Below are 113,659 nucleotides of genomic sequence, written 5' to 3' on the forward strand. Positions count from 1 at the left end.
ATGCGGATACCCTGTTATGGGTACCGCCAACTCTGGGACCCGATCACATGTGCCGGCCAGGCGAACGAGCAAACAATTGCCTCACAATGGCCCAAGTGATTCCTCGGATGCAAAATGACAGCACTTCACTTTGTGTTCTCCAATACGTACGTTTTACCATGCGCACCAATAGTGATTTCGTTCAATAATTTGAATTTTTAAGAAAGAAATATATGGCTTCGCTGAAAAAAGTTGCAATGAAAAATATTCAAATGCCCTGTCTTCCAACCAAATTTGGAGAAATCCCGGCATACACTTTTGCGATTAAAGCAAAGTATCTTCTTGCAATTCACTATGTAGCCGTTCGGGGACAGGATCAGGAGGAAGGGGCCGTTCAGCGCCCACTCAGCACTCGTAGAATCAACGATATCAAGAATTATATTCTTGAAGGAAATACTTTTTTCAATTCGTTCATATTAAATTGGACAGATAAGAACTTTAAGCCGACTATTACCCAACAAAATATCACCATCCCACTTGCACCAGCTGCCGCGCAAGTTCTCGATGGGCAGCATCGACTCACAGGCCTGCAGGCCGCAATTGATGTCGATGCAAATATTGGTGAATCTGAACTTCTGGTTACGCTTTGTCTAGGATTAACAACAAAGGAAGCAGCCAAAATTTTCCTAAATATAAATACCGAACAAAGGCCTGTTCCAAAAAGCTTGGTGTTCGACCTATTCGGCGAAGTGGAGAGTGATGAGGATCATGCAATTAATCGAGCGACTGACTTAGCTAGATCGTTGAATGATGAAGCTGATTCCCCTCTTTATCGCCTTATTAAATTTCCCGGCTCCATGCGAGGACAAGGAAGTATTGAGTTGTCTACGTTTGTCTCAGCATTCAAGGACCACCTAAAGCCAAAGACGGGAACCTTTCACACCTATAAGCTTCGCGATTACGACAAGCAGCGAGCAGCCATTGCCAACTTCTTCTCGGCGATTCGTGATTTCTATTCAGACGCAGGGATTTGGGAAAGTACTGCGAAAAACCCGTTTACTCGTGCAGCGGGCTTCAATGGCGCCGTGGACTTTTTCTTTGAGTCGCTGATCAAAAGATGTGCAGAGAAGGGTTCATTTTCTATCCCAAGTATGAAGAGTCTTATTGGGCTTGATAAGGAAGGCCTTATTGGCTGGGATGAACTCAGGGGCAAAGATGGAAAAACACAAAGAAAATTGATCAAAGATCTACTAGAAAGCAACCTATTGAATTCCCTCCCCGATCATTCCGCCTATGAGTTCTGATAGATTCCAAGTACAGGTCGAAATAGAAAAAATAATCGGCTGCCCCGACCCTTCTCAGTTAGCACTCAAGAGGGCGTATTTTAAAGGGGAGATCGGTAAGATATCGATTTCTGACAGTCAGCTCTCAACCTTGATAACGGCGGCTAAGGCGGACGCGTCTGGCACATTATTTAAAGCGCTCCTCAGCATTGTGGAAGGGCTGGAGGGACTAACCCGAGGCGGGCATTCTTGGGCGGTTGTAAAACTTTATTATTCTGTGTTCTACCTGCTACGAAGTAGGATGATGGCAATGGGTCACATTTTTTTTAAATGTACAGGGACTATTTATTCAGTAGAGTTAAAAAAGAGTGCTGTACCCATTGAGAGAAGCAAGGGTAAGTTTTCCGGAAGCGATGTCAGGGGTGACCATAAAACAATCTTAGCTACCTACATAGCTCATCTTGGCACTCACGACATCCTATTGACCAACAAAATTGGGGCCGAAAGCGTATTTGAGTGGATGATGAACGCCCGCGAAGATGTCCACTATCGAAAGCCAGCATTTTCGGAGCCAGAATTAGGATTATTTTACGAAGATTTAATTACAGCAGATGGACTGGCACTTTGGATAAAAAGATACCTAAGTGATCCTCAACAAATCCACTGCTTTCTGGCGGAGCATTGCTGCTTAGCAACACCTTTAGTATTGGCACGCGCTACGCTCAACGACCATCTCACTCAGTTTACAGATCCACCTCTAACAGTTGATCAAGGGCAACATTTAAACGCCAAACTTGCCGGAATTTTCCAGAATGAAACCGAACTTCATACACTAATCAAATCCGCAACAATGACTGCTGCTGCATAAGCCTTGACAGAAGACTAACAACGAAGCCGCTATTTTTGGCAAAACACCAAAATAATCAATGTTAATTATTATTAAAAATAAAAATACTCTATCGACAAATGTCGCACCCAATCAGTGGCAACTTTGGCAGCATCCTTTATTCTTGAGTAATTCAGCCGCACAAAATAAGCGTTAAATTTCGAGCATCAACCCCGGCGACGCCCATGCCGCAGATCGGCAGATAATGACCAGCTCTCACTCATTCGACCGCCGTTAAGGGTTTCGTAAATACCATTCGCCGGTGGTTTTTAAAGCACATCTACCGTTAGACCCTACAAACCGCAAGCCGCCCAATACGCTCAGTCGCCACCGCCACATGGCGCACCAACTCGGCCTTGCACACACTGAACCCCGCGCTGAATCCGTCCTCATCCTCCACCCGGAGAACAAACACCTGAGCAATCTCAAGCGCCTCTTTCCAAGCCGCCGCGCTGACCTGCTCCCCCACCGTCAGTTCCAGCGTCCGATCCGGCAAGCCCCCCCCCGCTGTGGGAGCAAACGCCATGGGCGTCATGTCATACGCAGGCGCCAGCTCATAAGGCCTGCGCCCCTCAGACAAGCACGACAGGTTGCCGCTGTGCATGTCGGTGTTGCCGATCAGGGTGCCAAACGCCCACAGCAGGCAGGCCGTGTCAAAGGCCTGGGGGGTGATGACCCCGGACTTCAGCAACGCCCTGGCGATCACCGGCCAGCTACCGCCGCTGCCGACAAACTCGGCGTCCAGCGCGGCAAAGGAATGCAGCGCCCTGCGCCCACGCGCGCCCAGCCGGTCAAACCGCTGTACCTCCAGAAAGCGTTGGGTGCCGTGCGTCCAGGTCATCGACTGCGCGGCAGGCACGCCATGCTCGCTCAGCACTTGCAGGGCGATGTGTTCGGCCAGCAGCAGGTCGCGCCAGCGGGCGCTGACGGGGGTGTCGAGTTCGGCGGTGAACTTGACCATCACATGTGCGGCGGTGCCGTCGGCCTGCTCTGCATAGGCGGTGAACTTGGGCTGCTCGCCAGCGGCTGACGAGCCCGCCACTTCGCCGCGCGCGGCCTTTTCAGCCAGTTGGGCGTAGGCGGGCAGCTTTTGCGCCGCTGCAATGGGCACCGGGTCGGGCGCGTTGACGAACTGGTCGCGCGCGGTGGGGCCGATGAGCAGGTTGCCGGGCATGTCGTCGCCCTGGTCCAGGATGGCGCGCAGCGCGTGGGTGTCGCTCCAGTCGCCCAGCCGCTCGGGCAGGCCCAGGCGCTGGCCGTGCCGCTGGCAGTACGCCCGCCCCAGGTAGCCCTGCGGGCGCATGTCAAAAATCCACCACGGCAGGCCGTCGCTGTGTTGCCGGGCCCCGCCCGCTTCGACCATCACAAAGCCCTGCGGGCACACCGGGACGAGGGTGCCCAGGGTTTCCAGCGCGCCCTGGGGGGTGACGCGGTACACGGCGGCCTCCAGATCGGTGCGCTGGGGATCGCGGAGCGTGTATTGAATAGATCTTGCGGCGCCAAAAGGCACCACCTCGTCCCCCAGCGCGCTAAGCGCCCGCGAGATGGTGGGCTGGCTGACCTGCAGCGCCTGAGCCAGCGCCTGCGCCTTGGCGGGGCCGGGGCGCAGCAGGGGACGGATGGCGTTGGCGCAGGTCTGGGCGGCGGAGGGCATGGCCTAAGGATACGCCGATTGAATGGAAAAATGAATAGATAAAAGAATAGATAAAACGGGCTGAATGAATGCCTCAGCGTCGCCCGCTTACGCCGGCAACCGCACCGCAGCCTCCCGCAACGCCTCGGCAAACGCCATCGCCGCCGGTTTTTGCTGCGTGCCCCGGCGGTAGGCCAGGTACAGGTCCAGGTGCACCACGGGCTCGCGCAGCATGGCGACGCCCAGGCCCTGGCGCAGGCATTCTTCCAGCGCAAACGAGGGCACGATGGCGCTGCCACGGCCTGCGCGCACCATGCCGATGAGGGTGCCGATGAGGTTCATGCGGGGGCGCTCCTGATGGGCCAGACCCAGGCGGGAGAGCTGTTTTTCGATGACCACCTGGATAGGGTTGTCCGAAGGCAGGCTGACCAGGGGCACGTCTTTGAGGCGGCTCCAGGGCTGGCTGTCTGACAGCTGGCCGCTGGTGTGCGCCGCATCGGGCGGGCTGATGCGCATGAGGCGGAACTTGCACAAGGGCTGGCGCGACAACCCCACGGCAGGTTTGACGAAGAAGCCAAAGCCGATGTCGGCCTCGCCGTCGAGCACGCGCTGGCGCACGGTGCCCACCTCCACATCGCTGAGCTGCACCTGCACGCCGGGGTGGCTGCGTGCAAAGCCGCGAATCACCTCGGGCAGCAGGCTGGCCGAGATCATGGGCGTGGCCGCCACCAGCAGGCGTGAGCGCACAGCGGCCTCGTTGCCGTCCAGCACGGCGCCCAGGGCGCGCAGCTCGCCCACCACACGCTCGGCCACCGGCTGCAGGCGGCGCCCGGCGTCGGTCAGCGTGATCGACCGCGTAGTGCGGTCAAACAGGCGGGCGCCCACCTGGTCCTCCAGCTCCTTGACGAGCATGCTCATGCCCGAGGGGGACAGGTGCACCTGCTCGGCCGCCTTGGCAAAGCTCTGCAGGCGCGTCACCTCCAGAAAAGCGTGGAGCTGGCGGGTGCTGACATTCATCAGCTTTGATGAAGAATTCATCAGAATTTTCCGTTTGATCAATGTCAATAGTGTCGTTGTAATTGACCCGTAACGCCCTTCCAACGACTAGAGAGACAAGCCCCATGCCCCAGCTGCCCACCCTGCGTGCCAACGCGCACCCGCCCTCCCCCCAACGCCGCAGCCTGGTGCTGGGCGCGCTGGCAGCCACGGCTGCAGTCGCCACGCCCAGGGCCTGGGCGCAGACGGGGGCCGATGCACCGGTGCGGCTGGTGGTGCCGTTCACGCCCGGCACGGGCATTGACCTGATTGCGCGGCAAATTGCGCAGCCGCTGTCTGACCGGCTCAAGCGCCCGTTTTTTGTGGAGAACAAGGCGGGGGCGTCCGGCATCATCGGCACGCAAGAGGTGGTGCGCGCTGCGCCCGACGGCACCACGCTGCTGGTCAGCGTGAACACACTGGTGATGAACATGGCGCTGTACCCCAAGCAGGGCTTTAACCCGCTGACGGACCTGGTGCCTGTGAGCCAGACGAGCTGGGGGCAGCTGCTGCTGGTGGCGTCGGCCGGGTCCAGGATCGAATCGCTCAAGGACCTGATGGACCGCGCCCGGGCCAAGCCTGGCTCGCTCAACTACGGCTCGCCGGGTGCGGGCACGCCGCACCACCTGGCAATGGAGCTGCTGAAGAACCGGGCCAAGATTTCGCTCACCCACATCAGCTACCGGGGCACCGCCCCGGCCGTGACGGACCTGCTGGGCGGGCAGATCGACGCGATGTTCTTGCCCATCCACGTGGCCTTGCAGCATGTGAAGGCGGGCAAGCTGAAGGCGCTGGCCATCAGCTCGGACACGCCCCACCCGCTGCTGCCTGAGGTGCCGTCGCTCGGCACGCTGAAGCTGGGCGACCTGAACGTGGACATGTGGTACGGCGTGTTTGCCCCCGCAGGCACACCCCGCGCCATGGTGGACCGGCTGAACACCGAGCTGCGCGACGTGCTGGCATCACCCGCCGTGGCCAAGTCGTTCGAGACCCAAGGCATGACGCCCGCCCACAGCTCGCCCGACGCCTTCCAGAAGCTGGTGGCGGCTGACGCCAAGCGCTGGGCCGACCTGATCAAGGCCCAGGGCATCACCGCCGAGTAACCACGACCACCCGCACCCAGCGGTGACCAGTAGCGCGCCGCACTGCACAACACCGCATCGCGGCTAGTACTGACCCGGACCGACCCGTACCGAACAACACCAACAACATGAACCAGCAAGCAACCGTGGCGCCGCAGCAAGACGCCGAAGTGATCATCGTGGGCGGCGGCCCCGTCGGCATGGGCCTGGCCATAGAGCTGGGCCAGCGCGGCATCAGCGTGATCGTGGTGGAGCGCTATGTGCAGCCCCAGCCCATCCCCAAGGGGCAGAACCTCACGCAGCGCACCATGGAGCACTTTCACTTCTGGGGTGCCGAAAAGCAGCTGCGCGCGGCGCGCACTATTCCGGTGGAATACGGCATTGGCGGCCTGACCGCACACGGCACGCTGTTGGGGCCCTACAGCTACGACTGGCTGCAGCGCGACCTGGTCAAGCCTTATTACTTCACGGCCAACGAGCGTCTCCCGCAGTACGCCACCGAGGCCGTGCTGCGCCAGCGTGTGGCGCAGCTGCCATCGGTGCAGACCCTCTACGGCTGGGAGACCAGTACCGTGGCGCAGGATGACGCGGGTGTGTCCGTCACCATCCAGCAACGTGGCGACGGCAAGGCCCAGCGCGTGCTGCGCGGCGCCTATGTGGTGGGGTCGGACGGCGCGCGGTCGGTGGTGCGCGAGCAGGCGGGCATCACCCACACCCGCACCGACCACGACCGCATGATGGTGCTGCTGGTGTTCAAGTCACAAGGCCTGCACCAGCTGCTGGAGCGCTACCCCGGCAAGTCTTACTACAACGTGCTGCAGCCCGAACTGAAGGGCTACTGGAAGTTTCTGGGCCGGGTGGACCTGGGCAGCACCTGGTTCTTTCATGCACCAGTGCCGCCAGGCACCACCAAAGACAACTTTGACTTTGCGGCCTACCTGCACGAGGCGGTGGGCGCGGAGTTTGAGGTGGAGTTTGAGCACATCGGCTTTTGGGACCTGCGCTTCATGCTGGCCGACAGCTACCGCAAGGGCCGAGTCTTCATCGCGGGCGATGCCGCGCACAGCCACCCACCCTACGGCGGCTACGGCGTGAACTCGGGCCTGGAAGACGCGCGCAACCTGGGCTGGAAGCTGGCGGCAATGCTGCAGGGCTGGGGCGGCGAGCGGCTGCTGGACTCGTACGACGCCGAGCGGCGCCCGGTGTTTGCGTCCACCATCAACGACTTCATTGCGCGGTCCATAGAGACCGACAAGGAATTCTTGGACGCCTATGACCCAGCGCGCGACCGTGCCGCGTTTGAAGCCGCGTGGCAAGCGCGCGCCCAAGGCGCCGTGGGCGAGGTGCATGCGTTTGAGCCGCACTACGAGGGCTCGGCCATCGTGTGGGGCAGCGAGGGCCGCACTACCAGCGCCAAGGGCTCGCACCAGTTCACGGCGCGGCCGGGCCACCACCTGGCACCCGCCACGCTGTCCAGCGGGCGCAACGTGTTTGAGGAGCTGGGCGCAGGCTTTTCGCTGCTGGTGGTGGGTGGCGATGGCGCGCATGCATCATCAGTGCAGGCCTTTCGCGAGGCGGCTGCGGGCCTGGGCCTGCCGCTGCGGCTGGTGGACTGCGGCGACGGAGGCGCAGGCACCGAGCCCGCACGCTATGGCGCACCGCTGGTGCTGGTGCGGCCTGACCAGTTTGTGGCCTGGACGGCGCAGGCAGGCGGCCCGGCAGTGACTGCGGAGCAGGCTCGCGAAGTGCTGGCGCGGGTGGCGGGGTAGGCCGTGGCGCACGGCGGAAGCGAATCGTGCGGAGGCGCGGAGCAACGCCGCGCAAGGGCGCGCGGAGGGGCGCAAAAGTGGCGCAGGTCATGCGGCTACCGACGCGCTTGCCTGAATGAACAGAGGTAGGCCAGAAGGTAACAACCCGTTGTAGCGGGGTTGCCAAGGTGCGCGGAGTGGCAACAATGGCGGGGCATCACCCCTCGCCTTTTGCGCCCATCCCACCAAGGACTACCCCGTGGCTGCTGCCAAAAAATCCCCCGCCGCTGCCATGGGCCGTTCGCCCAACACCGCCGCCCCCGACGCGGCCACCACCGGGCCCGCCGCATCGGCACTGATCGACCAGCGCATTGCCGACCTGGGCGACTGGCGTGGGCAGGTGCTGACGCAGGTGCGCCAGCTGATCCACGAGGCCGCGCCCGGTGTGGTGGAGGAGTGGAAGTGGCGCGGCACGCCGGTGTGGTCGCTGGGCGGGATCTTGTGCACAGGCGAGAGCTACAAAGCAGCGGTAAAGCTCACCTTTCTGAAAGGCGCCGCCCTGCCCGACCCGGCGCGCCTGTTCAATGCCAGCCTGGAGGGCAATGCACGCCGTGCCATTGATATCCACGAGGGCGACACGCTGCCTGCCGATGCGTTCCGCGCGCTAATCCGCGCGGCGGTAGAGCTCAATGCGCTGGGCGGCAGCAAGGCCCGCAAGGGCCGGGCACCGGGGCACACAGGGTCGGCCGCATAGGCCCCAGCATTCAGACCACCAGAAGGATCACCCCATCATGCTGTCGCACGTGTTTGTGGGCATTTCAGACTTTGAGCGCGCGCTGGCGTTTTACCGGCCTGTGCTGAGCACGCTGGGTGTGAAGGAGCGGTTTTGCGAGCCCAGCCGGCCCTGGGCAGGTTGGGAATCCAACCCCGGCCCCCGCCCGCTGTTTGTGATTGCCCGCCCCTTCAATGGCGAGGTGCCGCAACCCGGCAACGGCACCATGGTGGCCTTTGCGGCCGCCACGCGCGACCAGGTGGATGCTGCGCACGCCCTGGCGCTGAGCCTGGGCGCCGTGTGCGAGGGCCGCCCGGGCCTGCGGCCCGAGTACCACGCCCATTACTACGGCGCGTATTTTCGGGACCCTGATGGCAACAAGCTGTGCGTGGCGTGCCACGCGGCGCTGCTGTAAGAACCTGTTCTAAGGCCCCCCTCAATCAGTCAGCGGCTGGTAGCGCCACTGCACATTCATCACCATCACCTCGCCCTGCGCCAGCGTGCGCAGGCCGGGCTGGCCCGGCTGGTGAAAGGCGTCGATGGGCTGGGTGATGGGCTCAAAGCAGAACGCCGGGCCCTGCGGCGGGCGGTACACCAGGCAGTAGTGCTGGGCCGTGCCGCCGTCCTTTTCAAAATCGGGCATGTGGGCCGTCAGGCGCAGGCCGCGCTCGGGCCAGTCAATCTGCGCCGTGCCGCCCCAGCCGGTGTAGGCGTTGTCGATCAGGCCGCCGTTAGCGGGCGCGCCGCTGTTCAGTTCCCAGCCAGATGGAAACTGCTGCGTGTGCTCCGTGGGCAAGGGGTCGTCGCCACACAGCCACACGCCTTGCACCGGAGCCGTGATGCGCGTGTCTGGCGTGCGCGGAAACCAGGGGTGCAGGCCCAGGCCGTAGGGCAGCGGCTGCGCGCCCAGGTGCCGCACCTGCACCGACTGGTCCAGGCCACCATCCACCAGGCGGAAGGTCTGCACGCATTCGTACTCGTAGGGGTTGCCGTCAAAGCGCTCGGAGCGCAGCTGCATCTGCAGCGTGTCGGGCGCGGGCTGGCTCAGCTGCCAGGGCTGCAGCCACCCATCGCCGTGGATGGGGTACGGCTCGCCCACACGGTTGGGGCGCATGGGGTGGAACTGCCCCGCATGTTCAAACCCGCCGCCGCTGATGCGGTTGGACCAAGGCACCATGGCAAACGACGCAAGCTGGTACAGGTCGGGCGTGACGCCATCCCACGGGCGCCACAGGTCGATGCGCGCGCCCGCCGCTAGCGGGTCGTCAATCTGCCAGGCCGCCACACTGCCGCCGAGCGTGGGCACCAGGCCCAGGTGCTGCCCCGCGTGGTGCAGCCAGACGATGGGGTGGGATGAAGAGGCCTCGGTCATGGGCGGTGTGCTTTCTGCGGGATGGAGAAAAGAAAGGTGGAGCGACGGGCTCCGCCGCTGCGCGTGGGGCCAGCGTCAGCCGCCAAACAAGTGTGCGGGCACGCCAGGAGTAGTGACGTCCACTGCAAACAGCGCGCCCGCCAGCGGTTCAACCGCGAGCTGTTCGGGCGTGAGGCCCGTGCGTGCCGAGGTGATGTACAGCGTGCGCAGGTCCGCACCGCCAAAGGCGCAGTTGGTGACCTGACTCACGGGCAGCGGGATGCGGGCCAACTCGTCGGCCGTGTCGGCGTCATGGCAGGTGATGCAGCCGCCGCCCCAGTGCGCAATCCACAGGCGGCCCTGCGCATCGGTGGTCATGCCGTCGGGCACGCCGTCGGCAGCGGGCCAGCGCTTCCACAGGGTTTTGTCGCTCACGGTGCCGGTGGCCGGGTCGCAGCGGTAGCGGTAGGTGGTGCCCTGCACCGTGTCGTTGAAAAACATGGCCGGGCCCTGCGCGGTGGTAGCCCAGGTGGGGCCGTTGGTGACGGCAAAACCATCGTCGTGCCGCACGCAGTCGCCGCTGGCGGTGTAGGTGTAGAGCGCGCCCGTGGGAGCCTCGCACGCAAAGTCCATGCTGCCACCCCAAAAGCGGCCCTGGGCGTCACACTTGCCGTCGTTGAATCGGTTGCCTGTGCGCTCTGGCTCGGGCTGGTGCAGGTAGCGCGGGGCGATGTCAGCAGCGGGGTCGAACAGTGCAAAGCACCGGCGCAGGGTGACGATGAAGCCGGGGGCGTCGGCGCGCTCGGCAATGGCAGAGATCTCTTCGTCAAACGTCCAGCGCTGGTGGGCGCTGGTGGCCGGGTCCCAGCGGTGCAGCTCGCGCTGCAGGATGTCCACCCAGTACACAGCCTGCTCGCGCACCGACCACATCACGCCCTCGCCCAGTGCGTTGCCCAGTGCGACCACGCAGCGCACGGCGCCGGCGGTTGTTGGCGCAGAGGCGGACGCGCCGCTGGACGGTGGGATGGGGGTATCCGGCGAAGGGCGCACGTTGGTTGTCTCCGGTCGTTTTTTTGCATCGGCCTGCCGCCAGGCACTTGACGAGCGGCATCTTATCAACGCCAATTGATGCTTGAAATGAATTTTTTTGCCATTTATTGATTGCAATATTGATATGACACAGCTTTTTACCCCCTCCTCTTCCTCGACCGACGCCACCGGCGCCCCCCAGGGCCTGGCGAAATTCCCCAGCCTGCAAGGCCGCGCCGTGTTTGTGACCGGCGGCGGCAGCGGCATTGGCGCAGCCATCGTGGCGGCGTTTGCCGAGCAAGGCGCCCGCGTGGCGTTTGTGGACGTGGCGCGCAACGCGAGCGAAGCCCTGGCCCAGCACATTGCCGACGCAGGCCTGCCCCGCCCCTGGTGGCGTGTGTGCGATGTGCGAGATGTGAACGCCCTGCAAGCCTGTGTGGCCGAAGCGGCATCCGAGCTGGGCAGCGACTTTGCAGTGCTGGTGAACAACGTGGCCAGCGATGACCGGCACACGCTGGAGTCCGTGACGCCGGAGTACTACGACGAGCGCATGGCCATCAACGAGCGCCCCGCCTTCTTCGCCATCCAGGCCGTGGTGCCCGGCATGCGCAGGCTGGGCGCGGGCTCGGTCATCAACCTGGGCTCCACGGGCTGGCAGGGCAAGGGCACGGGCTACCCCTGCTATGCCATTGCCAAGTCGTCAGTGAACGGCCTCACGCGCGGGCTGGCGAAGACGCTGGGGCAAGACCGGATTCGCATCAACACGGTGTCGCCGGGCTGGGTGATGACGGAGCGGCAGATCAAGCTGTGGCTGGACGCCGAGGGGGAGAAGGAGCTGGCGCGCAACCAGTGTTTGCCGGACAAGCTGCGGCCGCATGACATTGCACGGATGGTGTTGTTTTTGGCGTCGGATGATGCGGCGATGTGTACGGCGCAGGAGTTCAAGGTGGATGCGGGGTGGGTTTGAGGTTTTGAGGTCTTTTTGGGCTATAGCGCTCATGCATCAAGCGCTGGCAGCTATTGTTTTTGTAGTTTCTGGTGATCTACGGGCGTTCGAGCTGAGCCTGACTGAGCCGGCGCGCGCTGGTTTGAGAGGCATGCTTGGTTTGAGGGCGGAGGCCGGGAGTCGCCCGGCGTGCGAGTAACTTTCTTTCGCGTCGCCGAAAGAAAGTCACCAAAGAAAGGGCGACCCTACTGTCGGCGACCCCTTCGCTGCGCTACGGGGCAACCTGGGGTGCTCGGTCACGGGGTGCACCGCAGAACTCGCTGCGCGCCTGCGGCGCTCCGCTCAAACAGCTGCGGTGAGTCAGTTCACGAAGCGCGTGTGTCCTTCGGCACACGCGCCACCCCGCGCCCTGCGCGCCCCAGGCGCATCCAGAAGGGAACCCGAGGGACATCCACACGGGCCATTGCTTCGCTGCGCTGCGCTCGGCACCGTCTCGCGGGCGCAAGCGCCACGCGCTGCGCAAACTGGGCCGAGCGCAGCGATGGCCCGAATGGATGTTGGCTGTTTGGATGTTCGGCTGTCCCACCCCTGCTGGCTGCGCCTGCGGCGGGGCGGTTGTGGGGTGAGCATGGGCGTCGCAGCGCCCATGCCTCGTGAACTGACTCGCCGTGGATGCCCGAGCGGCGCGCGCAGCGCAAAGCGAGTTCCACGGCGCACCCCGCAACCGACACGCCGCAGGTTTGCCCCTTCGCACAGCGAAGGGGTCGCAGACTGGGGGTCGCCTTTCTTTTGGGTACTTTTCTTTGGCGAAGCAAAGAAAAGTACCTCGCCCGCCGGGGCGACTCCCGGCCTCCGCCCTCAGCAAAGGCATGCGGCACATTCAGCACACGAAAACAAACACTACAAAATCAATAGCAACCAGCACATATCCCACTAGCGCATCCAGCCAATAACACCCAAAACCATCAATCCCCCACCTCCAACCGCCGCCCATACTGCACCAGACTCGTCTGCTTCAACGCCTTCATCATCACCTTCGCCGCCGGCGACAACAGCCGGTCCGACCGCGTGATGATTCCGAACGCGTCCATATGGCACGGCATCGCCAGCGGCAACACCGTCACGATCCCATGCGCCGCGTAATAGCGCGCCACATCCTCCGCCACCACCGCAATCATGTCGCTCTGCTGCAGCATGCGCGTGATGAACAACAGGGCCGATGTCTCCACCGTGTGCAGCGGCGGCGCCAGCCCGTCCTGCTGGAACATCAGGTCAAACCGGTGCCGCAACACGCTGCCCGCCGGCGGCACGATCCAGCTGGCCGAGACCACATCGCGCAGCGTCAACCCGCTCATGCTCGACAGCGGGTGGCCCGGGCGCGTCATGGCGCAGACCAGCTCCTCCGTCAGCGACTCATAGCGCAGGTTCTCCTTGTCGTGCTCCTCATACAGGCGGCCCACCACGATGTCGAGCTTGCCCTGCTCCAGCCGCTCCAACAGCACCGGGCTGGTTTCAATGTCGAGCGAGATGCGCAGGCTGGGATGCTCCTGTTTGACCAGCGCCACGGCGGCGGGCAGGAGGCTCAGGCCGGGTGAGGTGATGGCGCCGATGCCCACTTGGCCATAGTGCCCGCGCTTGAGCGCACCGATCTCGTCGTGCGCCTGGTTCAGGTTGGCCAGGGCCATGCGCGCGTGGCGGATCATCGTTTCGCCGTACCAGGTGGGGCGCATGCCACGCGGCAGGCGGTCAAACAGCGACACCTCCAGCACGTCCTCCAGGTCCTTGAGCAGCTTGGAGGCAGCGGGCTGGGTCATGCTGAGCACCTGGGCGGCGCGGTGGATGTTGCCCTCTTCGGCCAGGGCCACCAGCAGCAGCAGTTGGCGCGTCTTGAGGCGGGCGCGGATGAACCAGTGGTTGTAGGTGCTCATGGATGTGCGACAGCTGCAGGGAGAAGGAGGGGTTTTCCAGAATGCAAAGAACGATATGTATTTTGTCTAAAAAACGATTGGATTGATATCAAAACCTTCCATAGACTTCGCCGCAACTGCAACAATGGCCCCTCTCCATGAAGCTCGGCGACCTCCAGCTCAGCCCCCGGCACCTGATCAATGGCCGGTGGGAAATCGGCACCACCACCGGCATCAGCATCAACCCGTCGGACACTCGCGAGGTGGTTGCCGAATACGCCCGCGCTGACCGCAACCAGACCGAGCTGGCCGTGCGCGCTGCGGCCGACGCCCTGCCCACCTGGAGCCAGAGCACGCCCCAACGCCGCGCCGACGTGCTGGACATGATCGGCAGCGAGCTGCTGGCGCGCAAGGACGAGCTGGGCGCGCTGCTGGCCCGTGAAGAAGGCAAGACCCTGCCCGAGGGCGTGGCCGAGGTGGCGCGCAGCGGGCAGATCTTCAAGTTTTTTGCGGGCGAGGCGCTACGCATTCAGGGCGAGCTGCTGGCCTCCGTGCGCCAGGGCGTGCAGGTGGACGTGACCCGCGAGCCCGTGGGCGTGGTGGGCATCATCGCGCCGTGGAACTTCCCGTTTGCCATCCCGGCCTGGAAGATCGCTCCGGCACTGGCCTACGGCAACACCGTGGTGTTCAAGCCCGCCGAACTGGTGCCCGCCTGTGGCTGGGCGCTGGCCGAGATCATCAGCCGCAGCGGCCTGCCCGCCGGTGCGTTCAACCTCATCATGGGCAGCGGCCGCGAGGTGGGCCAGACGCTGGTGGACCACCCGCTGGTCAATGCGCTGAGCTTTACCGGATCGGTGGCCACCGGCGATCGCATCTTGCGCGCGGCCTCAGCACGGCGCGCCAAGGTGCAGTTGGAGATGGGCGGCAAGAACCCGCTCATCGTGCTGGCCGACGCCGACCTGGACCAGGCGGTGGACTGCGCGCTGCAGGGCTCGTATTTCTCCACCGGCCAGCGCTGCACCGCATCGAGCCGCCTCATCGTCGAGGCCGAGGTGCACGACGCCTTTGTGGCGCGCCTGCGCAACCGGCTGGCCAGCCTGAAGGTGGGCCACGCGCTGGAGCGCGGCACCGAGATGGGCCCGGTGGTGGATGACAACCAGCTGGCACAGAACCTGGGCTACATCGACATCGCGCGCAATGAGGGAGCGGAGCATGTCTGGGGTGGCGAGCGCCTGGAGCGCCCCACCCCAGGCCATTACATGAGCCCCACCCTCTTCCTGGCCCGCCCTGAGCACCGCGTGGCGCGCGAGGAAATCTTTGGCCCCGTGGCCTGTGTGCTGCGCGCTGATGACTATGAGCACGCGCTGGCCTTGGCCAACGACACGCCTTTTGGCCTGTGCGCGGGCATCTGCACCACGTCGCTCAAGCGCGCCATGCACTTCAAGCGCCACGCCGCCGTGGGCATGACCATGGTGAACCTGCCCACGGCGGGTGTGGACTTCCATGTGCCGTTTGGTGGCCGCAAGGAGTCGAGCTACGGCGCCCGCGAACAGGGGCGCTACGCGGCCGAGTTCTACACCACGGTCAAGACGGGCTACATGCTGGCCTAAGAAGGTGGGAAGGAACCCAACATGCCCGCTCATGTCGCCAGAACACTCCCGCTCGTCGTTGCAAATGCTCGCCATAGCCCGAGCTATGACTGCGCTTTGCGCCTAGAGCGGAAGCGTTTTGGCAACCTGCTCTGGCACGTTGGATTCCTTCCCACCTTCTGAACCATCCTTTATCGCATCGCTGCTTTTCCATCCCGCAACCGTCGTCAACCAACCATTACAGACAGGAGACAAGATGATGAAAATGAACCGCCGCACCGTTGCTGCCGCCTTGGCCAGCGTGCCCGTGGCCGCCCTGCTGCCCGGCGCCGCCTGGGCGCAAAAGCCCCTGGTGCTGGGCTTCAGCCAGGTGGGGGCCGAGAGTGAATGGCGCACCGCCAATACCGAGTCCATCAAGTCCGCCGCCAAAGAGGCTGGCATCGAGTTGAAGTTCTCGGACGCACAGCAAAAGCAGGAAAACCAGATCAAGGCCATCCGCTCGTTCATCGCGCAGAAGGTGGACGTGATTGCGTTCTCGCCCGTGGTCGAGTCGGGCTGGGAGCCCGTGCTGCGCGAGGCCAAGGCCGCCAAGATCCCCGTGGTGCTGACCGACCGCGCAGTGAACACCAAGGACACCTCGCTGTACGTAACCTTCATGGGCTCAGACTTTGTGGAAGAAGGCCGCAAGGCAGGCCGCTGGCTGGTGGAGAAGATGAAGGACCAGAAGGGCGACTTCAACATCGTCGAGCTGCAAGGCACCGTGGGCTCGGCCCCTGCCATCGACCGCAAGAAAGGCTTTGAAGAAGTCATCAAGGCCGACCCCAAGTTCAAGATCATCCGCAGCCAGACCGGCGACTTCACCCGTGCCAAGGGCAAGGAAGTGATGGAAGCCTTTCTGAAGGCCGAGGGCAAGAAGATCAACGTGCTTTACGCACACAACGATGACATGGCGATTGGCGCCATCCAGGCCATCGAAGAGGCCGGCATGAAGCCCGCCAAGGACATCGTGATCATCTCCATCGATGCGGTGAAGGGCGCCTTCGAAGCCATGATCGCCGGCAAGCTCAATGTGAGTGTGGAGTGCAGCCCCCTGCTGGGCCCGCAACTCATGGCCGCAGTCAAAGACATCAAGGCTGGCAAAGCGGTGCCCAAGCGCATCGTGACCGAGGAAGGCATCTTCCCGATGGAAGTGGCGGCCAAGGAAATGCCGAACCGGAAGTATTAACCCCCTGAGGCGCTGCGCGCCTTCCCCCTTTCTCTCGCATCGCTGCGCGATGCGGGAAGGGGGACGCCACCGGCGCGGCGGGGTGGCCCTTGCGCGGTGGCACTCGTATTGGCCAGCGACAGTTTCGTAGAGCGTTGGCGAAACCAAGCGTCTATCAAAAAAACAAATTCACACCAGGAGACAGACTCAAATGAAGCGTGCAATTTTCAAGGCCGTGCTGGCCACCGTGGCGCTCGCAGCCATCGGCGCCACGTCCGTGGCATCGGCCCAGGACAAGGGCACCATCGGCATCTCGATGCCCACCAAGTCCTCGGCGCGCTGGATTGCCGATGGCGACAACATGGTCAAGGTGCTCAAGGACCGGGGCTACAAGACCGACCTGCAGTACGCCGAAGACGACATCCCTAACCAGCTCGCGCAGATCGAGAACATGATCACCAAGGGCGCCAAGGTGCTGGTGATTGCGTCGATCGACGGCACCACGCTGTCCAAGGCGCTGCAAAACGCGGCCGACAAGGGCGTGAAGGTCATTGCGTACGACCGCCTCATCAAGGGATCGAAGAACGTGGACTACTACGCCACGTTCGATAACTTCCAGGTGGGCGTGCTGCAGGCCACCTCCATCGTGGACAAGCTGGGCTTGAAGCAAGGCAAGGGCCCGTTCAACATCGAACTGTTTGGTGGCTCGCCGGACGACAACAACGCCTTCTTCTTCTATGACGGCGCCATGAGCGTGCTGCAACCGTACATCGACAGCGGCAAGCTGGTGGTGCGCAGCAAGCAGACCGGCATGAACAAGGTGGGCACGCTGCGCTGGGACGGCTCGGTGGCCCAGGCGCGCATGGACAACCTGCTGTCGGCCTACTACGGCAAGGACAAGGTGCATGCCGTGCTCTCGCCATATGACGGTATCTCCATCGGCATTCTGTCCTCCCTGAAGGGCGTGGGCTACTGCACTGCCCAGCAGCCCTGCCCCGTGGTCAGCGGCCAGGACGCTGAGGTGCCCTCCATCAAGTCCATCCTCAAGGGCGAGCAATCTTCCACCGTGTTCAAGGACACCCGCGAGCTGGCCAAGGTAGCCGCCAACATGGTGGACGCCGTGCTGACAGGCAAGCAGCCTGAAATCAACGACACCAAGACCTACAACAACGGCGTGAAGGTGGTGCCCTCGTACCTGCTCAAGCCGGTGGCGGTGGACTCCTCCAACTGGAACGCGGTGCTGGTAGGCAGTGGGTACTACAAGGAATCGCAAATCAAGTAAGCACGAGCGGCTTCTGCATCTAAAGCCGCCGCCTGCGATTGCCATTGGGGCAGCGCAGGCGGCCTGCAACCGGGATGGGGCCAGCGGCCCCGCCAACAGACTGAGAGACCATGCTTCTTGAAATGCGGAACATCCGCAAAACCTTCCCCGGCGTGGTGGCGCTGAACCAGGTCAACCTGCAGGTGCAGGCCGGGGAGATCCATGCCATCGTCGGCGAAAACGGGGCGGGCAAATCGACGCTGATGAAGGTGCTGTCGGGTGTGTATCCCCATGGCAGCTACAGCGGCCAGATCCTGTTCGACGGGCAAGAGCGCGAGTTTGCAGGCATCCGCGACAGCGAGCACCTGGGCATCATCATCATTCACCAGGAGCTGGCGCTGGTGCCGCTGCTGTCGATTGCAGAAAACATCTTTCTCGGCAACGAAACCGCACGGCACGGCGTCATTGACTGGATGGCCGCCCACAGCCGCGCCCAGGCGCTGCTGCACAAGGTGGGCCTGCGCGAATCGCCCGACACACCCGTGGGCCAGTTGGGTGTGGGCAAGCAGCAACTGGTGGAGATTGCCAAGGCGCTGTCGCGCAAGGTGCGCCTGCTGATCCTGGACGAGCCCACCGCCAGCCTCAACGAGAACGACAGCCAGGCCCTGCTGGACCTGCTGCTGGAACTGAAAGCCCAGGGCATCACCTGCATCCTGATCTCGCACAAACTCAACGAAATCTCGCGCGTGGCCGACGCCATCACCGTGCTGCGCGACGGCAGCACCGTGCAGATGCTGGACTGCCGCGAAGGCCCGGTGAGCGAAGACCGCGTGATCCAGGCCATGGTGGGCCGCGAGATGAGCGACCGCTACCCCCAGCGCCAGCCGCAAGTGGGCGACATTGTTTTTGAGGTGCGCAACTGGCGCGCCCACCACCCGCAGCGCAGCGACCGCGAGCACCTCAAAGGCATCGACCTGAACGTGCGGCGCGGCGAGATCGTGGGCATTGCGGGCCTGATGGGCGCAGGCCGCACCGAGCTGGCCATGAGCATCTTTGGTTGCTCGTGGGGCCAGCGCATCAGCGGCGAGGTGCGGCTGCGCGGCCAGCCCATCGACGTGAGCACGGTCGAGAAAGCTGTGCGCCACGGCCTGGCCTATGTGACCGAAGACCGCAAAGGCAATGGCCTGGTGCTGAACGAAGACATCCAGTTCAACACCTCGCTGGCCAACCTGCCGGGCGTGTCGTTCGCCAGCGTGATCGACAGCGGCCAGGAACACCGCGTGGCGCAGGACTACCGCGAGAAGCTGCGCATCCGCTGCTCGGGCGTGGACCAGAAGACGCTGAACCTGTCGGGCGGCAACCAGCAAAAAGTGGTGCTGAGCAAATGGCTGTTCACCAGCCCCGAGGTGCTCATCCTCGACGAGCCCACGCGCGGCATCGACGTGGGCGCCAAGTACGAGATCTACACCCTCATCGCCCAGCTGGCGGCCGAGGGCAAGTGCGTGATCGTGATCTCCTCCGAAATGCCCGAGCTGCTGGGCATCACGGACCGCATCTATGTGATGAACGAAGGCCGCTTTGTGGCCGAGATGCCAACTTCAGATGCCTCGCAAGAAAAGATCATGCGAGCGATTGTGAAAGCCAGTTGATATGATCCAGACCACCCATCCCCCCGCCAGCACGCTGGCCGACGGCAGCACGACAGCAGCGGCGCGGCACGACAAATCGCTGTTGCAGCACCTGCAGCACAACCTGCGCGAATACGGCATGTTGATCACGCTGGTGGCCATCATGGGCTTCTTCCAGTACATGACCGAGGGCACGCTGATGCAGCCCTTGAACCTGACCAACCTGGTGCTGCAGAACAGCTACATCGTCATCATGGCGCTGGGCATGCTGCTGGTCATCGTGGCCGGGCACATCGACCTGTCGGTGGGCTCGGTGTGTGGCTTCATCGGGGCGCTGGCTGCGGTCCTGATGGTCGAATACAACTGGCACTTTGTGCCCGCCACGCTGGTGTGCCTGCTCTGTGGCGGCCTCATCGGCGCCATTCAAGGCGGGTTTGTGGCCTTCTCGCGCATCCCCTCGTTCATCGTCACGTTGGCGGGCATGCTGGTGTTCAAGGGCCTGGCGCTAGCGCTGCTGGCGGGGCAGTCGGTGGGGCCGTTCCCCTCGGCGTTCCAGATGCTCAGCTCGGGTTTTATCCCTGACCTGTTCAGCGTGGAAGGCCTGCGCCTGACCTCGCTGCTGCTGGGCGCGGCCGTGGCAGCGGCCCTGGCCGTGGGCGGCCTGCGCCAGCGCGCCAACCGGCTGCGCCACGGCGTGCAGACAGAGCCTGCAGGTCTGTTCATCGCCCGCACCATCGTTTTTGGCGGGCTGCTGGTGTACTTCAGCTACCTGCTCGCTTCGTACAAGGGCCTGCCCAACGTACTCATCGTGATGGCGCTGCTGATCGTGCTGTTCGACTTTGTCACCAGCCGCACCACCATCGGCCGCCGCATCTACGCCATGGGCGGCAACGAGAAGGCGGCCAAGCTCTCGGGCATCAAGACCGAGCGGCTCACGCTTTATGCCTTCATCAACATGGGCGTGCTGGCCGCCCTGGCCGGGCTGGTTTTTGCGGCACGGCTCAACACCGCCACGCCCAAGGCAGGCCTGGGTTTTGAGCTGGACGTGATTGCAGCCTGCTTCATCGGCGGCGCCTCGGCATCGGGCGGCGTGGGCAAAGTGATGGGCGCAGTCATCGGCGCCTTTGTGATGGGCGTGATGAACAACGGCATGTCCATCCTGGGCATCGGCATCGACTACCAGCAGGTCATCAAGGGCGTCGTGCTGCTGGCCGCCGTGCTCGTGGACGTTTACAACAAGAACAAAGCGTGATGACCCCCATGGACCCGTCCACCGCTCACGCCCCAGCCGCAGCTCCGGTGCTGCAGCTTTCGGGCATCCACAAGCAGTTTGCGGGCATCCCCGTGCTGCGCGACGTGCAGCTCAACCTCTACCCCGGCGAGATCCATGCGCTGATGGGGCAAAACGGTGCGGGCAAGTCCACACTGATCAAGGTGCTGACAGGCGTGCTGGAGGCCAGCGACGGGCAGATGCGGCTGGGCGGGAACGCCGCAGCGCCGGGCCGCCCCAAGCAAGGCGACGCCCCCTCGGGGGGCAGCGACCCGCGCAGCGGCGGAGCGTGGGGGCAGGTCAGTGTGTGGCCCGACTCGCCCCTGGCCGCGCAGCGCCTGGGCATCAGCACGGTGTACCAGGAGGTCAACCTCTGCCCCAACCTCTCGGTGGCCGAGAACATCTTTGCGGGCCGCTACCCGCGCTGCGGCATCGCGCAGGGCTTCCGCATCGACTGGGCCACGCTGCACCAGCGCGCCCGCGATCTGGTGGCGCGCATCGGTCTGCAGATCGACGTGACGCGCCTGCTGTCGGACTACCCGGTGGCCGTACAGCAGCTGGTGGCGATTGCGCGTGCACTCAGCATCGAATCGCGCGTGCTGATTCTGGACGAACCCACCTCCAGCCTGGACGACGACGAGGTGCAAAAGCTCTTTGATGTGCTGCGCCGCTTGCGCAGCGAGGGGCTGTCCATCGTCTTTGTGACGCACTTTTTAAACCAGGTGTATGCCGTGTCGGACCGCATCACCGTGCTGCGCAATGGCAGCTGGGTGGGTGAGTGGCTGGCCAAGGACCTGAGCCCGCAGGCGTTGATTGCTGCCATGCTGGGCCGGGACCTGGCCGCTGCGTCGGAGCAACCTGCACCAGCACCCGCCGTGGACGACCGCCAGGCCACGCTGCTGCAAGCCGAGGGCCTGGGGCAGGACACGCAATTGCAGCCGCTGGACCTGCAGATCCGCGCGGGCGAGGTAGTGGGTCTGGCCGGGCTGCTGGGCTCGGGCCGCACCGAGCTGGCGCGTCTGCTGTTTGGTCTGGAGCAGCCCGACCGGGGCGCGCTGCGCATTGACGGGCAGGTGGTGAAATTCGCCAACCCCATGGACGCGATCCGCCATGGCCTGGCCCTGTGCCCCGAGGAGCGGAAGACCGATGGCATCGTGGCGGAACTGTCGGTGCGCGAGAACATTGCGCTGGCGCTGCAGGCGCGCATGGGTGTGGGCAAGTTCCTCTCGCGCGCCGAGCAGACGGCCCTGGCCGAGCGCTACGTGAAGCTGCTGGGCATCAAGACCGAGACGGTGGACAAGCCCATCGGCCTGCTCTCGGGTGGCAACCAGCAAAAGGCGATCCTCGCGCGCTGGATGGCCATCGAGCCGCGCCTGCTCATCCTGGACGAACCCACGCGCGGCATCGACGTGGCCGCAAAGCAGGAAATCATGGACCAGATCCTGCGCCTGGCCCAGGCGGGCATGGCCGTGTTGTTCATCTCTTCCGAAATGAGCGAGGTGGTGCGAGTGGCGCACCGCATCGTGGTGCTCCGCGACCGCCGCAAGGTGGGTGAGCTGCCTGCGGGCAGCAGCGAAGACGCCGTCTACGAACTCATCGCCGCAGAACATGCTTGAACGTTCCCCCTCTCCTTCCCTTTTGGCCGCGCTGCTGCGCCACCGCTTGGCGTGGCCCATCATCACGCTGCTGCTCCTGCTGGCCATCAATACGGCCTTCAACGCCAGTTTTCTGCGCATCGAATGGCGCGACGGGCACCTGTACGGCAGCCTCATCGACATACTGAACCGCGCCGCACCGCTGGTGCTGGTGTCGCTGGGCATGACGCTGGTGATCGCCACACGTGGCATCGATATCTCGGTGGGTGCGACGGTGGCCATTGCAGCGGCCGTGGCCGCGTGGCTGATCGGCGGCTCGGTGTCGGGCACCGAGAGCCGGTTTCCACTGCCTGTCGCCATTCTGGGCGCCATTGGCGTGGCGCTGCTGTGCGGGCTGTGGAATGGCGTGCTGGTTGCCAAGGTGGGCATGCAGCCCATCATTGCCACGCTGATCCTCATGGTGGCGGGCCGGGGCATTGCCCAGCTGATCACTGACGGGCAGATCATCACCATCTACTACACGCCCTACTTCTTCATGGGCGGTGGGTACCTGGCAGGGCTGCCGTTCTCTGTGTTCGTAGTGGCCGCAGTCTTCGTGGTGCTGTACCTCGCCATCACGCGTACGGCGCTGGGCCTGTTCATCCAGGCGGTGGGCATCAACCCCACGGCGGCGCGGGTGGCGGGCGTGCAGGCGGGGCGGCTTATCGTGGCGGTCTATGTGTTCTGCGGCGTGTGCGCGGGCATTGCGGGGCTGCTGATCAGCTCCAACGTGAAGAGTGCAGACGGCAACAACGCCGGGCAGCTGCTGGAGCTGGACGCCATCCTGGCCGTCACGCTGGGCGGCACCGCCCTCACCGGTGGGCGCTTCAGCCTGGTGGGCAGCGTGATTGGCGCACTCATCATCCAGACGCTGACCTACGCCATCTACTCGCTGGGCGTGCCGCCCGAGATCAACCTGGTGGTGAAGGCCGTGGTGGTGTTCATCGTGATGCTGCTGCAGTCGCCCGAGTTCCGGGCGCAAGTGGGCGCCCTGGCACGCCGCCCCGGCGCGGGAGCTTTGCAATGAGCGCCGTACCCAAGACCGCAGGCTTCGGCACCGTGAACCACCCTGTCCCACAGGCCACCGCCGCGCGCGCGCGGTTCAACCCCAAGTACCTGCCGCTGGCAGCCACCATCTCGCTGTTCGTGGCCATGGCCACGCTGGGTTCGGTGCTGTACACCGGCTTCTTCTCGGCCCAGGTTTTCCTCAACCTGCTGATCGACAACGCCTTCCTCATCATCGTGGCGGTGGGCATGACGTTCGTGATCCTGTCGGGCGGCATCGACCTTTCGGTGGGCTCGGTGGTGGCACTGACCACCATGGTGCTGGCCGCGCTGGTCGAGCACCGGGGCTGGAACCTGATGGTCGCCATCCCGCTGGTGCTGCTGATGGGCACGGCATTTGGCGCGTTCATGGGTTTCCTCATCGAGCGCTTTCGGCTGCAGCCCTTCATCGTCACGCTGGCGGGCATGTTCCTGGCGCGGGGGCTGTGCTACCTCATCAGCATCGACTCCATCAGCATCACACACGAAGGCTATTCAGAGCTGGCCCAGTGGCGACTGCCGCTGTGGGAAGGCGCATCGCTCTCGCTGGGCGCGCTCATCGCCATTGCCGTGCTGCTGGTGGCCCTTTTTGTGGCGCACTGCACGCCGTTTGGCCGCAGCGTGTATGCGGTGGGCGGCAGCGAGCACTCGGCCGTGCTCATGGGCCTGCCGGTGCGCCGCACGCTCATTGGCGTCTACACGCTGTCGGGCTTTTGCTCAGCGCTGGCGGGCGTGGTGTTCACGTTCTACATGCTGTCGGGCTATGGCCTGCATGCCGTGGGCATGGAGCTGGACGCAATTGCCGCCGTGGTGATTGGCGGAACGCTGCTCACGGGTGGCGTGGGCTATGTGGCGGGCACGCTGTTTGGCGTGCTCATGCTCGGAATCATCCAGACCCTGATTTCCTTCGACGGCACGCTCAGCTCCTGGTGGACACGCATCGTCGTCGGAGTGCTGCTGTTCGCTTTCTGTCTGCTGCAGCGGCTGCTTTCGCGCCGCTCGGGCAAGGCCCGTTGATTCTTCATTTCTCCTCTTTCTCTCGCACCCCACCATGACCACCCCCAAGCGCAAACTCCGCTCCGCCGAATGGTTCGGCACGGCCGACAAAAACGGCTTCATGTACCGCAGCTGGATGAAGAACCAGGGCATCCCCGACCATGCTTTTGACGGCCGCCCCGTGATCGGCATCTGCAACACCTGGTCCGAGCTGACCCCGTGCAATGCTCACTTTCGCAAGATTGCCGAGCATGTGAAACGCGGCATTTACGAGGCGGGTGGCTTCCCGGTCGAGTTCCCGGTGTTCTCCAACGGCGAATCCAACCTGCGCCCCACCGCCATGCTCACGCGCAACCTGGCCAGCATGGACGTGGAAGAGGCCATTCGCGGCAACCCCATCGACGCGGTGGTGCTGCTGGTGGGCTGCGACAAGACCACGCCCGCGCTGCTGATGGGCGCGGCGAGCTGCGATGTGCCCGCCATCGTGGTCACGGGCGGGCCCATGCTCAACGGCAAGCTCGACGGCAAAGACATCGGCTCTGGCACCGCCGTGTGGCGCTTGCACGAGTCACTGAAGGCGGGCGAGATCAACGAACACCAGTTCTTCGCGGCCGAGGCCGGCATGTCCCGCTCTGCCGGCACCTGCAACACCATGGGCACGGCCAGCACCATGGCCTGCATGGCTGAATCGCTGGGCACTTCGCTGCCGCACAACGCTGCCATCCCGGCCGTGGACTCGCGCCGCTACGTTCTGGCCCACATGTCGGGCAAGCGCATCGTGGAGATGGCACACGAAGGGCTCACGCTCTCCAAAATCCTCACGCGCGAAGCCTTCGAGAACGCCATCCGCACCAACGCCGCCATCGGCGGCTCCACCAACGCGGTCATCCACCTCAAGGCCATCGCAGGCCGCATCGGTGTGCAGCTGGACCTGGAGGACTGGACGCGCATTGGCCGTGGCACGCCCACGCTGGTGGACCTGCAGCCCTCGGGCCGCTTCCTGATGGAAGAGTTCTACTACGCGGGCGGCCTGCCCGCCGTGCTGCGCCGCCTGGGCGAGAACGGCCTGCTGCCCCACCCCAACGCACTCACCGTCAACGGCAAGAGCCTGTGGGACAACGTGCGCGAGGCCCCGCAATACAACGACGAGGTGATCCGCCCGATCAACAACCCGCTGATTGCCGACGGCGGCATCTGCATCCTGCGCGGCAACCTGGCGCCGCGTGGCGCGGTGCTCAAACCCTCGGCCGCCTCGCCCGAACTGCTCAAGCACCGGGGCCGCGCCGTGGTGTTTGAGAACCTGGAGCACTACAAGGAGCGCATCGTCGATGAAAACCTGGACATCGACGCCAGCTGCGTGATGGTGCTCAAGAACTGCGGCCCCAAGGGCTACCCCGGCATGGCCGAGGTGGGCAACATGGGCCTGCCGCCCAAGCTGCTGCGCCAGGGTGTGAAAGACATGGTGCGCATCTCCGACGCCCGCATGAGCGGTACGGCCTATGGCACCGTGGTGCTGCACGTAGCGCCCGAGGCGGCAGCCGGTGGCCCGCTGGCTGCTGTGCGCGATGGCGACTTCATTGAGCTGGACTGCGAGAACGGCCGCCTGCACCTGGACATCAGCGACGAGGAACTGGCAGCCCGTCTGGCCGCATTGGCTGGCACGGACAACGGCGGACGCGGAGGCTACCAGCGGCTGTATGTGGACCACGTACTGCAGGCGGACGATGGTTGCGACTTTGACTTCTTGGTCGGCTGCCGGGGGGCTGCTGTGCCCCGCCACTCGCATTGATGTGCCCCACTGAGGCGCTCGCCGCAGTCAAACGCTACAAATTCCATAGCTACCAGCGCTTATTCAAACAGCGCTAGAGGCATATTCAACTCAAATTCTTGCCCATACCCGCCATGCCTGCCCCCCATTCCCTCCAGAACCCTCGCTACCGCGGCATCTTCCCCGTGGTGCCCACCACGTTCCATGAAGACGGCCGCCTCGACCTCGACAGCCAGAAGCGCTGCCTGGACTTCATGATCGACGCCGGTGTGGATGGCGTCTGCATCCTGGCCAACTTCTCGGAGCAGTTCTCGCTGTCTGATGCCGAGCGCGAAGTCCTCACCCGCACATCGCTGGAGCATGTGGCAGGCCGTGTGCCAGTCATCGTCACCACCACCCACTACGGCACGCGCGTGTGTGCCGAGCGCAGCCGCGCCGCGCAGGACATGGGCGCGGCCATGGTGATGGTCATGCCGCCTTACCACGGTGCCACCTTCCGCGTGCCCGAAGCGCAGATTTACGAGTTCTATGCCCGTGTGTCGGATGCGATCCGCATCCCGATCATGGTCCAGGACGCGCCCGCCAGCGGCACCGTGCTGTCGGCTCCTTTCCTGGCGCGCATGGCGCAAGAGATTGAAAACCTGGCCTACTTCAAGATCGAAGTGCCCGGCGCCGCCAGCAAGCTGCGCGAGCTGATCCGCCTGGGTGGAGACGCCATCGAAGGCCCGTGGGACGGCGAAGAAGCCATCACCCTGCTGGCTGACCTCGATGCGGGCGCCACGGGCGCGATGACGGGTGGTGCCTTCCCCGACGGCATTCGCCCCATCATCGAGGCGCACCGCCAGGGCGACATGGAGCAGGCGTTTGCGCTCTATCAGCGCTGGTTGCCCCTCATCAACCACGAAAACCGCCAGGGCGGCATCCTCACGGCCAAGGCGCTGATGAAGGAAGGTGGCGTGATCGCCTGCGAGGCAGGCCGCCACCCCTTCCCGGCCATGCACCCCGAGGTGCGGCGCGGCCTGATCGACATCGCACGGCGGCTGGACCCGCTGGTGCTGCGCTGGGCCCGTTAAGCGGGACACCCATGGCGCCTGCACGTTTTCTGGTGCCCGCCGAGGCGGGCCTGATCGCCCTGGACTGGGGCACCAGCGCATTGCGCGCCTTCCGCATGGGCGCGCATGGCGAGGTGCTGGAGACGCGGCACCGCCCCTGGGGCATCATGAACCTGCCCCCGGTCGCGAGCGATGTAGCCGATACGGAACCCAGCGCCGCATTTGAACGCGCACTGCAAGACACCTGCGGCGACTGGCTGGCCGCCACACCCGGCCTGCCCCTGCTGGCCTGCGGCATGGTGGGCAGCGCCCAGGGATGGCGCGAGGCCAAGTACTTGCCCACACCCACCTCGCTCGATGCACTGGCGCGGGGCCTGACGCTGGTGGAGCGGCGCGACGGCCCACCGCTGCACATCGTGCCGGGCCTGTTGCAGCAGGGCGCGCTGCCCAACGTGATGCGCGGCGAAGAAACCCAGGTGCTGGGCGTGCTGGCGGGCCTTGCGCTGCCTGCGGATGCGCCCGTGCTCATCGGCCTGCCCGGCACGCACAGCAAATGGGTGCGGGCACGGCAAGGCTGCATCGAACAGTTTCACACCTTCATGACCGGCGAGGTGTTTGCTGCACTGCGCGGCCACACGATTCTGGGCAAGACGATGCAGGCCGCAGCGGCCCCTGACGACGATGCCTTTGCGCGCGGGCTGGAGGTGGCGCGGGGCAGGAATGCCGCGCTGGGACTGCTGTCGCACATCTTCAGCACCCGCACGCTGGGGCTGACCGGCGCACTGGCGCCTACCGCGCAAGCGGACTACCTCTCGGGCCTGCTGATCGGGCACGAGGTGGCGAGCCTGGCACGGGCACAGGATCAAGCCCCGACAACACCACCAACGCTGGTGCTCTGCGGTGAGCCCGACCTGTGCCGCCGCTACGCCATCGCGCTGCAGACCTACGGCTTTGCCGCCCCCACCATCGCCACGCAAGCCACGGCCACCGGGCTGTGGCAGATCGCGCTGGCGGCAGGGCTGGTCGTTGCGCCAGCGCCCTCCTCCTCACACCCCTTCACCGCCGGGAGTCTGGCTGCATGAACCCCATCGACAAAGCCCTGTTCCACATCCTGCAGCGCTGCGGGCTCATCGCCATCCTGCGCGGCGTGCAGCCGCACGAGGTGGTGGCCATCGGCCACGCGCTGTACGACGCGGGGTTTCGCATCATCGAAGTGCCGCTCAACTCCCCCGAGCCGCTGGCCAGCATCCGCGCGCTGCGCGATGCACTGCCCGCCGACTGCCTGGTGGGCGCAGGCACCGTGCTCTCCATCGAGGCCGTGGCCGATGTGGCCGCAGCGGGCGGGCAGATCATCGTCATGCCCCACAGCGACCCCGACGTGATCCGCGCCGCACGGGCCGCCGGCATGGCCTGCGCGCCCGGCGTGGCCACGCTGACCGAGGCCTATGCCGCGCTGGCAGCGGGCGCCAACATGCTCAAGCTGTTCCCCGCCGAGGCGCTGCCGCCCCATGTGCTCAAGGCCTGGCGCGCCGTCATCACGCCGCCCATGGCGCTGGTGCCCGTGGGCGGCATCGTGCCCGAGAGCATTGCGCCCTATGCCGCCGCTGGCGCCAGCGGCTTTGGCCTGGGCTCGGCCCTGTACCGGCCCGGTGACCAGGCCCCCGAAGTCGCGCACAAGGCTGCAGCGTTTGCGCGGGCGTGGCAGGCGTCCTTTGGCACCGCGCCCGCCACGGCCTGAACCGCCCCCCCCTTACTCGTTCCAGACAACCCAGCATTTCTGAACCGACTGCCCAGCCCCCATGAAGATCACCCGACTCACCACGTTCATCGTCCCGCCACGCTGGTGCTTCCTCAAAATCGAAACGGACGAAGGCATCACCGGCTGGGGCGAGCCCGTGCTGGAGGGCCGCGCCCACACCGTGGCGGCTGCGGTCGATGAACTGGCCGACTACCTCGTTGGCAAAGACCCACGCAACATCGAAGACCACTGGACCGTGCTGTACCGAGGCGGCTTCTACCGGGGCGGCGGCGTGCACATGAGTGCACTGGCTGGCATCGACCAGGCGCTGTGGGACATCAAGGGCAAGGCGCTGGGCGTGCCCGTGTCCGAGCTGCTGGGGGGCAATGTGCGCAGCCACATCAAGGTCTACAGCTGGATCGGCGGAGACCGCCCCAGCGAGACGGCCGCCGCTGCCCAGGCCGCCGTGGCGCGCGGTTTCACGGCCGTGAAGATGAACGGCACCGAAGAGGTGCAGTACGTGGACAGCTACGACAAGGTGGAGCGCTGCATACAAAACGTGGCCGCCGTGCGCGAGGCCGTGGGGCCGAATGTGGGGATTGGCGTGGACTTTCACGGCCGCGTGCACCGGCCCATGGCCAAGGTGCTGGTCAAGGAGCTGGAGCCCTACAAGCTCATGTTCATCGAAGAGCCCGTACTGAGCGAACACGAAGAGGCGCTGAAGGAGATCGCCCGCATCTCGTCCACCCCCATCGCCCTGGGCGAGCGCCTGTACTCGCGCTGGGACTTCAAGCGCGTGCTGCAAGGCGGCTATGCCGACATCATCCAGCCCGACCCGTCGCACGCAGGCGGCATCACCGAAACCCGCAAGATCGCCAGCATGGCCGAGGCCTACGACGTAGCCCTGGCCCTGCACTGCCCGCTGGGCCCGATTGCACTGGCGGCCAACCTGCAGCTGGACGCCGTTTGCTACAACGCCTTCATCCAGGAGCAGAGCTTGGGTATCCACTACAACCAGGCCAACGACCTGATGGACTATGTGTCCAACCCCGGGGTGTTTGCGTACCAGGACGGCATGGTGGCGATCCCCACCGGGCCGGGGTTGGGGATTGAGGTGAATGAGGACTATGTGCGCGAGCGGGCGCAGCAGGGGCACCGGTGGAGGAACCCGGTGTGGCGGCACCGGGATGGGAGTTTTGCGGAGTGGTGAGGGGTTGGGCACCTTGTTATTGATGCGGCGCGGTTTACTCCAGAGTATCGATGGCGCTGTACCTCAGCTTGCCCAGGGCTTCGGCAGCCTCGGCTCGAACGGGGCTCATGAATGGATTGCGCCAGATTAATAGGCCAGGAGCAGTCGCGCGGTTTCATCTTTCGAACGCTTGCTGGTACGGGGATGACTCTGTCAGCTCAGAGAAAGTCAGAGCGGTTTGGGCAAATCACAGGCTGCAAAAAGCGCCACACGAGCTTCATCAAGCACCTCGACAAGCTCGTCTGCAACAAACTGTCTGCTTCCGATTTCAAGCAAACCTTCGCCTTGCAACACGTGTGCCAGCCGGTAAGCCCGCTCTAACAAGGCTGCAGCCTCAAGCAACTCCTTTTGTCCGCTCATGCTGTGTCAGTGTGCCTGGATCAGGTTGGCAGCACCCAATCCGAGGAACACCATAAAAAGTGCCTTCTGGAAGACGGGGCCGACAAGGCGGCTACGTAGCAGCTCACCAAGCTTGAGCCCGCAAAATGCGCCGATCAATGCTCCACCGACTGCAATAGCAAAAGACGACGAGATCAACCCCAAAGGGGCTGACATCTGCACTTTCACGGCGAGCGACAGAGTGGCCACGGTGAATGAAAGGCCCAGCGCTTGCACCATCTCGTCCTTGCCCAGCCGCAGCGTCTGCAAGTAGGGAACCCAGGGCAATACGAAGACGGCCGTGAGTGCCGTCACGAACCCGGTGGCCGCGCCTGTCGGCAGGCTGAGCCATTTGCTGGTGAGTGAAAGATCGGGCAGCTGAGGTCGCCACAAGCCCCAGATGCCATAGGCCATGAGAATCCCGCCCAGCCAGCCCTTGGTCGTTTGTGCGGAAACGGTGTCCCCCAGACCGGGCGCGCTCAGAGTCACGATCGCGATTGCCAGCCAACCGGGCCACAGCCGGGATACCAGTGAGCGCAGCTGAGGGCCACGGCATTGCGCGATATTGGTTGCCAGCGAGGGTATGACCAACAGTGCGGCGGCTTGCACAGGGGGCATCCATAGCCCGAGCAAGCTCACGGCCACTGTAGGCAGCCCCATGCCGGTGACGCCCTTCACACCACCGGCCAGAACGAACACAACGACCACCATCAAGAGCTGCAATATGTCCATGCCCTATGGTGTGTGCATGGCCCAAGTGCTGTCCATCGGATTGCAGTGAACAGATCCTTCGCGTATTCCGTAGGATGGCGGTCATGAGTACCCCTAAGCGCCGCACCACGGATTACCGCGTTGATCCGTTTGACCTGCACCTCTTTGCCGCCGTAATGGAGCATGGAACCATCACTGCCGCTGCTTCGTCCGTGAATCTGTCGTTGGCTGCGGCCAGCGCTCGCCTCAAGGGTCTTGAAGACGCGACCGGTTCGCGGTTGTTGGTGCGGTCCAAAGCGGGCGCAATACCCACCGATGCGGGACGCGCTCTGCTGCGCCATGCCAACCGCGTGCTGGCTGAGCTCGAATCGCTGCATGTAGAGATGGCGAGCTTTGGTCATGGATTGCGCGGGACCGTTCGGCTGCTGTGCAACACAGCCGCCATGTCCGAGAGCCTTCCGCGCACGATCGGCCAATTCTTGGTGAAGACCCCTGATCTTGATGTGGACGTGCAAGAGCTTTCGAGCGAGGCGGTCGTAGAGGCATTGCGCCGTGGCACCGCCGACCTGGGCATCGTCGCCGATTACGTGGACACCTCTGGGCTGCTTGTGCAGCCATGGGTCGATGACCGTCTGGTGGCACTCTTGCCAAAGCGCTGGTCTTTGGGCCGCCGCCGCTCCGTGGCGTATGGCGAATTGCTAGAGCATCCCTTTGTAGGTTTGGCCCGGGAGAGTGGACTCAGCCGCTTTCTGGCAGCCCAGGCCAGTCGCAGTGGCCGGGTCCCGCGCCATCGGGTGCGTCTGGGCGGATTTGACGCTGTCGCGCAATTGGTAGCCGAAGGCGTGGGAGTGGCGGTCATGTCCGAGAGCGCGGCGGTGCGCTTTGCCAAGTCAGGTACCCAGATCCTAGGACTATCTGATGCTTGGTCTCGGAGAAAGCTGCTCGTTTGCATGACCCCGGCAGGCAGCGAACTGCCCAGTGTTGGCGCGCTGGCCAATGCGCTGCTGGGGGAGCGACCGCAGATTGGGAGCCGGTGAGCAGAGGACGTTGGCTGGGTATGGGATAAGGATTGGTGTTGACCGAAAGTCGGCTATCAGCGTCAGAACACTGACCGGCTGCAAACCCTGCGCTGCAGCCTCTCGCAACCGCTTCCAATTTTCCTGCGGCATAGACGGCCACGCGACAACAACTTCCGGTTGTTAGCCCAATGGCGGGCAGGAGCGCCCTCATTCAGGCCCCTGTGGACTCATTGCTTCTACCTCGGAATGTCACCGTGGGAATGCTCACATTTCAATAGCTTCCAGCGCCCACCCATATTGCGCCAGGTGCCGATCACACCCCCAACTCCTCTGCAACCCTGTTCTACCCTTGTCCAAAAATCAGTCCCTACCAGACACTGTGATTAAAATCAGTACCACGCCAGCCCAACCACCCCACCATGACGGCGCTGCCCTCCCCCAACTCGGACTCCCCGCCCTCCACCCCCATCACCCGCTTTCACCGCACGCGCCTGATGCAGATCTGGCGCTCGGCAGGCTGGCCGTGCAAGGACGGGCTGGAGATTGACCTGCTGGCTGCGGGCCTCATCCACCTGCACATTGCGGCCGATGGTTGCGAAACCCTGCGTCTCACCGACGAAGGAATCCGCATGCTGGCGCAAGCCCGCCAGCGCAGCGTGCGGGCGCTGAGCCTGCACGACCGGCTGGGGCAGAAGTTTGCAGCGCAGTTGCTGGCTTCGGGGCGCATCGTATGGACCGAACTGTCACTGCGCGCGGTGATCGACACCGTGCCGATGGGGGATGTGGTGCCGCCTGCGGCCACGGCCGATGCACCTGCCAACACCGCGCCCGCCATGGCACCGCTGTGGGCCGACGAAGACCACGCCCCCGCTGCCCGCGCCGCCGCCAATGTGTGGCGCATGGCCCGGCCCGATCTGTTCTCGGTGCGCAATACCTCTGTGCCCGCCTACCTGCAGCCCATGGTGCACGAGGTGAAGGCGAGCCGGGCCGACCTGCTGTCGGACCTGCGGCACGATGCCAAGCGGCAGGCCTATCAGTGGTTGTGCGAGGAGTGCTACTACGTCTTCCCGGCAGGCATAGCCGAGCCCGACGAGATCCCTGAGCACTTCGGCATCTGGGTATTGCACGGCAGCGTGGATGATGGGCGCTTTGAGCTGCTGCGCCCCGCGCGGCACAACCGCTGCACCCTGCCCTTTTCTGTGTGGATGGCGCTGTGCAAGGCCACGCCGCTGCGCAGCGATGACGACATGGCTCAGACCCATTTGGGCGAGCCTGCTCCTCCCGCCACTGACACCCCGACCACCCCGCCATGACCTACACCGTGGCGGTGCGCGAGCTGTGCGAGTTCACCGCCAAGCAAGGCGACCTGGACCTGCGCTTTACGCCCGCACCCACCGCGCTGGAAGGCATGGCGGGCCATGCGGTGGCAGCGTCGCGCCGGGGTGCAGACTACCGCGCCGAGGTGGCACTGAGCGGCAGTTACCAAAGCCTGCGCGTGCGCGGCCGGGCCGATGGCTACGACCCCGCGCAGCAGCGCATCGACGAGGTCAAGACCTTCAAAGGGCGGCTAGACCGCCAACCCGCATCGCACCGCCACCTGCACTGGGCGCAGGCCAAGGTGTATGGCTGGCTGCTGTGCGAGCAGGAGCAGCTGGCGCACATCGACGTGGCACTCGTCTACCTGGACGTGGGCACGCAACAAGAGACGGTGTTCACCGAGCGCTGCAGCGCGGCTGACCTGCGCCAGCACTTCGAGGCCCAGTGCCAGCGCTTCATTGCCTGGGCCGAACAGCAGGTGGCCCACCGTGCCGCACGCGATGCGGCACTGACCACGTTGGCGTTTCCATTTGGAGCCTTTCGAACCGGCCAGCGCCCGCTGGCCGAGGCCGTGTACAAGACGGCAGTGGCGGGCCGCTGCCTGCTGGCCCAGGCGCCCACGGGCATTGGCAAGACCATGGGCACGCTGTTCCCGCTGCTCAAGGCCGCGCCCGCGCAGGGTATCGACAAGGTGTTCTTCCTGGCCGCCAAAACGTCGGGGCGGCAGATGGCACTGGATGCGCTGGCGCGCCTGGCCGACAGCGCACAGGCGCTGCCCCTGCGTGTGCTAGAGCTGGTGGCGCGCGACAAGGCGTGCGAACACCCAGACAAGGCCTGCCACGGCGAGTCTTGCCCGCTAGCCCGGGGCTTTTACGACCGGCTGCCTGCTGCACGCGCCGCTGCGGTGGCCACCACCATCGAAGGAAAAACCGTCACCGCTTTGCAACAAGCCCGCGTGCGTGAGGTAGCCCTGCAGCACGATGTCTGCCCCTACTACCTGAGCCAGGAGCTGGCCCGCTGGGCCGACGTGGTGGTGGGCGACTACAACTACTACTTTGACCTGGGCGGCCTGCTGCACGGCCTGTCCCAGGCCAACCAGTGGCGCACGGCGCTGCTGGTGGACGAGGCCCACAACCTGGTGGAGCGCGGCCGCAAGATGTTCACCGCCGAGCTGCACCCCGCCGCCTTGGCCCAGGCCCGCAGCAGCCCCACCGCTGCGCAGCACGCGCCGGTGAAGAAGGCGCTGAACAAGGTGCTCCGCGCCTGGGTGGCGCTGGACAAGGCGCACCCAGCCCGGTACACGGTGCTCGAAACCTTCCCCGACAAGCTGCTGGCCGCGCTGCAGCAGTGCACCACCACCCTCACCGAACACTTCACAGACCACCCCACGGAGCCGGATAGCGCGCTGCAAACCTTCTATTTCGACGCCCTGCACCTGCAGCGCATGGCCGACCTGCTGGATGCGCATTCGATGGTGGACATCACCCAGGCCACCCACCGCCACGCCCCCAAGCCCGGCGATTCCGTGGTCTGCATCCGCAACGTGGTGCCCGCACCCTTTCTGCAACCGCGCCTCGCAGCGGCACACACCAGCACCATGTTTTCGGCCACGCTGCAGCCCGCGCGCTACTACGCCGACCTGCTGGGCCTGCCCGAAGGCCACATGTGGGTGGATGTGGAATCGCCCTTTGCCGCGCACCAGCTGCAGGTGCAGGTGGCGCGCCACATTTCCACGCGCTACCCGCACCGCGCGGCGTCCCTCGCGCCCATCGCCACGCTGATGGCGCAGCAGTTTCGCGAGCGGCCCGGCAACTACCTGGCGTTTTTCAGCAGCTATGACTACCTGCAGCAAGCCGCCGCGCTGTTTGCGCAGCAGCACCCCGATGTGCCGCACTGGTGCCAGTCGCGCCGCATGCTGGAGGGCGAGCAGCGCGAGTTTCTGGCCCGCTTTACCGACACCAGCCAGGGCATTGCCTTTGCGGTGCTGGGCGGCGCGTTTGCCGAGGGCATCGACCTGCCGGGCAAGCGGTTGATTGGCGCCTTTCTGGCCACGCTGGGCCTGCCGCAGGTCAACCCCGTCAACGAGCAGATCCGCGAGCGCATGCAGGCGCTGTTTGGCGCGGGCTATGACTACACCTACCTCTACCCCGGCCTGCAAAAGGTGGTGCAGGCCGCAGGCCGCGTGATCCGCACGCCCAGCGACGAGGGCGTGGTGCACCTGATGGACGACCGGTTTGCGCAGGCCCAGGTGCGTGCGCTGCTGCCCGCGTGGTGGCGGGTGGACTGAGAGGCTAAGAGGCTGAGAGTCTTTTGCCTATGCCCGCCTTGCACGCCACAACACCGCTGCTCGTCGTTGCAAATGCGCGCCATAGCCCGAGCTATGGCTGTGCTTTGCGCCTCGATCAGCGGTGTTGTGGCGCACCTTTCGGGCACTGGCAAAAAACTCTCAGCCTCTGAGCCAAAAAAAGGCCGGTCACCCGTTGGGGACCGGCCTTGCAAAGGCCGCCAAAGCGGCACACAGAGAGTCAATCTTCAGGATGCAACGGGCTCCGTCACCACCAGCTCCTTGGCCTTGCCACGCTGGCGGAAAAACGCCACCGTTTGCCACAAGACGAATGCGGCGATCAGGCTGATCAGCGTGCCGCTGATAGGACGGTTGATGAACACCTCAAAGCTACCGCGCGACAGCAGCATGGAGCGGCGGAAGTTCTCTTCCAGCATGGGGCCCAGGATGAAGCCCAGCATCAGCGGCGAGGGGTCCATCTCCAGCCGCATGAACAGGTAGCCCAGCGCACCAAACGCCACAGTGATGAACACGTCGTCCAGGTTGTTGTTGATGCTGTAGGTGCCAATGCAGCAGAAGAACAAGATCGCGGGGAACAACACGTTGTACGGAATCTTGAACACCGACAGCCAGTAGCGCACCAGCGGCACGTTCAGCACCAGCAGGAAGCAGTTGCCAATCCACATGCTGGCGACCAGACCCCAGAAGAGTTCGGGGTGGCCGGCAATCATGTTGGGGCCGGGCTGGATGCCCTTGATGATGAACGCGGCCATCATCAGCGCCATCACGGCGTTCTCGGGGATACCGATGCTCATCAGCGGGATGAAGCTGGTGCGTGCAGCCGCTTCGTCCGCAGCAGCCTGGCCAGCCACGCCTTCGATGCAGCCGGTGCCGATTTCATCGCGGTATTTGCTGACCTTCTTGTCCAGCGCATAGGCAGCAAACTGTGCAATCACGGGGCCGCCACCGGGCAGGATGCCCAGGATAGAGCCCACCACGCTGCCACGCAGCGCGCTGGGGATGATGCGCTTGAACTCAGGCCAGGTGGGCATGAGCTTGATCTTGCCGTTGAAGGGCGAGCGCTCTTCACGCGAGTCGAGGTTCTTGGCGATTTCGGCAATGCCGAAGCAGCCCAGCGCAATGCTCACAATGCCCACGCCGTCGGCCAGGAAGGGAGCATCCCAGGTAAAGCGGGCCAGGCCGCTGTTCACGTCGGTACCGATGGAGCCCAGCAGCACACCCACCATGCACATGGCCAGGCCATTGAGCAGGCTGCCCGTGGTCACAAAGCTCACACACACAAAGCCCACCAGCATCAACGCGCAGTAGTCGGCAGGGCCAAACAAGAAGGCCACCTCGCCCAGGCTGGGCGCCAGGAACGCCAGCACCACGATGGCTACCGTGCCCCCGATGAAGCTGGAGAATCCGGCGGTGAACAGGGCCAGCCCCGTTTTCCCTTTCAGCGTCATCGCATACCCGTCGATACACGCCACGATACTGCTGGCATGCGGGATCTTCATGGTGATGGCGCTCACGCTGTCACCGTATTGGGCACCGTAGTAGATACCGGCCAGCATGATGAGAGCGCCGGTGGTGTCGATGGAATAAGTCAGCGGCAGCAGCAGGCTGATGGTGGCCAGCGGGCCCAGGCCCGGCAGCAGACCCACCAGGGTGCCCACGGTGCAGCCCAGGGCGCAGAACATCAGGTTCTGCAGCGTCAGTGCGTGGCTGAAGCCAAACGCGAGGTTGTTCAAGACTTCCATGGCGGCGACCTCAGTACAGCGGCAGGCTCACGCCCAGCAGCTTTTGGAATGCAAACGCAATGCCGACCAGCACCGCAGCGATCTTCAGGTTGCGCTTCCACGAGTACGACGTACCCGCAAAGCCCGAGCAGAACACCAGGAACACGATGCCGGCGATCATGTTCACAAAGTGCGACAGTGCCGCAAAGCCGCACAGGCTGCCCAGGATGATGGCGATGTTGCGCACCTGAAAGTCCATGGGCACGGGCGCCACCAGGCGCGCGCGCACCACGGTGATGACCCCGATCACAAACAGCATGCAGCTGACGATGAACGGGAACATGCCCGGCCCGGCGCGGCCAAGCGTCCCCAGCGAATAGCTCAGGGACGGCAGGCCGAAGCCCAGCGCCAGAGCCATGAGGGCAAAGCCTCTGAGTAGATTGCGGTTGATCATGAAAAGGTTGTCTCCTGATAGGCTTGACGACCCCATCCGGCGGTGCAAATGGCGCGCAGGGCTGGGGTATGCTGACGGGCAGACTATCCCCATCGAACCTGATCGCAGGCTGATCTTGGCCATGCGTAATTTCACGTAGAACCCCGACCTCCATGCGCCTCCTCCTGGTGGAAGACGACCCGGTGCTCAGCCGCACCATGGCCCAGGGCCTCGAAAACGCGGGCCACCGTGTCGAGCTGGCCCATACCGTCGAAGAAGCCCAGCACTGGTGGGCCGTACAGGCTTTCGACGCCGTGCTGCTGGACCTGAACCTGCCCCACGCTGCCCACGCACGCAGCGGCCTGGGCAGCGGCCTGACGGCCCTGCGCGCTGCCCGTGCGCGCGGCGACCGCACCCCCGTGCTGGTGCTCAGTGCCCGCGACAGCACCGAGGAGCGCATCGCCGGGCTGGACGCTGGCGCCGACGACTACCTGGGCAAACCCTACGAGCTCAAAGAGGTGGAAGCCCGCCTGCGCGCCCTGCTGCGGCGCGCCAGTGGTACCGCCGACATCGTCACCGTGGGCCAACTGGTGCTGGACCGCCAGGCGCGCCGCGTCAGCGTGGCCGGGCAGCCGCTGGAGCTGCCCGCGCGCGAATTCGACCTGCTGTGGGAGCTGATGACCCCTCCCGGCCGCGTGTTGAGCAAGGGCGACTTGTCCTCGCGCCTGTCGGACGGCAGCGAGGTGGTGGGCGAGAACGCGCTGGAAGCGTCGTTCTCCCGCCTGCGGCGCAAGATTGCCGGCAGCGGAGCGGCCATCCGCACGCTGCGCGGGCTGGGCTACGTGCTGGAGGATGACGTTGGCCAGCCCTGAGCCCGGCACCGCACTGCTGCACCCGCAGCCGCCCGACCTGCGCCAGCGCATAGGCCGGCGCGTGCTGCTATCGCTGGTGCTGATCTGGGGGCTGGGCAGCACCGTGGTGCTGGGCGTAGGCAACCACTTCGTGGCCGAGGCGTTTGACCGCGCCTTGCTGGACGACGCCCACGCGCTGGCGGCCCATGTGCGCGGCGGCCAGGCGGCTGACCCACCAGGCACCCCGCTGCAGCTCGACCTGACCCCGCGCGAGGTGGGCTTGCTGCGTTTTGACCAGAGCGAAACCGTGTGGTTTGCGGTGTATGCCGCCGACGGCAGTTTCATCGCTGGCGACTCGCACCTGGCGCCGGGCGTGGTGGCGGCGGGCAGCAGCCACGCGTTTTCGCACCTGTCGCAAGACGGGCGCGAGATGCGGCGCGCCACCTTGCAGATTGCGGGGCCGCCGTCGTTCACCGTCGTCATCGCGCAGACCACGGCCGAGCGTACGCAGCTGCTGCGTCGGTTGCTGGTGTACTCGGGCCTCGCCCAGCTGTGGCTGCTGGTGGTGCTGGGGTCATGGCTGCTGCGCGGCATAGAGCGCGACCTGCACCCGCTGGGGGCGCTGCAAGACGCCATGGACCAGCGCGACGCCGCCGACCTGCAACCCCTGCCGCCCACGCTGACGCAGCAGGCCAGCACGAGCGACGTGCAACGCCTGGGCGTGGCCCTGGACGGCTTGCTGGCACGCGTGCAGCAAAGCCTGCATGCGCAGCGCGAGTTTGCGGGCAATGTGGCGCACGAGCTGCGCACCCCCCTCGCAGGCATCCGCGCCCAGGCCGCCCACGCGCTGGCCCACAACGACCCGGCCGTCTGGCGCAGCGAAATCGAAGGCATCGCCCAGGCCGAGCAGCGCGCCAGTCGCACCGTGGACCAGTTGCTGGCCCTGGCCCGCGCGGCCGAGGGCGGCATCGCACTGACCTTGCAACCCTTGGCCCTGCACACCCTGGTGCGCGACGTGCTGCTGCGCTACCTGCCCCGCGCCGATGCGCTAGGGGTGGACCTGGGCGCCGAGGGCCTGGACCAGGCCGTGGTGGTGCGGGGCAACATTGCGCTGGTGGAAGGCATCCTGAACAACCTGCTAGACAACGCACTGCGCTACGGGCGCGGCACGCCGCCCCGCATCACCGTGGCGCTGCACACCGAGCCAGGCTTTGGCGTGCTGCGCGTGACCGACAACGGCCCCGGCGTGGACGCCGCGCTGGCGCAGCAGCTGCAACAGCGCTGGGCGCAGGGCGACCAGGGCCAGCGCCTGGGCCAGGGCGCGGGGCTGGGCCTGGCCATCGTGGCTCGGTATGTGCAGTTGATGGACGGCCGGCTGGAGCTGACCCCAGCCAGCGATGCAGCCGACGGATCAGGCCTCGCGGCCAACGTGTGGCTGCCGCTGGCGCTCAGCGCGTCGACCCCCTCCAGCACGCCCCCCACATTCCCATGACGAGCCCGACCGCCCCAGCGCTGACCGAGGCTGAGCAAGCAGCCTTCCTGCAGTCCATTGCCCGCGTGCGCAACGCGGCCGGGCGGGCCCTGCGGGCAGCGCAGGCCAATGCCATGCAGGGTGCCGCCGCCCATGGAACGGGTACGGGCACCGGCGCCATCGCCACTGGCCAGGCCCCCGAGGCCGCCGAACCCGTCGCCCAGGCTGCAGTCGATTTCATCGCACAACTGCACCAGGGCCTGGACACCGTGGCCGAACAGTCCCGCGCCAACGACCCACAGCCAGCGTGCCAGGCAGGCTGCGCCCACTGCTGCCACCTGCGCGTGGAGGCGACCGACCCCGAGGTGCTGCACATTGCCCAGCACCTACAGACGCTGCCCAGCGCAGACCAGGCCGCAACCCTTCAGCGTCTGCAGCAGCATGTGGCGGCGGCAAGCGCGGGCACCACGCGCCAGCCCTGCAGCTTTCTCGTCCATGACCGGTGCGCCATTTACAGCGTGCGCCCCGCCGCCTGCCGCAAGGCGCATTCCTTGTCGGCTGCGCACTGTGCAGAGCAGTCGCCCACCATCCCGCAGAACCTGCGCCTGCTGGTGGATGCTGAGGCACTGATGGCGGGCACCGCCCTGGCCTACCGCGACCAGCCCCTGCCCGCCAGCGCCCACGAACTCAACGCCGCCGTGCTGGCAGCGCTGGATGGCACAGCGTCGCCCCCAGCTGGCGCCCTGCTGCGCTGGTACCGGGGTGATGAAGGCGCACTGGCCCTGCGCGGCACGCCGCCGTAAAAGCCTGTGCGCCTTGATATCCGTCAAGACCCGCCGCAGCCAGCCGCCCACAATGCAGCCAGTCCCGCAACAGTCTGGCCGTGCGGCCAAACTGCGCAACGAACCACCGCCTCACGCCCGATGACCCAGCCCCCAATCCGCCCCTGCGCCCTCCTCCAGCTGGCAGCCGCTGCCGCTGTGGCGGCGGGCCTCGCAGGCTGCAACAAGCCCGAAGCCACCGGCCCCGCCACCACCGGCTTCGATGCCATCACCACCGCCTGCACCCAGTTCCTGGCCGCACGGCAACCCCATGTACTGCCCGGCGCAGCGGGCGACTGGACCCTGACCGGTTACAGCCCCGCCCTGGTCCAGCCCGAAGTCACACGCACCGAATCCACCGTGACGCCTTATGTGGGCAAGCTCGTCATCAAGGACAACGAGGCGCAGGCCCATGCACCGACGCAAGCCGCTGCCCAGGCCATCACCCTCACCCCCGCACACCTGCTGTCCAACCGCACGCACACCTTCATCTACAGCTTTGACGGCACACAATGGCGCTGGCAAAACGGCCAGCGGCTGACGAAGATACCGGGGCAGAACGACCGGCTGGAGGCCGTGACGCTGGCGGATGTCTCAGCAGCAGGGCCCAGGGGGTTTGCGGGGTGCCTGCCGCGCTGAGTCGCATCAAAATGCTCTCTTTTAGATAGCTGCCAGGGCATGATTCACTAGCGCTTGAGGCTGTTTTCGCTCATATTCCGCTTCAACACAGCCCAAAGCCGCCTCATGCAACCCGGTGCAGCCCGGTGCAGCCTGGCGTCGTACGCCAGCCCTGAGGGTCGCCGCGTAGCCAAGCCAACCACACCGCTCATTCCAGGTCGGCATTCAGCCGAGCGATCAAGCCCTGCGCATCCACGGAGATGTCCAGGTTGCCGATCTCATGACCAAAATCCCCCGTGAAGTCCACCCGCACCCTCGCGCGCTGCGGCCCCAGGCGTTGCATCGACAGGAACCGGGTCACCGTCTGGTAGCCAACGAAGTACTGCTCGACATAGCGGCGTATTCCGGCATGGCCATCAAATCGGTGGCCCGTGGAGGGGTCGTCGATCACGGCGTCATGCGCAAAAAGGCCGAGCACCTGCTCCACCGCAAACGCATTGGTGGCGGCGATCAACGCATCGGCCACGCGCCGCAGGTGTTCGTGCGTGGGGTCCATCGCGCCAAACCGCAGGACTGCTGCATCGCCCCTGCTGGCTGGCGCGCTGTCGCGTTCTGCCAAAGTCTGACGCGGCTTGCTCATGGCAGCACGCTCACCACCACCTTGCCGCGGGCGCGGCCCTCGGCGACCAGGGCGTGTGCCGCTTCGGCCGTATCCAGCGTGAAGCTGGTCGGGTCGAGCAACGGCACCAGTTGCCCCGCTTCCGCAAGCGTGGTGGCCTGCTCCATGATCTCGCCATGGTGTTCGCGAAACTCCCCCGTGAGGATGGGAAGCAGCGTGAACACGCCCGAGAAGGTCGCGCCCCGGAACGACAGGGGCGCCAGCTTGTGGGTGCCCCAGCCCAGCGACGTCACCACATGGCCCGAGTAGCGGCGCACGGCCACAAACGACGCATCCAGCACCGGCCCACCCACGGTGTCGTAAACAATATCAAAGCCCTGGCCGTCGGTGAACGCGTTGACATAGGCCTCAACCGAGGTTGTTTCATGGTCGATGGGCGTCGCGCCCAGGGACCGGATGTAACCGGCCTGCGCCGCCGTGCCCGTGGCAAACACCTCTGCACCCCGCGCACGGGCCAGCTGCACGGCCACGTGGCCCACGCCACCGGCGCCGCCGTGCACCAGCACCTTGTGCCCGCTGCGCACGTTGGCGCGGTCCACCAGGCCCTCCCAGGCAGTGATGAAGACCAGCGGCAAGACCGCTGCCTGGCGCATGGTCAGCCGGCCTGGCTTGTGGGCCAGCAGCCGGGCATCCACCGCAGCGTATTGCGCCAGGCTGCCTTGCAGCCCACCGATGCCGCCGGTAAAGCCATACACCGCATCCCCCACCTTGAAGCGAGATACGCCCTGTCCCACCTCCTCCACCACGCCGGCGAGGTCCATGCCCAAAACGGCGGGCAGTGGTTGCTGGGCGTGCTCGGCGGCGCCGGCGCGGATCTTGGTGTCCAGTGGGTTCACACCGCTGGCGTGGATGCGGACCAGCACCTGGCCTGCGTCGGGCTGTGGCCGGGGCAGCCAGGTAGGGGTCAATGCGCCGTTAGGGGCGGCGAGCACCAGGGCCTGCATGGTGGGGGCGGTAGAGGTGGACATGGCGTTTTCCTTTGTGGGGTTGAACAGTGCCGCCAGTTTTCAACTTTCTCTTTTGAATGAAAATCCACAATACTGAAACCTTTCCATTCACTTTTGTATGATGCAGGCGATGAACTGGGATGACGTACAGGTGTTCTTGGCCATTGCCCGGCACGGCACGCTGGGTGCCGCAGGCCGCGCCCTCCAACAAAGCCAGCCCACCATGGGCCGCAGGCTGAAGGCGCTGGAACATTCTTTGGGCCACACCCTCTTCCAGCGGACCTCGGAGGGCTTCGTCTTGACCGACGAGGGCGCCGCCGTGCTGCGCCACGCCGAGGGCATGGAGGCTCAGGCGCTGTCGTTCTCCCGCCAGCTGGATGGCACAGACCAGCAGCTGGAAGGCGCGCTGCGGGTATCGACCTCTGACTGGTTTGGCCTGCATGTGCTGGCGCCGCTGTGCGCAGCGTTCACCCACCACCACCCCCGCGTCAGCATCGAACTCCTGACCGATGCACGCCTCTTCAGCCTGGCGCGCCGCGAGGCGGACTTGGTGGCACGCATCGTTCCTTTTGACGAGCCCGATGTCATACAGCGCAAGCTGATGCATGTGCCCTACGCGCTGTACATGCAGCGTGGCGCGGACATGCCTACAGACGGCGCGGACGTTCGCCTCATCACCATGGACCTGGGCTTCAGCGAGATGCCCGACGCGGCCTGGCTGCGCGAGGCCTTTCCATCGGCGCGCATCGCATTTCGCAGCAACAACCGGCACGTGCAGGCCGTGGCCTGCGCATCCGGAGCGGGCCTGGCCGTGTTGCCCTGCCCCTTGGGGGATTCGCACCCCGGCCTGCAAAGGCTGGAAAGTACCCCGCCACCACCAGGGCGCGACGTGTGGCTGGGTTACCACCGGGACCTGCGCAGGGTGCCGCGACTGCGCGCGCTGGTGGAGATGCTGATGCAAGCGCTGAGCACTGCCCAGAGCAATGCCGGCGACCAGGGCGGCTGACTGTCGCTAGTGACGCAGCCCGCTGCCCGGGGCCAGCACATGCGCGACGAAGCTTTGGCACGGATGGTTGTGGGACGCCAGCAAATCCGCCTTGGCGAGGACGCCCAGGGGCCCCACCGCCTGCGAGTTACACGGCAACACCGCCAGCTCCCCACGCTGAACCAGCGGCCGGACCAGGCTGGCGGGCGCACAAGCCAGCATGTCGCTGTCGGCCAGCATGGCGTGCATGATCTCTGTGGATCGGCTCGACACGCGGCACAGATCGGGCACGCCACCCAGTTCATCGAAGAGGCTCTCCACCTGCTGGGGGCCCAGCCCGGTCAGGGGTGGTGCCAGCCAGCGCTGCGCCAGCAGCTCTGCGGCCGTGACGGTAGCCTGCCGGGTCAGAGGGTGCTGGGGGCGGCACACCACCACAAACCCGTCCTGCAGCGCCGCACGAAACCCAAACCCTTGCGGCAGCGGGGTCGGCTCCCGGCAGATGGCCAGGTCCAGCGTGCCTTCCTGAATGCTCTCCAGCAAATTGTCGATCGTGACCTCGTGCACATCGATGGCCGCATCGGGATGCGCGGCGACGTAGGTCGGGATGGCCACCGTGAGCAGGCCGTTGATGCCCGCCGCGATGCTGCCGATGCGGATCAGCGCGGACGCGGCGCCCTGCTGCATCAGCGCCGCATTGCCTGCAGCCGCCTGCAGAGGCACCAGTGATGCGCGCAACAGCGGTAGCACCGCCTCTCCCAGGCGAGTCAAGCGCATGCCCTTGGAATGCCGCTCGAACAGAGGCCCGCCCAGGGAGCTTTCCAGTTCGACCAGCGCATGGGTCGCGGCGGGCTGGCTCAGGCCGATGGAGGAAGCCGCCCGGTGCAGGCTTTGCAGGTCGGCAATCGCAATGGCCAGCTGCAGGTGCTTGAGGCGCACTCGACCGAGGATGCGGTTGAACAGGACGGAAGGCGTCAAATCTGGCATGGGCTATTCAGAAATTGAATTCACTTGAAAAACAAGCATTGGCCTTGCAGCGCCTGCTGTGGAAATATTCAGAAGCTGGCAATAGCAAAGCCCGCGCCAAGCACATTCAATTAACGAATCTTATTCCCGCACCAGCCCGCCGCCGGCTGCGCGGGATGTCAGGAGACAAACCACCATGCCATCACCCCAGCACCAGCCCCTGCGCACCATCACCTTGCGCCCCACCCGCTTCCTGCTCGCCCCGGTCGTGAGCGCCATCCTGGCCATGGGCCACGCACAAGCTGCAGACACCCTGGACACCGCCTGCAAGACCACGGCCGAATGCCAGGCGCAGGTCGCCAAGATCCAGGGCACGGTCAAGGGCGATGCCACCAGCGCCTTGTCCAAGTCGCAGGACACCTTCTACTGGTTCGGCCGCATCAACATGGCATCGACCGTGGTCAACGTGGAGCAAGGCATCATCCCCAAAGCCCAGGCAGGCCGCATCGCGCGCGGTGTGGAGCTGTCGATCACGCAGGCGACGGCCCCGGGTGGCAAGCGCCCCACCGATGTGCTGCAGGTCGAAAAAATCATCACCGACGCCGTGGGCCCCGAGGCCACGCTGATCCACACCGGGCGCAGCCGCCAGGACATCCACTCCACCCTCAACGCCGCTCAGTTGCGGCTGGAGATGCTGGACTTTGCCGATGCCCTGGACCAGGTGCGCGCACGGCTCATCACCATAGCGCAGGCACACACCGCCACCTATGTGCCTGCCTACACCAACGGCGTGCAGGCCATGCCCATCAGCTATGGGCACTACCTGATGGCGTTTGCCGATTCGTTTGCGCGCGACTCTGCACGCATCCGCGAGGCCTACGCGCGCATCAACCTCAGCCCCATGGGCACGGCCGTGCTGGCCAACTCCAGCTGGAGCATCAACCGCGAGCGCCTCGCACAGCTGCTGGGGTTTGACGGGCTCATCGTCAACTCGCTGGATGCGGGGCAGATCAGCACGTATGACATCCCTATCGAGGCCACTTCCATCGCCAGTTCCACTGCCATCCGCGTGGGCGCGTTGATGCAGGATGTACACACCCAGTACCACCAGACGCGGCCGTGGCTGCTGCTGGCCAGCGGCAAGACCTACACCAGCAGCGCCATGCCGCAAAAGGCCAACCCCGGCATCATCCAGAACACCCGCGCCAAAGCCAGCGATGTGGTGGCGTCGGCCCAGGCATCGCTGTGGCGGGCCCATAACGTCACGCCCGGCATGATCGACTACAAGAACACTTGGAGCCCCGGCAGCGCCAAGACTTTTGTCCAGGGCGTGGAGATGCTGCAGCAGTTGGCCGATGTGCTGGACTCGCTGCGCATCGACCCGGCCCGCGCACTGGACGAACTGGAATCCGAATGGACCACGTCGATGGAGCTGGCCGAAACCCTGCAGCGCACCCATGCCATTCCGTTCCGGGTGGGCCATCACTTTGCGTCGGACGTGGTGGTGTACGCCAAAGAGCGCAACATCCGGCCCAAGGACTTTCCGTACGCCGAAGCCGTGCGCATCTATCGCGAAGCGGGCAAAAAGTACGACATCAAGGACCAGCGCCTGCCGCTGACGGAAAAGGAATTCCGCCGCGCCCTGTCCCCCGCCGAAATGGTGCTGACCCGCACAGGCACAGGCGGTCCCCAGCCCCAGGAGGTCGCGCGCATGGTGGCCTCCGCCAAGGACACGTTGGCCAAGGACCGCGCTTGGTCAGCCGAAGCCCGGCAGCGCCTGTTGACCGCCGAGGCCGCGCTGAACGCGGCCTTTGAGGGCGTGAAGTCGCTGCCCTGAACGCTCTGGCCGGGTGCTCGAGGGCCCCGCACTCAGCGGGCCAACGCGGGCTGCGGGGTGCCGGGGCCACCGCCACGGCGTTGGGCCAGTGCGATGAGGATGTGAATGCCGGCCGCCAGTGCCACCAGCACCACGGCACCCAGCCCCCACAGCGCCCAGGCCAGGAAGGTCACCGCGCCTGCGAGAGCAGGCACCGCCTCCAGCACGGCCTGCACGATGGGGCCTGCGGAGGAGACCAGGGCCTCCCACTGGCCCATCAGTTCCGGGGGCATCCAGGCCTTGAGCCAGGCGGGCATCAAGATCACGTCGGCCACCGCGCTGCCCCCTGCCAGGGCGCCCGCGCTGGACACCACCCACACGGTGACTGCATGCAGGGCCCAGCACGCCAGCGACCACAGGGCCAGCAAGGCCAATGAGAGAAACCAGTTGATTGCGTAGAACATGCAAAACCTCCTTCAGTTGCGCAATGGGCAAGCGGTCAGTATGGGCAAACCGGCATGACATAGACACCAGCCCGGTCCGCACCTAGCATTCGGTTTTCTCGAACCTAAGGCCGTGCATGCTGAACTACCGCCACCTGTACTACTTCTGGATGGTTGCCAAGGAAGGCGGCTTTGCCCGGGCTGCAGACCGGCTGGAGATGGCCGTGCAGACCATCAGCGCACAGGTGCGGGACCTGGAGAAGTCGCTGGGCCACCAGCTCCTCAAGCCCTCGGGGCGCGGTGTGGCGCTGACCGAAGCCGGGCAGGCCGCGTTCATCCGGGCCGAAGAGATTTTTCAACTGGGCCAGTACATTGAAGAAGAAGTGCGCGAGGCCGCCACGGCCCGCGTGGCGCGGTTGTCGGTGGGGCTGTCAGACGGCATCTCCAAACTGGCAGCCCATGCGCTGCTGGAGCCGGTGCTGGCAACGCCCCATCTGCGGCTGGTGTGCCACGAAGGAGAGTCGGACGAACTGCTGTCCGAGCTGGCCCTGCACCAGTTGGACGTGGTGCTGGCCGGGCAGGCAGCGCCGCGCATCCCGCAGCAACGCCTGACCAGCGAACGCATCGCGCGCTCGCCGCTGCAGTGGTACGGACCGGCGTCGCTGGTCAAGAAGGCGGCGCGCGACCGCTTTCCCCAGTCACTCCAAGACTTGCCGGTGCTGCTGCCCACACACCACGCGCCGTTGCGTGCCACGCTGGATGCGTGGTTTCAAGACCTGGGTCTGCAACCGCGCGTGGTGGGCGAGTTTGAGGACAGCGCCTTGCTGGCCGTGTTTGCAGCGCGGGGGCTGGGCGTGTTTCCGGTCAGCCGCCTGGGGGCGCAAGACGTGGGGCTGGTGCGAGGCCTGCGCCTGCTGGGCGATTGCCCTGCGCTTTTTGAGGAGGTGCACGCCATCTGGTCGCGCAGAGGTCAGCACCACCCGCTGGTGCGGCAGATGGTGGAGGCTTCTGCGCGGTAGGCGGCAGTACCAAAGCAGCCCTGCTTGTATCGCGTGGGAGCAAGCTGCAGGAGCAGCCGAGGCCGCCCTGCCCGTCCGCCTAGCGGCGATAGCGTGAACGCGGCTGCCAGCCGTCCCGGTACTGCGTCTGGACCCGTAGCGGCACCGGAACGCGCCGCAGCGCGGGCGCTGGCCCAACGGCAACACGAGACAGCCAGCGCGCGAGACGCTGGCGCAGAGTAGCAATGAGCGAAGGGATGGCAGACGAGAGATTCATGGATAGCTCCTTGTAGCGGTCGTTAGCAAGTGAACAGGAGCCTTGAATCTGCAGCCCCGCATCGCCATCAAAAAGCAGGTTTTCTCTGGGCCTGGCATCCAAAAATACGAAGCTTCGCGCCAGGAGTCGGGCGCACCGAATGCACAGGATTTTCAAGCGCATCACGCAGATAAAGCCTGCTGGCTGGCCGCGCCCCTGCGGGCTACGGTGTCACCTTCAACCCAGGAGATTGCCCATGCAGATTCTTGTCAGAACCCATCACCCCGAAGCAGCGCAACTGCGTGAGACGGTGGAGCGCCGCGTGCGCTTTGCCTTCCGGCGGCTGAATGCCCTGGTGCCCCGTGCAGACATCAAGCTGGATGACATCAACGGCCCTCGGGGCGGCGCGGACAAGCGCTGTCAGATTGCCCTGCACACCGATGGCGCAGGCCCGGTGGTGGTGTCGTCTGTGGCCAGGGACTGGCGCTGTGCGCTGGACGAAGCCCTGGCCAGTGCGGCACGCCATCTGCTGCGTGCCTGGCGCCGCCAGGCCACGCCCCGCCGGCCGCGCCGCCGCGACCGCATGGCGGGTGCTGAACACTCTGGCGCCACAGAGCAACCGATCTGAAAGGTCACGGCCGCTCCATGGAGCGGAAGGCCTGTGCAATACGCGGAAGCGGGCCGCCCTGCCGCTCACCGGCAGGTGCGATGCCCATCACCCAGCCATCACTCCCCCAGAAGGCTCCCGGACTCAGCGCCCTGTGCCACGGCCTTTTGCACCACATCGCGGGTGAGCGTGGGTACAAAGCTTTCAATGAACTGGTAGGCATACCCGCGCAGCCAGGCGCCACGCCGCAGGCCCAGGCGGGTGAGATTGACCTCGAACAGATGGCCCGCGTCGATGAGCCGCAGGTGGCGGTCGCGCTCTTCATCGACCGCGATGGACGCGACGATGCCCACGCCCATGTCCAGCTCCACGTAGGTCTTGATCACGTCGGCGTCCATGGCGGTGAGCACGATGTCGGGCGCAATGCCTTCGCGCGCAAAGGCCTCGTCGATGTGCGCGCGGCCGGTGTAGCCCAGCTCGTAAGTGATGATGGGGTACTGCACCAGCTGCTCCAGCGTCACCGGGCCGGGCAGGTCCAGCAAGCGGTGGCCCGGAGGCACCACGATGCTATGTTTCCAGCGGTAGCACGGCAGCGTGACCAGGGCGTCATAGCCAGCCAGGGCCTCGGTGGCCACGCCGATGTCGGCCTCGCCAGACAGCAGCATCTCCGCCACCTGGCGGGGCGAGCCCTGGTGCAGGTGCAGCGACACCTGCGGAAACAAGGCCCGAAAGTCGCGCACCACCTGGGGCAGCGCATACCGCGCCTGCGAATGTGTGGCCGCCACCGACAGGCGCCCCTGCGCGCTGTCGCTGAAGTCCTGGCCGGCGCGCCTGAGGTTGTCGGCCTCCAGCAGCAGGCGCTCCACCGTGGGCAGCAGTACCTCGCCAGGCGGTGTCAGGCCCGTGAGGCGCTTGCCCGCCCGCACAAAAATCTCCACCCCCAGCTCTTCCTCCAGCTCACGGATCTGGCGGCTCACCCCGGGTTGAGAGGTGTGCAGGATGTGGGCCACTTCGGTCAGGTTAAAGCCCCGCCGCACGGTTTCGCGCACGGAGCGCAGTTGCTGAAAGTTCATGAATGAAAAGCCGGTCCCACAATGTCCATGTGACTGCCTCCTGCCAAGGCCCGCACTTTTGACGATCCCTTTGGCACGAAGCCATAGGGCCCATCGAGCAGCGGGCTCGTAGATACTATGTTTTTGATAGCATCAAACACATATTCCACTGGCGCATCAGTCACTTTTCTTTGGTTTTCTGCCGCACAGAGGCCTCACATGCCCCGCTGGCTCAGGTCGGGCACATAGCGGTCGGCCTGGATGTCGGGCGACAGGCCGTGGGTGATGACCTCGTCGGTGATGGGGAGGAACTGCGCGTTCCACTGCTCCCACGCCTTGCGCAATCGTTCAAACACTTCGGGGTGTTTGTCGCGCAGGTTCGCGCGCTCCAGCGTGTCGGCTTCCACGTCGAACAGAAACTCGTTGTCGTTGATGCGCAGGTACTTGAAGCGGCCCTCGCGTACCGCCCGCTGGCGCTGTGACTTGTAGCGCCAAAACAGCGTGCGCGGGTGTGCGGGCGCATCGCCCAGCAGCACGGGCAGGATGTTCTCGCCGTCGGGCGGGTAGTCGGCCGCAGCTGCCACGCCTGCAGCGGCCAGCAGCGTGGGCAGCCAGTCCATGGTGGCGGTGACCTGGTCGCTCACCTGCGGCGCGATGCGCGCGGGCCAGCGCAGCAGTGTGGGCACGCGGATGCCGCCTTCCAGCAGCTCGGTCTTCTGGCCGGTGAAGGGCCAGGTCTTGGAAAAGCGCTCGCCGCCGTTGTCGCTGCTGAACACCACGATGGTGTTGTCGGCCAGGCCTTGTGCCTTGAGGACATCCAGCACCTGGCCCACCGCCTTGTCGAGCGAGCGCACCATGCGCGCGTAGGTGGCCAGGTTTCCGCCGTCGTAGTGAAACAGGTCCTTCAGGCCCAGCGAGATTTCTTCGTCCTCCGGCCCCACCCAGGGCCAGTGCGGCGCAGTGAAGTGCAGCGACAAGAAGAACGGCTTGGCCGCGCTGCGCTCGCCGATCCAGCGCGTGGCCTCGTCGGCCAGAAGCTGCGTGTAATAGCCCACGCGCTCCACAGGCACTTCGCCTTCGTACAAATCGCGCGCTACGGCATCACCCACACCGGGCTTGTGCGTGAAGTAATCAATGGCGCCGCCATAGTTGCCAAAGAAGCGGTCGTAGCCGCTCTTGAGCGGGCCGAAGGTGGGCAGGCTGCCCAGGTGCCACTTGCCAATCAGCGCCGTGTCATAGCCCGCATCGCGCAGCAACGATGGCAGCGTGGGGTGCTCCGGCGGCAGGCCGTGCACATGGGCCGTGCGCACCAGGGGTTCCTCCAGCCCGCCACGCAGCCGGTACTGGTAGCGCCCGGTGATCAGCGCAAACCGCGTGGCCGAGCACACAGCCGAGTTGGCATAGGCCTGGGTAAAGCGCACGCCCTCGCCCGCCAGCGCATCCAGGTGCGGGGTGGTGAAGTCGGCCTGGCCGTACACACTGAGGTCGGCCCAGCCCAGGTCGTCGGCCAGGATGAAGACGATGTTGGGCGCTTGCGCCGTGGTATTGGTGGCGGTGGTGCTCATGCAGCCCCCTTGGCCTTGCCGGCGGCATCGGTCTCGCGCCACTGCTTGTCGAGCTTGAGGTCCTTGACGGCCTGCTGCACGAAGGCGGGCTGGAACCAGGCCTTCACGTCAAACGTCTGGCGGATCAGCCCCAGCTTGATGCCGTCGTCCAGCACGCCCTGGTAACCGGCGATGAAGCCCTCGTCGAGCAGCGGCGAATATCGGGCGTTCAGGTTGTCGCCCGCCAGTTCTTCGCGGAACGAAAGCTCGGGGTTGCCGCTGTTGTCGGCGTACAGCTTGATCAGCGCCTCGCGGTTGCCCTCTTGCGATGACCAGTGGGCCGCGCGCACCAGCTGGGTCACCAGGCGCTGCGTGAGCTGCGGGTTCTGTGCAGCGAAATCCTCGGTGGCCAGAATGCCGGAGTTGATGGTGTAGTCCGGCCCACGGCCCTTGGTGCTCAGCGCAATCTGCGCGCCCTGCGCCTTGAGCAGGAACAGGTCCGAGCCGCCGAACGTGGCGTCGATCTGCCCGGCCACCACGGCGGCCTTGGAGGTGGGCCAGTCCATGTTGATGAGCTTCACGTCCTTTTCGGTCAGGCCCGCCGTGGCCAGCAGGTTGTCGAAGGTGCGCTGGTAGGCGGTGCCCTTGAGCACCGTGACCTTCTTGCCCTTGAGATCGGCCACGGTCTTGATGCTCACGCCCGGTGCCGTGGCCAGATAGCTGTTGCTGCCCCGGCCCGTGGCCGCAATGAAGCGGGTGGGCAGACCGCGCGCACGGCCAATGACGGCGGCCAGGTCGCCCAGAGAGACGATGTCGAGCTGCTTGGCCGACAGCGCCTCGTGCACCGCCGGGCCCGCGCCGCGAAAAAAGTTCCACTCGATCTTGATGCCGTCTTTGGCAAATTCATCTTCGAGCCACCTGTTGGCCTGCAGCACCGCAAACACGCTGCCGCCTGGCGAGGGCTTGCCAGCTGTGCCCAGGTCGGGCGAGCCGATGCGGATGACCTTGGCAGGCGACTGGGCGCGCAGCACCAGGGGGGCGGCCAATGTGGCAGCGCCAGCGACCAACAGCGAACGGAGTGTGGAGAAAACGGGGGAGTTCTTTGGTGTCATGGGAATCTCGGGAATCGGAGGAGAGAGATAACAAAAAATCAAACGGCAAACTGCCACTGCGCGGCGGGCGCCAGCTGCTCGCCGCGCTTGAGCGGCGGCTCGGCCAGGTCGGCCGCCGGGTGACCGGAGAACTCGCGCAGCACGCTGTCCTTGATGGCAGTGAACGCGTGCGAGGTGCGCTCGCGCGGGTGGGGCAAGCCCACGGGCACGGTGCGGCGGATGCGGCCGGGGCGCGGCTCCATCACCACCACGCGGTCGCCCAGGTACACGGCCTCTTCCACGTCGTGCGTCACCAAAATCATGGTGATGCCCTCTTGCTGCCAGATGCGGCGCAGCTCTTGCTGCAGGTGGGCGCGGGTCATGGCATCTAGCGCGCCAAAGGGCTCGTCCAGCAGCAGGATGTCGGGCCGGTTGACCAGCGCCCGCGCAATCGCCACGCGCTGCGACATGCCGCCCGAGAGCTGGTGCGGGTAGGCCGTCTCAAAGCCTTGCAGTCCTACCAATTCGATGTGCTCGCGCACGGTGGTGCGCTGCTGGCCCTCGGTCAGGCTGGAATTGAGCAGGCCCAGCGCCACGTTCTTCTCGACCGTGAGCCAGGGGAACAAGCGGTGCTCCTGGAACACGATGCCCCGGTTCAGGCTGGTGCCCACAATGCGCTGGCCGTTGAGCAGGATCTCGCCCTGGTAGTCGCCCTCCAGGCCAATCACCAGCCGCAGCAGCGTGGACTTGCCGCAGCCGCTGGACCCGACGACGCTCACGAACTCGCCGGGTTCGATGGTGAGGTTGATGTCCTGCAGCACTGGCAGGGCTTCGCCCTTGACCTCGTACTGCTTGTTCAGGCCGCGAATGGCCAGGGTACCGGCGTGTGCCATGGTGTGTTCCTTCTCAAATGACGTTGTTCTCAGCCATGGTCCGCAACTGGCTCGGCCCAGGCCAGTGCCCCCGGGGAGCTGGCTTTGCCAGGCCCCTGGGGGCGTCCCCCTGAGGGGGATGGCGCGCAGCGCCTCAGGGGGCTCAATACCTCGCTACGGTGCGGTCGCGCCAGGCCAGCAGGCGCTTTTCCAGCGCGGCCAGCAGCGCGTTCAGTGCAAAGCCCACCAGGCCCACCACCACCACGCCAAATAGCACCAGGTCCATCCAGAAGTGCTCGCGCCCATCGATGAGCGTGTTGCCAATACCCTTGCCCGAGGCCAGCAGGTATTCGGCCCCCAGCGTGGCCAGCCAGCTGTAGATGAGCGACAGCTGGATGCCGGTGAACAGCGAGGGCGCGGCCGCAGGCGCCACCACGCGGACGAGCGTTTGCCACACGCTGAACTCGTACACACGGGCCACCTCCAGGTATTCGCGCGGCACGCTGCGCAGGCCCTCCAGCGTGTTGAGCACCACGGGGAAGAACGCCGCCATGGCAATGAAGGCCACCTTGGCGGCATCGCCCAGGCCAAACCACATCGACAGCATCGGAATCCACGCAAACAGCGAGATCTGCTTGAGCGTGTGGAAGGTGGGGCCCACCAGCCGCTCGGCCCAGCGCGACCAGCCCAGCAGCGCGCCCACCGCCAGCCCGATGCTGGAGCCCATGCCAAAGCCCCAGGCCATGCGCCACAGGCTGGCCGACAAAGCCACCCACAGCTCGCCGCTCGTGACCTGGCCCACGCCGCGCTGCCACACGGCCAGCGGCGACACCAGCAAGGGCGAATCGGACGCACCCGAGGCCACCACCGCCCACCACACCGCCAGGATCAGCAAGGGCAGCACCCAGCCCCGCAGGCGTGGGGGCACTTTGTGGAACAGGTTGCGTTGCACGTTCACAGAAGACATTCGCGTACCCCTTTCACAGCCCCGGCTTGCGCCAGCGCAGCAGCCACGCCTCGGACACGGCCAGCAGCTTGTCGATCACAAAACCCACGATGCCCACGGCCAGCACGGCGGCGAGCACCACGTCCAGCTGAAAGAGCTGGCGGCCATAGACGATGAGGAAGCCGATGCCCTCGGACGACGCCAGCAGCTCCACCACCACCAGCGCCAGCCAGGCGTGCGTGAGGCCGTAGCGCACGCCGTTCCAGATGGGCGCCGTGGCTGCCGGAAACACCACCTTGCGCAGCATCTGCCAGCGGGTAAAGCCATACACACGCGCCACCTCCACCAGCCGGTTGGGCACGTTCTGGATGCCCTGGCAGGTGTTGATGGCCACGGGCACCAGCGCGGCCTTGGCGATGAGCAGAAACTTCAATGCCTCATCAATACCCACCACCAGAATCAAGAGCGGCAGCCAGCCGATCACCGGCACTTGGCTGAACGCCTTGAACAGCGGAAACACGTAGTCGCGGAAGGTGGGCGAGAGGCCCATGGCACCGCCCAGCAGCAGACCGAGCGACAGGCCAATGCCAAAGCCCGCAAACACGCGGACCATACTGATGCGCAGGTGGTCCCACAGCTCGCCACTGGCCAGCAGCTCGCCAAACACCTTGAAAACGGCAGCGGGCGGCGGCAGCACCTGCTCGGGCACCCAGCCCCACACGGCGGACAGCTGCCACAGTGCCAGCACGGCCAGTGGAAACGGCCAGGCCCAGAGCGAGCGTCCTGCCCAGGTCCAGGACGCCTTGGTTCTTGCCACTGCAACGCGGCGCGCGGGCGCGTCCGGCAGCGGCTCCAACGGGTGCGTGGGGCTGGCAGGCCCGGCCGCGTTCAGTGCGGGTATCGCCATCTTTTGCATGTCCTTTCGGGTGGAAGAAGTGCTACTGCCCAGGGCTGGGCGGGTAACCTCAATAACAACCAAAAGAAATGTAAAAGACGTTTGTTATAAAAATAAATGGTTAATACTCATATGCAATGACAAAGATGTTTGCGGCATGAGCAGCGGCGCAGACGTTATGAGCGGGGCCAGACGCAGACACAAAAAAACCCGCCGGGCACTGGGTGCCGGCGGGTTGCAAAGGGCGGCTTTCACCGGCCCGGTCCCCCTACCTAGGATTCAATCTTTCTGGCGCAGAGCCCACTACTAGGGCGCGGTTGCCAAGTCCCCGTTGGCGCCATACACGGGCCAGTAGGCCTCCAGCTTCAGTTCCTTGAGCGCAGCGTTCAGGTAGCGGCGGTCAAACCAGCTGTCGATCTCGGGCTTCTTGCGGATCAGCTTGAGCTTGTACGCCTCGTCGGCCGCGTCTTTGTAGCGCGCCACCAAAAATGGGTCGAGCAGCGGCGACAGGCGCACACGCAGCGGCTGGCCGATGAAGTCTTCACGCCACACCTTCTCGGGGTACTCGGCCTTGCCCCATTGCGCAAACAGCTCGGCACGGCGGTTTTCGTCGGAGTATTTGTGCGCGTACTGCACCACGGTCTTGACCACACGCTCCACGGCCTTGGGGTTGCGGGCGGCGAAGTCGTCGGTCACCAGCAGCGCTGTCTGGCGTGTGTACTTGTACGAGTCTTCAGCGGCCGACCACACCACCTTGGCCAGGCCCTGATCGCGCAGCTTGAAGAACCCCACGTAGCCAAAAGCGGCGTCAATGTCTTTGCTCACCAACGCGGCCTCGGCACTGGGCAGGTCCAGGTTCACCAGCTTCACATCACGTTCGCTCAAGCCCTTGTCGGCGAGCGCACGCACGGCGGCCAGGTGCAGGTTGGTGCCCTTGAACACTGCCACCTTGCGGCCTTTGAGGTCTTCAATGCGCCGGATGTTGGAATCCGGCGGCACTGCCAAGTACAGGCCGGTACGTACGCCACTGCCTAGGATGATTTTGGTCTTCACATCGCTGGCGCGGTGCACGATGGACGGCAGGTCGCCCTGCCATGCAAAGTCCAGTTGTTTATTGACCAGCGCCTCGTTCACGGCGGGGCCTGCGCCCTTGAAGAAAGTCCACTGCACCTTCACGCCGTCTTTCTTGAACTCTTCTTCCAGCGCGCCATCGGTGTAGGCCAGCGCGGCCGACGTGCCGCCATGGCGCACGGGGTCGCTGCCCACGCCGCCGGTGGCCACGCCAATGCGGATCACCTTCAGCGGCTCTGCCGTCTGTGCAGCGGCGCTGCCCGACCACAGGCCCAGCGCCAAGGCAGCGCCTGCTGCGGTCAAGGCCTTGCGGCGGGTGGTATTCCAGGGTGTTTTTGTCATGGGTGTCGCTCTTTCGTAGGGGTTGCGTTGGGACGGTGCGCGGGCCACGCCCTGCACCTGTCGAACCCCACTCTAGGCACGCCCGGCAATGCGGCCAACGACCAAAAACAGATATCCAAATGCGCAAGCGCCCGGTCGGCCCGCCCGACTGCAGCGCCTGTTTTTCCAACTATCGATATGCGAACAGCTTCGTTGGTGTGCAGCGCTTGCAGTGTCCCAATGGCATGGCCGTTCTCTTTCCACCACCCTCGTTTCAGAAAGCAGCACCATGTCCAAGATCAACGACTTGCACCCCACCTTCACCCGCTTTGCGGTGGAGCCCTACACCCCCACCATCGGCGCCGTCATCCACGACCTGGACCTGCGCCAGCCGCTGGATGCCGCCACGCAGGCCGAGCTGCGCCAGGCCCTGGCCGTGCACGAGGTGCTGTTCTTCCGCGACCAGCACATCACGCCGCAGCAGCAGGTGGACTTCACCCGCAGCTTTGGCAACGTGGCCGAGGTCAAGGCGTTCTTCCCCCGGCTAGAGGACCACCCCGAGATCGAGATCGTGGAGAGCACGGCCGAGCGCCCCAAGGCGTCGAGCAACTGGCACGCCGACATCACCTGGCGCGAGCAGCCACCGCTGGGCACCAGCCTGTATGCGCAGGTGATTCCCGCCAGCGGCGGAGACACGCTGTGGGCCAGCCTCACCGCCGCCTACGCCAGCCTGTCGCCCGCGTTCCAGGCCTATCTGGAGACGCTGACGGCCGTACACACCTGGGAGATCAGCGGCTGGACGGAGTACCTGCTGCGCAAGGACGCGAGCGGCGACGAGCTGAAAGCCGCCCGCGCAAAGTACCCGCCGGTGGAGCACCCGGTGGTGCGTGTACACCCGGTCACAGGCAAGAAGGTGCTGTATGTGAACTCCACCTTCACCAGCCACATCAAGGGCCTGTCGCGCGTGGAGAGCGATGCCCTGCTGACCCAGCTGTTTGCCCTGCCCCAGGTGCCTGAGTTCCAGGCCCGCCTGCGCTGGGCGCCAGGCACGCTGGCCGTGTGGGACAACCGCTCCACCCAGCACTACGCAGTGGGCGACTTCTTCCCGCAGCACCGCAAGCTGCACCGTATCACTATCACTGAGTAACCCCCAAGAGTCGCATGGGCCCCGCCAGTCTCGCGAGCTGGGGCCCAATCCACAGTCGTTTTGAGAATACCTATGACCCAACCCGACACCTCCAGAAAGCTACGCCTCGGCGCCTTCATCATGGCCACGGGGCACCATGTCGCCGCGTGGCGCCACCCCGGTTCGCAGGCCGATGCGGGTGTGAACATCGACCACTACATCGAACTGGCGCAGACCGCAGAGCGCGGCCTGTTCGACCAGGTGTTTGTGGCCGACAGCCCGGGGGTGTGGCACAAGGGCGACCGCGAGTCCTTCAGCCGCCAGGGGCGGCTCTCGCACTTCGAGCCCGTCACGCTGTGGGCGGCGCTCTCGGCCGTCACCAAGCACATCGGCTTTGTGGCCACGGCATCCACCACCTACGAAGACCCGTACCTGCTGGCACGCAAGTTCGCCTCGCTCGACCACATCAGCAAAGGCCGCGCGGCGTGGAACGTGGTGACCACCAGTGCCGAAAACGTGCACGGCAACTTTGGTCTGGATGCCCACCCCGACCCCGCGTTGCGGTACGAGCGCGCCCACGAGTTTGTGGACGTGGTCAAGGGCCTGTGGGACAGCTTTGACGACGACGCCTTCACCCGCGACAAGACGAGCGGCGTGTACTTTGACCCCGACAAGCTGCACACGCTCAACCACATCGGCAAGCACCTCAAGGTGCAGGGCCCGCTCAACATCGAGCGCTCGCCCCAGGGCCACCCGGTGATCGTGCAGGCAGGCTCTTCCGAAGACGGCAAGGAGCTGGCCGCTGCCACGGCCGAGGCCATCTTCACCGCCTGGACCAGCCTGGCCGAAGCCCAGGCGTTCTACAAGGACGTGAAAGGCCGCATGGCCAAGTACGGCCGCCGGCCCGACGAGCTGCTGGTGCTGCCCGGCATCTCTACGGTCATCGGCCGCACGGAGGAAGAAGCCCAGGCCAAGTGGGCCGAGCTGCAGGCACTGATCCACCCCAGCGTGGGCCTGGCCACGCTGGCCCCTTTCTGGCCCGGCGAAGACCTCACGCAGTGGAACCTGGATACGCCGCCACCCTACATCCCCGAGCCGCCCAAGGGCATCAACAGCCGCGCCCATGTGGTGCTGCAGCTGGCCCGCCGCGAGAACTACACCGTGCGCCAGCTGTACGAATACCTGGCGGGCGCGCGCGGCCACTGGGTGGTGGTGGGCACGCCGCAGACCATTGCGGACCGGATGCAGGAATGGTTTGAGAACGGCGCGGCCGATGGCTTCAACGTGATGCCGCCCGTGCTGCCCCAGTCGCTCAAGGAGTTTGTGGACCTGGTGGTGCCGGAGCTGCAACGGCGCGGGCTGTTCCGCACCGCATACGAAGGCAACACGCTGCGGGAAAACCTGGGGCTGGCGCGCCCAGCCAGCCGGTACGCCACACCGCTGGCCAAGGCAGCCTGACACCGGAGGCCCACCGCTTCATGCCCCGCCCCACAGCGCGGCGGGGTTGGGATGGCTTGGCGGGCGTGGCGCACCCGCCTTGACGCGGCGCACGGGCAGATCGGTGGCAAGGCGCTTGACGGCAGTGCCACGGGACGCGGCCTGAAAGCCGTGCGGTGCCACCAGGACGTCCGTGCGCGCTTCGCGCAAGATGCGTTGCGCCACGCTCTCGAACAGCCAGTCCACCCACGGGGACGCGGGATGCTTGCCCACCACGATCAGGTCGGCCCCAGCGCTTTGCTGTGCCACCAGCACCTGCCGCGCCGGATCGCCCCGGCCGATGGACGATGACAACCGATTGCGCCGCGCGTCGTACGAGTCGGTCAGCGTGAACATGCGGTCTTGCGCATGGCGCCTGCACTGCTCGCGGTAGATCTGGATGGCGCGCTCCGACACCTCGGCATACCGCAGCTTGCCCTCATTGGCGGTGCTGATGGCATGGAACAGTTCCACACGTGCGCGGGGGTGCAGTGCCAGGCCCAGGTCCACCAATCGGTGCGATGCCTGCGAAAAGTCCACCGCCACCAACAGGCTCTGGTAGGTCTGGTCCGCCGCGTTGCGCACCACGACCACGGGTCGCTGGCAAGCACGCAGCAGCTGCAGGGCGGGGTGCGTTCCCCACCAGGCCCGCAGCCCCCGCTGCGGTGCCGTGCCCCACACCACCAGGTCGTGCGTGGCTGCCGCGCGGGCGATGTCTGCCACCGTGCAATCCACGCGCGATACGGCCTGCACAGCGATCTGGTGACGCTGCCGCAGCTGCAGCGCATGGTGCGACAGGCGCACCGCCACATCGGGGGGTGGCACCTCGCCGGGTGCAGAGAGATACACCAGCTGCAACGCAGCCCGATGCTCTGCGCCCAGCAACGCCGCGCGTGCCAGCGCGTGCCCTCCCAGTTCAGAAAAATCGGTGACGACGAGGATGGAGCGAGGGGTCATGGTGGTACGTCCTTCTGTGGTGAACAACGCGCACTCCTCCAACGGCTGCCAATGTAATTGGCGCCGGTCTGGTGGGAAGTGATCTGGTGGCACGGCCCGCAGCGGGCCGGCGTGCGAAGGCGACTAGGTGAGGTAGTCGCCCGTGGCCTCGGGCTGGTACTGGATGCTCTCGATGGTGGCGGAGCACTCTTCGCCGTGCGGCGTTTGCCACTTGGCCATATCTCCCACCCGCAGGCCCAGCAGGCTGATACCCACCGGCGACAGCACCGAGATAAAGCCCGCCGCAGGCTCGGCGTCCTGCGGGTAGCACAGGGTCAGCACCTGGCGCCGGTGGGTGTGCGGGTCCACCAGCTCCACGCGGGAGTTCATGGTGACCACATCCGCACGCACGGTGCGCGGGCTGGTGATGTCGGCGTTGGCCAGCAGGTCATCCAGCAAGGGCGCTGGCCGGTTGACGACCAGCTTGGTCAGGCGCGAATAGTCCAGGTCGGTGAGCGTGCGCTCGCCAGGGGTCACAACTGCATGCATACAAAGCACTCCATCGAATGCGGCGGTGCCCCGTGGGGACAAGACGGCCGCTACCGCGCTTGGCTGGTGCCCGGCGGTGGATGGTTGCGCTACAAGGGGATGAGGAGAGAGGGTGCCGCCGGGCTCAGGAATGTGCTGGCGTCAGCTGACGACGCGCGTTCTTCTTGGCCACCGCTCGCGCGCAGGCCGCTGCGCGGGGCAGCGCAGCCAGGGCGGCAAACGGGCAAACCAGAAGGGTCGTCATGGGCCCGAGTGTAGGCAACCCTGGCCGCTTTGGGGGCAATAGCCCCAGGGTTCTTGCCAGATAGCGGCTGGTCAAGACTCGGCCAAGGCAAGTCGCGCTGCCTGTCACCGCGACACGCAGGCCTGCGCCACAGGATGAGGGCTGCGCAGTGCCGCACGGCATGGTGCCGTCGGCCCTGCGCCCTGCTCCCGACTCACAGCTTGGCGATCGACACCTCTGTGGACTTGACCAATGCGACCACATCGGAACCCACGACCAGGCCCAGGTCGTCCACCGAGCGGGTGGTGATGACGGAGGTCACGATGCCCCAGGGGGTTTCGACATCGACCTCGGAGACGACATCACCGCGAATGATCTCGCGCACTTTGCCTTTGAACTGGTTGCGAACGTTGATGGCTTGAATGGACATGGGGTTCTCCTAAAAAGTCCGTTGAAAGAAAAAGAAAAGGGGGAAAGAGAAAAGAGGTGAAAGCTCACACGGCCCAGCGCAGCCCGTGCGCAGGCACACCCGGCCAGGGGGCCTCGTGCGCCGGGTCGCCGTCGGGCTTTTGCAGTACGCGGTCCAGGATGCGTTTTTCGATGGCGGCAAAGGCGGCATCGCCGTGCGAGCGCGGACGAGGCAGGTCGATGCGCTGGTCCAGCGCAATCTGGCCGTCCTCGATCAGGATCACGCGGTCGGCCAGGGCCACCGCCTCCTGCACGTCGTGGGTCACCAGCAGCGCGGTAAAGCCGCTGGTGCGCCACAAGCCTTCGATCAGGCGGTGCATCTCGATGCGCGTCAGCGCATCCAGCGCGCCCAGCGGCTCGTCGAGCAACAGCAAACGCGGGTTGTGCACCAGGGCACGTGCCAGCGCCACGCGCTGGCGCTGGCCGCCCGACAAGCGTGCCGGCCACTCGTTCAACCGGTCGCCCAGCCCCACGCGCGCCAGCACGTCGGCCGCAGCGCCGCGCCGCTCGGGCGGCAGGCCCAGGGCCACGTTGTCGGCCACACGCTTCCAGGGCAGCAGGCGCGAGTCCTGAAACATGATGCGGGTGTCACCGCTCAGGCCGTCGATGTTCTTGCCGTCGATGCGGATCGCGCCGCCCGAGACGGATTCCAGGCCCGCCACCAGGCGCAGCAACGTGCTTTTGCCGCAGCCACTGCGGCCCACGATAGCGACGAACTGGCCGGGCTCGATGACGAGTTCGGTCTTCTTCAGTACGTCGCGCGTGCCGTAGCGCTTGTCCACGCCGCGCACTTCCAGGCGCACGCCCTGGGGTTGTAAAGATGAACTTATGGTCAAAAAGATCTCCTGCGCTAGTGGCTATTGCGCCAGCAGCTATAAAAATGTGAGTATTCAAGCGTGGAGTATCAAGCCTGGTAACCGGGATGCCAGCGCAGCCAGTAACGTTCGAGCCCCTTGGCAAACACATCGGCCAGCTTGCCCAGTAGCGCGTACAGCAAGATGCCCACCAGCACGATGTCGGTCTGCAAAAACTCGCGCGCATTCATCGTGAGATAGCCGATGCCCGCCTGCGCCGAGATGGTCTCTGCCACGATCAGGATCACCCACATCAGGCCCAGCGAGAAGCGCAGGCCCACCAGGATGCTGGAGAGCGCGCCGGGCAGGATGATTTGCTGGTACAGCTGCCAGCGCCCCAGGCCGTAGGTGCGGCCCATCTCGATCAGGCCCGGGTCCACATTGCGGATGCCGTGGTAGGTGTTGAGGTAGATCGGAAAGAACACCGACACGCTGATGAGGAACAGCTTGGCCGATTCGTCGATGCCGAACCACAGGATCACCAGCGGAATGAGCGCCAGCGCGGGAATGTTGCGCACCATCTGGATGGTGGAGTCGAGCAGCGTCTCGAACAGCTTGACCGAGCCAGTCAGTAGGCCCAGCAGCAGCCCCAGGCCGCCGCCAATCGCCAGCCCGGCCAGCGCACGGCCCGCGCTGACCTTGACGTGCGTCCACAGCTCGCCCGACAGGGTCAAGGTCCAGGCGGCCTTCACCACCTCCAGCGGCGCGGGCAGCACACGGGTGGACAGCCAGCCTTGGGACGAGGCGATCTGCCACAGCACGATGAGGCCCACAGGCACAGCCCATGGCAGCAGGCGCCGCGCCACACTGGCAAAAAATCGGGCCACGGGTGCGGGCAGAAGGGGGCCGTCGAGCGGACGGTCGATGGTGTCGGCAGTGCTGTCGACAATGAGTGGCGAGACCTGCAGCTCGCGCACGGGCACCGTGTTTGTCTGGGCCTGTGTCATGGCGATATTTCCTGGGGATCGTTGTCGGGCTCCAAGAACTCCAGCTGGTTGCCAGCGGGGTCCTTGACGTAAAAGCGCAGGTAGCCAGGCAGCGCACGGTTTTCCACCAGCGGCAGTTCGGCCTGCAGCAGGCGGTGGCGCAGTGCGGGCAGGTCCTGCACCTCAAAGGCCAGGTGCGACACGGCGGGTACGGGCTGCCAGTGCTCGGTAGGCACCAGGTCGATGCGCTGCGTGCCGGCCACAAAACGCAGGGCCTTGCCCGCGTTCAGCCGCACCTCGGGCAGGCCCAGCAGGCTGCTGTAAAAGCGCCGGATGGGCGCCTCGGCACCGGCCGGGAACGGCAGCTGCACATGGTTGATGGACTGGATGGACATGGGCGGTCTCCTGGGCAGCGCTGCGCTCAGCTTTGCGATGCGCGCGGCACAAAGTCATTGGCCACGGTTTCGCCAAACGGGCCCAGCGGGTTACCGCCCGCAAGTTTCTCGCGCACACCGACGGGCAGCAGCGGGAACACCAGCTCGGCAAAGCGGTAGGCCTCTTCCAGGTGTGGGTAGCCCGAGAGCACGAAGGTGTCGAGCCCCAGCGCGGCGTATTCCTCGATGCGCGCGGCCACGGTCTGCGGGTCGCCCACCAGCGCGGTGCCCGCGCCGCCACGCACCAGGCCCACACCGGCCCAGAGGTTGGGGCTGATCTCCAGGTCGGCCCGCGTGCGTCCAATCGCCGACGGGCCGCCCCTAGGCGATTGCGCCCCCTCGGGGGGCAGCGAGGACACGCCAGTGCCGAGCGTGGGGGCCTTATTCCTGGCGCCCGCATGCAGCCGCGCCATGCGGCGCTGGCCTTCGGAATCCATGCGTGAGAACACCGCCTGGGCACGCGCCACGGTCACGTCGTCCACATGGCTGATGAGTTCTTCTGCAGCGGCCCAGGCCTGGTCTTCGGTTTCGCGCACGATGACGTGCAGGCGGATGCCAAACTTGACCGTGCGGCCCCGCTTTGCAGCGCGGGCGCGCACGTCGGCCACCTTCTTGGCCACTTCGGCGGGTGGTTCACCCCAGGTCAGATAGGTCTCCACCTGCTCGGCCGCCAGGTCGTGGGCGGCGTCGGACGACCCACCGAAGTACACCGGTGGGTGCGGCTGCTGCAAGGGCGGAAACAGCAGCTTTGCGCCCTTCACCGTGAGGTGCTTGCCCTCATAGTCGAGGCTTTCGCCCTGGTGGCTGCGCGTGAGGATTTCGCGCCAGATGCGGATGAACTCGGCCGACTGCTCGTAGCGCGTGGCGTGGTCCAGAAACACGCCGTCGCCCTCCAGCTCGGCCTGGTCGCCCCCAGTCACCAGGTTGATGAGCAGTCGCCCACCCGAGAGCCGGTCGAACGTGGCCGCCATGCGTGCAGCCAGTGCGGGCTGGTGCAGGCCGGGGCGCACCGCCACCAGGAACTTGAGCTTCCTGGTCACGGCAAGCAGGCTGGACGCAACCACCCACGGGTCTTCGCAGGAGCGGCCGGTGGGGATCAGAACGCCCTCGTAGCCCAGGCTGTCAGCGGCAACCGCCACCTGCTGGAGGTAGTCATGGCTGAGCTGGCGTGCGCCTTTGGCGGTGCCAAGGTAGCGGCTGTCGCCGTGGGTGGGAATGAACCAGAAGATTTGCATGGGACAGGTCTCTTCAAAACGGGATCTCAACGAGGTCCGAACGAAATCAGTAGGAGATGGCAAAGCCGAACTGGGGCGGGCGCAAGACCGCGCGCCGCTGCTGACCGTCCAGCCCCCAGGCGGTGGCCGTGACGCACAGAACGCGTCGCAGCTGGGCGTGCAACGGGAAAGGCATGGGCGCAGGCATGGCAAGCTCCTTGGAACGTGTTTGTGGTCTGGGTGGTGGGGTTACAGCAGATCGACCGGCGCGGCGTGCAGCAGGTTGAGCTTTTTGGGGATCAGCTTCAGGTCGAAGAAGGTGTCGGCAATGCCTTGCTGCTCAGCCAGGATCTCGCGCGTGACCGGGGCGGTGCCGAACTGCGCGCGGTTCAGGTACAGCTCGGTGATGGACTTGTCCAGCCCCAGAACGGCAGAGAGCTCTGCGGCTGCAGCCGCCTTGTTCTTGGACGCCCAGGTGTCAATCGCGTTGACCTCTTCGATCGCAATGCGCAACACATCGGTGTTCTTGGTCGCGAAGTCGCGCGAGGTGAAGTAGTAGGCACGGTTGTTGACCACTCCCGTGGCGTCGGCCAGCAGGCGGGCATCCAGCGTCTTCTGGGCGGCAGCGAGGAACGGGTCCCAGATGATCCAGGCATCGACTGCGCCCTTTTCAAACGCGGCGCGCGCGTCGGCTGGGGCCAGGAAGACAGACTGCACGTCGCCGTATTTCAGACCATTCTTCTCCAGCAGCTTGACCAGGAAATACTGCACGTTGGAGCCCTTGTTGTAGGCCACGCGTTTGCCCTTGAGGTCGGCCACGCTGCGGATCGGGGAGTCCTTGGGCACGATCACGGCCTCCAGCGCTGGGCGCGGCACCGTGGCGCCCGCATAGACCAGCGGCGCGCCAGCGGCCTGGGCGAAGATGGGCGGGGCTTCGCCCACGTCGCCAAAGTCGATGGAGCCGACGTTGAGCGCTTCGAGTTGCACGGGGCCGGCGTTGAACTCGGTCCAGGTGACCTTCACGCCCAGCGGGGCCAGTCGCTTTTCAAGCGTGCCACGGCCCTTGAGGATGGAAAGCCAGCCTTTTTGGTGGCCCACGCGCAGCACGCGGGGCGCGCCAGAGGCCTGGGCCCAAGAAGGGGCGGGTAGCGCTGCCGCAGCGGCTGTGGCAGCACTGGCGGCCAGCAGGTGGCGGCGTTGCAGGGAGAAGCGGTTCAGTTCGTTCATGGTGCAGGTTCCAGCAGCAAATCGGGTGGGAGGAGCACCGGGCGGGCTGACAGCAGACGGCACACCGCCCTGCCCGCGCACCCGGCGCAGCAAATCAAAAATGGAAATAAATGAAGGGGACGGAAGGTGGCGCTGGCACTGCGGGCCTGCCGCAGCGCTGGGCCTGCGTCAGACGCTACATCGCACGTCAGCGAAGTTGACCGGCGCAAACCGCGTGGCCTGGGCGGGTGATGGGCGCAGGGTTTCGGTCACCAGCACGTTCACCGCATCGTCCAGCCGGGCGGCAATGTCGGCCTGCACGTGGTAGGTACCCTCGGGCGTCAGCGTGACCTGGGCGTCGGTGGCGTAGATGCCCGGCAGGATGCTTTTGGCGCCCAGCGACTGCAGCACGGGCCGCAGCGCATAGTCCAGCGCCAGCATGTGGTGCGGGCTACCGCCCGTGGCCAAGGGCAGCACGGTCTTGCCCTTGAGGGCTGTCTGCGGCAGCAGGTCCAGAAAAACCTTGAGCACGCCGCTGTACGCCGCCTTGTAGACGGGCGTGGCCACCACCAGCACGCTGGCATCGGCCACCTGGTCGATGGCGCTGACCACCGTGGGGTGCCCAAAGTCGGCCAGCAGCAGCGCCTGGGGCGAGAGGTCGCGGATGTGGATGCGGTCCACCAGCGCACCGCGCACCGAGAGGCGCTGGGCAACGGCGTCGAGCAAGGCGGCAGAGCGGGAGCGCTCCGAGGGACTGCCGGCGATGAGCAAGGCGGACATGGTGTGGATTCCTTGAATACTATGGTTTTGATAGCTGTCAGCGCATGTTTGACTAGCGCTTGGGCTTGTTTTCATTCAAAAGGACGAGCAACGCCCCGCCCGGCCCGCTGGGGCCTGGCTTGTTGCACGGAGACGGGGCGCCATCCCCCCGCGCACGAAAGGCGGGTGGACTGGCTGGCTTACCTACTTGCGGGTGTAGATCTGGTCAAAGCTGGCGTTGTCCGCAAAGTGGTCCTTGGCCGCCTTGTCCCAGCCACCGAACGCGTCGTTGATGGTGAACAGGTTCAGCTTGGGGAACTGCTTGGCGTACTTGGCCTTGGCCTTTTCAGACACGGCGGGGCGGTAGAAATGCTTGCCCGCAATGTCCTGGCCTTCTTCGGTGTACAGGTACTGCAGGTAGGCCTCGGCCACAGCGCGGGTGCCCTTCTTGTCCACGTTCTTGTCCACCACCGACACGGCGGGCTCGGCCAGGATGGAGATCGAGGGGGCAATCACGTCAAACTTGGTGCCGAACTCTTTCTCCAGCAGGTAGGCCTCGTTCTCCCAGGCGATCAGCACGTCGCCCTGGTTGCGCTGCGCAAAGGTGATGGTGGAGCCCCGCGCGCCGGTGTCCAGCACGGGCACGTTGCCATACAGCTTGGCCACGAAGTCCTTGGCCTTGGCGTCACCGCCATATTTGCGCTTGGCGAATTCCCACGCGGCCAGGTAGTTCCAGCGCGCGCCGCCCGAGGTCTTGGGGTTGGGCGTGATCACCTTCACATCGGGACGCACCAGGTCGTCCCAGTCCTTGATGCCCTTGGGATTGCCCTGGCGCACCACCAGCACGATGGTGGAGGTGTAGGGCGAGCTGTTGTGCGGCAGGCGCTTTTGCCAGTCCTTGGGGATCCAGCCACCGTTGGTGTGCAGCGCATCGGTGTCGCCCGCCAGGGCCAGCGTGGCCACGTCGGCGTCCAGCCCGTCGATGATGGAGCGGGCCTGCTTGCCCGATCCGCCGTGGCTTTGCTTGATGGTCACGTCCTGGCCGGTCTTGGCCTTCCAGTGCTTGGCAAAGGCCTGGTTGAACTCCACATACAGTTCGCGCGTCGGGTCGTACGACACATTGAGCAGCGTCACCGACTGCGCAAACGACGGCAATGCCGTCAGGGCCAAACTGCCCACCAGGGCGGCGGCGAAGGGAAACTTGATAAAGTCGCGGCGAAAGTTCATGGAAGGGCCTCTTTTTAAGAATGTGTTGCGGTGCAAAACACCGATGGAACGCATTCTGGAAGGCCCTCTTCAAAACTGGAACTACTGAGATTTCAGTTCTTAATATCCAAATCATCTGAGCGAAGCCTTTTTTCGCTCGCCCCCACTGCAAGGAATCCCCATGGCACGCACCGTTCAATGCATCAAGCTCGGCAAGGAAGCCGAAGGCCTCGACTTTCCGCCCTACCCCGGCGAGTTGGGCAAGCGCATCTGGGAAAGCGTGAGCAAGGAAGCCTGGGCGGGCTGGCTCAAGCACCAGACCATGCTGGTCAATGAAAACCGGCTGAACCTGGCGGATGCGCGGGCCCGTCAGTACCTGGCACGCCAGATGGAAAACCACTTTTTTGGTGGCGGCGCAGACGCCGCAGCGGGCTACGTCCCGCCCAGCGCGTAAATAAAGAGCACCCCCCTGAGCGGCTACGCCGCTTCCCCCCGCTCTCGTAGCGTTGCACGCTACGGGCAGGGAGACGCAGCCCTCGCTGCGGGGCGGCCCTTGCTTGGCTGCCCTGGCCTGGGCCGCGCCAGTGACGCAGGTCAAGGGCGATGCAAGCGCCGCAAACCTCCAGTCCCCACCCCATGTCTGAGCCCATCGACTGGTTGCCCGACGGCACCCCCTACAGCCCCCGCTTCGGCGACCGCTACCACAGTGAAAACGGTGGCCTGGATCAGGCCCGCCGCGTGTTTCTGCACGGCTGCGGCCTGCCCGAGGCCTGGGCCGGGCAGCCGCAGTGGCGCATTCTGGAAACCGGTTTTGGCTTTGGCCTGAACTTCCTGGTGACCTGGGCCGCCTGGCGGGCCGACCCCGAGCGCCCCACGCTGCTGCACTTCGTATCGACCGAGGCCTGGCCCGTGAGTGCGGCCGACCTGCTGCGCGCCACCTCGGTTCACCCCGAGCTGGCGCCGCTGGCCGAAGCACTGCACCAGCAATGGTGGGGCCTACTGCCGGGCGTGCACCGGCTGCGCTTTGATGAAGGCCGGGTGCTGCTCACCCTGTACGTGGGCGACACCCAGGCCATGCTGCGCCAGCAGAACCTGACGGTGGACTCCGTCTACCTCGACGGCTTCAGCCCCCAGCGCAACCCCGAAAGCTGGGACCTGCACACCCTGAAGGCCGTGGCGCGCTGTTGCCGGCGCGGCACCCGCCTGGCCACCTGGACCATCGCCCGCGCTGTGCGTGATGCGCTGACGCAATGTGGCTTTGAAGTGACCCGCGTGCCCGGCGTGCCGCCCAAGCGCGACAACCTGCATGCCACCTTCAACCCGCACTGGGAGCCGCGCACGTCTCGCCAGTCCGCCGCCGCGCCGGAACCCTCACCGCCCGGCCCCTGCATCGTGATTGGTGGCGGCATTGCGGGGGCGGCCGCCGCTGCCAGCCTGGCCCGGCGCGGCTGGCAGGTCACGGTGCTGGACCAGGCCCCCGAGCCCGCCGCAGGCGCATCGGCCCTGCCCGCCGGAGTGTTCGCCCCCCATGTGTCGCCCGACGACAGCGTGCTATCGCGCCTGTCGCGCAGCGGCATCCGCACCACCCTGGAGCAGGCCCGCTGGCTGCTGAACGAGGGGGTGGACTGGGCGCATTGCGGCGTGCTGGAGCACCGAACCGACGGCAGCCCCGGTCTGTCGCCCGATTGGCCGCAAGGGCCGGGCGCCGCCTGGAGCGAGCCTGCGCCCCCCGCCGCCCTGGCCGCCGCCCAGTTGCCGCCTGACGCGACGGCCTGCTGGCACCACCAGGCGGGCTGGGTGCGCCCGGCGCGCCTGGCCAAGGCCTTGCTGGGTCAGCCCGGCATTCGATGGCGGGGGAGTTGGGCAGTGGCCCAGCTGCAGCGTGTGGAGATACCCGCCAATGCCCACAGCCCCGCCACCACCACCTGGCAGGCACTCGATGCCCAGGGCCAGGTGCTGAGCGAGGCCCCCACGGTGGTCATTGCTGCAGGCGCAGGCAGCCTGGCCCTGCTGAACCACCGCTGGCCCCTGCAGCCGGTGCGCGGGCAGGTGTCGTGGGGCCAACATGCCGACCCGGCAGCGCTCCTGCGGCCGTGGATTCCGTTCCCGGCCAACGGCAATGGCAACCTGGTGCCCCGGTTCCCGCTGGGCGATCAAGCCGATGGCGACCAAGGCTGGGTGATGGGCTCCACCTTTGAGCGCGATGTGCAGGCCCTGCCGCCCAGCGCCACCGACATCCACGCCGCCCACGCCACCAACTGGGCCAAGCTGCAGGGCCTGCTGCCCGGCATCGCCCCCCAGCTAAAACCCTTGTTCGCCCGGGCGCTGACCGGCCCCGCGCCACAACCCGCCCCCGGCGAGCCCCCCGCCCTGCGCACCTGGGCCGCCGTACGCTGCACCGCGCCCGACCGACTCCCCATCGTGGGCCCGGTGGATGCAGCCCGGCTGCCGGGCCTGTGGACCAGCACGGCCATGGGCGCGCGCGGACTGACGCTGGCGCTCTTGTGCGGGGAACTGCTCGCGGCCCGGCTGCAGGGCGAGCCGCTGCCGCTGGATGCGCGGCTGGCCAAGGCGCTGGGCGCCGAGCGGCTGCAGTAGCTACAGCGCGGCGGGTGGCTCCAGCATCCCCCTGCCAGCCCGCGCCAATCCTCACTTATAAACAAATCGACATATTGGCAGAGCAAAACAATAGTTTGCATCCATAAGAAGCCCCTCTACATTCGCCGCCATGCATGAATTGGCGTTTGTTTTTGCGGGCTTTGCCGTTGGGCTCATCGTGGGCCTGACCGGTGTGGGCGGCGGCTCGCTCATGACGCCGATCCTGATCTTCTTCTTCGGCATCAAACCCCACATGGCCGTGGGCACCGATTTGCTGTTTGCGGCCTTCACCAAGATGGGCGGCACCGTCAGCCTGGCTCGCCAGCGCCTGGTGCCCTGGAAAGTGGTGGGCCAGCTGTGCGCAGGCAGCATTCCAGCCGCCCTGCTGGCGCTGTGGGCGCTGCACACCCTGGGCCCGGCCAGCGCCACCGCCCAGCGCATCATGACCACCACGCTGGGTTTTGCCCTGCTGCTCACGGCCGCCGCCACGCTCTACAAGGCCATTGTTTTCTCTGCACAGCGCCAGGCCGCACAAAACGCCGCACGCAAAGAGCATACCGGCGACGCCACCCGCCCCCGCCACTGGAGCCTGCCCGTGCTGCTGGGCGCCGTCATCGGCACGCTGGTCACCTTCACCTCCGTGGGCGCGGGCGCCATCGGCGTCACGGTGCTGCTGCTGGTGTACCCCCTGCTGCCGCTGCCGCGCATCATTGGCGCCGACATTGCCTACGCAGTTCCGCTGACCCTGGTGGCAGGCCTCGGCCATGCCTCGCTGGGCTCGGTGGACTGGCCTTTGCTTGCACAATTGCTGGCTGGCTCGCTACCGGGCATCTGGCTGGGCTCGCGCCTGGTCACCCGCACGCCTGAGCGCCTTATCCGCTCTGCCCTTTCTCTGTTGCTCGCCTGGGCGGGCTTCAAACTGATTCTGATCTGAGTCTTCTCTATGTACCAATACACCGCTTTCGACACCGAGTTCGTCAAGCAACGCGCAGCGCAGTTCCGTGACCAGCTCAACCGCTGGCAGGCAGGCAAGCTGAGCGAAGACGACTTTCGCCCGCTGCGCCTGCAAAACGGCTGGTACGTACAACGCTACGCCCCGATGCTGCGCGTGGCCGTGCCCTATGGCGAAATCGCCAGCCGCCAGCTGCGCGTGCTGGCACAGATTGCCCGCGAATACGACGAGCCCGAAGCCGCCGTCTTCAAGGCCGCCATGGAAGGCCAGGGCAAGCTGGGCACCACGTTCCTGCCCAAGAACTGCGCCCACTTCACCACCCGCACCAACGTGCAGTTCAACTGGATTCCGCTGTCCAAAAGCGCCGACGTGATGGACCTGCTGGCCAGCGTCAACCTGCACGGCATCCAGACCAGCGGCAACTGCATCCGCAACACCACCACCGACGCGCTGGCAGGCATCGCCGTGGACGAGATCGTGGACCCCCGCCCCTATGCGGAGCTGATCCGCCAGTGGTCCACGCTGCACCCCGAGTTCGCGTTCTTGCCCCGCAAGTTCAAGATCGCCATCACCGGCGCCAAGGACGACCGCGCAGCCACCGGTTGGCACGACGTGGGCCTGCACCTGGTCAAGAACGATGCGGGTGAGATCGGCTTCAAGGTGTTTGTGGGCGGTGGCATGGGCCGCACGCCGGTGATTGGCACCGTGATCCGTGAGTTCCTGCCCTGGAACCAGATCATGAATTACATCGAGGCCATCGTGCGCGTGTACAACGAGCACGGCCGCCGCGACAACAAGTACAAGGCCCGTATCAAGATTCTGGTGAAATCTGAAGGCCAGCAGTACATCGACGATGTGGAAGCCGAATACCGCCAGATTCTGGAGATCGACGGTGGCCCCCACACCATCCCGCAGGCCGAGTTCGACCGCGTGGCCGCCTGCTTTGTGGCACCGAAGCTGGCTGACATTGCCGACGTGGCGCCAGAGACCCTGCAAGCCCAGCTGGACGCACAGGCCGCAGAACACGTGATGTTTGGCCGCTGGCTGCAGCGCAATGTGCACCCGCACCAGAACCCCCAGCTGCGCGCCGTGACGCTGTCGTTCAAGCGCCCCGGCCAGTCGCCCGGCGACGCCACCAGCGACCAGCTCATCGCCCTGGCCGACCTGGTGGACAAGTATTCCGCCGGTGAGGCCCGTGTGACGCACGACCAGAACGTGCTGCTGCCCTGGGTACACGCCAGCCGCCTGTTCGCGCTGTGGCAAGAAGCCAAGGCCCTGGGCTTGGCCAGCGCCAACGTGCAGTTGCTCACCGACATGATCGCTTGCCCCGGCGGCGACTTCTGCGCGCTGGCCAACGCCCGCTCGCTGCCGATTGCCGAGGCCATCACCCAGCGCTACCAGGACCTGGACGAGCTGGACGACATCGGCGAGATCGACCTGCACATCAGCGGCTGCATCAACAGCTGCGGCCACCACCACAGCGGCCACATCGGCATCCTGGGCGTCGATAAAGACGGCAAGGAGTGGTACCAGGTCACGCTGGGAGGCTCCGACGGCTCTGACCTTTCGGGCGCTGCCGTGGCCGGCAAGGTGATCGGCCCCTCGTTCTCGGCGGCCGAAGTGCCGGACGTGGTCGAGGCGGTGCTCAACACCTACCGCGACCTGCGCGAGAGCGGCGAGACCTTCCAGAACACCGTGCGCCGCACCGGCCTCGACCCCTTCAAGGAAGCCGCCAAGCAGGCACGCCACAAAGACGAAACCCTGGCCACGGCCTGAAGCCGCACTGCCCCTGATCCCGGAACGATGATGAACCTGAAACTTCTCGCATCCCACGAACACCAGCCCCCGGCAGAAGGCGACGCCCGCGCGGTGGCGCTGGCCAACGATGCCGACGCCATGGCCCTGCCGCTGGAAGGCGTGGAACGTGTGGATCTGCACTTCCCCAACTTCACCGACGGCCGCGCGTTCAGCCAGGCCTTCCTGCTGCGCCGCCGCCGTGGCTTCAAGGGCGAAATCCGCGCCACCGGCGATGTGCTGATCGACCAGCTGGTGCAGATGCAGCGCACGGGTTTTTCCAGCGCTGTGTTGCGCGAGGGCGTGGACGCTGCCGATGCGCAGCGCCAGTTTGAACGCTTCCCTGGCTTCTACCAGGGCGACGCAGTGAACCCCCAACCCCTGTTTGCCGCCAAGGCGGCCTGACAGGCGCACTGCCCACGCGCCCGCTGCACCAACACACGAGTCCCTCACCATGAGCCAAATCGATCTCGCACGCATCAACGCCGACCTGGGCCGCAACGCGCCCGCCCTGGTGGAATGGGCCCTGGGCCTGGGCAAGACCAGCATCGTCACCACCAACTTCCGCCCTTTTGAAGCCGTGATCCTGCACATGGTCACGCAGGTGAACCCTGACGTCCCCGTGGTGTGGATGGACAACGGCTACAACACCGAAGCCACCTACCGCTTTGCCGACGAGGTGACGAAGCAGCTGGGCCTGAACCTGAAGATTTACCTGCCCCTGCGTTCGCGCGCCCACCGTGAAGCCGTGGACGGCCCCACACCCGCGCTGGACGACCCGCGCCACGCTGCCTTCACCGAAGAGGTGAAGCTCGAACCCTTTGCCCGCGCCCTGCGCGAGACCGCACCGCAAGTCTGGTTCACCGCCCTGCGCGCCACTGACACCGCCGTGCGCGCCCAGATGGACCCGGTGAGCATCAACCCCGACGGACTCATCAAAGTGGCGCCGCTGCTGCACTGGTCGTCCAAAGACCTGCACGAATACTGCGTGAAGCACGGCCTGCCCAACAACTTCGACTACGTGGACCCGACCAAGGGCGAAGACAACCGCGAGTGCGGCCTGCATCTGGCCCACTGAACCCGGACACCCCCATGAACGCCCGCACCGACTCAGCGCTGCTTGAGAAAACCAACAACATGAGCTACCACCTCAACAACTCGCACCTCGACGCCCTGGAAGAAGAAACCATCTTCATCCTGCGCGAAGTCGCCGCCGCTTTCGAGCGCCCCGCCCTGCTGTTCTCGGGCGGCAAGGATTCCTTGGTCATGCTCAAGTGCGCCGAAAAAGCCTTTGGTGCGGGCCGCATTCCTTACCCGCTCTTGATGATCGACACGGGCCACAACTTCCCTGAAGTGACGGACTTCCGCGACTTCCGCGCGAAGGAACTGGGCGCCGAACTCATCGTGCGCAGCGTGGAGGATTCGATGGCGCGCGGCACCGTGCGCCTGGCCCACCCGGGCGAGTCGCGCAACGTGCACCAGTCCGTCACGCTGCTCGAAGCGATTGAGGAATTCCGCTTTGATGCCCTCATCGGCGGCGCCCGCCGCGACGAGGAAAAGGCCCGCGCCAAGGAGCGCATCTTCAGCCACCGCGACAGCTTCGGCCAATGGCAGCCCAAGGCCCAGCGCCCAGAACTGTGGACGCTGTTCAACACCCGCCTGCAACCCGGCGAGCACTTCCGCGTGTTCCCCATCAGCAACTGGACCGAGCTGGACGTGTGGCAGTACATCGACCGCGAGCAGATCGGCCTGCCCAGCATCTACTACACGCACAAGCGCCAGGTGGTGGACAAGAAGGGCCTGTTGATGCCCGTGACCGAACTGACCCCCGCGCGCGAAGGCGAGGTGGTGGAGACGCGCGACGTGCGCTTCCGCACCGTGGGCGACATCACCTGCACCGCACCGGTGGAGAGCACCGCCGCCACCCCGGCCGAGATCGTCATCGAGACCCTGGCCGCCGACGTGAGCGAGCGCGGCGCCACGCGCATGGACGACAAGACATCGGATGCTTCGATGGAGAAGCGCAAGAAGGACGGGTATTTCTGATGACCGCTATCAATTCAATAGCTGCCGGCGCAAATAACACTAGCGCCACCAGCCAAAACGACCATATCTCCGCCCTCAAGTTCATCACTTGTGGTTCCGTCGATGACGGCAAGAGCACGCTGATTGGCCGCCTGCTGGTGGACAGCAAGGCCGTGCTGCAAGACCACCTGGCCGGCGTTCAGCGCCAGGGTGAGACCGACCTGGCCCTGCTGACCGACGGCCTTTCCGCCGAGCGCGAGCAAGGCATCACCATCGACGTGGCCTACCGCTACTTCGCCACCGAAGAGCGCAAGTTCATCATTGGCGATGCACCCGGCCACGAGCAGTACACCCGCAACATGGTGACGGCCGCCAGCAGCGCCGACGCCGCCGTGGTGCTGGTCGATGCCACCAAGCTCGACTGGAAGAACCCCGGCCTGGCCCTGCTGCCGCAGACCCGCCGCCACAGCCTGCTGGTGCACCTGCTGCGCGTGCATTCGCTGGTGTTTGCCGTGAACAAGCTCGACGCGGTAGAAGACCCCGCGCTGGCCTGGAAGCACATCCAAGGCGCCCTGGATGCCTTTGCGAAGGCCGCTGACATTACCGTGCGTGCCACGGTGCCAGTGTCCGCCCTCAAGGGCTGGAACGTGGTCGATGCCCATGCCGGCTGGTGCGGCTACACCGGCCCCACGCTGCTGCAAGTGCTGGAAGAGTTGCCCAACACCGCCGCCGACACAGCGCTGGCACCGGCCTTCCCGGTGCAGTGGGTCGAGAAGTTCTCGTCCTCGTCCGACACCAGCCAGGGCCGCCGCGTGTTCTGGGGCCGTGTGGCTGCGGGCACCTTCGCGCCCGGCACGGCCGTGCAGATCTTCCCCAGCGGCCAGCTGGCCACCGTGGCCCAGGTGCTGGACCACGCCCGCCGCCCCAAGGACGTGCCCGCAGGCACCAGCGCCGGCATCATCCTGGACCGCGAGGTGGACGTATCGCGCGGCGACTGGATTCTGGCCGCGCCCACGGCTGCTGCAACGCCGGCTGCCGACGATGACTTTGGCGACACACTCGCCGCCACCCCGGCCTGGCCCGCCAGCCGCGAGCTGCGCACCACCATCGCCTGGATGGACGACGAACCCCTGGTCGCGGGCCGCGTGTACTGGGCGCTGCATGGCCACCGCTGGGTCAAGGCCAAGGTCAAGGCCGTGGTGCACAAGCTCAACATCAACACGCTGGCCGAAGAAGCCGCCACGCAGCTCGACCCCAACGCCATCGGCCATGTGGAACTGCTGCTGCAAGAGGCGATTCCCGCTGCGCCGTTCACCCAGGCCCGCGTGCTCGGATCGCTGATCCTGGTGGACACCGCCAGCCACAAAACTGCGGGCGCCGTGCTGGTCAACTGATGGGCCACTGACCCAGATCAGACTCCGCACGCCCGAGACACCCCTTCGCAGCAAGGGGCCCTGTAACCAAAGGTCGGTGAAAGCTTCTAAAATCGAGGGTTTTCACCGACCCACACAACTCCTGTCATGACCCACGTCGTTTCCGAAAACTGCATCAAGTGCAAGTACACCGATTGTGTGGACGTGTGCCCCGTGGACTGCTTCCGCGAAGGCCCGAACATGCTCGTCATCGATCCTGATGAGTGCATCGATTGCGCCGTCTGCATCCCCGAGTGCCCGGCCAACGCCATCTTTGCCGAAGAAGACCTGCCGGCCGACCAGATCGCCTTCATCAAGCTCAACGCCGACCTGGCCTTTGCCGACGGCTGGAAGAGCATCACCAAGCGCAAGCCTGCACTGCCCGACGCCGACGAGTGGAACGGCAAGCCGGGCAAGGTCAACGAACTGATCAAGTAACCTGCCGCGCGCCCCACTGGTGACCGAGACTTTGCAAGCGCCCACCGTGGTGGAGACCGATGCCGTTGTCATCGGCGCAGGTCCCGTGGGCCTGTTCCAGGTCTTCCAGCTGGGCCTGCAAGGCATCACCGCCCACCTGATCGACGCCCTGCCCCATGCGGGCGGCCAGTGCGTCGAGCTGTACGGCGACAAACCCATCTACGACATCCCGGGCATCCCAGTGTGCACCGGGCGTGAGCTGGCCGGCCTGCTGCTTCAGCAGATCGCGCCGTTCAAGACCCAGTGGCACCTGAACGCGCTGGTGTCCGCCCTCACCGTACAAGCGGACGGGCGCCTGCTGGTCGAAACCTCGCAAGGCGCACAACTGCTGGCCCGCAGCGTGTTCATTGCCGCAGGCGTGGGCGCCTTTGTGCCGCGCACCCTCAAGGTGGACGGCATCGAGCGGTTTGTCGGCACCCAGGTCCACTACCAAAGCCTGCCCGCGACGGTGGATGTGACCGGGCGCCACGTGGTCGTGCACGGCGGCGACGAGCCCGCCGTGGCCCGCGCCGTGGAACTGGCCGAACAAGGCCAGGCCGCCCGCGTGAGCCTGCTGCACCGCCGCGACGTCTTCCAGGCGCCTGAAGCCTTGCTGCAACGCCTGCAGCAATTGCGCGACGCAGGTCGCATCCATGTCGAGGCCGCGCAGATCACCGGCATCGACACTGCGGGTGACCGCCTCACTGCATTGCAAGTCGTAGATGCGGACGGCAGCACCCGCGCCCTGGCGCTGGACCTGCTGGTGGCGGTACTGGGCATTTCGCCCCGCCTCGGCCCCATCGCCGACTGGGGCATCGCCATGGACCGCAAACAATTGGTCGTGGACACCGAAGCCTTCCGCACCAGCGTGCCCGGCATCTACGCCGTTGGCGACATCAACACCTACCCCGGCAAACGCAAGCTCATCCTGTGTGGCTTCCACGAGGCCACGCTGGCCGCCTTTGGCGCGGCCGAGGCGCTCAAGGGCGACAAGGTGGCGCTGCAATACACCACCACCAGCCCGCGCCTGCACCAGTTGCTGGGCGTGGCCCCGGCCACCGCTGCCTGACTGGGCGCGCGACGGCCGCACACCACTACAATCCGCAGCGCGCTGCTTTAGCAAGCGCTACCGCTAGGGGTGTCGATGTGGGCCCGCCCGCCTCGACTGAGAGAGTCCCTTTGAACCTGATTGAGATCATCCTCGCGCAGGGAAGCAAGTCCGACACGGCACGGCTCTGAAGAAGTCAGGGCGCACCGGCGGGCCGCCCCTGCTCTGTATCTGCTTACGGAGCCATTCCATGTCCTCATCGCCCGCCACGCACGCCGCCAACGAAGCGCTGGCCCCTGTCTCATCCGACCGCCGCGTTTTCCAGTGGCATGACCACGCCTCGCTCTGGTTCAGCCTGGGTGTGGGCCTGCTGGTCATGCAGGTGGGTGCTTATCTGATGCCTGCGCTGGGTACCAAAGAGGCCCTGATCGCCATCGTGGCCGGTTCCATCGTGGGTGCGGGCCTGCTGGGCTGGGTGGCCAAGCTGGGCTGCGACAGCGGCCTGGCCAGTGCGGGGCTGATGCACGCGGTGTATGGCCGCACGTTTGCCAGCCTGCCCATCATCCTGAACATCGTGCAGCTGGTGGGCTGGGGCACGTTCGAGCTGGTGGTGATGCGCGATGCCACCGTGGCCATCGGCCAGCAGTCGGGCGCCATGGCGGGAGCCCACTGGCCCGTACTGGCCACGCTGCTGTGGGGCGGCGTGGTGATGCTGCTGATCAGCGGATCGATGGTGCAGCTGGTGCGCAAGCTGATTGCACGCATTGCGCTGCCGCTGGTGGTGTTGTCGCTGCTGTGGCTGTCGTGGCAGTTTTTGTCGCTGGCACAAACGCAAGGCTTTGAAGCGCTGTGGACGCGCAAGGGCGACGGCGGCATGGGCGTGCTGCCCGCGCTCGACCTGGTGATCGCCATGCCCATCTCGTGGCTACCACTGGTGGCGGACTATGCCCGCCATGGCAAAAACGGCGGCTCCGCATTGCGCGGCACGTGGCTGGGCTATGCGCTAGCCAACATCTGGTGCTACAGCCTGGGTGTGCTGGTGGCGCTGACCTTGCCCAGCCAGGACCTGGTGCAGGCGCTGCTGCTGGCCCAAGGCGGGCTGATTGCGCTGTCGCTGATCCTGATCGACGAGGTGGACAACGCCTATGGCGATGCGTATTCAGGCGCCGTGTCGGCCCATAGCCTGCTGCCGCGCTGGGGTGTGCGCGCCTGGGGCCTGCTGGTGGCCGCGCTGTGCACCGGGCTGGCACTGGTGCTGCCCATGCACAGCCTGGAACCGTTTCTGCTGCTGCTCAGCTCGGTGTTTGTGCCGCTGTTTGGCGTGATCCTCGGACGCCTGGCCTTTGGCACCGATGCGCCCGCCCTGCTGGCGACAGCGCGCAAGGTGAATGTGGCGCCTGTAGCCATTTGGCTGGCCGGCATCGCGGTGTACCACCTGGCGCCCAAGGTGCTGCCTGACGCGGGCTCTGCGCTGCCCGCGCTGGCGTTCAGCTTTGTGCTGGCATGGGCGACAAGGCCCAAGGCACGCTGAGTCGCCGCCAAAGCACTATCAAAAGAGGAGCACTCAGCGCATTGTTGACTAGCGCTTGCGCCTCAAAACACCTAGTAAAACGCTCTATGGCGCCTGAAACACCCGCTGTGCCACCGGCGCGTAGCCGTGGTTGAGGGGGCCGTGGCCCCGGCCGGTGGTGACATTCGCTCCGGCAGCAATAGCCCCCAGGATGTAGGCCCGTGCCTGCTCCACGGCCTGCTCCAGCGGTAGGCCCAGCGCCAAGTGGGCTGCAATCGCAGACGACAGGGTGCATCCCGTGCCATGCCCGTTGTGGGTGGCAATGCGTTGTGACTGCAACCGGTGGCCGTGTCCTGATTCGTGTTCTCCACCCTGTACGGCCAGCACATCCACCACCCAGTCGCCCGGCAAGTGCCCGCCTTTGAGCAATGCGGCGCGGGCGCCCAGCCGCAGCAGGTCTTGCGCGGCCAGCTCCAGCGCCTCCACGCCTTCGATACGGCGCCCCAGCAGCCAACCGGCCTCGTCCAGGTTGGGCGTGACCACCTCGGCCAGCGGAAACAGCTCTCGGACCAGCACGGCCACCGTCTCCTGCGCAATCAGCCGGTCGCCACTGGTGGCCACCATCACCGGGTCCAGCACCACGTGCGGCAGCTGGTAGGTCCGAATGGCGTCTGCCACCACATGCACCACGTCGGGCGAGTGCAGCATGCCGATCTTGACGGCGTCCACGCCAATGTCCTGCACCACCGCATCGATCTGGGCCTTGAGCATCTCGGGCGGAATGCCGTGGATGCCCGTCACCCCGCAGGTGTTCTGGGCCGTGATGGCGGTGATGGCCGTCATGCCGTAGCAGCCCAGCGCACTGAAGGTCTTGAGGTCGGCCTGGATGCCTGCGCCCCCGCCGCTGTCGGACCCTGCGATGGACAGCACGCGTGCGTAGCGGTGGCCCGTCGAGGGCAAGGAGGTCGTCGGTGAAATCATGGCAAAAATTATGGCCTATGCGCCACGTCAAAACGGGGCACATGGGGGATGTGCTGTAATTCATTTTCCGGACGAAACAGGGGTGTCCTGCCATCAAGATGCTGTTCTTGGGCGTGCGACTGAGAAATACCCTGGGGCCTGTACAGAACCCTGTGCACTGCGACCGCAGCAGGAGCCCCGCTACCCGATCCAGGTCATGCTGGCGTGGGGAGTTTCCATCAACGGTGACCCCGTTTTGTCCATGGCCGCTTGCCACACCACGGACACACTGACGGATCTATGTCACTTCAACCTTCTTCCTTTGCCATCCTGGGCGCAGGCCTGATGGGCCGTCTGCTGGCCGTGGAGCTGGCGCGCCAGGGGCATCGCGTGGACATCTATGACGCGGGCGGCACCGCCGCCGAGAACTCGGCGGCTACGGTGGCTGCGGCCATGCTGGCCCCGCTGGCAGAGTCCGCGATCACCGAACCCGGCGTGGTCCGCATGGGCCATCACGCGCTGAACCGCTGGCCCGAGCTGCTGGCAGCCCTGTCAGAACCCGTTTTTTTTCAGCAGGCTGGCACGCTGATCGTGTGGCACCGCCAGGACGTGGCCGAAGCCCAGCGCTTCACCCGCCAGCTGGAAAACAACCAGCGCAGCCTGCCCGAGCTGCCCGCCCTGCAAAAGCTCGACAGCGGCGCCCTGGAGCAGGTGGAGCCTGCCCTTGCGCACCGCTTCAACCAGGGCCTGTACCTGCCCGGCGAGGGCCAGCTGGACAACCGCCAGTTGCTGGCCGCCCTGGTGGTGGAAATGGAGCGCCTGGGAGTGCGGGCGCACTGGCACACGCCCCAGTCGCCCGATGCTTTCACGCCCGGCGCACCCGGACAGCCCGACCGAGTGCTGGACTGCCGGGGCCTGGGCGCCAAGGGCGAGTGGAGCGCGCTGCGCGGCGTGCGCGGTGAAGTGGCGCGCATCCACGCACCCGACGTGACGCTGCAGCGCCCCACCCGACTGGTGCACCCCCGCTACCCCATTTACATCGCGCCCAAGGAAGACCATCTGTTCGTCATCGGCGCGACCGAGATCGAGTCCGACGACCGCTCCCCTGCGAGCGTGCGCTCCACCCTGGAGCTGCTGAGCGCCGCCTACGCCGTGCACCCCGGCTTTGGCGAAGGGCGGATTCTGGAACTGGCCACGCAGTGCCGCCCCACGCTGCCCGATAACCTGCCCGCCATCCGCCAGACCCGCCGGGGCGTGCTGGAGATCAACGGCCTGTACCGCCACGGCTTCATGATCTCGCCCGCCATGCTGGACGTGACCCTGGAGGTGCTGAACACGGGACAATCGACCCTGTCCGAACGTTTTGACCTCCGGCTGGAACTGGAGCCCACCGCACCCGCCCCGACCGGCGTTGCCGCCCCCGCATTTGCATGAACATCTCGATCAACCAAGTCCCGCACGAACTGCCCGAAGGCGCCACCGTGGCCGATGCTGTGGCCGCCATCGAAGCGCGCCCCCCGTTTGCCGTGGCCGTGAACACCACCTTTGTGCCCAACACCCGCTACGCCGCCCATGCGTTGCAGTCTGGCGACCGGGTGGAGATCATCTCGCCGGTCACCGGCGGCTGAGGTAACAGGAACTCAATCAAAATGGCTGCTAGTGCATACAAAGCATGCGCCAACAGCTATCAAAATCATAGTAATCCAATGACCACTCCGACGCCCCAAGACCCGCTGGTGCTGTACGGCCAGACGTTCGCCAGCCGCCTGCTGCTGGGCACCTCGCGCTACCCCTCGCCCGCCGTGCTCGAAGCCGCCGTGCTGCGCGCCCGGCCCGCCATGGTCACGGCCTCGCTGCGCCGCCAGGGCAGCAACCCGGCCGAGAGCGGCAGCAGCTTCTGGGAGCTGCTGCGCAAGCTCAACGTGCCCGTGCTGCCCAACACCGCCGGCTGCCACAGCGCGCAAGAGGCCATCACCACCGCACAGATGGCACGGGAAGTGTTCAACACCCCGTGGATTAAGCTGGAGCTGATCGGCGACGACTACACCCTGCAGCCCGACACGCTGAATCTGGTGGGCGTGGCCGAGCACCTCATCAAGGAAGGCTTTCAGGTGCTGCCCTACTGCACCGAAGACCTGGTGCTGTGCCAGCGCCTGGTGGACGTGGGCTGCCAGGCTGTGATGCCTTGGGCCGCCCCCATTGGCACCGGGCGCGGCCCGGTCAACCCCTACGCGCTGCAGACACTGCGCGAACGCCTGAACGTGCCCATGCTGGTCGATGCCGGGCTGGGCCTGCCCTCGCACGCCTGCCAAGTCATGGAATGGGGCTATGACGGTGTGCTGCTGAACACCGCCGTCGCCCTGGCGCAGGACCCCGTGGCCATGGCCGGTGCGTTTGCCGATGCCGTCAGTGCCGGGCGCGCAGCCCGCTTGGCCGGTGCCATGGCCGCCCAAGATGCCGCCCAGCCCAGCACCCCCGTGCTAGGCACCCCTTTCTGGCACCACGCCCATGCATGACACCACCGCCCTGGCGCACGCCATCCTGAGCCACCACGCGGCCACCTTTGCAGGGTTTGCGCCCGAGCCCGTGCCCACACCCACGTCGCAGGACCCTGTCTACGTGGCCGCGCTGCAGGCCTGCAGCCAACTGGGTTTCATTGCCCACGACGCCGAATGCCTGGCCCGCGCCTGGCAGGCGCGCGCACTGCGTACCGGCAGCGCACAGCCCGAGCAGTGGCCCGACGAACCCCAGGACTTTGGCCTGCAGGGACTTCCGCGCGTCCAGCAGTTTGGCGCGTGCCCCGAGCGCCTGGGCCTGTATGCCGTGCTGCCCGACGCCCAGTGGGTGGGCCGCATGGCACGCGCCGGGGTGCCCACAGTGCAGTTGCGCTTCAAGTCGGACGACGCCCGCGCCATCCGGGCCGAAGTCCAGGCCGCCGTCGAGGCAGTGCAAGGCACGGGCGCACTGTTGTTCATCAACGACCACTGGCGGGATGCGATCGATGCGGGCGCCTACGGCATCCATCTTGGCCAGGAAGACCTGGACGCACTCACTGCCGACGAGTTGCAGACGCTCCACCGCTCCGGCCTGCGCCTGGGCGTGAGCACCCATGGGTATGCCGAAATGGTGCGTGCCGACGCTGTTGGGCCCAGCTACATCGCGATGGGTGCCGTGTTCCCCACGACCCTCAAAAAAATGGCCACCGCACCCCAGGGCGTGGGCAGGCTGGGGGTGTATGCGCGGCTGATGCGGCACTACCCGCAAGTGGCGATTGGCGGGATCAGCGCCGAGCAGTTCCCCACGGTGCTGGCCACTGGCGTGGGTTCCGTAGCGGTGGTGCGGGCCTTGGTCAATGCACCGGACCCTGAAGCCTCAGCCGCAGCGCTGCTGGCGCTGATGCGGTGATGGCTGAATAGCTCCAGCGCAGCGGCCGGAGCTGCAGCAATTGCCGCGCCGCTTGACCGCCGCCGGGGCGGTCGATGGAACAGCGACTCGCTATTTGCGGTCAGGCTTTTTCATCTGCTCCAGCTCAAGGCGGAGCTCCATGAGATCGTTCTCCATGCCAAAGCCGACCGGCTGGCCTGCGGGTGGCGGCGACGTTACGGGCACCGGAGGCAGATCGCTCAGCGTAAGGTGGGGAGGATCCGACAGATCCAGATCCAGTGGAATGCCCCGCGAGTCCTCGCCCACAGACGCTTCGGGCTTGGAGAGAGCAACCGGAGCGGGCGCAGGTGCCGGCTCCTGCTGGGCCTTCATCGCAAATTCGAACTCCAGGCTGGCGGCCAGCGAATCGAGCGGCAAGTCGTCGTGCAGCGCCGCCACAGCGGGGGCAGGACCTGCTGGAGCGACCAGCGTTTCGGACCGGGGAGGTGCCAGCGGAGTCGTCCGCTTGCGGGGTGGCGGCGCACCCCGTGCACTGGCAGGCGTGGTCTGCGCCACCGCCAAGAGCAGCAGCAGATCGTCATAGGCCGCCAGATCAAACGGTTCCACCGCTTCGGCGCCCGAACGACGGAACAAGAATTTCTCCAGCAAGCCCAGCACCGCAGGCGTTGTCCACTCGGCCTCGATCTCGGCCAACGCGTCGGTGTAGTGGTACAGCATGCGGCCTGTGCGGTGAAAGCCCGCAAACTCCGGCACCTGTGCGTTGAAGAACTGCATGAACTGGGTGCGCAACTGCGCAAACTCGTCCACACGGCTGAGGGTGTGATACAGCCGCAACAGCTCCAGGTAAGCCAGCGGCGAGGTCTCGCGGTGCTCGGCGATGTGGTGCTTCAGCACCTCGATGGCCTGTTGGTGCTCGCCCACAGAGACAAAGAATTCGGCCTGCTGCTGAATGTCAAACAGCTCTTCAGGGTTGACGATGTGGGCTGCCACGGAGGGCGCCGGGGACGGGGCAGCAGCCTTGGCCTGCAACGGGGCAGGCGCACTGGCCGCAGGGCTGGTTGCCACAAAGCGTGGCTCCACCGCCACCGGGGCGGCTTTACCCAGGGGGCTTGCACCGGACTCGGGGCCGGCTGCGACAGCGTGGGGCTGGGTTTCTGACGGCAGCCAAGTGTCGCCAGGATGGGGCGTAAGGCCCAGTGCCTCGTCATGGGCCGATGCGGCCTCGGCGCGCGCGCCCAGGGCCACCGAATCGCGCCACGACCGCACCGCCTTGTCCGACGCGCTGCGCATCCGCGACCACATCCATGCCACACCCAGCAGCGCCAGGGCCAAGAGGCCTCCGAGGGCATACACCACCGTTGCAGGGAACCGCTCCTGCTCCATCAGCTCCAGCTGCTGCTGCAACTGACCGGCCGTGGCGCGGTCCTTGGCGGCCTGTGCACGCAGCGCGGCTGTATCTGTTTCCAGGGCCTTGAGCCGTTCGCTGTCCTTTTGCAGATCTTCGGGCGCGGTATTCAGCGACTTCCACAACGCAGCGGCCTGGGCCCGCAGGGCCGACATCTCCTCGGACGGCGCGGTGGGAAGTTGCCCGGTGGAGCGCAGTGCCACCGGGCTGTCCAGCCAGGTGTCCAGTGGCTCCACCACCAGACGAGAACGCGCAGCCGGTGCAGCACCTGCCGCTGATTTGCCGGGAGCCGCCGCGCCTACGCGCGCTGAAGGCCGTGGGGCGGTTGCAGCCCCTGGCGCGCTGCGGTCTGCAGACTGCGGACGCACGGCCCTTGCCGGTGCCGCCGCTTTGTCGCTGGGCCGGGTGGCCTGGGCCATGCCGGTTGCTGCTGCAGATGCGGCAGAACTGCCCCCCCCCACGGCAGGAGAACTCTGTGACTCCGCGCCTGTGCGGGTGGCGGCGGAGGGAAGCCGCGTCACATCCACGGGCGACGCGGAAGCAGATCGGGTCACAGTGGTCGGCAGGTCCGAGAGGAAGGTGTAGCTGCGCGTGGTCTTGCCATTGCACCCTGCAGACAGGGTGACGGTCAGCACAGGCTCATCCAGCGATACCGAGGCCAACACGCGAACGCCCGACGGACGCCCACGCACCTCGGGCAAAGGGATCACGCGCACTTTGCTGTCGCTAATGGCGTTGTCGCCAGCCACCAGCTTGGCCGTAACGCAGGACGACGCAACATCGGTGCCAGGGTCGGGCTGCAACTCGAACGAGAGATCGACCGGGGAGCCCAACACCACCGTACCACTACCATTGCCCAGGGACAGCGCGGAAGCGCCGGCTGCAAGCGCCCACAATCCCGGCCCAAAAATGGTGTTACGGATTTTCACAATCAATTCTGTTTTTCGGTCTGAAGGATTCTTGCACATAAGTCCCAGATAAGGCCAGAGCCATAATGCCGCTATGAAAATTCAGTTTCCCAACATCGCCATCGTGGGCACCGGCGCCATGGGCCGGGGTATCGCGCAAATTGCTGCCCAAGCCGGCAGCCAGGTTTTTCTGCTGGACGCCAACCCCGGGGCCGCCGATGCCGCCCGGGCCGCTTTGCAGGAACAATGGAACAAACTGGTCGCCAAAGGCCGGATCGAGGCAGACCAAGCCACCGCGCTGACTGCACGGCTGCACCCCGTCAAAACGGTGGCCGAGCTGGAGGCCTGCGACCTGGTGGTGGAGGCCATCGTGGAGCGGCTGGATGCCAAACAGGCCCTTTTCGTTGAACTGGAGGGGGTGGTGCGCGCCGATGCGGTGCTGGCGACCAACACATCCTCCCTGTCCGTGACGGCGATCGGCGCAGCCCTCAAGCGTCCGGAACGCCTGGCGGGGTTCCACTTCTTCAACCCCGTTCCGCTGATGAAGGTGGTGGAGGTCATTGCGGGCCTCAAGACCGATCCTTCCATCTGCACGGCGCTGGCCGCCTATGCCAAGGCCATGGGCCACACCCCGGTGCAGGCACAAGACACCCCGGGCTTTATCGTGAACCACGCCGGGCGCGGCTTTGGCACGGAGGCCCTGCGCATCGTGAGCGAAGGCGTGGCCGACTTCGCCACCATCGATCGTATCCTGCGCGACCAGGTCGGCTTCAAGCTCGGGCCCTTCGAATTGATGGACCTGACGGCGCTGGACGTGTCGCATCCGGTCATGGAGTCGATCTACCGCCAGTATTACGACGAACCCCGTTTCCGCCCCAGCGTGATCACTGCCCAGCGCCTGGCAGGAGGCGTGGTGGGCAAGAAGGTGGGCGAAGGCTTCTACCGCTACGTGGACGGCGTGGCCCAGGTGCCCGCCGAGGCACCCGTCCCCGTCGTCAACGACATTCTCCCGGTCTGGGTGTCCCCGCGCGCTGCGCGCCGGGCCGAGCTGTACCATTTGCTCAAGGACCTGGGTGCCACCATCGAAACCGGTCAATCGCCCTCCCCCCAGGCCATCACGCTGGTGGCCCCGCTGGGCTTTGACGTGACCACCGTGGCGGTGGTGGAGCGTCTGGACCCGGCCCGCACCATCGGCATCGACATGCTGATCGATGACGCCGCCACCAAGCGCCGCGTGCTGGCCACCAACCCCGCCACACGCGTCGACATCCGCAACGCGGCGCATGCGCTGTTTGCACGCGATGGCAAAGCCGTTAGCGTGATCCGTGACAGCGGCGGTTTTGTTACGCAGCGCGTGGTGGCCACCATCGTCAATATCGCCAGCGACATCTGCCAGCAAGGCATCTGCACCCCCAAGGACCTGGAGACCGCCGTGACCCTGGGTCTGGGGTACCCGCTGGGCCCGCTGGCCATGGGCGACCGCTGGGGCCCCACCAACATCCTGGAGGTGCTGTTCAACATGCAGACCGTGTACGGCGACACGCGCTACCGCCCCAGCCCCTGGCTGCGCCGGCGCGGGGCCATCGGCCTGAGCCTGAGCCACGTCGAAGAAGCCTGATCGCCCAGCACCACGGCCATTCCACCGAAGACCGCCATGCCCGCAGAACTCCAGAGCACCAGCCAGGGGCAGATCCTGATCCTGACCCTCCGCAACCCCGAGCGGCGCAACGCCATCGACCCGGTGATGTACGCCGCCGGCGTGGAAGCATTGGGTGTGGCCGAGAGCAGCCCTGACGTCCGCAGCGTGGTCATCACCGGCTCGGACGGCATGTTCTGTTCGGGCGGCAACCTGCAGCGGCTGCTGGCCAATCGGCAACAGCCGCCCGAGGTGCAGGCGCAGAGCATCGAAGGTCTGCACAACTGGATCGAGACCATCCGCACCTACCCCAAGCCGGTGATTGCGGCCGTGGAAGGTGCTGCGGCCGGGGCCGGGTTTTCGCTCGCGTTGGCCTGCGACTTCATCGTCGCGGCGCGCAATGCCGTGTTTGTGATGGCCTACAGCAATGTGGCCCTGTCGCCCGACGGCGGCGCCAGCTGGAGCCTGGCCCAGTCGCTGCCGCGCCAGCTGGCCACCGAAATCCTCATGTGTGGCGACCGCATCGGCGCAGAGCGCCTGCACGCAATGGGCCTGGTCAACCGCGTTGCCGAAGCGGGCAGCGCACTCGACGCGGCCCTCGCGCTGGCCGAGCAGCTCAACGCCCGTGCGCCGAACGCATTGGCCAGCATCAAGGAACTGCTGAACGAAGCCCCCCAGGCCCAGCTCACGCATCACCTGGGCCAGGAGCGCGACCACTTTGTGAAGAACTTGCACCACACCAATGGCGGCGCAGGCATCTCTGCGTTCCTGGAAAAGCGCGTCCCCCGCTACGAATAGCGTTTAGCCTCAAACGCCTCGGCATTTCCACCGGCACAGGCACATCACCCCCCCGGCACGCTGCACCCCAGCGCCGGGGGTTTTTTGTTGCCCCCTCACGTATTTGCGACCTCGCAGTGACTCGCCAACGCGCCCTTACGCGCAGACACGCAGGTGACAACCCTGACGCATTGCACAGGTCCCTGACGCGACAATGGGCCTGTTTCTAGTCACCCAAAAGACAGGCCATGGACGACCCGATTCTTACTATCGAAGAACGTGAAGCGATCAACTCCGGTCGCTGGTTTTCATCACTCTCACCTTCGCTACGCCACGACATCCTCCGATGTGCATACGTCAAACGCTTCAAGGACGGCGGCCTCATTGCCGCACGCGGAGATCCACCCGAGGAGTGGATTGCCTGCGCGCGCGGTGCGGTGCGGGTGAGCTCCACCTCCATCTCGGGCAAGCAGATCACGCTGACGTATGTGGAGCCGGGCATCTGGTTTGGCGACGTGGCGATCTTCGACGGGGACCGGCGCACACACGACGCCTACGCGCATGGCGACACCACGATCCTGTGCGTGGCCAAGGCCGACTTCCGCAAGATTTTGGCCGTACACACCGAGCTGTACGAAGCCATGCTGCGCCTGCATGCGCGTCGCATTCGCCAGCTGTTCGGGCTGGTGGAAGACCTCAACACATTGCCCCTGCGCTCACGCCTGGCCAAGCAGCTGGTGCACCTGGTGCGCAGCTATGGGGTGCCCAGCCTGTCGGACGGCAGCGAGATGCGCATCAGCCTGCAATTGGCGCAAGAAGAGCTGGCCCAACTGCTGGGCGCATCACGCCAACGCGTGAACCAGGAGCTCAAGGCCATGGAACGCGAAGACGCGATCCGCATCGAGCCGGGCGGCCTGGTGGTGCGTGACCGCGAAGCCCTCATGCGCATCGCAGAAGCCGACAACTGAGCCACCAACCCCATCACTGACTGCACGACCTTTAATCCGCCTCCATGAGCAACTTTGACCATTTCGTCGGCACCCGCCCTGTTTCCGATCAGCACGCCTTTGACATCGAAGCGCTGACCGCATGGCTCTCCAAGAACATGGAGGGCTTTGCGGGCCCGCTGACGGTGCAGATGTTCAAGGGCGGGCAGTCCAACCCCACCTACAAGCTCATCACACCCGGCGCCAGCTACGTCATGCGCGCCAAGCCCGGGCCCGTGGCCAAGCTGCTGCCGTCCGCCCACGCCATCGAGCGCGAGTTTGCGGTGATGAGCGGCCTGTACGGCACCGACGTACCCGTGCCCCGCATGTTTGTGCTGTGCGAGGACGAGTCGGTGATCGGGCGTGCCTTCTACGTGATGGAGTGCATGCAAGGCCGCGTGCTGTGGGACCAATCCCTGCCGGGCATGACGCCTGCTGAACGCGGTGACATCTACAACGAGATGAACCGGGTGATCGCAGCGCTGCACACCGTGAAGTTTGCGGACCGTGGCTTGGCCAATTACGGCAAGCCAGGCAATTACTTTGACCGCCAGATCGGGCGCTGGAGCAAGCAGTACGTGGCCTCCATCACGCAACCCATCGAAGAGATGGACCGCCTGATGGAATGGCTGCCCGCCAACATGCCCGCCAGCGCGCGGGATGAGAGCCACGTATCCATCGTGCACGGCGACTTTCGTCTGGACAACCTGATGTTCCACCCCACCGAGCCCCGCGTGATTGCCGTGCTCGACTGGGAACTGTCCACGCTGGGCCACCCCCTGGCGGACTTCAGCTACCACTGCATGAGCTGGCACATCCCCGCATCGCTCGGGCGTGGCATTGCGGGGCTGGACCTGAGCGCGCTGGGAATTCCCGACGAAGACACCTACATCCGCCGCTACTGCGAGCGCACCGGCATCGCCACGCCCGAAGCCTTGCGCGCGGACTGGAACTTCTACCTCGCCTACAACATGTTCCGCATCGCCGCGATTCTGCAGGGCATTGCCAAGCGGGTAGAGGCCGGCACAGCCTCCAGCGCCCAGGCCAAGGCCTCGGGCGACACCGCACGGCCCATGGCCCAGCTGGCCTGGTCGTTTGCCCAGCGCGGCTGAACACACGACACAACCTCAGCGCCGCCCCACGATTACCAACGGAGAAGAAACCCATGGACTTTGACTACTCGCCCAAAACCAAGGAACTGCAGGCCAAGCTGCTCCAGTTCATGGATGACCACATCTATCCGAACGAGTCCGCCTACAAGGATGAACTGGCCGCCAACACCGCCGCAGGCAAGCGCTGGAGTGCGTTGAACACCATCGAAAACCTCAAGCCCAAGGCCCAGGCCGCCGGGTTGTGGAACCTGTTCCTGCCCGTCGACAGCGCTGCAGCCTCGGGCTATTCGGGTGCGGGTCTCACCAACCAGGAATACGCACCGCTGGCTGAAATCATGGGCCGCGTGCCATGGGCCAGCGAGGTGTTCAACTGCTCCGCCCCCGACACCGGCAACATGGAAACCATTGCCCGCTACGGTGACGAAGCCAACAAGGCCCGCTGGCTCAAGCCACTGCTCGAAGGCAAGATCCGCTCGGCCTTTGCCATGACCGAGCCCGATGTGGCATCGAGCGACGCCACCAACATCGAAACGCGCATCGAGCGCCAGGGCGACGAGTACGTGATCAACGGCCGCAAGTGGTGGATCTCCGGCGCTGCCGACCCGCGCTGCGCCGTGTTCATCACCATGGGCAAGACTGATCCCGACGCACCCCGCCACTCGCAGCAGAGCATGGTGCTGGTGCCCGCTGACACCCCCGGCATCAAGATCATCCGCCCGCTGAACGTGCTGGGCTACGACGACGCGCCGCACGGCCACGTCGAGATGACTTTTGAGAACGTGCGTGTGCCCGTCTCCAACATCCTGCTGGGCGAAGGCCGTGGCTTCGAGATCGCCCAAGGCCGCCTGGGCCCCGGACGCATCCACCACTGCATGCGCCTGATCGGCCTGGCCGAGCGTGCTTTGGAGCTGATGTGCAAGCGCGCGTCCTCGCGCGTGGCCTTCGGCAAGACCGTGGCGCAGCAGACGGTGACGCAAGAGCGCATTGCCGAAGCCCGCTGCAAGATCGACATGGCCCGCCTACTCACCCTGAAGGCCGCCTGGCTGATGGACGTGGCCGGCAACAAGGTCGCCAAGACAGAGATCGCCATGATCAAGGTGGTGGCCCCCAGCATGGCCTGCCAGGTCATCGACTGGGCCATGCAGGTGCACGGCGGTGGCGGCATGTCTGACGACTTCCCGCTCGCCTATGCCTACGCCGGTGCGCGCACCCTGCGCTTTGCCGACGGCCCGGACGAAGTGCACCGCAACGCCATTGCGAAGTGGGAGCTGGGCAAGTACGGCACCTACGGCCGCGACGCCGCCGTGCCGGTCACACGCGGTAGCTGACGCTCCACAGCACAGGACACGGGACCCGCAGACGCTCTACTGCGGGTCTTCAGCGTCTTCCGTCGGCCCGCCTGCGGCCGCAGGCGGCGGCAGCTTCTGCAATGCCCCCTGGGCAGCCGCCAGCAGCAATTGCGTGGCCTGGGCGATCTCCGTCAGGCTGCGCTGCGTGTGCTCCATGCGCAGGTACACCTTGCCGCGCACCAGCATCAACAGCAGCGGCGACTGCGCCCGTACCGCCCTACCCTCGCCTTCCACGATGTTCAGCAACTGGGACACCACCGGCGCATGGATCCAGCGCTGTGCGGTCTCCATGCGCTCGGCCACCACCGCAAAGTGCTGGCGGAATGAGGCCGGCAGCCCCGGCCAAGTCACCTCTTCAAACATGGCCAGCCAGCGCATTTCCTCGGGCAGGCTGGCATTGACTGTGGTCTGCAAGGTGTCGGTGATGGCGTTGTAGGCATTGCCCTCCAGCGACTCCTGCAAGGGGCGGTTGAGCACCATCACCGCCGCGTCCGGGTCCACCCCCAGGTCGGCGCGCCCCCGCAACTCCAGGCCGCGCACGTAGTCGCGCGTGGGGTTGCCACATTCCAGCCGCCACGGGTGGCCGTTCAGATCGCCCCCCAGGTCAAAATGTCCGTCCACCGCCTGCGGCACCACCGCCAGGCGCTGGGTGGCCGCCCAACGCACCACCTCCTGGTTGGACACGGGCCGCGCGGCATTCGGGCCGCCGGGCAGATGCAGCGCTTTGCGAAGACGGTCAAACATGGCGATTCGAAGCCACAGGCTTCGCGGGAGTCACGGATGCAGGCATTATTGGGGGCATTGGCCGCTGCAGCAAACTGGACTGGCGCCTTCTGTGAGCTTGTTCACTCTGACCGCAATAAACTGCGGCGAGCGGCAAGTGCGGCCACTGCCTTGGGGGCAGTCAATGGCTGCGAAGTAAACAGCCCTCACGCTACTCTTCTTCATGGACCGCAGACTTGCCCTGATCATCCTGGCTGGGGCGCTCGCCGCGCCGGGGATTGCCCTGGCGCTGCCCGACGACGCCTCCGCCCGGGTGCGCCAACTGGTGCGCTGGTCCACTGCAACGGCCGACCACCAAGGCTTGCCATTTGCCGTGATCGACAAGCCTGCCGCGCGCATCCACGTATTTTCGTCACAGGCCCAATGGCTCGGCAGCGCGCCCGTGCTGCTGGGGGCCGCTGCGGGTGACCGCTCAGCCCCGGGCATCGGGGCCAAGCCCCTGGCCCATATCCGCCCGCACGAGCGCACCACCCCTGCGGGCCGCTTTGTGACCGAGCCCGGCCGCAACCTGCAGGGTGACGACATTGTGTGGATCGACTACGACGCTGCCGTCTCCCTGCACCGGGTGCGCAGCGTGAGCGCCTCGGAGCGCCGCCTGCAGCGCCTGGCGAGCCCCGGCGCGGGGGACAAACGCGTCAGCTACGGCTGCGTGAACGCACCTGCCGCGTTCTACAACCAGTTCATCGCGCCTTGGTTCGGGAGGGCACCGGGGGTGGTCTACGTGCTGCCGGACACCGAGCCTTTTGCTACATTTTTCGAAGCAGCCAGCGCATATGAATAGTGCGCTACCGGCCCATTTGGCTCAATATTCTTGCCCAATACGGCTTGGGCTCATGCGCTGGCACTTCCGGCAGTAGCCACGCATATGCCACCCCGGCTCAAGCTGTTGTGCGCTGCAGGCGAAAGACGGGCAGGCGGCCGCCCACCGCCAGCCCCTTGGCATTGCGAATGACGGCGTTTCTGCGAGGCGCCAGGGCCTCCTGCTGGGCTGCATCCAGCCATCCCAACTGGTCCATCACCTCCACGGCCGCCGCCACCTGCGCCACCATGTTGCCGTCCATGATCTTGAGGGCAAAGGCCTCGCCACGGCTGCGGCTGCCCACCACCTGCACCCCGTCGGCTCCGGTCTTCGAGACCCAATCCCCCCGCCCTGCCCGCATGAAATCCAGGTCATGCCGCCCGGTGCCAGAGCCCAGCTCCGGGCGTTGCACCATGGCGTCGGCCAGTGCGGTCAGGCTCTGGTCCAGATCCGTGTCGGGCGCCCCACCCGCCAGGCGCGCATAGCCCCGCGCCAGGTGCGCGAGCGGCATGGCGTAGTTGGGGGCGGAGCAGCCGTCGATGCCCATGGCCAGTTGCTCGGGCGCCAGTCCCACGGCCCGCGCCACGAGGTTACGAATCGCCCGCTGCAACGGGTGCGCAGGGTCCAGATGGTTGTCGAGTGGCCAGCCCTGCTGCACGCAATGGGCGACAAAACCTGCGTGTTTGCCGCTGCAGTTGTTGTGGCGTTCGTCCGGCACAAAGCCGTCTGGCAGCGAACCCAGCCCCAGCTCGGCAAACAGCGGCCGGTGGCAGCCGCAGCGCAGGGCGCGGTAGTTCTGCCCCACACTGCCCAGCATGCGCTCGACCTGCTCGACATGCATGGCCTCGCCGTTGTGGCTGGCACACAGCAGCGCCAGTTCATCCGCGCCCCAGCCCAGCGCCTGGGCGCCGCCGGACTGCATGAATGGCAGGGCCTGAAATGCCTTGATGGTGGAGCGCGTGAACGTGACCGTGTACGGGTCGCCAGCCTGCGCCAGCACACGGCCGTTGCGGTCGGCCACCGCCACGGCGCCCCAGTGCTGGCATTCGGCGAGGTCGCCCCGGGTCACCTCGATCAGCGGAACAAAACCCATGGTGAACTCCAGCGTGGTTACTGCTCCGCCGGTGCGGGGGCCAGCGTCAACTCATGGGCCCAGCGTGCGGGCTGGCGCTGTAACGCGCGGTAGCCCGTCTGCGCCCAGGTGCTGCTCATGTCGCGGTAACGTGGCGAAAACACCAGGCCGCTTTGCCCGGTCTGGTAGATGAAGCGCGACTGTTCCAGGTCGGCCAGGTCATATACCGCGCGCAGCGATGCGGCATGTCGGTTCACAAACGGGCCCTTGGCTTCGCCCGCGTTGTACTGCCCCACATTGACCGTGTAGGAATCGCCATGCGATGGTTCGCTCACGTCAAAAAAGCGTGCCAGCGCAGGCACATTGCCAAACGGCCGGTGCACGCTGAGTGCCGGGTGCGCCGCGCCCCAGCGCCATTGCGCGGGATCGGCGCCGTAGGCGGCCTGCAGCCGATCGAGCGCACGGCCCAGGGCTGCGGCCGACTGCTCTGCGCACGAGGAAGGCTGGCACCACCAGGAGTCGTTGCGCTCCAGAATGCCCTCCAGCGCGGCCCGGTAGTCGCGTTTGCCATAGGTGGCGGTGAACCGCGCCTCGCCGATGCGCGGCACGATCAGGCCACGCGCCAGCTCGTCGGTCCACGCGGCAAACACCAGGGGCGCCGCCTTGCTTGCATCCATCACGCCGTCAAAGCCTTGGAGCTGCTCTTGCGCAGCCGCTGCCAGCGGGTGCGATGACTTGGCCTGCTGGAGGTAGGGCAGCAGCTTGCGCGTGGCCAGTGAGGTCACATCGCGGTGAATGGCCTGCATGCTTGTGGCATCGTGCTTGTCGGTCGCCTCGATCAGCTGCGCAATGCGTTCGTAGCGGTAAGGCAAGGCCCAGTCTTGGGTCAGGTAGTGGGGATAGTCGGGCGCCGTCACACGCTGGTTGGCGGTGGCTATCCAGCCCCGGGCGCCGTTGTCCTCCGGCGTCTGGTCGTACGGCAGCCAGCCCTTCCAGTCGTACCGGGCGTCCCAGCCCGGCGAAGGCGCCACGCCCCGGATATCGTTGGCAGGGTCTCGCACGGGCGCTCGGCCTGCGGCCTTGAAGCGGATGTTGCCCTGGTCATCGGCCGCCACCACGTTCTGCATCGGCGAGTGGTAGTGCGAGAGGGCCGCGAACAACGCGTCCACCGATTTCGCCTGGTTGGTCTGCAGGCCCGCCAGCACCGTCTGGTTGTCGGCATCAAGCGCGCTCCAGCGCAGCGCCAGCACGTATTTGCCAAGGTCCAGCACATCGGCATGCGACTTCTGCGCATCGCTCAACACGGGGCCGTGCCGCGTGCTGCGCACCTTCAGGGCGACATCGGCCTGCCCTTTCACACGGATGGTTTCGTTGCGCACCGTGAAGGGCGCCCAGCCCTCGGGCGTGCGGTACTGCGAGGCGTCGGCGGGGTTGATCTGCTCCAGGTACAGGTCCTGCACGTCCGGGCCCGTGTTGGTGAAGCCCCAGGCCACTTTGTCCGTGCGGCCCAGCACCACAAAAGGCATGCCGGGCAAGGTGGCGCCCACCGCGTCGATGGCGCCCATGGGGGTGCCGTCAGACGCCTGGCCTGCGGGCGCCTGCAGGCCTGCAAAGTACCAGATGGCGGGTGCCGACAGGCCCAGGTGCGGGTCGTTGGCCAGCAGCGGTTTGCCACTCACGGTGCGGGTGCCTGCCAGCACCCAGTTGTTGCTGCCCTTGCCCTCGTTGGTGCCCGCATTGCGAGTCAGCTCGTCGGCCCAGGCCAGCATGCCGGCACTGATCTGGCGGGACAAAGGCCCGTCGCCCAGCGCGGCAGATGCAGTCCCCCGGTCGGCCAACGCTGTAGCTGCGGACGGTGCAGCAGAAGCGTTGGCATCGGTGGCGCGGTACACCCCCAGTTGCCGGTACAACGCGGCCAGGTCGGCCGAGGCTGCGGGGCGCTCGCCCGGGTACGGCGGCATCAGCTGCCACAGGCGCTCTGTGTCCAGCGTTTTGGCAATGGACAGGCGCGCAAACTCGTTGCCCCAGTTGCCGCCCAGGTCCAGCGCCATCATCAACGCCCAGCCCACGCTGTCCTCGGGCTCCCACACCGCGCCTGTGGCCCCACCGGGCTGAACACCCAGGATGTGGAACTCAGGCGGCAGCGCCTGGGGGCGGTTCTGGTGAAAGGCATGGATGCCCTGGCTGTATGCCTGCAGGGCCTCCCGGGCATACAAAGGCAGGCCTGCGTACTGCCGCTTGGCCGTGCCCATGATGTCCAACGTGCGCATGAGCTTGTCGGTCTCCAGCGTGGCGGGCCCGAACACCTCGGACAGCTCGCCATGCATCACGCGGCGGTTGAACTCCAGCTGCCAAGTGCGCTCCTGCGCGTGCACGTAGCCCATGGCAAACCAGGCATCCTGCGGGCTCTGCGCGCGGATGTGGGTCACATCGGCGCCATCGCGCTGCACCTGCACGGCCTGGCGCAGGCCCTTGACCACCAGCTTGCCATCCAGCGTCGCAAAGCTGCGCTGCACATACACGGCAGCCCCCGTGCCAGCCAGCAAGGCCGCCGCCACCAGCCCGACGGCCGTTCGCTTCATCCACGCCATGTCTCGTGTCTCCTGATTGTTCTGGGTTGTTTGTATTGGTTGGGAAGTGAGAAGGGCTGCACCCTGACCAGAAGCCCGCCGCACAGCAACAGCCAGCGGCCCCGGCCCAAGGCCTCAGCCCAGATGAACGCTGGTGCCGGACACCTGAAAGTTCATGACCGGGGCACTGGACTCGGTGAAAGGAACCCCCAGCGCAATCTGCCCCGTGCCATGCAGGATGCAGGCATCGCGGCGCAGCCGCACGGGCGAGTCGCTGCCGTCAAACCGCACCCAGGTGCCAAAGCTGCTCATGTCGGTCAGCACAAAGCCGCTGTTGCGCCAGTCGATGCGCGCATGCAGTCGTGAGACGCGGGGGTCGTTGATGCACAGCTGGGCATGGGTGGCACGCCCCACATGCACGGGCGCGTCCGACGAGGTGAACGACATGTCCACGCCATGCCAGGAAAACTGGATCTGCCCCAGGATGGAATCGGCCGGCGCAAAACTGCTGACCAGCGCCGCCTGCATGGTGAGTGAGTCAGGCTCTTCGTTCTCGCGCCATTCCACCTGGTAAAGCATCTGCAACTCGGCCTTGCCACGGATCTCCATCAGGCCGAGCTTGCGGTACCACACATCGGCCGCCGCCCCTGCCAGCAGCACCGCTGTCTCGGTGGCCCAGATTTCAGCCGGGCCCGCGCGCTCACACAGGCGGGAGGCCACATTGACGGCATCGCCATAGCAGTCGCCGTCCACATCCACCACCTCGCCACTGGCCACCCCCACACGGATGTCCATGCGCAACGGCTGCGGCCACCGGTCCAGACGCGTCTGGTGCTGGCGCAGCATGTGGGTGGTGGCGGTGACGGCACTGGCCGCGTCACCAAACACGCACAGCACCCCGTCGCCCAGCTTTTTGACGACGCGGCCCGCATGCGCCTCGATGGTGTCACTGATCCACTGCGTGACCTGGGTCACTGCCTCGGTGGCACGCTCGTTGCCCAGCGTTTCATACAACGAGGTGCTGCCCGAGATGTCTGCGAAGACCACCGTCGACAACACACTCATGAACGATGGCCGATTAGTAACATCATGTGAATCAGTTTAGTGCAAGCTCAACGAAGACGCACCTAACAAAGCGTCAACAATCCTTTGCCAAGGTCTTTGCAGGCCAGAGAGGCCTGCCGTCATGGCCCGGCCATCGGTTCGGAGGCGCTCCATGAGGGTGCCGGAGCGGCCACCTTCCTGCGCTCCCACCATCGCCTTAGGCTGCACAACGGCTCGGGCGCCCCAGCCACACTTGGACCCCGCGAACATTCGTGCGGAATGCGTAAAAGTTCGCAACAAACCGAGGCATCGTGTTGTCTTTATGCAAAAACAGGAGCACCACCCTTGCGTCAATCCTGAGTCCCGCTTACTTTGATCGACCCTGTTACAAAAACCGCACTTCCCTCCGCACATGCGCTGGAACAAGCCCAATCTCCGCAACAACCTGCACGACCTGCTGGGCCGTGACAAGCCGTCTTCGACGGCGTGGGTGCGCGACCAGGGTCTGGAAGAGGTGCGGCGTGCCATGCTGCACAGCCTGATGGGGCTGACCGGGTGCGAAGTGGCGCGCATGAACATGCGCCTGCGCTACGCGGGCGATATTGAAGCGCTGTGGTACCTGCGCAGCGATTTGCTCGACACACTCACCCTGCTGCGCGGCGAGGCCATCGCGCAAACGGTGCTGGACCGGATCACACCGATGTTCCAGGGACAGTTGCCCCTGTCGCTGCGGGTGCCGCAAATGCCGCACACACCCCGCGCGCACCTCTGACATTCTGAAATTGCGGTCCTGAGCACCTGGGCCCGTTTACCTTCGGCGCCAGGGTCAGGGCCGCCCCAGCGGAGGCCCTACCCCCCTCAGTGCTGGTGCCCCCAATAGATCAGCGCGTCCCGCTCTTCCACTGACAACGACACCGTCGCGCCCACGGGCAGCAACACCTTGGTCTCGACATGCCCGAACGGCAGGTTGGTCAGCACGGGGGCCTTGATCTGGGTGCGCAGCCAGTCCACCACCGACTGCAGCTTGTAGCCCTTGTCATGCGGCGCCAGCTTGAAATTGGTGAACTGCCCCAGCACCACGGCCTTTTGCTGGGCCAGCACACCGGCGTGCAGCAGCTGGGTCAGCATGCGTTCAATGCGATAGGGATGCTCGTGCACATCCTCTACAAACAGCACTCCGCCCTTGACCTGCGGGAAATACGGCGTACCCACGAGCGATGCCAGCACTGCGAGGTTGCCCCCCCACAGGGTGGCGCTTTTCACATAGACGTTGGGCACAGCCGGCTTGCCGGTGGTGGCGTGGGGCTTTTCCTTGTGCATGCGCCAGCCGGTACCCTCGCCGTGGCCGGTCAGCAGGTCGTCAAAGCAGGCTTCCATGATGTCGTCGGGCTCGCCCTCCACCCCGAAATCGGCCCCCAGTGAGGGCCCCGCCCAGGTGGTGGCCCCGGTTCTGGCTAGCACGGCGAGCTGGAAGGCGGTGAAGTCGCTCACGCCCACAAAGTGCGTACCCTTTTCGATGGCCTTGGCCACCGCCTTGTAGCGGATGCCCGGCAGGATGCGCGTGAGGCCGTACCCCCCGCGCGAGATCAGCGCCACATCGGCGCCGCTGGCCGCCGCACGGTGGATAGCGGCCAGCCGGGTGGCGTCGTCACCCGCAAAACGCGTGTGCGTGGCCAGCGCGTCCACATCCACCTCCACCTCATGGCCCTGGGCCTTGAGCCGGGCAATGCCCCGCTTGAAGGCCACCTTGTCGCGCACGGCGCTGGAGGGCGAATAAATGTAGATGTGCTTAGGACCGTGGTCGTGGTCGCACTGCGAGTGGTCGTGATGGTGGTCGTGCAAAGCGCTCAGGCCCCGATGGGGTCTGCTCCGTAAACAGGGGGGAATGCCCGGCGCCCCATGCAGTCAGGCGGCGCCAGGGGGCAGATCAGTGGGTGAAGTATTCCACAGCCCGTGCGGCGATGGCCTCGCCATGCTCCTGAACAAAGTGGCCCGCATGGGGCAGCACCACCGGTTCGGGGCATCCACGGATGTGGTGTTGCAGCGCCCGCATGGTGGGCAACCCCAACACCGGGTCTTGCGCACCCACCACCATCAGGCTGCGGCCTTGCCACTGGTGCTGCCAAAAATTGCGGGCTGCACGCGACAGCGCCGCACCGGGGTCATCGGGATCGGCAGGCACACGTTCGGGGAATGCGCGCAGCGCAGCCCGGTAACCTTTGTCCGGAAAGGGCGCATCGTACGCCGCACATTCGTCGGGATGCAGGTGCGGGTTGCCGCGTGCCAACAGGCGCCCTACCCCGTACAGCGGCTTGTCGCGGCACATGGCGCGCCAGTCGACAAAGCCCTGCGGCAACGGCGCATCGCCCGTGGCCAGCAACGTGTTCATCACCAGCAGGCCGCCAAACCGCTCGGGCATCGCCATGGGCAGCGTGAGGCCCAGGATGCCGCCCCAGTCCTGCACCACCAGCACGACATTGCGCAGCTCCAGCCGCTCGACCAGCTCCAGCAGCACCTGGCGGTGCCATTCGAACTGGTGCGCCCCCTCCTTCTTGGGCTTGTCGCTTTTGCCAAAGCCGATCAGGTCGGGCGCCACCACGCGGTCGCCCGCAGCCAGAAAGGCCGGCAGCATGCGGCGATAGAGGTAGCTCCAGGCCGGGTTGCCATGCAGGCACAGCCAGGTGCGCGGTGCATCGCGCGGGCCCTCATCCAGGTAGTGCAGACGCAAGCCCGCCAGACTGGGCAGGTCGCTGAGGTAGTGGGGAGCCCAGGGGTAGCCAGGCAGGTTCGCAAAAGCCGCCTCGGGTGTCCGCAAGGCGTCGTCACGCAGGGGGTGGCGGGCCAACGCCTCGGCACGCTGCTGACGGCGGCGCTGCGCAAAAAAGTGGCTCAGCAGGCCGCCACATTCTTCGGCCAGCACCCCGCCCTGCACCTTGGTCTGGTGATTGATTTCAGCATGCCCAAACAGGTTGAGCACCGAGCCTGCCGCCCCGGTCTTGGGTTCCACCGCGCCATACACCACCCGCGCCAGCCGCGCGTGCAGCATGGCGCCACTGCACATGGCGCAGGGCTCCAGCGTCACATAAAGGCTGCAGCCGTCGAGCCGGTAGTTGCCCAGGCGCTGGGCTGCCGCACGCAGGGCGACGATCTCGGCGTGGGCCGTCGGGTCGTGGCCTTCCACCGGGGCATTGCGGCCGGTGGCAATGACCTGGCCGTCCTTGACCACGATGGCGCCCACGGGCACCTCGCCCGCGCTGGCTGCGGCTTGCGCCTCGGCCAGGGCCAGTCGCATCCAGTGCGCATCGTCAGCGATTTTCATCACTATATTTTCAATAGCATCCAAGGCATGAAATATGAGCGCTTGAAGCCGATCTGGGTCATTTTTTCTCGTCTTCGGGCATGGGGCGTGCCTGTTGCATCAGGCCTTCTACCTGCCGCTTGACCTGCTGCTGCATCTGCTGGCTCTGCTCACGCACCGTGCCGGTCGGCGCCGACGCAGGCCCCGCCGCGCCTGTGGCGGTTTGCAATGCGGGCACGGGGGCGCGCGTGGCCGCCAGTTGCTTCTTGGCCAGCAGGCCCACGATGGCCAGCACCACCACCAGTCCAACCAATCCAAACAGTGCGCGCATACCTGGGCTCCTTGGCGGGCACCGGCGGCCCGCGGGTTCTTGCAATGGGGCCTGACTGTAAAGCCAAACGCCGCATGAATGCCGAATGCAAAAACGGCCGCACAAGGCGGCCGTTGGGGCAAGAGTCGGTCAAGCCACCGAGGCAAACGGCCTCAGTTCAACGCCACGCGGCTGCCGTCCTTGAATGTGTACAAGGTCACGGCGGGGGTGGTCAGCTCTCCCTTGGCGGTGAAGGCGATGTTGGCGGTCACGCCCTTGTATTCGGTCTTGGCCAGGAAAGGGGTGAACACCTTGGGGTCCACCGAGTTGGCGCGCTTCATCGCGTCGGCCAGCACCATCGCGGCGTCATAGGCGTAGGGGCTGTAGATCTGGAACTGGCCGGGAAACTTGGCGTCGTAGCGCTTCTTCCAGTCCGAGCCGCCTTGCATCTTGTCCACCGAGGCGCCGCCCGTGGCGCAGGTCACGTTTTTCAGCGCGGGCGTCTTGCCCGACAGTTCGGGCAGCTTCTCGGTGCACAGGGCATCGCCGCCAAAGAACTTCACGTTGCCCAGACCCAGCTGCTCCATCTGGCGTAGCATGGGGCCGGCCTGCGCGTCCAGGCCACCGTAGAAGATCGCGTCGGGCTTCTTGTTCTTGATGGCGGTGAGGATGGCCATGAAGTCGGTGGCCTTGTCGTTGGTGAACTCCTCGGCCACCACCTTCAGGCCCTTTTGCTGTGCCGTGGCCTTGAAGACCGAGGCCACGCCCTGGCCGTAGGCCGTGCGGTCGTCGATGATGGCCACGTTCTTGAGCTTGAGGTGGTCCGCACCAAACAGCGCCAGCGCAGCGCCCAGCGCGTTGTCGTTGGCGATCAGGCGGAAGGTGGTCTTGTGGCCGGGCTTGGTCAGGTCAGGGTTGGAGGCCGAGGCCGTGATGTGGGGCAGGTCGCACTTGGCGTAGACGGCCGAGGCGGGAATGGACGTGCCCGACTGCAGGTGGCCCACCACGCCTGCCACCTTCTGGTCGCACAGCTTTTGCGCCACGGCGGTGGCCTGGCGTGGGTCGCCCGCGTCGTCTTCGGCCGCGATTTCAAACTTGATCTTCTTACCGCCGATGACGAGGTTCTGGGCGTTCAGGTCGTCAATGGCCAGACGCACGCCGTTTTCCGTGTCCTTGCCGATGTGGGCAATGCCGCCCGACACCGGGCCTGCGTGGGCGATCTTGACGGTTTGCACGTCCTGGGCGGAGGCCAGGTTGGCCGCCAGCGCAATGGCGGTCAGGGCAGAAATACGGAACAGGGGCGAAGAAGCGAAAACGGGGCGCAGCACAGTACAAAGTCTCCTGGGTCGGTCAAAGCATCCTGTTGTGCACCGAACTTGTACACAACAAACCCTGCATCGTAGCCACCCGAACCCTCATTTCTGGAAAATTACTAAGCAAACTTAGTAATTTGCTCCAGCATTATCCGGGCTAATACGTCCGACGCGCACCGCCCGGCGAGGCAGGCTGGGATAATCACGCCCCATGTCCCTCCTGCCCCACCAGCTCGAACTGCTCTCGCCTGCGCGCGACGCAGACATTGGCATCGAAGCCATCAACCACGGCGCCGATGCCGTCTACATCGGCGGCCCGGCCTTCGGCGCCCGGGCCAGCGCGGGCAACGACATCCGGGACATTGAGCGCCTAGTCAAGCACGCGCACCGCTTCAACAGCCGCATCTTCATCACACTCAACACCATCCTGCGCGACGATGAGCTGGAAGCCGCGCGCCAGATGGCCTGGCAGGTGTATGAGGCGGGCGCGGATGCATTGATCATCCAGGACATGGGCCTGCTCGAAATCGACCTGCCCCCCATCCAGCTGCACGCCAGCACCCAGACCGACATCCGCACGCCTGAAAAGGCGCGTTTTCTGCAAGACGCGGGCCTGTCGCAGATCGTGCTGGCGCGCGAGCTCACGGTGCAGCAGATTGCGGCAGTCCACAAAGCGCTGGGCCCGGTGGATGCGCCGGGCCGCGCCAACATCGAATTTTTCATCCACGGCGCGCTGTGCGTGGCCTACAGCGGCCAGTGCAACATCAGCCATGCACAGACCGGCCGCAGCGCCAACCGGGGCGACTGCAGCCAGGCCTGCCGCCTGCCCTACCAGGTGACGGACGCACAGGGCCGCTTCATCGCGCACGACAAGCACGTGCTGAGCATGAAGGACAACAACCAGAGCGACAACCTGCGCGCCCTCATCGACGCGGGCGTGCGCAGCTTCAAGATCGAAGGGCGCTACAAGGACATGGGCTATGTGAAGAACATCACGGCCCACTACCGCACGCTGCTGGACGAAATCATCGAAGAGCGCGAAGCGCAGGGCCGCCCGCTGTCGCGCTCGTCCAGCGGGCGCACCACTTTCACATTCAAACCCGACCCGCTCCAGAACTTCAACCGCGAGTTCACCGACTACTTTGTCACCGGCCGCAAGGAAGACATCGGCGCCTTCGACACCCCCAAGAACCCCGGCCAGGCCATCGGCTGGGTGACCAAGGTGGGCCCCGACTATGTGGAGCTGGAAGTGAGCGACCCCGCCACCGTGCTGCACAACGGCGATGGCCTGTGCTACTACGACCTGCACAAGGAGCTGGTGGGCATGGCCATCAACGTGGCCGAGCCGGTGTCGGCACGGTCCGTGGGCCAGTGGCGCGTGTACCCCAAGGACCCTATGGAAGGCTTCAAGGACCTGCGCAAGGGCACCGAAGTCAACCGCAACCGCGACATGGACTGGGTGCGCACGCTGGAGAAAAAATCCAGCGACCGCCGCATCGGCCTGTGGGCGCACCTGAGCGAAACGCCCACCGGCTTCAGCCTGATGCTGACGGACGAGGATGGCAACGTGGGCAGTGCCGACGTGCAGCAGCCTCACCAACCCGCCACCGATGCGGCCAAGGCCGAAGCCAGCCTGCGCGAGCAACTGGGCCGCTTTGGCGCCACGGTGTTTGCAGTGCACGACATTGCGTTGCAACTGTCGCAGCCCTGGTTTGTGCCCGCCTCCGTGCTCAACGCCCTGCGCCGCGATGCCGTGGCCGACCTGGAAGCCAACCGCGCCCGCAACTTTGCCCGCCTGCCGCGTGCCACACCGGTGGAGCCCCCTGTGCCCTACCCCGAGGACACGCTTTCCTTCCTGGGCAATGTGTTCAACCATAAGGCCCACGACTTTTACGTGCGCCACGGCGTGAAGGTGATCGCTGCCGCCTACGAGGCGCATGAAGAAGAAGGCGAAGTCAGCCTCATGATCACCAAGCACTGCGTGCGCTTTTCCATGAGCCTGTGCCCCAAGCAGGCCAAGGGCGTGACGGGCGTGCAGGGCACCATCAAGGCCGAACCCTTGATGTTGATCAACGGCAAGGAAAAGCTGACCTTGCGCTTTGACTGCAAGCCCTGTGAAATGCACGTGGTGGGCAAGATCAAGCGCCAGGTGCTGAACCAGGTGCCAGAAGCCCCGCTCCAGTTCTACAAAGCCCGGCCGCAAGTCGCGCACTGATGCGAGGGCGTGCGGCCCGTTTCATTGATCGCCGCATGTCCCCATCCACCGCGCCGCACCTGCACCCTACCGAGGCCGTCGCCCAGGCCCACGGCGTCAACCCTGACGCAGGCCTGCATGCCGACGAAGCGCTGCGCCGCAGCGCCACCCATGGCGCCAACGAGTTGGCCGCATCGCAGGACCGCCCCTGGTGGCGCCTGCTGGCCGACCAGTTCAAGGACTTCATGGTGCTGGTGCTGCTGGGTGCGGCCGTCATCTCGGGGCTGGTGGGCGAGGTCACCGACACGCTGGTCATCCTCGTCATCGTGGTGCTCAATGCCGTCATTGGCTTTGTGCAGGCCTGGCGCGCCGACCAGGCCATGGCGGCGCTGCGCCAGCTGGCGGCGGCGCACGCCACCGTGCTGCGCAGCGGTGCGGTGCAGGTGGTTCCTGCCACCGTGCTCGTGCCCGGCGACATCGTGCTGCTGGAGGCGGGCAACCAGATCCCGGCCGACCTGCGGCTCATCGAGATTGCGCAGCTGCAGGTGGATGAATCGGCCCTCACGGGCGAATCCGTCACCGTGGCCAAGCAGACCGACCCCCTGGCGGCCAAAGATGTGGGCGCGCTGGGCGACCGCACCAACATGGCCTTCAAGGGTACCACGGCCACCCATGGCCGCGCACGCGGGCTGGTGGTGGCCACCGGCATGCACACCGAGCTGGGCAAGGTGGCCACGCTGCTCGACACCGGCGACCGCAGCACGCCGCTGCAACTGCGCCTAGCGGCCTTTGGCAAGCGCCTGGCAATTGCGGTGCTGGGCATTTGCGCAGTGATTTTTGTGGTGGGCGTGCTGCGTGGCGAGGCGCCCCTGCTCATGGCCCTCACCGCCATCAGCCTGGCCGTGGCCGCCATCCCCGAGGCCCTGCCCGCCGTGGTCACCGTGCTGCTGGCCCTGGGCGCGCGCCGCATGGTGGCCGTGCATGCGCTGGTGCGGCGCCTGCCGTCGGTGGAGACGCTGGGCTCTGTCACCACCATCTGCTCGGACAAGACCGGCACCCTGACCCAAAACCGCATGCACGCCGAGCTGCTGCTGGCCCACGGCGTGCGCTGGGTGCCCGGCGACCCCCTGCCCGGCCCCGCCCACGCCGAGGCCCTGCGCGCCGCCGCACTGTGCAACGACGCCACGCTACAGGCAAAGAGCGAAGAGGGCCAGTCAAGCACCCAGTGGCTGGGCGACCCCACCGAAACCGCGCTGGTGCTGGCCGCCCACGCAGGCGGGCTGGACAAGACCCAGCTCGACGCCGCCAGCCCCCGCGTGCAGGAGCAGCCCTTTGACTCCGACCGCAAGCGCATGACCACCTTCCACCGCGCTGCCGATGGTTTTGTGGCCTACACCAAGGGCGCGCCCGAATCCGTGCTGCCCCGCTGCACCGCCCACTGGACGCCCGAAGGCGCTGCCCCAATCGACACCGCCAAGGTCCTCGGCACTGCCCAGCAGCTCGCCGCCCAGGGCCTGCGCGTGATGGCCCTGGCCCGCCGCAGCCACGCCCGCCTGCCCGACACCAACGACATCGACGCGGTGGAAAACCAGCTGGAGCTGCTGGGCCTGATCGCCCTCATCGACCCACCCCGCCCCGAGGCCCAGGCCGCAGTGCGCGACTGCATCAGCGCGGGCATCACGCCATTGATGATCACAGGCGACCACCCCGCCACCGCGCGCGCCATTGCGCACCGGCTGGGTATAGTGCGCAGTGCCGATGCTCCGGTGCTGACCGGCGCCGACCTGGCCGCATTGGACGATGCCGCGCTGCGGGCCAAGGTGGAGCAGGTGCAGGTCTACGCCCGCGTGGACCCGGCGCAAAAAATCCGCATCGTCGAGGCGCTGCAGGCCCAGGGCCACTTCGTCGCCATGACCGGCGATGGCGTGAACGACGCCCCGGCGCTCAAGCGCGCCGACATCGGCGTGGCCATGGGCCAGGGTGGCACCGACGTGGCGCGCGAGGCGTCGAGCCTGGTGCTGCTGGACGACAACTTCGCCACCATCGTCGCGGCGGTGCGCGAGGGCCGCCGCATCTACGACAACATCCGCAAGTTTGTGCGCTACGCCATGACGGGCAACTCGGGCGAGATCTGGACCATCTTCCTCGCGCCGCTGTTGCTGTTGCCCATTCCGCTGCTGCCCATCCACATCCTGTGGGTCAACCTGGTGACCGACGGCCTGCCGGGCCTGGCGCTGGCGGCCGAACCGGCCGAGCGCGGCATCATGCAGCGCCCGCCCCGCGCGCCGCGCGAGAGCCTCTTTGCCCACGGCATGTGGCAGCACATTCTGGGCGTGGGCCTGCTCATTGGCGGGCTGTGCCTGGCGGTGCAGGCCTGGGCGCTGCACACCGGCCATGCGCACTGGCAGACCATGGTGTTCACCGTGCTCACGCTGGCGCAAATGGCGCACGTGATCGCCATCCGGTCCGAGTCCGAGCCCATCTGGCGCCTGGGCCTGTGGAGCAACCGCCCGCTGCTGGGCGCCGTGCTGCTGACCTTTGCGCTGCAGTTGGCGACCATCTATGTGCCCTGGCTCAACCCCATCTTCCGCACCGAGCCGCTGAGCCTGGGCGAGCTGGCGCTGTGCATCGGCGCCGCGCTGGTGGTGCTGGTGGTGGTCGAGATCGAGAAGGCCTGGCGACGCAGCCAGCCACAGCGGCGCACCGCACCAGAGTCCAGCGACAGCGCCCTGGACGAGCCTGCGGCCTGAGGGTGCTCACGGCACGCAAGAAGGTCATAAGCACATAGCCAACGATTCGATGACGCCGTGGGCCAGCGGTGCCAGAATGGCCCGCGCCATCGGCACATACGGCTCCGCCCAGCACGGGTAGAGGCCGGTTGCCCCACTCCCTTCCCTTCAACGAAAGAGACAAGCTGCATGAAAATCGAGACCCTGGCCGTTCACGCTGGCTACAGCCCCGACCCCACCACCAAGGCCGTGGCCGTGCCCATCTACCAGACGGTGGCCTACGCGTTTGACAGCGCCCAGCATGGCGCGGACTTGTTCGACCTGAAGGTGCCGGGCAACATCTACACCCGCATCATGAACCCCACGACCGACGTGCTTGAAAAGCGCGTCGCGGCGCTCGAAGGCGGCATCGCCGCGCTGGCCGTGGCCTCGGGCATGGCAGCTATCACCTACGCCATCCAGACCATTGCCGAGGCGGGCGACAACATCGTGTCAGCCAGCACGCTGTATGGCGGCACCTACAACCTGTTTGCCCACACGCTGCCGCAGCAAGGCATCACCACCCGCTTTGCCGACCCGCGCGACCCGGCCAGTTTTGCGCATCACATCGATGCGCGCACCAAGGCCATCTTCATCGAGTCCATCGGCAACCCGCTGGGCAACGTGACCGACATCGCTGCCATCGCCAAGGTGGCGCATGACCACGGCGTGCCGCTGATCGTGGACAACACCGTGCCCAGCCCCTACCTGCTGCGCCCCATCGAGCACGGCGCCGACATCGTGGTGCACTCGCTCACCAAGTACCTGGGCGGCCACGGCAACAGCGTGGGCGGCGCGATTGTGGACAGCGGCAAGTTTCCGTGGGCGCAGCACAAGGCGCGCTTCCCGCGACTGAACGAGCCCGATGTGAGCTACCACGGCGTGGTCTACACCGAAGCCCTGGGCCCCGCCGCCTTCATCGGCCGTGCGCGCGTGGTGCCACTGCGCAACACCGGCGCGGCGCTGTCGCCGCAAAGCGCGTTCCTGATCCTGCAAGGCATCGAGACCCTGGCCCTGCGCATGGACCGCATCTGCGACAACACGCTGGCCATTGCCAAATACCTGCAGAGCCACCCCAAGGTGGAATGGGTGCGCTACGCGGGCCTGCCCGACCACCCCGACCACGCGGTGGTGCAACGCCAGTCGGGCGGCAAGGCCTCCGGCATCCTGAGCTTCAGTGTGAAGAACAGCGACGCCGACCCGCGCGCGGCCGGTGCGCGCTTCCTGGATGCTTTGCAGCTCTTCACGCGCCTCGTCAACATTGGCGACGCGAAGTCGCTGGCCACGCACCCAGCATCCACCACCCACCGCCAGCTCAACCCCGAAGAACTGGCCAAGGCCGGTGTGAGCGAAGGCATGGTGCGCCTGTCGGTCGGCATCGAGCACATCGATGACCTGCAGGCCGACTTGGCGCAGGCACTCGACAAGGTCTGATGTGTAAAGGGCCATGCGCCTCCCAAGCGCATGGCCAGGCACCCTTCAGCGTAGTTTTGAGGCTTTTTGCGTCCAAGCGCTAGTGGAATATGCGCTGTCAGCTACATATTTCATAGCAAACAGGTTCACAGCGCATGGCGACATCGTCATGCCTGCCCCAGCGCGACAGGTCGATGGCGGTCAGCGCCGGGCGCTGGCCGCCTTCACCCGAGGTCGCGTGCCAGCCGAATGCCCGTGAACTGCCAGCGCGCCGTGGCCGGGAAGAAGTTGCGGTAGGTCAGCCGTTCATGCCCTGACGGCGTGGCACTGGACGAACCCCGCAGCACGTACTGGTTGACCATGAACTTGCCGTTGTACTCACCCACGGCGCCTTCCGCCACCCGAAAGCCCGGGTACGGCGCGTAGCTGGACTGAGTCCACTGCCACGCAGCGCCATGCCACTGCGCCATGCCAGCGGTACCCTGCGCGGCCCCATGCTCCCATTCGGCCTCGGTGGGTAGGCGTGCACCGGCCCAGCGCGCATAGGCATCTGCCTCGTAGTACGACAGATGCACCACCGGCTGGTCGCCCTGCAGCGGCTGCAGGCCAGCCAGCGTGAAGTGGTGCCAGGCCCCGTCGATGCGATGCCAGTACAAGGGCTGCTCCAGGCCCTGCGCCGCCCGCCAGTCCCAGCCTTCGGCCAGCCAGAGCAGCGGGTTGCGGTAGCCGCCACCTTCCACAAACGCGAGATATTCAGCCTGCGTCACCAGCCGCGAGGCCAGTGCATACGGGTGCAGATACACCCGATGGCGCGGGCCCTCGTTGTCAAAGGCAAAGCCGCTGCCAGCGTGGCCGATGTCGGTCAGCCCCGCGTCAAACGAGTGCCACGCCAGCGCCCCGGCGGGCTCCGGCGCCACGGCGTCAGACGCCTTGGCATAGGCGGGAAACAAGGGGTTGCAGGACAGCAGGTGCAGGATGTCGGTGAGTATCAGCTCCTGGTGCTGCTGCTCATGCTGCAGGCCCAGCTCGATCAGGCCGCGCAGCGCGTCGTCGTGCGCCACGGTGGGCCACAGGCGCGCCATGCGGGCGTCCACGTTGGCCCGGTAGGCGAGCACCTCGTCCAGCGATGGCCGCGTGAGCAGCCCGCGCTGCGGGCGCGGGTGCTTGGCGCCCACGCCGTTGTAGTACGAGTTGAACAGCACACGGAACGCCGGTGCAAACGGCTGGAAACCGGGCTCGTGGGCCTCAAGCACAAAGGTCTCAAAGAACCAGGTGGTGTGGGCCAGGTGCCATTTGGTGGGGCTGGCATCAGGCATGGACTGCGCGGCGCAGTCCTCGGGCGATAGCGGTGCCGCCAGGGCCAGCGAGCGGCCGCGCACGGCGGTGTAGCGCGCCAGCAGCGTGTCGAATGCGGGGGATGTCACGGTCATGAATACCACCGGTCAAGGACGGGCGTGGACCACTGCAAACCAGCCCCGCTCGTCCGTCCACACCTGGGCCTGCGCAAAGCCGGCGCGCGCAAGCATGTCGGTGAACACGGGCAGCGGGTACTTGTAGCTGTTCTCGGTGTGGATGCGCTCACCCCGGACGAACCTCCGGCCGCCGCCGGGCCAGCACACCTCGGTGTCAGTGGCCGCCTCCAGGTGCATCTCGATGCGCGACGCCTCGGTGTTGAAGAACGCGCGATGCTGCCACTGCGCTACGTCAAAGTCGCTGCCGATCAGGCGGTTCACATGCCGCAGCACATTGCGGTTGAACTCGGCAGTGACCCCTGCGGCATCGTCGTAGGCGGCTTCGAGCACCGCCACGTCCTTGGGCAAATCGATGCCGATCAGCAGACCACCATCATCGTCCACCAGTTCGCGCATGTGGGCCAGCAGATCCAGCGCATGCGGCGGGTCGAAGTTGCCGATGGACGAGCCCGGGTAGAACACCAGGCGCCCGGTGCGGGGAATGTCGTCGGGCAGTGACACACCCAGAGTCATGTCACCCGCCAGCGCGCGGGCATCCAGCGCCGGAAACTCATCGCGCAGCCCCTGCACCGCCTGCTCCAGAAAATCCGCCGAAATGTCCACGCCCACAAAACAGGCCGGCTGCACCAAGCGGCACAGGGTGCGGGCCTTCTGGCAGTTGCCTGCGCCCAGCTCGATCAGGGTGCGCCCCGGGCCAATGGCATGGGCAATGCTGTCCGCATGCGCCTGCATCAGCGCCATCTCGGTGCGCGTGGGGTAGTACTCCGGCAGGCGCGTGATGGCCTCAAACAGCTGGGAGCCGTGCTGGTCGTAAAAGTACTTGGGGGAGATGCGTGCGGGCCGCTGAGTAAGCCCGTGCGTGATGTCGGAATAGCGAGGCAGGAGCATGGGTCGTCAAGACGTTGGTGCGGCAGCGCCGCCGGTGGGTCAAAAGCAGAGGCGCCTGGGATGCCCGCCTTGCGGCACACCCCACGCGCTCCCCTGCCCCTCTCCCCATTGTGCGTTGCCTCGCTGACAGCCGTGTGTAGGCCATTTCCGCACCTGCCAAAAAAAAGGGCTGGCGCACGCGCCAGCCCTTCAGACCCTTGGAGAACTTTATCGTCAGGAACGCAGGGCCCGCCTGGGCCCTGTGCCCTTAGAAGCGCCAGCCCAGACCCACGCCCACCAGAACGGGGTCTACCTTGAAGGTGCCCAGCTTGGCACCGCCTGCGCTCACGTCGGTCTTGATGAAAACCTTTTTCACGTCGAAGTTGAGGTACAGGTTCTTGGCCAGCGGAATGTCCACGCCCACTTGCAGCGCGGGGCCGAAGCTGTTGCGGTCAATGCTCACGCCTGCGGGCAGGTTCACGCTGGAGAAGCGCGTGTAGTTCAGGCCCGCGCCCACATAGGGCTTGAAGCCAGGGGCGTCAAAGTGGTACTGCGCCAGCAGTGTGGGAGGCAGGTGCTTGAGGGTGCCGATAGCGGCGCCACCAGCGCTGAGCGTGTGCTTTTGCGGCACCGTGAGGATCAGCTCGGCCGCGATGTTCTTGTTGAAGAAGTAGGTCACATCCACTTCAGGGATGGTCTTGTTGTTGACCGACAGGCCCAGCGGCGTGCTGTCCTTGTTGGCGCTGTCCAGGTGCACCGCGCGTGCACGGACCATCCAGGGGCCTTCAGCCTGTTGCGCCAGGGCAGCGCCAGAAGAGAGGGCACAGAGAACGGCGACAGCCAGCAGGTTCT

General features: G+C 65.8%; 101 protein-coding genes, 2 pseudogenes and 1 riboswitch (1 of these 104 cut by a window edge). Of the genes and pseudogenes, 59 read left to right on the plus strand and 44 right to left on the minus strand.

Annotation, left to right across the window (positions count from 1 at the left end):
- Window positions 1-212: 212 nt before the first annotated feature.
- Window positions 213-1,283, plus strand: a complete 1,071-nt coding sequence (locus DNK89_RS03545; RefSeq protein WP_203422180.1) for a DGQHR domain-containing protein — start codon at window positions 213-215, stop codon at window positions 1,281-1,283.
- Complete coding sequence (locus DNK89_RS24165; RefSeq protein ID WP_153064239.1) at window positions 1,273-2,130, plus strand: hypothetical protein; 858 nt, start codon at window positions 1,273-1,275, stop codon at window positions 2,128-2,130. Before DNK89_RS03545 ends, DNK89_RS24165 begins: the two co-directional genes overlap by 11 nt.
- Before the next feature lie 304 nt (window positions 2,131-2,434).
- Here DNK89_RS24165 and yjjJ read toward each other — a convergent pair whose 3' ends face one another.
- Together yjjJ and DNK89_RS03555 are read right to left on the minus strand one after the other, a co-directional pair.
- Window positions 2,435-3,802: a type II toxin-antitoxin system HipA family toxin YjjJ gene (gene yjjJ / locus DNK89_RS03550; protein ID WP_110958913.1), complete on the minus strand. Its 1,368-nt coding sequence runs from the start codon at window positions 3,800-3,802 to the stop codon at window positions 2,435-2,437.
- Window positions 3,803-3,889: 87 nt separating this feature from the next.
- Window positions 3,890-4,819 (minus strand): LysR family transcriptional regulator, encoded by a 930-nt coding sequence (locus tag DNK89_RS03555; protein ID WP_238990680.1) that lies wholly within the window; start codon window positions 4,817-4,819, stop codon window positions 3,890-3,892.
- 83 nt (window positions 4,820-4,902) lie between these two features.
- Here DNK89_RS03555 and DNK89_RS03560 point away from each other — a divergent pair, with 83 nt between their 5' ends.
- The 5 genes and pseudogenes from DNK89_RS03560 (at window position 4,903) to DNK89_RS03575 (ending at window position 8,833) form a co-directional block, all read left to right on the plus strand.
- A complete protein-coding gene (locus tag DNK89_RS03560; RefSeq protein WP_110958915.1) occupies window positions 4,903-5,919 on the plus strand; it encodes a tripartite tricarboxylate transporter substrate binding protein in 1,017 nt (338 codons plus the stop codon).
- A 179-nt stretch (window positions 5,920-6,098) separates the two neighbouring features.
- Window positions 6,099-7,052, plus strand: a pseudogene (locus DNK89_RS24990) (FAD-dependent monooxygenase); the annotation flags it as partial.
- Window positions 7,041-7,667, plus strand: a complete 627-nt coding sequence (locus tag DNK89_RS24995; RefSeq protein ID WP_370220864.1) for a hypothetical protein — start codon at window positions 7,041-7,043, stop codon at window positions 7,665-7,667. The pseudogene DNK89_RS24990 and the gene DNK89_RS24995, both read left to right, overlap by 12 nt.
- A 271-nt stretch (window positions 7,668-7,938) precedes the next feature.
- Window positions 7,939-8,400, plus strand: coding sequence for a DUF1801 domain-containing protein (locus DNK89_RS03570; RefSeq protein ID WP_110959183.1), 462 nt, complete (start codon window positions 7,939-7,941; stop codon window positions 8,398-8,400).
- Window positions 8,401-8,437: 37 nt separating this feature from the next.
- Window positions 8,438-8,833, plus strand: a complete 396-nt coding sequence (locus DNK89_RS03575) for a VOC family protein (RefSeq protein WP_110958917.1) — start codon at window positions 8,438-8,440, stop codon at window positions 8,831-8,833.
- A 21-nt stretch (window positions 8,834-8,854) separates the two neighbouring features.
- On the opposite strand, the gene DNK89_RS03580 is transcribed toward DNK89_RS03575, so the two are convergent.
- Both DNK89_RS03580 and DNK89_RS03585 read right to left on the minus strand, forming a co-directional pair.
- On the minus strand, window positions 8,855-9,790 hold the full coding sequence (locus DNK89_RS03580; RefSeq protein ID WP_110958918.1) for an aldose 1-epimerase: 936 nt from the start codon (window positions 9,788-9,790) through the stop codon (window positions 8,855-8,857).
- Between the two features lie 75 nt (window positions 9,791-9,865).
- Complete coding sequence (locus DNK89_RS03585) at window positions 9,866-10,819, minus strand: SMP-30/gluconolactonase/LRE family protein (protein WP_110958919.1); 954 nt, start codon at window positions 10,817-10,819, stop codon at window positions 9,866-9,868.
- Between the two features lie 124 nt (window positions 10,820-10,943).
- Between DNK89_RS03585 and DNK89_RS03590 the strand changes: the two genes are divergently transcribed.
- Entirely contained in the window at window positions 10,944-11,765 is an 822-nt protein-coding gene (locus DNK89_RS03590) for an SDR family NAD(P)-dependent oxidoreductase (RefSeq protein ID WP_110958920.1), read from the plus strand.
- 944 nt (window positions 11,766-12,709) lie between these two features.
- Here DNK89_RS03590 and DNK89_RS03600 read toward each other — a convergent pair.
- A complete protein-coding gene (locus DNK89_RS03600) occupies window positions 12,710-13,672 on the minus strand; it encodes a LysR substrate-binding domain-containing protein (RefSeq protein WP_110958922.1) in 963 nt (320 codons plus the stop codon).
- A 137-nt stretch (window positions 13,673-13,809) separates the two neighbouring features.
- Here DNK89_RS03600 and DNK89_RS03605 point away from each other — a divergent pair, with 137 nt between their 5' ends.
- The 13 genes from DNK89_RS03605 to dgoD all read left to right on the plus strand — a co-directional run bounded on the left by DNK89_RS03605 (window position 13,810) and on the right by dgoD (window position 30,045).
- On the plus strand, window positions 13,810-15,261 hold the full coding sequence (locus DNK89_RS03605; protein ID WP_110958923.1) for an aldehyde dehydrogenase family protein: 1,452 nt from the start codon (window positions 13,810-13,812) through the stop codon (window positions 15,259-15,261).
- Between the two features lie 238 nt (window positions 15,262-15,499).
- The gene (locus DNK89_RS03610) at window positions 15,500-16,465 is read left to right on the plus strand and encodes an ABC transporter substrate-binding protein (protein WP_110959184.1); all 966 of its coding nucleotides are present in this window, start codon (window positions 15,500-15,502) and stop codon (window positions 16,463-16,465) included.
- 190 nt (window positions 16,466-16,655) lie between these two features.
- Window positions 16,656-17,726, plus strand: coding sequence for a multiple monosaccharide ABC transporter substrate-binding protein (gene chvE / locus DNK89_RS03615; protein WP_015013817.1), 1,071 nt, complete (start codon window positions 16,656-16,658; stop codon window positions 17,724-17,726).
- A gap of 110 nt (window positions 17,727-17,836) precedes the next feature.
- Window positions 17,837-19,354 (plus strand): multiple monosaccharide ABC transporter ATP-binding protein, encoded by a 1,518-nt coding sequence (gene mmsA, locus DNK89_RS03620; protein ID WP_110958924.1) that lies wholly within the window; start codon window positions 17,837-17,839, stop codon window positions 19,352-19,354.
- Window position 19,355: 1 nt separating this feature from the next.
- Window positions 19,356-20,585: a multiple monosaccharide ABC transporter permease gene (gene mmsB, locus DNK89_RS03625; protein ID WP_110958925.1), complete on the plus strand. Its 1,230-nt coding sequence runs from the start codon at window positions 19,356-19,358 to the stop codon at window positions 20,583-20,585.
- The gene (locus tag DNK89_RS03630; RefSeq protein WP_203422181.1) at window positions 20,585-22,219 is read left to right on the plus strand and encodes a sugar ABC transporter ATP-binding protein; all 1,635 of its coding nucleotides are present in this window, start codon (window positions 20,585-20,587) and stop codon (window positions 22,217-22,219) included. The genes mmsB and DNK89_RS03630 overlap by 1 nt, the downstream gene beginning before the upstream one ends.
- A complete protein-coding gene (locus DNK89_RS03635; RefSeq protein WP_110958926.1) occupies window positions 22,212-23,264 on the plus strand; it encodes an ABC transporter permease in 1,053 nt (350 codons plus the stop codon). The genes DNK89_RS03630 and DNK89_RS03635 overlap by 8 nt, the downstream gene beginning before the upstream one ends.
- Window positions 23,261-24,298: a galactofuranose ABC transporter, permease protein YjfF gene (yjfF, locus tag DNK89_RS03640; protein WP_110958927.1), complete on the plus strand. Its 1,038-nt coding sequence runs from the start codon at window positions 23,261-23,263 to the stop codon at window positions 24,296-24,298. The genes DNK89_RS03635 and yjfF overlap by 4 nt, the downstream gene beginning before the upstream one ends.
- A 34-nt stretch (window positions 24,299-24,332) precedes the next feature.
- Window positions 24,333-26,066, plus strand: a complete 1,734-nt coding sequence (locus tag DNK89_RS03645; protein ID WP_110958928.1) for an IlvD/Edd family dehydratase — start codon at window positions 24,333-24,335, stop codon at window positions 26,064-26,066.
- 113 nt (window positions 26,067-26,179) lie between these two features.
- Window positions 26,180-27,118 (plus strand): dihydrodipicolinate synthase family protein, encoded by a 939-nt coding sequence (locus DNK89_RS03650; RefSeq protein WP_110958929.1) that lies wholly within the window; start codon window positions 26,180-26,182, stop codon window positions 27,116-27,118.
- Between the two features lie 11 nt (window positions 27,119-27,129).
- A complete protein-coding gene (locus tag DNK89_RS03655) occupies window positions 27,130-28,179 on the plus strand; it encodes a 2-dehydro-3-deoxygalactonokinase (RefSeq protein WP_110958930.1) in 1,050 nt (349 codons plus the stop codon).
- Window positions 28,176-28,835 (plus strand): 2-dehydro-3-deoxy-6-phosphogalactonate aldolase, encoded by a 660-nt coding sequence (locus tag DNK89_RS03660; RefSeq protein WP_110958931.1) that lies wholly within the window; start codon window positions 28,176-28,178, stop codon window positions 28,833-28,835. Before DNK89_RS03655 ends, DNK89_RS03660 begins: the two co-directional genes overlap by 4 nt.
- Before the next feature lie 61 nt (window positions 28,836-28,896).
- Window positions 28,897-30,045, plus strand: coding sequence for a galactonate dehydratase (gene dgoD, locus DNK89_RS03665; protein ID WP_110958932.1), 1,149 nt, complete (start codon window positions 28,897-28,899; stop codon window positions 30,043-30,045).
- A 207-nt stretch (window positions 30,046-30,252) separates the two neighbouring features.
- Here the strand turns inward: dgoD and DNK89_RS03670 are convergent, their stop codons facing one another.
- Window positions 30,253-30,444 carry a hypothetical protein gene (locus DNK89_RS03670; RefSeq protein ID WP_110958933.1) on the minus strand — a complete coding sequence of 64 codons (192 nt, stop codon included), beginning with the start codon at window positions 30,442-30,444 and terminating at the stop codon, window positions 30,253-30,255.
- Window positions 30,445-30,450: 6 nt separating this feature from the next.
- Window positions 30,451-31,194, minus strand: coding sequence for a sulfite exporter TauE/SafE family protein (locus DNK89_RS03675; RefSeq protein WP_110958934.1), 744 nt, complete (start codon window positions 31,192-31,194; stop codon window positions 30,451-30,453).
- Window positions 31,195-31,277: 83 nt separating this feature from the next.
- Here DNK89_RS03675 and DNK89_RS03680 point away from each other — a divergent pair, with 83 nt between their 5' ends.
- From DNK89_RS03680 to DNK89_RS03690, 3 genes are all read left to right on the plus strand, one after another.
- Window positions 31,278-32,210, plus strand: a complete 933-nt coding sequence (locus tag DNK89_RS03680) for a LysR substrate-binding domain-containing protein (RefSeq protein WP_161958921.1) — start codon at window positions 31,278-31,280, stop codon at window positions 32,208-32,210.
- A gap of 401 nt (window positions 32,211-32,611) precedes the next feature.
- Window positions 32,612-33,505 (plus strand): hypothetical protein, encoded by an 894-nt coding sequence (locus DNK89_RS03685; protein WP_110958936.1) that lies wholly within the window; start codon window positions 32,612-32,614, stop codon window positions 33,503-33,505.
- The gene (locus tag DNK89_RS03690) at window positions 33,502-35,796 is read left to right on the plus strand and encodes an ATP-dependent DNA helicase (RefSeq protein ID WP_110958937.1); all 2,295 of its coding nucleotides are present in this window, start codon (window positions 33,502-33,504) and stop codon (window positions 35,794-35,796) included. Before DNK89_RS03685 ends, DNK89_RS03690 begins: the two co-directional genes overlap by 4 nt.
- Window positions 35,797-36,041: 245 nt before the next feature.
- Here the strand turns inward: DNK89_RS03690 and DNK89_RS03695 are convergent, their stop codons facing one another.
- Window positions 36,042-37,556 carry a tripartite tricarboxylate transporter permease gene (locus tag DNK89_RS03695; protein ID WP_110958938.1) on the minus strand — a complete coding sequence of 505 codons (1,515 nt, stop codon included), beginning with the start codon at window positions 37,554-37,556 and terminating at the stop codon, window positions 36,042-36,044.
- Window positions 37,557-37,566: 10 nt separating this feature from the next.
- On the minus strand, window positions 37,567-37,989 hold the full coding sequence (locus DNK89_RS03700; protein ID WP_110958939.1) for a tripartite tricarboxylate transporter TctB family protein: 423 nt from the start codon (window positions 37,987-37,989) through the stop codon (window positions 37,567-37,569).
- Between the two features lie 152 nt (window positions 37,990-38,141).
- On the opposite strand from DNK89_RS03700, the gene DNK89_RS03705 reads away from it, so the two are divergent.
- The 4 genes from DNK89_RS03705 (at window position 38,142) to DNK89_RS03720 (ending at window position 41,750) form a co-directional block, all read left to right on the plus strand.
- On the plus strand, window positions 38,142-38,840 hold the full coding sequence (locus tag DNK89_RS03705) for a response regulator transcription factor (protein ID WP_110958940.1): 699 nt from the start codon (window positions 38,142-38,144) through the stop codon (window positions 38,838-38,840).
- Window positions 38,821-40,311 (plus strand): sensor histidine kinase, encoded by a 1,491-nt coding sequence (locus DNK89_RS03710; RefSeq protein WP_110958941.1) that lies wholly within the window; start codon window positions 38,821-38,823, stop codon window positions 40,309-40,311. The genes DNK89_RS03705 and DNK89_RS03710 overlap by 20 nt, the downstream gene beginning before the upstream one ends.
- Window positions 40,308-41,093: a YkgJ family cysteine cluster protein gene (locus DNK89_RS03715; protein WP_110958942.1), complete on the plus strand. Its 786-nt coding sequence runs from the start codon at window positions 40,308-40,310 to the stop codon at window positions 41,091-41,093. The genes DNK89_RS03710 and DNK89_RS03715 overlap by 4 nt, the downstream gene beginning before the upstream one ends.
- 120 nt (window positions 41,094-41,213) lie before the next feature.
- Window positions 41,214-41,750 (plus strand): hypothetical protein, encoded by a 537-nt coding sequence (locus DNK89_RS03720; protein ID WP_110958943.1) that lies wholly within the window; start codon window positions 41,214-41,216, stop codon window positions 41,748-41,750.
- 187 nt (window positions 41,751-41,937) lie between these two features.
- On the opposite strand, the gene DNK89_RS03725 is transcribed toward DNK89_RS03720, so the two are convergent.
- Window positions 41,938-42,369, minus strand: a complete 432-nt coding sequence (locus tag DNK89_RS03725; RefSeq protein ID WP_238990681.1) for a nuclear transport factor 2 family protein — start codon at window positions 42,367-42,369, stop codon at window positions 41,938-41,940.
- Complete coding sequence (locus tag DNK89_RS03730; protein WP_110958944.1) at window positions 42,366-43,376, minus strand: zinc-dependent alcohol dehydrogenase family protein; 1,011 nt, start codon at window positions 43,374-43,376, stop codon at window positions 42,366-42,368. Before DNK89_RS03730 ends, DNK89_RS03725 begins: the two co-directional genes overlap by 4 nt.
- A gap of 109 nt (window positions 43,377-43,485) precedes the next feature.
- Here DNK89_RS03730 and DNK89_RS03735 point away from each other — a divergent pair, with 109 nt between their 5' ends.
- Window positions 43,486-44,361, plus strand: a complete 876-nt coding sequence (locus tag DNK89_RS03735; protein ID WP_110959187.1) for a LysR family transcriptional regulator — start codon at window positions 43,486-43,488, stop codon at window positions 44,359-44,361.
- 6 nt (window positions 44,362-44,367) lie between these two features.
- Here the strand turns inward: DNK89_RS03735 and DNK89_RS03740 are convergent, their stop codons facing one another.
- Window positions 44,368-45,324: a LysR family transcriptional regulator gene (locus DNK89_RS03740; RefSeq protein ID WP_110958945.1), complete on the minus strand. Its 957-nt coding sequence runs from the start codon at window positions 45,322-45,324 to the stop codon at window positions 44,368-44,370.
- A gap of 175 nt (window positions 45,325-45,499) precedes the next feature.
- Here DNK89_RS03740 and DNK89_RS03745 point away from each other — a divergent pair, with 175 nt between their 5' ends.
- Window positions 45,500-47,140: an argininosuccinate lyase gene (locus tag DNK89_RS03745; RefSeq protein WP_203422182.1), complete on the plus strand. Its 1,641-nt coding sequence runs from the start codon at window positions 45,500-45,502 to the stop codon at window positions 47,138-47,140.
- 32 nt (window positions 47,141-47,172) lie between these two features.
- Here the strand turns inward: DNK89_RS03745 and DNK89_RS03750 are convergent, their stop codons facing one another.
- Entirely contained in the window at window positions 47,173-47,583 is a 411-nt protein-coding gene (locus DNK89_RS03750; protein WP_110958946.1) for a hypothetical protein, read from the minus strand.
- A 116-nt stretch (window positions 47,584-47,699) separates the two neighbouring features.
- Here DNK89_RS03750 and DNK89_RS03755 point away from each other — a divergent pair, with 116 nt between their 5' ends.
- Complete coding sequence (locus DNK89_RS03755) at window positions 47,700-48,581, plus strand: LysR substrate-binding domain-containing protein (protein ID WP_015013788.1); 882 nt, start codon at window positions 47,700-47,702, stop codon at window positions 48,579-48,581.
- 491 nt (window positions 48,582-49,072) lie between these two features.
- Window positions 49,073-49,444, plus strand: a complete 372-nt coding sequence (locus DNK89_RS03760) for an HPF/RaiA family ribosome-associated protein (RefSeq protein ID WP_110958947.1) — start codon at window positions 49,073-49,075, stop codon at window positions 49,442-49,444.
- 98 nt (window positions 49,445-49,542) lie between these two features.
- On the opposite strand, the gene DNK89_RS03765 is transcribed toward DNK89_RS03760, so the two are convergent.
- The 7 genes from DNK89_RS03765 to DNK89_RS03795 all read right to left on the minus strand — a co-directional run bounded on the left by DNK89_RS03765 (window position 49,543) and on the right by DNK89_RS03795 (window position 57,236).
- Complete coding sequence (locus tag DNK89_RS03765; protein ID WP_110958948.1) at window positions 49,543-50,496, minus strand: CysB family HTH-type transcriptional regulator; 954 nt, start codon at window positions 50,494-50,496, stop codon at window positions 49,543-49,545.
- Window positions 50,497-50,690: 194 nt separating this feature from the next.
- Window positions 50,691-52,040 carry a sulfatase gene (locus tag DNK89_RS03770; protein ID WP_110958949.1) on the minus strand — a complete coding sequence of 450 codons (1,350 nt, stop codon included), beginning with the start codon at window positions 52,038-52,040 and terminating at the stop codon, window positions 50,691-50,693.
- Entirely contained in the window at window positions 52,037-53,131 is a 1,095-nt protein-coding gene (locus DNK89_RS03775) for an ABC transporter substrate-binding protein (RefSeq protein ID WP_110958950.1), read from the minus strand. The genes DNK89_RS03770 and DNK89_RS03775 overlap by 4 nt, the downstream gene beginning before the upstream one ends.
- Before the next feature lie 38 nt (window positions 53,132-53,169).
- The gene (locus tag DNK89_RS03780) at window positions 53,170-54,003 is read right to left on the minus strand and encodes an ABC transporter ATP-binding protein (RefSeq protein ID WP_110958951.1); all 834 of its coding nucleotides are present in this window, start codon (window positions 54,001-54,003) and stop codon (window positions 53,170-53,172) included.
- A 142-nt stretch (window positions 54,004-54,145) separates the two neighbouring features.
- On the minus strand, window positions 54,146-54,949 hold the full coding sequence (locus DNK89_RS03785; RefSeq protein WP_110958952.1) for an ABC transporter permease: 804 nt from the start codon (window positions 54,947-54,949) through the stop codon (window positions 54,146-54,148).
- 13 nt (window positions 54,950-54,962) lie between these two features.
- Window positions 54,963-55,844, minus strand: coding sequence for an ABC transporter permease (locus DNK89_RS03790; protein WP_110958953.1), 882 nt, complete (start codon window positions 55,842-55,844; stop codon window positions 54,963-54,965).
- A gap of 285 nt (window positions 55,845-56,129) precedes the next feature.
- The gene (locus DNK89_RS03795) at window positions 56,130-57,236 is read right to left on the minus strand and encodes an ABC transporter substrate-binding protein (protein ID WP_110958954.1); all 1,107 of its coding nucleotides are present in this window, start codon (window positions 57,234-57,236) and stop codon (window positions 56,130-56,132) included.
- Between the two features lie 268 nt (window positions 57,237-57,504).
- Between DNK89_RS03795 and DNK89_RS03800 the strand changes: the two genes are divergently transcribed.
- On the plus strand, window positions 57,505-58,362 hold the full coding sequence (locus DNK89_RS03800; RefSeq protein WP_110958955.1) for a TauD/TfdA family dioxygenase: 858 nt from the start codon (window positions 57,505-57,507) through the stop codon (window positions 58,360-58,362).
- 72 nt (window positions 58,363-58,434) lie between these two features.
- A complete protein-coding gene (locus tag DNK89_RS03805) occupies window positions 58,435-59,799 on the plus strand; it encodes an LLM class flavin-dependent oxidoreductase (RefSeq protein ID WP_110958956.1) in 1,365 nt (454 codons plus the stop codon).
- 18 nt (window positions 59,800-59,817) lie between these two features.
- Here DNK89_RS03805 and DNK89_RS03810 read toward each other — a convergent pair whose 3' ends face one another.
- From DNK89_RS03810 to DNK89_RS03855, 11 genes and pseudogenes are all read right to left on the minus strand, one after another.
- Window positions 59,818-60,774 (minus strand): universal stress protein, encoded by a 957-nt coding sequence (locus DNK89_RS03810; RefSeq protein ID WP_110959189.1) that lies wholly within the window; start codon window positions 60,772-60,774, stop codon window positions 59,818-59,820.
- Window positions 60,775-60,897: 123 nt separating this feature from the next.
- Window positions 60,898-61,302, minus strand: a complete 405-nt coding sequence (locus DNK89_RS03815) for a GreA/GreB family elongation factor (protein WP_110958957.1) — start codon at window positions 61,300-61,302, stop codon at window positions 60,898-60,900.
- A 437-nt stretch (window positions 61,303-61,739) separates the two neighbouring features.
- Entirely contained in the window at window positions 61,740-61,955 is a 216-nt protein-coding gene (locus DNK89_RS03820; protein ID WP_015013774.1) for a molybdopterin-binding protein, read from the minus strand.
- Window positions 61,956-62,019: 64 nt separating this feature from the next.
- Window positions 62,020-62,829 (minus strand): ATP-binding cassette domain-containing protein, encoded by an 810-nt coding sequence (locus DNK89_RS03825; protein WP_110958958.1) that lies wholly within the window; start codon window positions 62,827-62,829, stop codon window positions 62,020-62,022.
- Between the two features lie 68 nt (window positions 62,830-62,897).
- Entirely contained in the window at window positions 62,898-63,794 is an 897-nt protein-coding gene (gene ssuC, locus DNK89_RS03830; protein ID WP_110958959.1) for an aliphatic sulfonate ABC transporter permease SsuC, read from the minus strand.
- A complete protein-coding gene (locus DNK89_RS03835) occupies window positions 63,791-64,168 on the minus strand; it encodes a VOC family protein (RefSeq protein ID WP_110958960.1) in 378 nt (125 codons plus the stop codon). The genes ssuC and DNK89_RS03835 overlap by 4 nt, the downstream gene beginning before the upstream one ends.
- Window positions 64,169-64,203: 35 nt before the next feature.
- Window positions 64,204-65,442 (minus strand): annotated as a pseudogene (locus DNK89_RS03840) (FMNH2-dependent alkanesulfonate monooxygenase); the annotation flags it as partial.
- Between the two features lie 46 nt (window positions 65,443-65,488).
- Window positions 65,489-65,629: a hypothetical protein gene (locus tag DNK89_RS24530; RefSeq protein WP_203422183.1), complete on the minus strand. Its 141-nt coding sequence runs from the start codon at window positions 65,627-65,629 to the stop codon at window positions 65,489-65,491.
- Between the two features lie 41 nt (window positions 65,630-65,670).
- On the minus strand, window positions 65,671-66,648 hold the full coding sequence (locus DNK89_RS03845) for a sulfonate ABC transporter substrate-binding protein (protein WP_110958962.1): 978 nt from the start codon (window positions 66,646-66,648) through the stop codon (window positions 65,671-65,673).
- Between the two features lie 168 nt (window positions 66,649-66,816).
- A complete protein-coding gene (gene ssuE, locus DNK89_RS03850; protein ID WP_060984826.1) occupies window positions 66,817-67,407 on the minus strand; it encodes an NADPH-dependent FMN reductase in 591 nt (196 codons plus the stop codon).
- Between the two features lie 183 nt (window positions 67,408-67,590).
- Window positions 67,591-68,613 carry a sulfate ABC transporter substrate-binding protein gene (locus DNK89_RS03855; protein ID WP_110958963.1) on the minus strand — a complete coding sequence of 341 codons (1,023 nt, stop codon included), beginning with the start codon at window positions 68,611-68,613 and terminating at the stop codon, window positions 67,591-67,593.
- Window positions 68,614-68,773: 160 nt separating this feature from the next.
- Here DNK89_RS03855 and DNK89_RS03860 point away from each other — a divergent pair, with 160 nt between their 5' ends.
- The 11 genes from DNK89_RS03860 (at window position 68,774) to DNK89_RS03910 (ending at window position 80,408) form a co-directional block, all read left to right on the plus strand.
- On the plus strand, window positions 68,774-69,046 hold the full coding sequence (locus DNK89_RS03860) for an oxidative damage protection protein (RefSeq protein WP_010461281.1): 273 nt from the start codon (window positions 68,774-68,776) through the stop codon (window positions 69,044-69,046).
- A gap of 182 nt (window positions 69,047-69,228) precedes the next feature.
- On the plus strand, window positions 69,229-71,190 hold the full coding sequence (gene mnmC / locus DNK89_RS03865; protein ID WP_110958964.1) for an FAD-dependent 5-carboxymethylaminomethyl-2-thiouridine(34) oxidoreductase MnmC: 1,962 nt from the start codon (window positions 69,229-69,231) through the stop codon (window positions 71,188-71,190).
- A 130-nt stretch (window positions 71,191-71,320) separates the two neighbouring features.
- On the plus strand, window positions 71,321-72,124 hold the full coding sequence (locus DNK89_RS03870; protein ID WP_110958965.1) for a sulfite exporter TauE/SafE family protein: 804 nt from the start codon (window positions 71,321-71,323) through the stop codon (window positions 72,122-72,124).
- Between the two features lie 9 nt (window positions 72,125-72,133).
- The gene (locus tag DNK89_RS03875; RefSeq protein ID WP_110958966.1) at window positions 72,134-73,918 is read left to right on the plus strand and encodes a nitrite/sulfite reductase; all 1,785 of its coding nucleotides are present in this window, start codon (window positions 72,134-72,136) and stop codon (window positions 73,916-73,918) included.
- A 36-nt stretch (window positions 73,919-73,954) separates the two neighbouring features.
- Window positions 73,955-74,341, plus strand: coding sequence for a DUF934 domain-containing protein (locus DNK89_RS03880; protein WP_110959190.1), 387 nt, complete (start codon window positions 73,955-73,957; stop codon window positions 74,339-74,341).
- A 49-nt stretch (window positions 74,342-74,390) separates the two neighbouring features.
- On the plus strand, window positions 74,391-75,014 hold the full coding sequence (locus tag DNK89_RS03885) for a phosphoadenosine phosphosulfate reductase family protein (protein WP_110958967.1): 624 nt from the start codon (window positions 74,391-74,393) through the stop codon (window positions 75,012-75,014).
- Between the two features lie 14 nt (window positions 75,015-75,028).
- Window positions 75,029-75,982: a sulfate adenylyltransferase subunit CysD gene (gene cysD, locus DNK89_RS03890; protein ID WP_110958968.1), complete on the plus strand. Its 954-nt coding sequence runs from the start codon at window positions 75,029-75,031 to the stop codon at window positions 75,980-75,982.
- Complete coding sequence (locus DNK89_RS03895; protein WP_110958969.1) at window positions 75,982-77,355, plus strand: sulfate adenylyltransferase subunit 1; 1,374 nt, start codon at window positions 75,982-75,984, stop codon at window positions 77,353-77,355. The genes cysD and DNK89_RS03895 overlap by 1 nt, the downstream gene beginning before the upstream one ends.
- Before the next feature lie 126 nt (window positions 77,356-77,481).
- Window positions 77,482-77,811 (plus strand): ferredoxin FdxA, encoded by a 330-nt coding sequence (gene fdxA, locus DNK89_RS03900; protein WP_008904181.1) that lies wholly within the window; start codon window positions 77,482-77,484, stop codon window positions 77,809-77,811.
- Window positions 77,812-77,857: 46 nt separating this feature from the next.
- Complete coding sequence (locus DNK89_RS03905) at window positions 77,858-78,898, plus strand: NAD(P)/FAD-dependent oxidoreductase (protein WP_110959191.1); 1,041 nt, start codon at window positions 77,858-77,860, stop codon at window positions 78,896-78,898.
- A 55-nt stretch (window positions 78,899-78,953) separates the two neighbouring features.
- Window positions 78,954-79,058, plus strand: a riboswitch (TPP riboswitch).
- Between the two features lie 69 nt (window positions 79,059-79,127).
- Window positions 79,128-80,408 (plus strand): cytosine permease, encoded by a 1,281-nt coding sequence (locus DNK89_RS03910; RefSeq protein ID WP_110958970.1) that lies wholly within the window; start codon window positions 79,128-79,130, stop codon window positions 80,406-80,408.
- Window positions 80,409-80,492: 84 nt separating this feature from the next.
- On the opposite strand, the gene thiD is transcribed toward DNK89_RS03910, so the two are convergent.
- On the minus strand, window positions 80,493-81,368 hold the full coding sequence (thiD, locus tag DNK89_RS03915) for a bifunctional hydroxymethylpyrimidine kinase/phosphomethylpyrimidine kinase (protein ID WP_110958971.1): 876 nt from the start codon (window positions 81,366-81,368) through the stop codon (window positions 80,493-80,495).
- Window positions 81,369-81,647: 279 nt separating this feature from the next.
- Between thiD and thiO the strand changes: the two genes are divergently transcribed.
- From thiO to DNK89_RS03935, 4 genes are all read left to right on the plus strand, one after another.
- Entirely contained in the window at window positions 81,648-82,781 is a 1,134-nt protein-coding gene (thiO, locus tag DNK89_RS03920) for a glycine oxidase ThiO (RefSeq protein WP_110958972.1), read from the plus strand.
- The gene (thiS, locus tag DNK89_RS03925; protein ID WP_110958973.1) at window positions 82,778-82,975 is read left to right on the plus strand and encodes a sulfur carrier protein ThiS; all 198 of its coding nucleotides are present in this window, start codon (window positions 82,778-82,780) and stop codon (window positions 82,973-82,975) included. The genes thiO and thiS overlap by 4 nt, the downstream gene beginning before the upstream one ends.
- 78 nt (window positions 82,976-83,053) lie before the next feature.
- The gene (locus DNK89_RS03930) at window positions 83,054-83,863 is read left to right on the plus strand and encodes a thiazole synthase (RefSeq protein ID WP_015013752.1); all 810 of its coding nucleotides are present in this window, start codon (window positions 83,054-83,056) and stop codon (window positions 83,861-83,863) included.
- Window positions 83,856-84,752 (plus strand): thiamine phosphate synthase, encoded by an 897-nt coding sequence (locus DNK89_RS03935; RefSeq protein WP_110958974.1) that lies wholly within the window; start codon window positions 83,856-83,858, stop codon window positions 84,750-84,752. Before DNK89_RS03930 ends, DNK89_RS03935 begins: the two co-directional genes overlap by 8 nt.
- 90 nt (window positions 84,753-84,842) lie before the next feature.
- On the opposite strand, the gene DNK89_RS03940 is transcribed toward DNK89_RS03935, so the two are convergent.
- Window positions 84,843-86,972 carry a hypothetical protein gene (locus tag DNK89_RS03940; protein WP_370220861.1) on the minus strand — a complete coding sequence of 710 codons (2,130 nt, stop codon included), beginning with the start codon at window positions 86,970-86,972 and terminating at the stop codon, window positions 84,843-84,845.
- Between the two features lie 166 nt (window positions 86,973-87,138).
- Here DNK89_RS03940 and DNK89_RS03945 point away from each other — a divergent pair, with 166 nt between their 5' ends.
- From DNK89_RS03945 to DNK89_RS03965, 5 genes are all read left to right on the plus strand, one after another.
- Entirely contained in the window at window positions 87,139-88,662 is a 1,524-nt protein-coding gene (locus DNK89_RS03945; protein WP_110958975.1) for a 3-hydroxyacyl-CoA dehydrogenase, read from the plus strand.
- 36 nt (window positions 88,663-88,698) lie between these two features.
- Complete coding sequence (locus DNK89_RS03950) at window positions 88,699-89,478, plus strand: oxepin-CoA hydrolase, alternative type (protein WP_110958976.1); 780 nt, start codon at window positions 88,699-88,701, stop codon at window positions 89,476-89,478.
- 227 nt (window positions 89,479-89,705) lie between these two features.
- Complete coding sequence (locus DNK89_RS03955) at window positions 89,706-90,425, plus strand: Crp/Fnr family transcriptional regulator (RefSeq protein WP_015013747.1); 720 nt, start codon at window positions 89,706-89,708, stop codon at window positions 90,423-90,425.
- Between the two features lie 44 nt (window positions 90,426-90,469).
- Window positions 90,470-91,555, plus strand: coding sequence for a phosphotransferase (locus DNK89_RS03960; protein WP_110958977.1), 1,086 nt, complete (start codon window positions 90,470-90,472; stop codon window positions 91,553-91,555).
- 53 nt (window positions 91,556-91,608) lie between these two features.
- Window positions 91,609-92,883, plus strand: a complete 1,275-nt coding sequence (locus DNK89_RS03965) for an acyl-CoA dehydrogenase family protein (RefSeq protein WP_015013745.1) — start codon at window positions 91,609-91,611, stop codon at window positions 92,881-92,883.
- A 36-nt stretch (window positions 92,884-92,919) separates the two neighbouring features.
- Here DNK89_RS03965 and DNK89_RS03970 read toward each other — a convergent pair whose 3' ends face one another.
- Entirely contained in the window at window positions 92,920-93,648 is a 729-nt protein-coding gene (locus DNK89_RS03970) for a hypothetical protein (RefSeq protein WP_110958978.1), read from the minus strand.
- Window positions 93,649-93,850: 202 nt separating this feature from the next.
- On the opposite strand from DNK89_RS03970, the gene DNK89_RS03975 reads away from it, so the two are divergent.
- Complete coding sequence (locus DNK89_RS03975; protein WP_110958979.1) at window positions 93,851-94,468, plus strand: hypothetical protein; 618 nt, start codon at window positions 93,851-93,853, stop codon at window positions 94,466-94,468.
- A 97-nt stretch (window positions 94,469-94,565) separates the two neighbouring features.
- Here the strand turns inward: DNK89_RS03975 and DNK89_RS03980 are convergent, their stop codons facing one another.
- The 3 genes from DNK89_RS03980 to DNK89_RS03990 form a co-directional block, all read right to left on the minus strand.
- Window positions 94,566-95,579 (minus strand): asparaginase, encoded by a 1,014-nt coding sequence (locus DNK89_RS03980; RefSeq protein ID WP_110958980.1) that lies wholly within the window; start codon window positions 95,577-95,579, stop codon window positions 94,566-94,568.
- 17 nt (window positions 95,580-95,596) lie between these two features.
- Complete coding sequence (locus tag DNK89_RS03985) at window positions 95,597-98,149, minus strand: penicillin acylase family protein (RefSeq protein ID WP_110958981.1); 2,553 nt, start codon at window positions 98,147-98,149, stop codon at window positions 95,597-95,599.
- Between the two features lie 114 nt (window positions 98,150-98,263).
- Entirely contained in the window at window positions 98,264-99,193 is a 930-nt protein-coding gene (locus DNK89_RS03990; RefSeq protein ID WP_203422184.1) for an adenylate/guanylate cyclase domain-containing protein, read from the minus strand.
- 391 nt (window positions 99,194-99,584) lie between these two features.
- On the opposite strand from DNK89_RS03990, the gene DNK89_RS03995 reads away from it, so the two are divergent.
- Entirely contained in the window at window positions 99,585-99,944 is a 360-nt protein-coding gene (locus DNK89_RS03995) for a hypothetical protein (RefSeq protein ID WP_110958982.1), read from the plus strand.
- Between the two features lie 86 nt (window positions 99,945-100,030).
- Here the strand turns inward: DNK89_RS03995 and DNK89_RS04000 are convergent, their stop codons facing one another.
- From DNK89_RS04000 to DNK89_RS04015, 4 genes are all read right to left on the minus strand, one after another.
- Entirely contained in the window at window positions 100,031-101,014 is a 984-nt protein-coding gene (locus DNK89_RS04000; protein WP_110958983.1) for an LD-carboxypeptidase, read from the minus strand.
- Window positions 101,015-101,099: 85 nt separating this feature from the next.
- On the minus strand, window positions 101,100-102,491 hold the full coding sequence (gene tadA, locus DNK89_RS04005; protein WP_110958984.1) for a tRNA adenosine(34) deaminase TadA: 1,392 nt from the start codon (window positions 102,489-102,491) through the stop codon (window positions 101,100-101,102).
- A 58-nt stretch (window positions 102,492-102,549) separates the two neighbouring features.
- Window positions 102,550-102,801 carry a hypothetical protein gene (locus DNK89_RS04010; protein WP_110958985.1) on the minus strand — a complete coding sequence of 84 codons (252 nt, stop codon included), beginning with the start codon at window positions 102,799-102,801 and terminating at the stop codon, window positions 102,550-102,552.
- A gap of 152 nt (window positions 102,802-102,953) precedes the next feature.
- The gene (locus tag DNK89_RS04015) at window positions 102,954-104,108 is read right to left on the minus strand and encodes a branched-chain amino acid ABC transporter substrate-binding protein (RefSeq protein ID WP_110958986.1); all 1,155 of its coding nucleotides are present in this window, start codon (window positions 104,106-104,108) and stop codon (window positions 102,954-102,956) included.
- A 196-nt stretch (window positions 104,109-104,304) separates the two neighbouring features.
- Here DNK89_RS04015 and DNK89_RS04020 point away from each other — a divergent pair, with 196 nt between their 5' ends.
- The 3 genes from DNK89_RS04020 to DNK89_RS04030 all read left to right on the plus strand — a co-directional run bounded on the left by DNK89_RS04020 (window position 104,305) and on the right by DNK89_RS04030 (window position 110,489).
- Entirely contained in the window at window positions 104,305-106,308 is a 2,004-nt protein-coding gene (locus DNK89_RS04020; protein WP_110958987.1) for a U32 family peptidase, read from the plus strand.
- A gap of 35 nt (window positions 106,309-106,343) precedes the next feature.
- Window positions 106,344-109,037, plus strand: a complete 2,694-nt coding sequence (locus DNK89_RS04025) for a cation-translocating P-type ATPase (protein WP_203422185.1) — start codon at window positions 106,344-106,346, stop codon at window positions 109,035-109,037.
- A gap of 168 nt (window positions 109,038-109,205) precedes the next feature.
- Window positions 109,206-110,489 (plus strand): O-acetylhomoserine aminocarboxypropyltransferase/cysteine synthase family protein, encoded by a 1,284-nt coding sequence (locus DNK89_RS04030; protein ID WP_015013732.1) that lies wholly within the window; start codon window positions 109,206-109,208, stop codon window positions 110,487-110,489.
- A 203-nt stretch (window positions 110,490-110,692) separates the two neighbouring features.
- On the opposite strand, the gene egtB is transcribed toward DNK89_RS04030, so the two are convergent.
- The 3 genes from egtB to DNK89_RS04045 all read right to left on the minus strand — a co-directional run.
- Window positions 110,693-111,898, minus strand: coding sequence for an ergothioneine biosynthesis protein EgtB (egtB, locus tag DNK89_RS04035; RefSeq protein WP_110958989.1), 1,206 nt, complete (start codon window positions 111,896-111,898; stop codon window positions 110,693-110,695).
- Between the two features lie 12 nt (window positions 111,899-111,910).
- A complete protein-coding gene (gene egtD, locus DNK89_RS04040) occupies window positions 111,911-112,828 on the minus strand; it encodes an L-histidine N(alpha)-methyltransferase (RefSeq protein WP_110958990.1) in 918 nt (305 codons plus the stop codon).
- A 247-nt stretch (window positions 112,829-113,075) separates the two neighbouring features.
- On the minus strand, window positions 113,076-113,659 hold the 3' portion of the coding sequence (locus tag DNK89_RS04045) for an OmpW family protein (protein ID WP_015013729.1). It continues 7 nt past the right edge of the window; 584 of the gene's 591 nt are visible here — the last part of the coding sequence; its start codon lies off the right edge, out of view; the stop codon is at window positions 113,076-113,078.

Origin of the sequence: Acidovorax sp. ST3 (genome assembly GCF_003231145.1) — a bacterium.
Classification (GTDB): Bacteria; Pseudomonadota; Gammaproteobacteria; order Burkholderiales; family Burkholderiaceae_C; genus Acidovorax.

Excerpts from the sequence above, each read along its gene's own strand:
- DNK89_RS03545 (WP_203422180.1), top strand. The coding sequence starts at position 213 with ATGGCTTCGCTGAAAAAAGTTGCAATGAAAAATATTCAAATGCCCTGT.
- DNK89_RS24165 (WP_153064239.1), top strand. The coding sequence starts at position 1,273 with ATGAGTTCTGATAGATTCCAAGTACAGGTCGAAATAGAAAAAATAATC.
- yjjJ (WP_110958913.1), bottom strand. The coding sequence starts at position 3,802 with ATGCCCTCCGCCGCCCAGACCTGCGCCAACGCCATCCGTCCCCTGCTG.
- DNK89_RS03555 (WP_238990680.1), bottom strand. The coding sequence starts at position 4,819 with ATGAATTCTTCATCAAAGCTGATGAATGTCAGCACCCGCCAGCTCCAC.
- DNK89_RS03560 (WP_110958915.1), top strand. The coding sequence starts at position 4,903 with ATGCCCCAGCTGCCCACCCTGCGTGCCAACGCGCACCCGCCCTCCCCC.
- DNK89_RS24995 (WP_370220864.1), top strand. The coding sequence starts at position 7,041 with ATGCTGCAGGGCTGGGGCGGCGAGCGGCTGCTGGACTCGTACGACGCC.
- DNK89_RS03570 (WP_110959183.1), top strand. The coding sequence starts at position 7,939 with ATGGGCCGTTCGCCCAACACCGCCGCCCCCGACGCGGCCACCACCGGG.
- DNK89_RS03575 (WP_110958917.1), top strand. The coding sequence starts at position 8,438 with ATGCTGTCGCACGTGTTTGTGGGCATTTCAGACTTTGAGCGCGCGCTG.
- DNK89_RS03580 (WP_110958918.1), bottom strand. The coding sequence starts at position 9,790 with ATGACCGAGGCCTCTTCATCCCACCCCATCGTCTGGCTGCACCACGCG.
- DNK89_RS03590 (WP_110958920.1), top strand. The coding sequence starts at position 10,944 with ATGACACAGCTTTTTACCCCCTCCTCTTCCTCGACCGACGCCACCGGC.
- DNK89_RS03600 (WP_110958922.1), bottom strand. The coding sequence starts at position 13,672 with ATGAGCACCTACAACCACTGGTTCATCCGCGCCCGCCTCAAGACGCGC.
- DNK89_RS03605 (WP_110958923.1), top strand. The coding sequence starts at position 13,810 with ATGAAGCTCGGCGACCTCCAGCTCAGCCCCCGGCACCTGATCAATGGC.
- DNK89_RS03610 (WP_110959184.1), top strand. The coding sequence starts at position 15,500 with ATGAAAATGAACCGCCGCACCGTTGCTGCCGCCTTGGCCAGCGTGCCC.
- chvE (WP_015013817.1), top strand. The coding sequence starts at position 16,656 with ATGAAGCGTGCAATTTTCAAGGCCGTGCTGGCCACCGTGGCGCTCGCA.
- mmsA (WP_110958924.1), top strand. The coding sequence starts at position 17,837 with ATGCTTCTTGAAATGCGGAACATCCGCAAAACCTTCCCCGGCGTGGTG.
- mmsB (WP_110958925.1), top strand. The coding sequence starts at position 19,356 with ATGATCCAGACCACCCATCCCCCCGCCAGCACGCTGGCCGACGGCAGC.
- DNK89_RS03630 (WP_203422181.1), top strand. The coding sequence starts at position 20,585 with ATGACCCCCATGGACCCGTCCACCGCTCACGCCCCAGCCGCAGCTCCG.
- DNK89_RS03635 (WP_110958926.1), top strand. The coding sequence starts at position 22,212 with ATGCTTGAACGTTCCCCCTCTCCTTCCCTTTTGGCCGCGCTGCTGCGC.
- yjfF (WP_110958927.1), top strand. The coding sequence starts at position 23,261 with ATGAGCGCCGTACCCAAGACCGCAGGCTTCGGCACCGTGAACCACCCT.
- DNK89_RS03645 (WP_110958928.1), top strand. The coding sequence starts at position 24,333 with ATGACCACCCCCAAGCGCAAACTCCGCTCCGCCGAATGGTTCGGCACG.
- DNK89_RS03650 (WP_110958929.1), top strand. The coding sequence starts at position 26,180 with ATGCCTGCCCCCCATTCCCTCCAGAACCCTCGCTACCGCGGCATCTTC.
- DNK89_RS03655 (WP_110958930.1), top strand. The coding sequence starts at position 27,130 with ATGGCGCCTGCACGTTTTCTGGTGCCCGCCGAGGCGGGCCTGATCGCC.
- DNK89_RS03660 (WP_110958931.1), top strand. The coding sequence starts at position 28,176 with ATGAACCCCATCGACAAAGCCCTGTTCCACATCCTGCAGCGCTGCGGG.
- dgoD (WP_110958932.1), top strand. The coding sequence starts at position 28,897 with ATGAAGATCACCCGACTCACCACGTTCATCGTCCCGCCACGCTGGTGC.
- DNK89_RS03670 (WP_110958933.1), bottom strand. The coding sequence starts at position 30,444 with ATGAGCGGACAAAAGGAGTTGCTTGAGGCTGCAGCCTTGTTAGAGCGG.
- DNK89_RS03675 (WP_110958934.1), bottom strand. The coding sequence starts at position 31,194 with ATGGACATATTGCAGCTCTTGATGGTGGTCGTTGTGTTCGTTCTGGCC.
- DNK89_RS03680 (WP_161958921.1), top strand. The coding sequence starts at position 31,278 with ATGAGTACCCCTAAGCGCCGCACCACGGATTACCGCGTTGATCCGTTT.
- DNK89_RS03685 (WP_110958936.1), top strand. The coding sequence starts at position 32,612 with ATGACGGCGCTGCCCTCCCCCAACTCGGACTCCCCGCCCTCCACCCCC.
- DNK89_RS03690 (WP_110958937.1), top strand. The coding sequence starts at position 33,502 with ATGACCTACACCGTGGCGGTGCGCGAGCTGTGCGAGTTCACCGCCAAG.
- DNK89_RS03695 (WP_110958938.1), bottom strand. The coding sequence starts at position 37,556 with ATGGAAGTCTTGAACAACCTCGCGTTTGGCTTCAGCCACGCACTGACG.
- DNK89_RS03700 (WP_110958939.1), bottom strand. The coding sequence starts at position 37,989 with ATGATCAACCGCAATCTACTCAGAGGCTTTGCCCTCATGGCTCTGGCG.
- DNK89_RS03705 (WP_110958940.1), top strand. The coding sequence starts at position 38,142 with ATGCGCCTCCTCCTGGTGGAAGACGACCCGGTGCTCAGCCGCACCATG.
- DNK89_RS03710 (WP_110958941.1), top strand. The coding sequence starts at position 38,821 with ATGACGTTGGCCAGCCCTGAGCCCGGCACCGCACTGCTGCACCCGCAG.
- DNK89_RS03715 (WP_110958942.1), top strand. The coding sequence starts at position 40,308 with ATGACGAGCCCGACCGCCCCAGCGCTGACCGAGGCTGAGCAAGCAGCC.
- DNK89_RS03720 (WP_110958943.1), top strand. The coding sequence starts at position 41,214 with ATGACCCAGCCCCCAATCCGCCCCTGCGCCCTCCTCCAGCTGGCAGCC.
- DNK89_RS03725 (WP_238990681.1), bottom strand. The coding sequence starts at position 42,369 with ATGAGCAAGCCGCGTCAGACTTTGGCAGAACGCGACAGCGCGCCAGCC.
- DNK89_RS03730 (WP_110958944.1), bottom strand. The coding sequence starts at position 43,376 with ATGTCCACCTCTACCGCCCCCACCATGCAGGCCCTGGTGCTCGCCGCC.
- DNK89_RS03735 (WP_110959187.1), top strand. The coding sequence starts at position 43,486 with ATGAACTGGGATGACGTACAGGTGTTCTTGGCCATTGCCCGGCACGGC.
- DNK89_RS03740 (WP_110958945.1), bottom strand. The coding sequence starts at position 45,324 with ATGCCAGATTTGACGCCTTCCGTCCTGTTCAACCGCATCCTCGGTCGA.
- DNK89_RS03745 (WP_203422182.1), top strand. The coding sequence starts at position 45,500 with ATGCCATCACCCCAGCACCAGCCCCTGCGCACCATCACCTTGCGCCCC.
- DNK89_RS03750 (WP_110958946.1), bottom strand. The coding sequence starts at position 47,583 with ATGTTCTACGCAATCAACTGGTTTCTCTCATTGGCCTTGCTGGCCCTG.
- DNK89_RS03755 (WP_015013788.1), top strand. The coding sequence starts at position 47,700 with ATGCTGAACTACCGCCACCTGTACTACTTCTGGATGGTTGCCAAGGAA.
- DNK89_RS03760 (WP_110958947.1), top strand. The coding sequence starts at position 49,073 with ATGCAGATTCTTGTCAGAACCCATCACCCCGAAGCAGCGCAACTGCGT.
- DNK89_RS03765 (WP_110958948.1), bottom strand. The coding sequence starts at position 50,496 with ATGAACTTTCAGCAACTGCGCTCCGTGCGCGAAACCGTGCGGCGGGGC.
- DNK89_RS03770 (WP_110958949.1), bottom strand. The coding sequence starts at position 52,040 with ATGAGCACCACCGCCACCAATACCACGGCGCAAGCGCCCAACATCGTC.
- DNK89_RS03775 (WP_110958950.1), bottom strand. The coding sequence starts at position 53,131 with ATGACACCAAAGAACTCCCCCGTTTTCTCCACACTCCGTTCGCTGTTG.
- DNK89_RS03780 (WP_110958951.1), bottom strand. The coding sequence starts at position 54,003 with ATGGCACACGCCGGTACCCTGGCCATTCGCGGCCTGAACAAGCAGTAC.
- DNK89_RS03785 (WP_110958952.1), bottom strand. The coding sequence starts at position 54,949 with ATGTCTTCTGTGAACGTGCAACGCAACCTGTTCCACAAAGTGCCCCCA.
- DNK89_RS03790 (WP_110958953.1), bottom strand. The coding sequence starts at position 55,844 with ATGCAAAAGATGGCGATACCCGCACTGAACGCGGCCGGGCCTGCCAGC.
- DNK89_RS03795 (WP_110958954.1), bottom strand. The coding sequence starts at position 57,236 with ATGACAAAAACACCCTGGAATACCACCCGCCGCAAGGCCTTGACCGCA.
- DNK89_RS03800 (WP_110958955.1), top strand. The coding sequence starts at position 57,505 with ATGTCCAAGATCAACGACTTGCACCCCACCTTCACCCGCTTTGCGGTG.
- DNK89_RS03805 (WP_110958956.1), top strand. The coding sequence starts at position 58,435 with ATGACCCAACCCGACACCTCCAGAAAGCTACGCCTCGGCGCCTTCATC.
- DNK89_RS03810 (WP_110959189.1), bottom strand. The coding sequence starts at position 60,774 with ATGACCCCTCGCTCCATCCTCGTCGTCACCGATTTTTCTGAACTGGGA.
- DNK89_RS03815 (WP_110958957.1), bottom strand. The coding sequence starts at position 61,302 with ATGCATGCAGTTGTGACCCCTGGCGAGCGCACGCTCACCGACCTGGAC.
- DNK89_RS03820 (WP_015013774.1), bottom strand. The coding sequence starts at position 61,955 with ATGTCCATTCAAGCCATCAACGTTCGCAACCAGTTCAAAGGCAAAGTG.
- ssuC (WP_110958959.1), bottom strand. The coding sequence starts at position 63,794 with ATGACACAGGCCCAGACAAACACGGTGCCCGTGCGCGAGCTGCAGGTC.
- DNK89_RS03835 (WP_110958960.1), bottom strand. The coding sequence starts at position 64,168 with ATGTCCATCCAGTCCATCAACCATGTGCAGCTGCCGTTCCCGGCCGGT.
- DNK89_RS24530 (WP_203422183.1), bottom strand. The coding sequence starts at position 65,629 with ATGCCTGCGCCCATGCCTTTCCCGTTGCACGCCCAGCTGCGACGCGTT.
- DNK89_RS03845 (WP_110958962.1), bottom strand. The coding sequence starts at position 66,648 with ATGAACGAACTGAACCGCTTCTCCCTGCAACGCCGCCACCTGCTGGCC.
- ssuE (WP_060984826.1), bottom strand. The coding sequence starts at position 67,407 with ATGTCCGCCTTGCTCATCGCCGGCAGTCCCTCGGAGCGCTCCCGCTCT.
- DNK89_RS03855 (WP_110958963.1), bottom strand. The coding sequence starts at position 68,613 with ATGAACTTTCGCCGCGACTTTATCAAGTTTCCCTTCGCCGCCGCCCTG.
- DNK89_RS03860 (WP_010461281.1), top strand. The coding sequence starts at position 68,774 with ATGGCACGCACCGTTCAATGCATCAAGCTCGGCAAGGAAGCCGAAGGC.
- mnmC (WP_110958964.1), top strand. The coding sequence starts at position 69,229 with ATGTCTGAGCCCATCGACTGGTTGCCCGACGGCACCCCCTACAGCCCC.
- DNK89_RS03870 (WP_110958965.1), top strand. The coding sequence starts at position 71,321 with ATGCATGAATTGGCGTTTGTTTTTGCGGGCTTTGCCGTTGGGCTCATC.
- DNK89_RS03875 (WP_110958966.1), top strand. The coding sequence starts at position 72,134 with ATGTACCAATACACCGCTTTCGACACCGAGTTCGTCAAGCAACGCGCA.
- DNK89_RS03885 (WP_110958967.1), top strand. The coding sequence starts at position 74,391 with ATGAGCCAAATCGATCTCGCACGCATCAACGCCGACCTGGGCCGCAAC.
- cysD (WP_110958968.1), top strand. The coding sequence starts at position 75,029 with ATGAACGCCCGCACCGACTCAGCGCTGCTTGAGAAAACCAACAACATG.
- DNK89_RS03895 (WP_110958969.1), top strand. The coding sequence starts at position 75,982 with ATGACCGCTATCAATTCAATAGCTGCCGGCGCAAATAACACTAGCGCC.
- fdxA (WP_008904181.1), top strand. The coding sequence starts at position 77,482 with ATGACCCACGTCGTTTCCGAAAACTGCATCAAGTGCAAGTACACCGAT.
- DNK89_RS03910 (WP_110958970.1), top strand. The coding sequence starts at position 79,128 with ATGTCCTCATCGCCCGCCACGCACGCCGCCAACGAAGCGCTGGCCCCT.
- thiD (WP_110958971.1), bottom strand. The coding sequence starts at position 81,368 with ATGATTTCACCGACGACCTCCTTGCCCTCGACGGGCCACCGCTACGCA.
- thiO (WP_110958972.1), top strand. The coding sequence starts at position 81,648 with ATGTCACTTCAACCTTCTTCCTTTGCCATCCTGGGCGCAGGCCTGATG.
- thiS (WP_110958973.1), top strand. The coding sequence starts at position 82,778 with ATGAACATCTCGATCAACCAAGTCCCGCACGAACTGCCCGAAGGCGCC.
- DNK89_RS03930 (WP_015013752.1), top strand. The coding sequence starts at position 83,054 with ATGACCACTCCGACGCCCCAAGACCCGCTGGTGCTGTACGGCCAGACG.
- DNK89_RS03935 (WP_110958974.1), top strand. The coding sequence starts at position 83,856 with ATGCATGACACCACCGCCCTGGCGCACGCCATCCTGAGCCACCACGCG.
- DNK89_RS03945 (WP_110958975.1), top strand. The coding sequence starts at position 87,139 with ATGAAAATTCAGTTTCCCAACATCGCCATCGTGGGCACCGGCGCCATG.
- DNK89_RS03950 (WP_110958976.1), top strand. The coding sequence starts at position 88,699 with ATGCCCGCAGAACTCCAGAGCACCAGCCAGGGGCAGATCCTGATCCTG.
- DNK89_RS03955 (WP_015013747.1), top strand. The coding sequence starts at position 89,706 with ATGGACGACCCGATTCTTACTATCGAAGAACGTGAAGCGATCAACTCC.
- DNK89_RS03960 (WP_110958977.1), top strand. The coding sequence starts at position 90,470 with ATGAGCAACTTTGACCATTTCGTCGGCACCCGCCCTGTTTCCGATCAG.
- DNK89_RS03965 (WP_015013745.1), top strand. The coding sequence starts at position 91,609 with ATGGACTTTGACTACTCGCCCAAAACCAAGGAACTGCAGGCCAAGCTG.
- DNK89_RS03970 (WP_110958978.1), bottom strand. The coding sequence starts at position 93,648 with ATGTTTGACCGTCTTCGCAAAGCGCTGCATCTGCCCGGCGGCCCGAAT.
- DNK89_RS03975 (WP_110958979.1), top strand. The coding sequence starts at position 93,851 with ATGGACCGCAGACTTGCCCTGATCATCCTGGCTGGGGCGCTCGCCGCG.
- DNK89_RS03980 (WP_110958980.1), bottom strand. The coding sequence starts at position 95,579 with ATGGGTTTTGTTCCGCTGATCGAGGTGACCCGGGGCGACCTCGCCGAA.
- DNK89_RS03985 (WP_110958981.1), bottom strand. The coding sequence starts at position 98,149 with ATGGCGTGGATGAAGCGAACGGCCGTCGGGCTGGTGGCGGCGGCCTTG.
- DNK89_RS03990 (WP_203422184.1), bottom strand. The coding sequence starts at position 99,193 with ATGAGTGTGTTGTCGACGGTGGTCTTCGCAGACATCTCGGGCAGCACC.
- DNK89_RS03995 (WP_110958982.1), top strand. The coding sequence starts at position 99,585 with ATGCGCTGGAACAAGCCCAATCTCCGCAACAACCTGCACGACCTGCTG.
- tadA (WP_110958984.1), bottom strand. The coding sequence starts at position 102,491 with ATGAAAATCGCTGACGATGCGCACTGGATGCGACTGGCCCTGGCCGAG.
- DNK89_RS04010 (WP_110958985.1), bottom strand. The coding sequence starts at position 102,801 with ATGCGCGCACTGTTTGGATTGGTTGGACTGGTGGTGGTGCTGGCCATC.
- DNK89_RS04020 (WP_110958987.1), top strand. The coding sequence starts at position 104,305 with ATGTCCCTCCTGCCCCACCAGCTCGAACTGCTCTCGCCTGCGCGCGAC.
- DNK89_RS04025 (WP_203422185.1), top strand. The coding sequence starts at position 106,344 with ATGTCCCCATCCACCGCGCCGCACCTGCACCCTACCGAGGCCGTCGCC.
- DNK89_RS04030 (WP_015013732.1), top strand. The coding sequence starts at position 109,206 with ATGAAAATCGAGACCCTGGCCGTTCACGCTGGCTACAGCCCCGACCCC.
- egtB (WP_110958989.1), bottom strand. The coding sequence starts at position 111,898 with ATGACCGTGACATCCCCCGCATTCGACACGCTGCTGGCGCGCTACACC.
- egtD (WP_110958990.1), bottom strand. The coding sequence starts at position 112,828 with ATGCTCCTGCCTCGCTATTCCGACATCACGCACGGGCTTACTCAGCGG.